Raw genomic sequence first — 110449 nt, 5'->3', positions numbered from 1 at the left:
AATGGATCAAATCCTGCCGTTAAGAATGCCAGGGTTATTGGAGCGATTGTAGCTGTCTCATCGGTTCCAGGAATCATTCCGATTATTACGTACAGAAAAACAGAGAACATGGTTAAAAGCGTGGCCTGAATTAAAAGACTGGCAAGCTCCATATCACTCCTCCTCCACTACCCTTTTTGGTTCAATTATCACTGTGGAAACTATAAACCCAAGAAATGCTCCAAGGGCGCTTAATGTTACCCTCAAAGCATTCAGCAGATCTTCTCTTCCCATCATGCGTACTATCTGGGGGGCACTGAAGTACAGTAGGAAGGCAAGTGCACTTGTTATCAGGAACGCTTTTAGAAAGTCTTGTTCCGCTATAACTTCACCAAAAATCTCATACAAATTCTGCTCTGATTTTTCCATAGGATCTCACCAAGTAACATCCCCCATGAGCCCTGTATTTAAGGTTTTCGATTATAACTTATAAGATCTTGGACAATTGTCGAATGCGAAACTGTCAAGATGAGCTGGGCATCACCTTCAGAAAATTTACGAAGAGGCTCTCCAGCCAGCTCTGAACAGAAGCAAAAGAAGACCTACATGGAAACCTATTCCAGAACCACCCACTCCTACTCTTCACAGAAAAAACAGACTCAACAACACTCTGTCCACCAAACCTCTCCTGCCTAAACTCCAGCCCCAACCGCTGAAAAGCCCACGGTACCAAGGATTCTGTACCAAAGCTGAGAAGTGCCGGCGACTTGACTTTGACGATGCCAGCCACTACGCCACGATGAAAGCCCATAGAATAAGTGTAATACTCCCAAAAGACCGTGATTTTGACAAAATTAAGGAAATGGAGACGGTCTTTTAGCTTACTCTCCCTTCTCCCCCGGGAAGTTCGAGGTTTCCTCGTTGGCCTTCATAATTTCCTGCCTGTACTCCTCGTACTTCTTTCTAGCTTCTTCGGCCTTCTCCTTCTCGCCGAGATACTCGTATGCCTCAGCCACGTGCTTCCACCACATCGGGTCCTCCTCAGCCTCCTTCAGGCAGTACTCAAGGAACTTCTGATATGCTTCCCTTGCGAGTTCCTCCATGCCAAGCTTTCTCGCTATGTTGCCGACGTCTTCCCAGAAGACGCCCTCCTCTTCCGCCTCCTTCTTGTAGTACTCGAGGGCTTTCTCCCAGGCTTCCTTAGCTTTCTCCTCGTTTCCAAGCTCCTCGTAGAGCTTTGCCACGTCCTCCCAGAACCACGGTTCTTCCTCGGCATAACGCTCCAAAGCCTTAGCCGCCCTCTCCATATTTCCGGCCTTCTTCCAGTACTCGTGGGCCTCCTTGAGGTAGTAGGTGTCCTTCTCCTTCTCATAAAGCCCTTCATAGATTTCAGCGGCTTTTTCATACTTCCCGGCCTTCTCATAGGCCCAGGCGGCGCTCTCCATCCACCCAAGCTTGAGGTACATTTCAGCGGCCTTCAGGTAGTTTCCGGCCTTCTCGTACTTCCTAGCGGCCTGCTTGTACTTGCCTGCCCTTTCGAGGCTCTCCGCGCTCTTGAAGCGGTCAACCAGTCCGAGGTCGGGCTCGCTGATGTACCAGATTCCGAAGGCGACGACGGCGATGAAGAAGACGATAATTCCAGCTACGACGTTGAGCTTCTGCCATGTGGCGCTCAGATAGAGGCCATAGCCACTTATGGCTGTGAAGATGGCGAGTATCGCTCCATACTTCCAGCTCTCGGCGTATAACGTCAGCCCCGTGAAGAACAGCAACATCAGGGTAACGCCGAGGAACCCAAGCGTGAGTATCACCTGAAGCAACAGCTTCCAGCCGCCGTACCAGACTATACCCGCCGCTATAGCTATTACAGCTATCAAAAAACCTATGAGGTAAGCTTTGAGCTTGTCCATCCTTCCACCCCCTCTATTTTCAGCAGGAACACCTTTTCGTCCAGTCTCGGGGTGTAGTAGCCGATTCCGTCTTTAGCCACCACCCTGTGACAGGGAACCACTATCGGGTAGGGGTTTCTCCTCATCGCCCCACCTATGGCCCTCGGAGATGTCCCAAGGGCCTTTGCAAGGTTACCGTAGGTTATAATGTCACCTCTTTTAACGTTTTTCGTGAGCCATTCGTAAACGCGCCCCTCAAAGGGTGTAAGGCCCTCAAAGGAGAGCTCGTCCAAAACGTCGGCGTTGTCAACCTTTCCAATGATGACGTCCCTCACGAGGGCCGGGTAGTTTGACCCCTCGCGGGCTAAATCCAGGTCCACCCCCCTCCGCCTCAGAAAGCCCGAGAGCCTCTCAACGTTCCTCTCGAACTGTTCTCTGTCGAGGGAGAAGGTTATCCCCTGGATCTTCTCTTGCCAGAAAACCCCTATCCAGACCCTTCTGCCGGCTATCTCAAATACCTCAGCGCTCAGCATCCCCACATTCCTCCAGCCTGAGCCTCGCCTTCCTCAGCGGGCCCATCAGCGTGTGAACCTCCCTTCCGTAGAGAATCGCCCTGCCGACGAAGCGCCTGAAGACCTTGACGAAGACCTCCCTCCTCTCGGCGTCCTTTGGATAGTTCAGCACCTCAAGGAGTTCCGCCCAGGTCTTAACGAGCTGCTCCTTCTCCTTCCTCGTCGCTGGAGTGAGAGCCTCCACTGCAGGTTCCGGTCGTTTTTTGGCCAGTTCGTACAGTACGACAGCAACCGCCTGGGCAAGGTTCATGATGGGGTATGAATCGCTCGTCGGTATGGTTACCGTGAAATCGAGCTTCGCCAGCTCTTCGTTCCTCAGCCCGATGCTCTCCCGCCCGAAGAAGAGGCCGACCCTTCCAAGATAGCCTTCCAGCGTCTCCCTCAGCTCCCAGGGCATCAGCGGCGCCCTGTCTGGGATGTAGTTCTTCCCCGGCTTTCCGGTGGTTCCGACCGCGAGGTCGAAGAGTTCAAGCGCCTCCCCGAATTCTTCCAGCACGAGCGCGTTCTCTAGGATATCTTTGGCGTGGACGGCATAGCTGTAGCTCTCCTCCGTGAGGTTAGGGTTGATGAGGACTAGCCTGGAAAAACCGAAGTTCTTCATAGTCCTTGCGACCATGCCTATGTTCGCCGGCCCCTCTGGCTCCACCAAAACAACTGAAGCGTCCATACGAAAGGATTAAAGGACACGGGGTTAAATGGTTTCTGGTGGTGAGATGAAGATTTACGTGCTCGGTGCGGGAAGCATAGGCTCTCTCTTCGGGGCCCTCCTGGCGAGAGCGGGAAACGATGTAACTCTCATCGGCAGGGAGCCACAGGTGAGGGCCATAAATGAAAGCGGCTTGAGGGTCTCAGGCGTTGAGGACTTCACAGTTCATCCAAACGCGAGCCTCTACGCCCCCGAAGAGCCTCCTGACCTGCTGATTCTGGCCACAAAATCCTATTCAACCAAAACGGCCCTGGAGTGTGCGAGAAAGTGCCTGGGGCCGGAGACGTGGATTCTGAGCGTCCAGAACGGCCTCGGCAACGAGGAGCTGGCATTAAAGGAGACGCCGAAGGTTATAGGAGGTGTGACCACAAACGGGGCGATGCTGGTCGAGTGGGGCCACGTGCACTGGATGGGGAAGGGGATAACCGTTATAGGCAAGTATCCAACGGGTAATGAGCCATTTGTAGAGGCTGTTGCGGGGATTTTTAGGAAAGCGGGTCTGGAAGTTTCGGTCAGTGAGAACATAATCGGGTGGAAGTGGGCGAAGGCGATAGTCAACTCCGTCATCAACGGTCTTGGAACGGTTCTAGGGGTTAAGAACGGCGTCCTCAAGGACGATCCCTACCTAGAGAGAATTTCCATCGACATCGCCAGGGAAGGCTGTCTCGTTGCACAGCAGCTCGGCGTGGAGTTCGAGATACACCCCCTAGAACTCCTCTGGGACACCATTGAGAGAACGAGGGAGAACTACAACTCCACCCTGCAGGACATAATGCGCGGGAAGAGGACTGAGGTGGACTACATCCACGGGAAAATCGCTGAGTACGCCCAGTCCGTCGGCCTGGAAGCACCGAGGAACGAACTGCTCTGGGCACTGATCAAGGCGAAGGAAAATCTAAATAAATCGGACGGTGAAGTCTAAACTGGAGGGTCCGAGATGCCCATATTCGGCGGTAAGGAAAGCAGCGTTTTTGAGACCATTGAAGACCATCTCAAGGTCGTCAACGAGTCCCTGGTGGCTTTCAGGGAGCTGATGGTTGCGTACCTCGAGAAGGACCTTGAGAGGGCCAAAGCCTTTGAGAGAGAAGTTGACAAACTTGAGAGCAAGGCCGACACCCTCAGGAGGAGCATTGAGACGATGCTCTATGAGGGGGCTTTTCTGCCCGCGAACAGGGGCGATTACGTCAGGCTCAGCGAGCTAATAGATCAGGTGGCTGATGCGGCGGAAAGCGCGGCCCACACGCTGGTTCTCGCGAGACCAAAGATCCCGGAGGAACTCAAGGACGAGATACTCGGCCTCGTGGATTCTGCTATCGAGACGTACAAGGTTCTCATCGATGCAGTCAACGCCCTGAACTCGGACGTCGACAGGGCCATAGAGCTGGCCAAGGCGGTTGAAGATGCCGAAGAGGAGGCCGACGATGTTGAGTACGAGGTCAAGAGCAAGGTTTTTGAGAGCGAGACCATTACAACCTACGCAAAGCTTATCTGGAACCAGATATTAACGAAGATCGGCGACATAGCAGACCGCGCCGAAGACGCTTCAGACCAGGTCATGCTCATGGCAATAAAAAGAAGGGGATGAGGTGATGGAAATGGTGAAGGTTCTCGTTGCGGCGCCGCTGCACGAAAAGGCCATAGAGGTTTTGAAGAACGCCGGTTTCGAGGTTGTTTTCGAGGAGTACCCCGATGAAGAGAGGCTCATCGAGCTCGTCGGGGACGTCGATGCGATTATCGTCAGGAGCAAGCCCAAGGTTACGCGTAAGGTCATCGAGGCCGCGCCAAAGCTCAAGGTCATCGGGAGGGCTGGAGTTGGCCTCGACAACATAGACATTGAAGCTGCCAAGGAGAGGGGCATTAAGGTCGTCAACAGCCCCGGAGCTTCAAGCAGAAGCGTCGCGGAGCTCGCCGTTGCCCTAATGTTCAACGTTGCCAGGAAGGTGGCCTTCGCCGACAGGAAGATGAGGGAAGGTGTCTGGGCCAAGAAGCAGTGCATGGGAGTTGAGCTGGAGGGCAAGACTCTTGGAGTCGTCGGCTTCGGAAGGATCGGTTACGAGGTCGCCAAGATTGCCCACGCCCTCGGCATGAACGTTCTCCTCTACGACCCGTATCCGAAAGAGGAGAGGGCCAAGGAAGTTGGCGGAAAATTTGTCGACCTCGAGACCCTCCTGAAGGAAAGCGACGTCGTGACTCTGCACGTCCCGCTAATTGATGCAACATACCACCTCATAAACGAGGAGAGGCTCAAGCTCATGAAGCCGACCGCCATACTCATCAACGCCGCCCGCGGTGCTGTAGTAGATACAAACGCCCTCATCAAGGCCCTCCAGGAGGGCTGGATAGCCGGAGCCGGCCTGGACGTCTTCGAGGAGGAGCCACTGCCAAAGGACCACCCGCTGACCAAGTTCGACAACGTTGTCCTGACCCCGCACATAGGTGCCTCGACCGTTGAGGCCCAGATGAGGGCTGGCGTTCAGGTCGCCGAGCAGATAGTCGAGATTCTGAAGGAGTGAGCTTTTCTTTTCCCTTTTCCATGCCCTTTGGGAGGTTTACCGGCACAAATGCAAACTTTCTTGGAGTTACCAGTATACTGGTTAAGTTTGGGACCAAAGTTTACCAGTATAGTGGAAAACTTAAGGCGAAAGATGTTGCAGCATGGTGGTAAACGCTCTGGAGGTGGCTTTTAAATCCCCACGTCAAACTTTTTAATTCTAAGATAAACTTTTGACAGGTGAATGTCATTGCTCGTTGAGGCACTAGTTGAGGCGATAAGACTTGCAGTCACGAGGATTCCGGACGATACCGTTGAGGCCCTCAAACGGGCTTACGAAGAAGAAAACAGCAGAATAGCACGCTTCAACCTCGAAAATATCCTCAGAGCAATTGAAATCGGTAGAGAACGCTCGATTCCAGTCTGTCAGGACACGGGGACGATGACCTTCTTCATCAGGGCCGGAATAGAGAGCCCCTTCCTCAAGGAACTCGAAGGAGCCATCATTGAGGCCGTCAGAAAGGCCACCCTCGAAGTCCCGCTCAGGCCCAACGCGGTGGACGTTCTGGGGGGCAGAAATTCCGGCGACAACACCGGGAAGGGAGTCCCGATAATCCACTGGGAACTCGATAAGGGAGACGAGGTCGAGATAGCCGTCTTCCCAAAGGGCGGGGGAAGTGAGAACTGCTCCGCTTTAGCGATGCTAACCCCCGGAGAGGGCTGGGAGGGTGTCAGGAGGTTTGTAGTCGAGAGAGTTAGGGCCTGCGGCGGAAAGCCCTGCCCGCCGGTGATCATCGGGATTGGAGTTGGTGGGGGTGCTGACTATTCCTTGAAGCTTGCCAAGAGGGCCCTGCTCAGAAAAATCGGCGAGAGAAACCCGGATAAAGAGATCGCAAAAATCGAGGAAGAACTTTTGGAAGAGATAAACGCCCTCGGAATAGGGCCGATGGGAATGGGCGGGAAAACAACGGCCCTTGACGTCAAAATCGAAGTCGCCCACAGGCACCCGGCGAGCTTTCCAGTCGGCCTAGTAGTCCAGTGCTGGGCCAACAGAAGGGCGTTTCTAAGGCTAAAACCGAACGGGAGGGTAGAAGTATGGCAGTGAAGCTGAGGACTCCTCTCAGCAGGGAGGACGTGCTCAAACTGAGGGCGGGAGATATAGTTCATCTCTCGGGGGAAATAGTGACCGCAAGGGATTCCGCCCACAGGCGAATCCTGAGTCTTCCGAGGGAGGAACTGCCCTTCAATCCGGAGGGAGCTGTAATCTACCACTGCGGGCCTGTAGTGAGGAAAAAGCCAGATGGTTGGGAGATAGTTTCAGCAGGCCCAACGACCAGTTCAAGGATGAACCGCTACCTCGACAGAATCCTGGGCCTCGGGGTGAGGGGAATAATAGGAAAAGGCGGGATGAACCCGGAGCCGTTCAGAGGGAGGGCCGTCTACCTCGCCTTTACCGGGGGTGCAGGTTCTCTGGCCGCGGAAAGCGTAAAGAGGGTCAAAGCAGTTCACTGGCTCGACCTCGGCGTTCCGGAAGCTTTATGGGTTCTCGAGGTTAGGGATTTCCCGCTGATTGTCGCAATAGACGCGCACGGTGAAAGCCTCTACAAGTAGAGTTTCCTTTTTTCGTTCAATGGAACAACGTTTTCCTCGTAGAACCTCCTCCATCTCCTCAACCTCTCCTCGACCTCTTCAGGCTTTACCCTAACCCTCGCAACGCCCTCCTTAATTGCCGCCTCCGCCACTGCCCTCGCCACCGCCGGGTGGACGTCGGGATGGAAGGGGGAGGGAATTATCTCGTCCTCGCTTGGCTCTATCACTGAAGCCATAGCCTTCGAGGCCGCTATTATCATTCCATCCGTTATCGTGCTCGCTCTGACGTCAAGGGCCCCCCTGAATATCGCCGGGAAACCGAGGAGGTTGTTCACCTGGTTGGGGTAGTCGCTCCTACCAGTGGCAACAACCCTCGCTCCAGCTTTTTTGGCCTCCTCGGGGAGTATCTCGGGAACCGGGTTGGCCAACGGGAAGACCACGGGGTCATCGGCCATTCTCTTTATCCACTCGGGTTTTATTACTCCCGGCCCAGGCCTCGTGAAGGATATGAGGACATCCGCCCCGCTCAGGGCCTCCTCGGGGCCACCCTCGATTCCCTCGCCGTTGGTTTTTGAAAGCAGCTCCCCTCTGTAGGGGAACAGCTCCTCCAGCGGGAGGTCCGGCGTTAAAACCCTCGGCTCGCCGTTCACAAGCTCCACCACACGGACGTTCTCGGGCTTCACCCCTGCCTCTGTGAGGAGCCCCAATGTGGCGAAGCCTGCAGCCCCTGCGCCGAAGAGGGCAACTGAGATCCCATCGAGCCGCTTTCCAACAACTTTTAAGGCGTTTATCAGGGCCGCTAAAACCACGCTCGCGGTTCCCTGCTGGTCGTCGTGGAAAACCGGCACCTCAAGCTCTTTTCTAAGCCGCTCAAGGATGTAGAAGCACTTCGGTGAGGCTATGTCCTCGAGGTTTATTCCACCAAAGGAGGGGGAAACGGCATTTACAACCTCGACAAACCTATCTGGATCCTTCTCAGCAAGGACGAGGGGGAACGCATCAACGCCACCAAAGGCCTTGAAGAGGAGCGCCTTTCCTTCCATGACCGGGAGCGCCCCAAGGGGCCCGATGTCGCCGAGGCCAAGGACTCTGCTTCCGTCGCTGACCACCGCCACGGTGTTGCCCCTGTTCGTGTACTCAAAGGCATCATCTGGGGTTTCGGCGATCTTCAGGGAGACCTCGGCAACGCCCGGCGTGTAGGCGAGGCTCAGGGTCTCTCCCGTGAGCGGGATTTTCGGGATAACCTCAATTTTGCCGTTGCCGGGAAAGTTGTTCCTGTGAAGGTCGAGCGGTCTCATATGATCACCGCCATCTGTTGCCATTCACAAGTTAAAAACCCACCGTCTCCAGTGGAAAATAAACTCAAATCTGCCCATCTATGAACGCACCTATCCCAAAACTTTTTAAAGCCTCTCCGCTTTTTCTACTACCGGGTGTGGGCCGGTAGCTCAGCCTGGTATGAGCGCCGCCCTCGCAAGGCGGAGGCCGCGGGTTCAAATCCCGCCCGGTCCACCAGACAAACTCTTGCTCGGCGGGCTTCTTGACAAAACCCGTTTCTAAAGCCCCCACGGAATTTCCCGGTTGAGGTCTTCACGCCCCGGACGTGTTCTCGGACTGCCATTTAGAATTTGGAGATTTACCAATATTTGTGGCAAAAACTCAGAAACTTAGTCAAATTTTGCATTGCGACATGGTAAATTACTTAAACAGTTTGTCGTTGTTATTATTTGGTGGGGATAATGGAATTTGACCTCCTGAAGGAGCTGGTCTCCATCGACTCCCCCTTTGGACATGAAGAGGAAATCTCTAGGTTCATCGCATCGTTTCTCGAAGAGCACGGTTTTGACGTGGAGCTGCTGCCCGTAGAGGGCTTCGGGGACGACGTGATAGCGTATCTGCCGGGCAGGGGATACACAGTTGTCCTCAACGGCCACATGGACACGGTTCGCCCCTCGCCAGGATGGACGCGGAACCCAAAGGGCGAACTTGACGGCGACAGGTTCTACGGCCTCGGAAGTGCGGACATGAAGGGTGGCCTGGCTGCACTCATGAGCGCATTCGTTGAGCTGGCCGAACTGCCCAAGAGGGAGAGGCCGAACGTAATCTTCACCGCGGTGAGCGACGAGGAGGGCTACTCAAGGGGTGCGTGGGAGCTCATAAAGAGCGGAAAGCTGGAGAATGCGGACCTTGTTCTCGTCGCTGAGCCAACAAATGAGACGCTGATGCTCGGGGCGAGGGGCAGGTTCGTCGTCCAGGTGGAGGTCTTCGGGAGAAAGGCCCACGCAGCGAGGCCCCACATGGGCATCAACGCCATCGAAGAGCTCGGGAGGTTCTTGGGGAGCCTGGGGAGGATACGCTTCAGGAGCCATAGAAAACTGGGCATTGGCTCCTACTGCACGCTTCACATCGAGGGTTCTGCCGACGGCCTGAGCGTCCCGGACTACGCCAGGGCGATAATAGACAGGCACGTAGTTCCGGGTGAGGAATGGGAGAGGGTTGAGAAGGAACTAATAGAGCTGGCAGAGAGGATAAAACTGAAGGGGGAGCTGAAGGTCACAAGGCTCGGGCGGCCAACGCCGGACATGCTCCCCTATACCGTGAGGGAGAACAACAGGTTCGCGAACCTCTTCAAGTCCGCCCACAGGTCGGTCCTCGGGCGCGAACCAGAGGTAACCTACGGGAAGAGCGTCGGCGACTTCAACTACTTCGGCACCTACCTGGGCAAGCCGACCCTCGTCTACGGCCCGGTTGGTGGCAGCTGGCACTCTCCCAACGAGTGGGTGAGTGTCGAGTCCGTAAGAAGGGTAAAGAGGGTCTACATCGAGTTCCTGAAGAGTCTAACCTGATGCGCTCCGCTATCCCTTGCAGAAAAGGGAAAGAAAGCTCAGAGCTTTCTTCCCACCAGGACACCAATGAGAAACGTCCCAAAGGCGATAACCGCCACTACCCCCAGCAACTCATCGGATTTTCCTGCTCCAGTGGCATCGACACTGGCGTTCGCCGGGGTTTCCGTTGGCCCCACCGCGTTGGAGGGGATAACTATCTGGGGAATCCCCGTAGTATTGTTCGGAACCTGCACCGTCGGTGTGGTCGTGCCGCCGATGAACAGCCCGGCCGTCTCCCTGGCGTACTGGTAGAATATCATCGCGTTCTGGAGGTCGTTGAGGCTGTTGTTCTCCTCTGCGCTCTTCTCGTAACTCTCGGCGAACTCGTAGTATGCCATCGCGAGTATCGGGGTTACGCCGTTGCTCTGAGCGATTCCTATGGCAGTCTTGGCGTTCTCCTTCATGGACTTCAACTTGTCCATCAGAACCGTCATGTTGTCTATACCGAGGGTATCGAGGAACACCTGGGCTTGGACGCGTGCCTCCATAGCGGTGAAGAGGGCCGCGGAGTATTTCCCATCCTCGTAGTACCGCTCCGCCTGCTGGATGCTGCCGCTCAGGTCTCCGCCCACGTTCCCGTACATCGACTCGATGTAGGTAACTATGAGGTTGGACTCGTCTATGTAATCCCTCGCCGTGGTCTTAACGGTCTCTCTGCTTATTTCTTCACCACCTGCGAACCTCTCACCGAGTTTCGCCCAGAACTCGGCGGTTTTGGCCCTTTCATAGGCGTAAGCGGCATCTCCAACGGCGTTCCAGTAGTCACCGGAGTAATAGTACTTCCAGGCCTCTTCGATGAGGCTCTTGGCCTGTTCCACCCTTTCCTCTGCAGCGGCTATTGCCTGCAGCATTGTAATGCCCCTTATGTTGACGCTTGAAACGGTGCTCTCGGAAGCGTTTATCTGGCTTTCGGCCCCTTTAAGAAGCTCCTGAACGTCATCTGGGGTTTTAACGTCCAGATACCAGTCCACGTGCCTTATGATTATCCTCGCTTGAAAGTCCTTGCTGAGGGCAGTGTAGTACAATCCATCGTCTATCGACTTCTTTGACTGGTTGAGTATGTCCTTAGCCTCGTTGAGAGCCTCCATGAGGGTCGCGTAGGTTCCGTAGCCCACGTCGCTATCCTTTAGCTTCTGGAGAGTCTTCTCGTAGTAGTCGGTCGTGTTCTCGTAGTCCTTCAGCGCGTCGTCTTTGAGGAATGAGGTGTCGATCTGGGTGTATGAGGGTGCCTCGGGCCTTGGAATCCTGTGTCCGGTGAAGTAGTAAACGGCGTCGTATATGTCCTTGATTTCGATCACCGTGAGTCCCCAGCGCTCCTTGGCATACTGGACGACGTCAACCCTCTTCGTTTGGGTGTTTATCTCGACTATTCCACCGATCTCCCTCTTCTGGGTTTCCTGGACGTACTGTATCCTCTGACCCTCTGGAATGAGGAACAGTTCGGCTCCAACGTCGTGAGCTGCTGAAGCTTTCTCAAGGATTCCTCCGACGGGGCCTATTGTGCCGTCGGGGTTTATCATTCCAGTCATCATCACCTTCGGGTTGACGGCCCAGCCCTCGAGTGCCGCTATTATCCCGACGGTCATTGTTCCTCCAGCGGAGGGGCCGCCTATGATCGGTGAATCGGCCCTTATATGGATGAAAACGTCGTACTTGCTCATGTCAACCCCAAGCACCTTGCCCGCTATCTGGGCCGCGAGCCTCGCGCTCGCCTGCATGTCGACCTCTGCCAGCGGCCATGTCTCGACGTAGACGTGGCCGGTTCCCGGTGCTACGGTTATGACGAAGTCGGTCGCCACGCCGGTGAGCTCTCCGTTTGAAGTCCTGGACACCGCAGGGGCTTTCAGCACAACGGTGTGTCCCTCTGAGGGGCACTGCGCGGCGGTGAACCCTGTAACAGGAAGGAGCAGCATCAGAACAAACGCCATTGCTGCCAGTCTCTTCATTCATTCACCCCCTTTTGAGTGAACGTGGCGTTTAATAAAGCGTTTGTGGTTCATTCTTGAAATTGAAGGGGCTTTCACCAAACGTCGGTGAATTTTGATGTTTTGGATAAGTGTAACAAAAGCTTTAAAAACTTCCCACCTCTCCCCGGTTGGGGAGGAGTATGGACATCTTCAATAAACTCATCCAGAGGAAGTTCAGGGGCATTGCAGGCGAAAGGTACGAGGAAATAGCAAAACGCTACCGCGAGTTCCTCCTTCTTCCCGAGGAGTTCGTCCTCCCGGAGGTCCGCTCCATACTGATGCCTATAGACAGGTTCTCGGGGGAGATACCAGAGAGCCTCTATGAGACGCTCAGCGCCTATATAGAAGCGAAAGTAACCGTGGTTTACATCTCGGAGAAGAAGACCCTCAAGATAATAGAGGAGACCCTGGGAAGAGAGGAGGCCGAGAGGCTGAGGAATGCCAAGATGGAGTTCGCCGAAAAGCTTTCTGGGGAGATAGCCTCCAGGCTGGAGGGCCTTGGCCTCCGTGTGGAGCGCAGGCACTTCCTCGGGAGCAAGAGCGACGACATAATCTCACTCCTCAAAGACGAGGATTTTGACCTCCTCGTTGTGTCGAGGAGCTACGGGTCAGAGGTAACCAAAACATCCCCAATAAGCCCCATCGTCCTCAGAATAGTCCAGCACGTTGAAAAACCGGTGATAGTTTGGTGATGCCTGCCGGGGTGATGACCATGGAACAGAACATCATGGCGGCAATGGCGGTGACGGTATTCCTGTTCACCTACGCCCTCATAATCAGCGAGAGGGTTCACAGAACCGTCGCTGCCCTCTTCGGCGCGGCGGTAGTTCTCTTCATTCGGATAGTACCATGGGAGAAGCTTCCAGAGTACCTCGACCTCGACACACTCTTCCTGCTAATCGGAATGATGATAATAGTCAACACCGCAAAGGAGAGCGGCCTCTTCGAGTTCATAGCCATAAAAACGGCCAAGTTCGCAAAGGGGGACCCCATGAGGGTCCTCCTGATGTTCTCGCTGGTCACCGCGCTGGTGAGCTCCGTCCTGGATAACGTGACGACAGTCCTTCTCCTAACGCCAATGCTCCTCTACATAACCAAGCTCATGGACGTGAACCCCGTTCCTTTCCTCCTATCCGAAGTGTTCGCCTCTAACATCGGCGGAACGGCGACCCTCATTGGTGACCCGCCCAACATCATGATAGGCTCCGCCGCTGGGCTGAGCTTCAACGATTTCCTCCTCAACATGGGGCCCATAGCAGCGGTCGACCTCCTGCTTTCGTTGGGCATGATATACCTCCTCTACCGGGGAACGATGAGGGTTACCGGGGATAAGAAGGACAGGATACTCTCTGCGATCGAAGGATTGAGGGAAGATGAGGCAATAAGGGACTACCAGCTCTTCAAGAAGTCGGTAACTGTCATCATCGGCGTCGTGGTCCTCTTCTTCATTCACGACAGGCTTGGCATCGAGCCGGCGGTGGTGGCCCTCTTCGGGGCGTCGACGCTGCTCCTGTGGAGCAGGATGGAGCCGGATGAGATACTCGAAAAGGTCGAATGGACGGCGATATTCTTCTTCGTCGGCCTCTTCATCCTAGTGGGTTCCCTGGTCCAGACGGGGGTCATAAATGACGTGGCCCGGTGGGTAACAGGTTACATAAGCGGCACAGGAGAGGCCCTCTTCATAATAACATGGTTCTCCGCCATCGCCTCGGCCATCGTGGACAACATACCGCTCACCGCCGCCATGATACCCCTGATAAAGGCCATGGGGAGCTCCATGAACATCTACCCCCTCTGGTGGGCCCTCTCGCTTGGAGCATGCCTGGGGGGCAACGGCACGGCGATAGGTGCGAGTGCCAACGTCGTCGTAATTGGAATAGCCTCCCGCGAGGGGGTGAAAATAACCTTCATGGACTTCCTGAAGGTCGGCGTCATCGTGATGTTCACTACCGTGGCGGTTGGAATGGGACTCCTCTGGGTGAGGTATATAGGGGTGTGATGTTATGAGGATACTCGTACTCATAGACGGTTCGAAGTGGAGTCAGAAGGCGGCCCTCCACGCTATAGCCATAGCCAAGAGAAAGAGGGGGAAGGTTATCCTCTTCTCCGTGCTTGACAGGAGGGAAGCCAAGGCCATGGCCTTTAACATGGGACTCATCAGTGAGAACCTCAAGGATATCCAGAGGTTCGAGGAGACGATATGGAAGGACATGAAGAAGGGCATCAGGGACATCATGTCCAACCTCCTTGAGTTCTGCCAGGAGCAGGGCGTGAACTGCTCATTCAGAATAGTCGAGGGCTCTGCCAGGGACAAAATCCTCGAGGAAGCGAACTCCGGAGACTACTCCCTCGTAGTGATGGGTGCCTACGGGAGGAGCGGAAAAACGAGGATAGGCTCCTTGCTCGAGGAAGTGGTTGGCCTCATAGAGCCGCCTGTGATGGTGGTTCGCTAACGCCTCCAGAGCGAGAGGAGCAGCAGGACAAGGACTGCGGCCTCGAGAACCCCTGTGACCAGGCCGACATCTTTTTCTATCCACGAGGCCAGCTTCAGGGCCTCTATCACCTTCTTCAGGGCGAAGATCAGGAATGCTATCAGGAGGTAGAGCGCCGGACGGAGGTGGCTCTTCCTGTAGGCCACAGAGGATATCCCCGCCAGGACGAGGGAGAGTGCGATAGTCACGGCAACGAGCAGTATCTCCATCATTTCTCATCACCCACACTCGTGAGCAGGTCTATGAGACCGTCCGCCAGCCTCTCCCACAGGCTGGGTCTGTACTCCCTTATCAGCCTGACAACGGTTTCAGGGTCGTATGAGAGGGTGTAGACCACGTTTTTTCCGCTCCTTTCAGCCTTCACTATTCCCAGCCTCACGAGCTCGCTCATGTGGTAGCTCACCGTGGGCTGGCTGAGGCCCAGGGTCTCGGCGAGCTCTTTCTGACCCATCGGGCCCTCCATCAGGAGCAACAGGATTCTCCTCCTTGTATCCGTGGATATAGCTATGAGGAGCCTCTGGGCGTCTTCCTCCAGCCCCCTGGGAAAGATGTAGCGCCTCCTGCCCGCTCTCCTCGAAAATATCCTGCCCTCCTTCTCCAGCTTCCACAGGTGGTACTGGAGGTCGCCTATGCCGACTCCCAGCTCTCTAGCCAGCTCCCTGAAGGTTATCCCCGGCTTCGCCCTGATGGCATCGAATATCTCACTTCGCCTCTCCATAGGCAACACTTAAACCATTATGGTTCATCCCTCTATGAGAACCCATATAAGCCCCTCCCTTTTATGTCCACCGGTGAGGATCATGGAGAAACTCGTGAGAACTGCCGAGGAGCTGGCGGGACGTTACGGTATACCATATTATGAAATAAGAATAACACGCGTTACTGCTTCACACCTCAGCATGGGGAACGGCCAGCTCGAGGAGCTCTCGCTCAACACCGAGGTCGGCATCGGCGTCAGGGCCTTCAACGGGGCGTGGGGCTTCTCCAGCGCCAACGACATTGGGCGAGCCGAGAAGGCCATCGAAACGGCGATGAAAATAGCAAAGCTCTCAAAGGGAAACTCCAAGATTTATACAGGAGACCCCATCGTGGACAGGGCGGAGATGCCGGTTAAGAAGCCATTCACCGACGTGGAGATCGAGGAGAAGCTGGCCCTCGTAAAGGAGGCAAGCTCGCTCTTAACTGGAGAAAAAATCGTCAGCAGATCCGTTTACTACGGAGACGGCGTTAAGAAACAGCTTTACCTCAACTCACTCGGGAGCGAGATAGAGACGGTAGTTCCGAGGATACGCTTTGGCTTTTCGGTCACGGCCAAGGAGAACGGCGAGATGCAGACCTACTGGAAGAGCTTCGGTGGGACGACCGGCTGGGAGCTTGTTGAGGGAATAGACTTACCACAGTGGACGGAGTTTGTGAGGGAGAAAGCCATTTCGCTCCTCCACGCCCAGGCTCCCCCTTCGGGGGTCTTTGACGTGATAATGGACCCTGAGCTTACCGGCGTCTTCATCCACGAGGCCCTCGGTCATGCGGTCGAGGCCGACTCCGTCAAGAACGGCGACAGCATCTTGGCCGGAAGGCTCGGGGAGAGGATAGCGGTTGAAAACTTAAACGTCGTGGACGACCCAACACTGCCCGGCAAGTTCGGCTCCTACATCTACGACGACGAGGGGATTAAGGCAAAGCGCGTAGAGCTGATAAAGGACGGAATTTTGGTAAACTACCTGAACGACCGCGAGACCAGCGCTTTACTTGACCTCGAACCGAACGGCCACGGGAGGGCCCAGGGCTACGCCTACCAGCCGCTCGTGAGGATGGGCAACACCTACGTCGAGCCCGGCGACTGGAGCCTTGATGAGATGCTTGGAGAGGTCAAGAACGGCCTCTACATGATAGGTGATAAGGGGGGCCAGGTCGACACCGCCGGCGGGACGTTCACATTCGGGGCGAAGGAGGGTTACATCATCGAGAACGGCGAGATAAAGGCCCAGGTGAGGGACGTCGCGCTCTCAGGCAAGATTCTGGAAGTGCTTAAGAACATCAGGGCAATCGGAAAAGACACTAAAATCGAGTTCCCCGGCTACTGCGGCAAGGGCCAGGTCGTGCCGGTCGACGACGGCGGGCCCCACGTCCTCACGAGGGCTTTGGTTGGGGGCATGCGTTAGTCGTTCTCCGTTTCTTTTGTTACCGTCGTTTCTTCAGTTATCACCTCGACGACAGCCCAGCCCTTCCAGCCGTCCCCACCGAAGGCGACTATGTAGAGGTAGTATGTCTTTCCCAGAGTTACTTCGGAGGTGTCAATCTTGACCTCGAAGGCCTCGTTCTTTCCTGGCTTCACCTCAACAGTTTCCGGCGTTATCTCGACTTCCAGTTCGGAAACCGGCTTCAGTCCTGATTCTAAGGCTTTCCAGGCGTACTGGACAAATATGTCGGCGAGGTATGCTTTGAGCTCCACTTTTCCGCCGTAGTAGCCGGTGGTGTCGCTCCCGTTCCCAGACGAGACCCGATACTCCCTGGCAAAAATTATTCCCTTTAGAATGGCTGTTCTGTTAACTGGAATCACCAGGCCGTAGTGATCCATCATAACCTCACCGTCCCCGATGAGAACGTTGCCAGCGTTGAACTCACCGTAGCCGGGATGAATATTCCGCGATTCGGTCGGTTCAGTTGCCGTGCCTGCAGGACCGCCGATGCATCCGCTCACCGGGAGCATTAGGGCAATCGTCAGGGCAAGCAGAACAGTCCGCCTCATGATCCCACCGTTCTTAGTTCCCAAAGGGGCACTTAACACTTCCCACCGCTTCAATCCACTTTGAAGCCGTCGGAGCAAAAGGGTGTATACCCAAGGTTTAACTTGGTATTTGGCGGTGAAGATGGCAACAATAGATGTTGATATTATTCAAGACGTTGAGGTCCTCCTGAGGAACCTCAACGGCTACGAGCTTCTCAGCTACGCCATATGCAACGAGGAGTGCGGGGCCGAGAGCTACGAGTGGCTGTCCGGCCGTGTCGAGGGCATACTCGTCGACGAGTTCAAGCACCTCGCGAAGGAGAAGAGGAAGCAGGCGGCTCAGATAAGGGAGCTCTTCAAGAGGCTGTACCCCAACATGGATCCCCTGAAGTTCAACGCTCCCCCGCTGGACACACTCCCTGTGTGCGGCGAGATGATGGGGGTGGAGGACGTCGAGAAGGCCCTCGCCATAGCCCTCCTGTCGGAGGCCATAGGCAAGGACGTTTACAGGAAGCTCCAGAGGATGACGGGTGACGAGGAGACCGCGGAACTGTTCGGAAGGCTGGCGGAGATAAAAGAGGAGGCCTACAAGCGGCTCCTCGAGTTCTACGAGACGATGATTGAGCGGTGAGTCGAATACCTTTTAAGCTTCCGCCGGAAGTTACCCCGGGTGGGCCGATGATAGACGAGCTGGTCGCGATACTCGAGGGAAAGAACGTCGAGTGGGAGATCTACTGGGAGATGGGCAGGGGAGGCTCCTTCAAGATAGAGCGCGAGAAAGTTGAACGCTCCCAGAGGAAGTTCTACTCCGGTGTGGGCCTCAGGATAGGGTACAGAGGTAGGCTGGGCTTCTCCTACATTACCGGCCTGAACCACGATAGGAAAACCCTCGAGGACTTCGTTGAGAAGACGATTAATCTGGCGAGGGTGAGCGAGGTTCCCTTCGTCGGTTTTCCTGAACCTGGAAAGCCAGCTGCGGTTGAGAACCTCTACGACCGCAGGATAAAGGAGATGCCCTTCGAGGAGGCCTATTCATTAGCCTCTGACTTCGCTAGACTGATGGCCGAGCTCAAGGGTGCCTCCACCCTCTCGGGTTCCCTCGCATTTGGTGTGAACACCTACGGCTTGGTGAACTCCAATGGTGTTGAGCTGGAGGGTCGCTCGACCGGGATGAGCGCCTCGGTATACGCGGTCCTTGGCACCGGGACGGGCTCCTACTACCAGTCATACCGCTCGCTCCAGCCGCTTGAAGAACTCGAGAAGGGTATTCGCGAGGCCCTCCGCGATGCGGAGATGAGCGCGAGGGCAAAGCCCATTGACGGCCACTTCGGAGAGGTTCTCCTCGAGCCGGATGCTTTTCAGGCGGTTCTCTCGATATTCCTTGAGAACGTCTTCGGTGACAGCATCTACTTCAGGAGGAGCAGGTTCTCATCGCCGGGTGAGACGGTGGGGAGCGAGTGCTTGACCATCCTCGACGACGCCACTCTTCCAGCCGGCTCCGGTAGCTATCCCTTCGACGGTGAGGGCGTTCCGGGTAAGAGGACGGTCCTGATTGAGGACGGTGTTCTTAAATCGTTCCTCCTCGACTTCACCTATGCGTCTTTCCTCGGCATGGAGAGCACGGGGAACGCGGTCAGGGACTTTAGGACAAAGCCCCACATAGGGACGAGCAACCTCCTCGTTGAACCCGGGAAAGAATCGCTGGAAGACTTCGAGGGGATTGTTGTCAAGGATGTCTTCGGCGAGCACACCGCAAACCCGGTGAGTGGGGACTTCTCGCTGACTGTAGGGCTCGGCTACGTCGTGAAGAACGGTGAGATCAGGCCTTTCCGGGATAACATGCTCTCTGGCAACGTCTTCGAGCTCCTTCGTTCGGTGAGCGCTGTGGGTAAGAGACCCCTCCGCAGGGGCTCCTTCGTCTCGCCGAGGGTTCTGACGAGTGCCAGGATAGTGTGAAAATCTGCGCTCCTCGTTAACCTTTTATACTTTGACGTTGCAAAAATCATGAGGGTGGTGTGCAACATAGCACTTCAGGCTGTTGACTCAATCCTGTTCGGCCTCAGGTCCGGCGAGACGGTTCTCGTTGAGTACGGTTCGACTTCTTCCCCGGAGCTTCTCCTCTACCTGATATGTCGCAGGTGCGGGGACAGGCGGAGGCCGGTTCTCCTGGACGACATCTCCGACTCGTTTGCCGAGGCGCTCACCAGGCTTGAACTCGTGGGCCTCAACCTCGAGGGGCTCTCCAACGTCCCCGTGATAAAGATCGGCGGCAATCGCGACGTCGGGAGCGTGTTCGGTCGCGTTGAGGTGGACAAGCACTCCCTCGACACAAAGTACTACGATAGGCTCTACTTTAGCGCCGCTGAGCAGGAACTTGTCTTAAACCCCGTCCTGGGCTTTCACAAGTTCTTCCTTGTGATACCCGACAGGGAGCTTCTCCGTCTCATCAGAAACATCTCCACCTTTGTCGGTAGAAGTGGTAGGGCGGCGGTGTACCTGGTCAATAGGGATGTAGTCGAGAGGAGCCAGTTGAGTGGTCACTACCACCTGTTCCGGGAGATCGCCACCACCATTGTTTCCATCGAGCAATCTGGGGATGGCTACGTTGGTGGGGTTCCGAAGGCAGCGGATGACGGGCTTAGGGGCGTCAGAATACCAATGCCGTAACGTTTATAGATTTCCCTTCTTTATCACCCTCGGTGATATGGTTTGAGAAAGCATTTGGGTCCAATAGTCCTGCTATTGGTTTCATTACTCCTTTTTTCTCCCATGGTATCCGCTTACACCTACCTGGTTCCGGAGAGGGGTGTGATCTACCAGGTCATGGTCGACAGGTTCTACGACGGCAACGGCTCCAACAACGGGCCTTTCTATGACCCTGACCACAAAAACTACCGCCTCTACTGGGGCGGCGACCTGGAGGGCCTCACCGAGAAGCTCGACTACATCAAAAGCCTCGGTGTCTCGATGATATGGGTCTCACCGCTGAACGACAACATAAACAAAATGGCCCATGGAAGCGCCCCCTACCACGGCTACTGGACGAGGGACTACAAGGGGATAGACGAGCACTTTGGGGACTGGAACGACTTCAGAGAACTGGTTGAGGAAGCCCAAAAGAGGGGAATCTGTGTAATCGTTGACTACGTGCCCAACCACGCCGGTCCCGCCACCGACGGCGAGTTTGGTGCCCTCTACGACAACGGAACGAAGGTCACCGACTACTATGAGGACACCAAGAACGCCACCGTGAACCCCATCACCGGAATTAGGGAGGCCATCTACCACCACAACGGCAACATCTTCCGCTGGGAGGACATCCCGCTCAAGTATGCGAACCTCTACGGTTTGGCCGACTTCAACCAGCTTAATCCCTGGGTCGACTCCTACCTCACGGAGGGGGCCAAACTCTTCGTCGAGAACGGCGCCTGCGGCCTCAGGATCGACGCGGTCAAGCACATGGAGCTCGGCTGGCTCGAGAGCTTCTACCTCAGGCTCTACTCGGAGAGGCCGCTCTTCATCTACGGCGAGTACTACTCCCTCTCGACTGACAGGACGGAAGACCTACACGAGCTCTACCGCTACTCCAACGTCTCGCCGGTTCTCGACATACCGATAAGGGAGGACATCGTGAGAACCTTCGGCTTCGTCGGGAGCTTCGAGACCCTCGCGGGGGAGCTTGAGAGTTATTACTCCATCTTCGTCTATCCAAACAAGCAGGTGAACTTCCTCGACAGCCACGACCTGGTTCGCTTCCTCAACGAGGCAAAGCGGGATGACGCTTTGGAGCGCTTCCACATGGCCCTTGCTTTGACGATGACGCTCCCCGGAATCCCGGTTATCTACTACGGCGACGAGAGCTACCTCGTGAGCAAGGACGGAAAGGGAGATCCCTACAACAGGCCGATGATGGTCTTCAACAACTCCACAGAGGCGGCGCGCATCATAAGAACGCTGGCGGAGCTTAGGAAGACCAACGACGCTTTAGCCTTTGGAGACTTCAAAACTCTATACGCGAACTATTCTGTCTGGGCCTTTGAGAGAACCTTCGGAACCCATAAACTTCTCGTCGTCATGAACAAGGGCTCCCCCTCGAACCTCACACTGAGCCTCGACTGGCCGGACGGAGCTTACAGTGATGCCCTCTACGGTGCTGGGATGACTGTAAAGGGCGGAAAGGCCATGCTAACTCTCCCGAAGAACAGCTTCTACGTCTTCCACATCAAGCGCCCGCAGGACGGGCCGCTTATAGGCTCTCTAACCCCCTACGTAGCCCAACCGGGTCAGGAAGTCCTCATTGGTGGTGCCGGTTTCAGAAGCTCTGGAAGGGTTCTCATCGGCGGAGAGGAGGCAGAGGTGCTCTCGTGGAGCCCCAGCGAGATACTCGTCCGCGTTCCGGAGGTTGAAACCTCCTCCGCCTGGGTGGATGTCACGGTCGAGGCCGGCGGAAAGAGAAGCAACCCGGCGAAGCTCCGCTACTACTCCGGCAGCGATATCCCGGCGCTGGTCGCTTTCAATGCCAGTAACTTCACAGGTAAGCTGTGGATAGTAGGAAACATCTCCGAGCTTGCCGAGCCGAGGCCCCTCTTGGAGTCCTCGACAGGTTACTATTTCACCGTCGTTCCCCTACCGAACGGGACGGCCTTCTCGGTCAGGCTCTACAGGGGCTCTGCCTGGGAGGAGCTCGAACCTCTGAACGTCACACTCTACGGGGTCGGCAACAGAACAGTCCTCCTGAAGGCCGAGCCGGAAGGGCCGCCAATCACGTCCTCCCCGGTGGAGCCCTCCCTCTCAGAGTCTCCGGGGAACATGCCGGGGGGCTGGCCTGCTAAAGCCATCTACGCCTCTCTGGCCGTTCTTGTGGTTCTGGCCATTGGGATGGCGTGGAGAAAGATGCGCTAAATCTGCTCCAACAGCCTCTTTCTTTTCTCCTCATACTCCTCCTGGCTTATAACGCCCATGTCGTAGAGTTCCTTCAGCTTCTTGAGCTGCTCCATTGGGTCTTCCTTCTCCTCCTTAACAACGGGCTGGGCAGGCTGGTAGGCCGGCATCGTTCTCGTTATGAACTCCTTTGGCTTCTTCAATACCCATGTCTCACTTGTGAGTTTCTTATTGACCTCGATGGATACAGGCTCCACCGCTATAGCGTTGAGGGCGTCTTTGATGGCGTTTATCGCCTTCCTAGCCTCCTCCTTGTTCATCCAGCCGAGCTTGAGGGTTATGTTCTCCTCCCCCTCTATTATGAACTCCGACGACATTATCCCGAGCTTCACCGTGACCTGCTCCAGCTTCTGGTATGGGAGCGCCTTGAGGTCGTATCTCCCTAAAACTTTCTCGTCGAGGTAGATTATCCTCCTGTTCGTCACGAGGAGCCACTTTGGCTTCTCCATGCTTATCTTCTTCCTTATCGAGAAGAGAACATCCTCATTGGGCTCCAGGTGCCTCAGAACTGACTTCGGTAGCTTGGGGTTTTCCTCTTTTCCCACATTAATCACCTTAGAGATAATTAGTCGGAGGTTGTATATCACCCTTTCCCTGCCAGAAACCTCTTAACGCCAAACTCATAGACACTCCAAGGTGATGTTATGGACTTTGAGAGAAAGCCCCTCATAGGGATGGTTCACTTAAAGCCCTTACCTGGCTCCTACCTCTACGACGGCGACCTTGATGGGGTAATTGAAGCCGCACTGAGGGACGCGAAAACGATTGAAAAAGCCGGCTTCGACGCGGTTATGGTCGAGAACTTCGGTGACGTTCCATTCCCAAAGTACGTTGACAAGACGACGGTTGCGGCTTTCACGGCAGTAGTTAAGGAAATCCGAGACGAAATCAGCCTTCCACTCGGGATAAACGTCCTCCGCAATGATGGCATCGCCGCTTACTCGATAGCCTACGCCGTAAAGGCTGACTTCATAAGGGTGAACGTGCTGAGCGGTGTGGCTTATACGGACCAGGGAATTGTAGAGGGCATCGCCCACGAGCTTGCAAAGCTCAGAAAACTCCTCCCAAGCAAAATCCGGGTCTTCGCCGACGTCCACGTCAAGCACGCCGTTCACTTCGGGGACTTCGAGGATTCCCTGATGGACACTGTTGAGAGAGGTTTAGCCGATGCCGTCGTCGTCAGCGGAAAGGCAACCGGAAAACCCGTCGATCTGGAAAAGCTGGCTTTAGCTAAGAGGATTTCACCGGTTCCGGTTGTGGTCGGCTCAGGAACCACATACGACAACCTTCCTGAGCTGTGGGAGTACGCGGACGGCTTCATAGTGGGGACGTGGATCAAGCGGGATGGAAAGGTCGAAAACGAAGTTTCTCTTGAGCGGGCAAGAAAACTGGTCGAGCTGGCGAAAGAACTTCGGGAATGAAGCTTCGGCATTTTACATTAATTTTATCCGAATTTTCTTTTCCGAAAGTCTTATTACTCATGAGTGCGTAATACTATGATAAGACCATCCCGCTTTTCTTTTTCGCGAGATGGATTTCGACGGGAGTCCGTGAGGGCTTGTAACTCCCACGGCCACTGGTAGTCGGTGCTCTATCTCGCCTTTGCGGTTTCTCCCGGAAAAGGAGGCGAGATGTGTGGGAAATAACAAAATCCTTTGGAGTATAGCATTTACCCTCTTCCTTATCGGCTCCACTGCCTTTTACGCGCTGGCCCTTTCTCCCCCGAGTCTGTCAGGGACGGGGGTGAACGTCGTCAGCAGTGGCCGGGGGACTTCGCAGGACGGGGGGGAGTACGTACTGGTTTACGGGAACGGAACGTACGGGGACATCGACTACGAGGTTTACACCTGGATGGTCCGGTATCCCCCGTCCGAGACTGACAACATGGACTACCACCTGAGTAGCTGGCGGTTGAAGTCAATCATCACCGCGGAAAGTTACCTCAACATGTATGTTGAAGACGCACTCATGAAGAGCAAAAGCAACAGCACTGAATTCTACTTCTTCCAGGAGAACCACGTGATCATCCTCAACAGCACCGTGAGCAAGAACGGCCAGCTCATAAGCTCGCGGGTTGAGAACAGGTCCATCAAGTTGAACCCGAAGTTTGCGTATATCCGCTACGCGGTTTTCAACAACTACGTGGTCGTTGTAGAGGTCTTCGGCCACTGGAAGTCCCTGACCGTGGATGACCCCCACGATGAGTTTGCCCAGATTGTGTGCTACCCGGACGAGTTCAACAGAACCGTCTGTGATGAGACATTCCTGGCGGAGGAGTATGATTCCTACGAATCATCGATAGACCCCTCCAAGATCGGGGTCATGGGCAAGTCCCTCGGCGGCGTGCTCTCGAGGAACGTTCTCAACGCGGTTCTGAACCATATAAAGTCCTCGCCCTCTCCACCCCAGGTGACCAAAGTGACCATAATTGATGAATCGGGGAACGGCGTTGACGTCAAGCCCGGCTACCTCGGAAATGTTCCCTTCACCGAGGAGGACGTGAAGAACGGGGTGAAGCTCACCTTCATGTTCCACACCTTTGACGAGAACGCGAACGTTAATTCCTACTCCTTCTCCTACTCAGGGCCCGGCGGACCTGCGAGCGGGGGTGCGATGGTGTTCAACGACATCATGGAGTTCTACTCCTTCGCTGCCAACTCTCCGAACAGGACGCTTGCCTACACCTACGCCGGCTGGGTCACCAACGCCTCCGGGGGCGTCGTTGTCCAGGTTTACATCCCGCCCGGAAAGCTCAAGGAAGGACCCTTCTGCGTGGCGGTAAACGTCAACGACGGCGACGGTAGTGCAACTGCCGAGGTGAGCTGGACGTTCGTCCCCAAAGATTCCCAGGCAGGTTCACCCGGCTACTCCGTGAAGATAACCGCCCCCCGGAACGGGGCAACGCTCAAGCAGATCTTCGACGGCTACTTCACGATGTCCCTCCTGGCTGACGTGAATGGGAGCGGCGCTAAGGATCTCTACGCGGTTGTAACACTCCCGGATGGCTCCAAAAAGCGCGAAGCTGTTATGGGAGGCACCATCGCGGACATCATAGATGTAAGCGACCCGACGGTGAAGGGCGGAACGGTCAGGGTTGACCTCTACGGCACGGTGAACGGCACCAGGAAGCTCCTCGCATCTGACTCCGTAAGGGTCAGCTTCGTCTCCAAAGAGGTTCCAGGAGACAACATCGACAACGACCTCGACGGCCTGGTTGACTGCGACGACCCTGACATAGCGGCCTGCGACGCCTGCATCCAGCAGAAGAAGCTTGAGTGGGCGGAATCGCTAATGAACAGGCACATATCCTACATCCAGAAGATGATGGAGGTCTCCCCGGAGATGAAGTCCGTCTACGAGATTTACATCGACCACCTCCACGAACTCCACGACAATTACAAAGACGATCCGGACAGGATGGTCAAGGAGATGAACGACTACATGGAGGCCAAGGTCTACGCCAACCAGAAGATAAACAGCTACCTGAGCATCTTCAAGGACGACCCAGAGAAGAGGCACCAGCTCAGGCTTATAGCGGAGGAGTACCGCTACGACCCGATAATGCGCGACATCAAGATGAAGGACTTCATATACAGGAACGCCCAGAGCGTGGCCGAGAGAACCGCGATTACCAACGCGATAATAACCGGCGTAATAGAGCCGCCGCAGTGGCTCGTCGGCGGCCAGTACGGTTCTGGAGGAGCAATCGATTGGGCGCACTTCGTAGCTTCTAACTTTGAGAAAGTTGGAGACACCGTGAAATTCAAGGGGAACGCCAAGGTGAAGATGCTCAGAACGCCCGCAACCGTCTATCTCGTTGCCCTCGACGCGAAGGCCTTGATGGACCAGGCGAGGGAGCTTCAGAAAATGAACCTGCCCGAGAACACTAAAGTCTCGATAATCGTCCTCGACGGGGCGACGAAGATAGGAAAGCTCCTCGACCCGACGGGCTACTTCGGCAACATGGCGGACGCTACTTTGGGTGCCATCGTAAACCTCAGGAAGAAGATAGAGGAGCGCAACCAGGGATGGTTCACCTGGAACGGCTACGTCCTCCACGAAACAGCTATACCGGGAGTCTACGAGGACTACGAGACCGGCAAGAAGTTCAGGCGCGTTGATGGCGGTTGGCTGAGCTCACCGAACTTCGTGGAGGTGGGGACCAATGGGTAAACTCACCGTCTTAATCGTTCTCCTGCTACTTATAGGGCTTTACGTCTACTACACGAACCCCCACATAATAGACGACCTCACCCGGGGGGTCGACGACTTCAGAAACGGCTCCCCTGGTTCCGGGGGAGATTCCGGTAGGGGGACTCAGACCGAAACTCAGACCGGGGCAGGGAGCGGAGGAAGCTTCGGAGGGACCGGCTGGGTCGCGAACAACACCACTGGCTCCCCGGAGGTTTACATAGGAGACAACTTCGCGGCCGTGCCGGTTAATTCGAGCTACATTCTCTTCGCCGACAGGAACAAGGACGGAAAGATCGATGCGGTGTACATGGACACAACGGGCGACGGGAACTACGATACTGCCTACCTCGACGAGGACTACAACGGGAAGACCGACACGTGGAAGACGACCTTCAACGGCGTCTCCTCCTACTCGTGGGACGTTACCGGTGACGGGATCCCCGACGTCTACGACACCAACGGCGACGGGAAAGTCGACGCATGGGATTTGAACTCAGACGGCGTCATAGACGAGAGAGACGTTGACTACGATGGGAACCCTGATCTCCACGACTACAACTTCGACGGGGTCTTCGACGAGTTCCAGACCAACGTGACCTTCGCCCCTCCGGAGAGCAGAAACACCTCCGGAACCGGCGCAGCCGGCTTCTCCTGCCCCGACAACGAGGAAGACGCCTACAGGCTCTACGTGCAGGCCTACAACAACGTGACACAGCTAATGGCTGAGAACCAGTCGTCGAGCGACGAAGCTAAGAGGGCCTACGACATCTACCTGAAAGCGAGGGAGTGCTACGAGTCATTCTCGTCCTCAACGACCTCATCCTCGGGCCCGGTAACTGGGACGCTCGGGAAAATCCATAGGGTAACGCTCGACACCGACGGGGCCATGGCGGTCAAGTTCTCGACCGGCGAGGTCAAAGCGAGCTGGACTAGCGGCTGGGAGGACGTTGATCTCTCCGCCGAACCCTGGTGCGTCGACTATCCCGCCCTGCTCGGCCACTACGTTGACATCGGCGAGATGAGCTTGGATGAAGTTACCATAAACGACATTCCCTCCTCGGGCTATCCGAGCAGTGAAGTGGGCGAGGAGGTAAAGGCCGGCCACGTTTATGTCAATAAAAACTCGGACGGAACCTACACCGTCTTCGCCCTCGTGAGCCACGAGAAGACCGGCGACTGCTCTCACAGGATAACGATAGCATACAGGAACGTGGAGGGCTGAGGATGGAGGGCGAACCCCTCACGGGCTTCCACGTTTTCGGGCCGCTCCTTGGGTTTTTCATTTTTTGGCCATCCTCGCCTTAGTTCTCTGGGCGGTGTGGCGGCTGGTAAAGTGGATAGCCGCCGGAAGGTGATAGTATGGGACTCATCAAAAAACTGGTCGTTGGCTTTTTCCTGCTCCTGTTCATAGGCGCAGTGGGTATCTTCGGCATGCAGTACTATTATCTCAACACCTACGATAAGGTGCCCGTCGAGGTCAAGACCGAAACGGTGAGCGGCGACGTCTTCTACCTCTCGCACGTCCTTCCCGCGGGCAAATACTACATCAACGCGAGCAGTGAGGGGACGGTGGAGAAGATAGTAATACTCGACGAGAAGGACAACGTTCTGACCGAATCCGAAACTAACAGCATGATATACGGCTCAAGCAAGCCTTTCCAGGTCAGGGTTGAGTACAAGGCCCCGCTGAACGTTGATTCCTACAGGGTCAGCGTCGGCATATACAGGCTTGAGAAGAAGTGATCCTTTCGTTTTTTCAATACGGAAAAAGGAGGAATGAGTATGAGAAAGTTCATCTTTGCCCTGCTCGCGGTGACCCTCTTGGTCACCGTGGCGGGCTGTGAAAACCCGGACACGAACGTGAGCACGGAGAAGACCCTCACGATAAACGAGGTAACCGTTCACTACTCCGGCGATGTGTCGCTCTCCCAGGCTAAGGCAGTTCTGAACTTCGTCCGCGACAACTTCCAGATAAACGGGGAAACTGACGTCTACGTCTCCAAGAGTGGGGATTCCTACACAGTAACGGTGACGACCCCCTACGAGAGCGCGGGCGACATCGACAAGGAAACGGCCTTCTACGTCAAAATAATGGCCTCCAAGATGTCCCAGGATGTTTTCAACGGGGCAAAGGTCACGCTGAAGCTCCTGAACGGCGATGAGGAGGAGATATTCTCGGCGGAGAGCAAATACGCCTACATCGAGTCGAACGGGATAACCGTCTGGTACGCAGGTGTTAGTGAAGACGACGCTCAGAAGGTTCTCGACTACGCGGTTTCCGTCGCGGGAAGCGGCCCGTGGGACATATTCATCGACGGGAGCAACCCATACACGATAGGTGCCATGAGTTCGTTCAACAGTGCCGATGAGATAGGCGACGCTGAGAGCATATACCAGGAGATGGCTGCGGACCTCTCCGAGAGGCTCGGCGGAAACCTCGTCCTCAGGGTTCTGAACCCGAGCGGGGAGGAGATAGCGAGGTTCACCAGCTGAGGCGAGGGAAATGGAGAAAGTCCTCCACGTTGTCGGCAATCTTGACTACAAGAGGGGCTTCATGAGGGAAAGCAGGGCGAGCCTCGTCATAACGAACGAGAGGATGATAGTGGTCTTTCTGACTAAGGAACTCGCCAAGGAGATTAAGAAAGAGGCCGGAGGGGGCATTAAGGGCTTCCTCAAGGGTGTTGCCGGTGCCTACGGCCACTGGAACAAGTACTACGAGATGTCGCCTGAGGAAATCCTGAAGGAGAGCCCGGAGAACTTCGAGATACCGCTTCGCGAAGTCAAGGAAGTCAAGATAAAGAGCGGCGACTCTGAGTCGGGGAAGAGGGGTGAGATTGAGGTCAAAGGGGGAAATAACTACAAGTTCTACGAAGGGGACGCCACGATTCACATCAGGGAACTGAAGAAGACCCTTGAAGGCCTCGGCATAAAGGTCAAGGCCCCGCGCTTCAGCCTCCTCTGAGTTTTTCCCTTTTTGTGTTTGGGAAAAGATTATATTTCTCCCGTCTCACCACCAAACATAATTCTCACGGGTGGTTATCATGGGAAAGTACTTCGGAACCAGCGGCATCAGGGAGGTCGTAAACGAAAAGCTCACACCTGAGCTGGCTTTGAGGGTCGGAAAGGCCCTTGGAACTTACCTCGGCGGGGGAACGGTCGTCGTCGGAAAGGACACGAGAACGAGCGGTGAGATGCTGAAGAACGCTCTAATAAGCGGGCTTCTCTCGGTCGGAGTAGAGGTCATAGACATCGGTTTGGCTCCGACTCCCCTAACCGGCTTTGCGATAAGGCTCTACGGGGCGGATGCGGGCGTAACGATAACTGCCTCCCACAATCCCCCGGAATACAACGGCATAAAGGTCTGGCAGCCGAACGGGATGGCCTACACGCCGGAGATGGAGGCTCAGCTTGAGGCGATAATCGACTCCGGAAACTTCAAAAAAGCTCCTTGGAACGAAATCGGAAGGGTTAGGAAGGCAGACCCGAGAAAGGAGTACATCAAAAGGGCCCTTGAGATGGTTCACCTCGACGGCTCCTACACCGTCGTCCTCGACGCCGGCAATGGAGCTGGTTCAATTATAAGCCCGTACCTCCAGCGCGAGCTTGGGAATAAAGTCATCTCGCTCAACTCCCACCCAAGCGGCTTCTTCGTTCGCGAGCTTGAGCCGAACGCCAAAAGCCTTTCCGCTCTGGCGAAGACAGTGAAGGCGATGAACGCTGACGTTGGAATAGCCCACGACGGCGATGCTGACAGGATTGGGGTAGTTGATGACAGGGGCAACTTCGTCGAGTACGAGGTGATGCTCTCTCTTATAGCGGGCTACATGCTGAGGAAGTTCGGGAAGGGAAAAGTCGTCACCACGGTTGATGCTGGCTTTGCGCTGGATGACTACGTAAGGCCCCTCGGCGGTGAAGTCATCAGGACGCGCGTCGGGGACGTTGCGGTTGCGGATGAACTTGCCAGACACGGCGGCGTCTTCGGCGGCGAGCCGAGCGGGACGTGGATAATCCCCCAGTGGAACCTCACTCCGGACGGAATTTTCGCCGGCGCTCTTGTTATGGAGATGGTTGATAAACTCGGCCCGCTCAGCGAGCTTGCCAGAGAAGTCCCGCGCTACGTAACTTTGAGGGCAAAAATCCCCTGCCCCAACGAAAAGAAGGCTAAGGCAATGGAAATCATAGCTAGGGAGGCACTCAAGACCTTCGACTACAAGCGATTGATAGACATCGACGGTGTCAGAATAGAGAACGACGAGTGGTGGATTCTCTTCCGTCCGAGCGGGACAGAGCCGATAATGAGGATAACCCTTGAGGCACACACGGAGGAGAAAGCCAGAGAGCTGATGGAAAGGGCGAAAAGGCTGGTGAAGAAGGCTATTGGGGACATCCAAATTTAGCTTTTTTCTAAATCCTCTTTCGGGGCGGAGGGTCAGGCTACTAACCTCATGAGAAGGTTCCACTCCCTCTCATTCCAGGCCTCCCTCTCGGTCACCACGATCACGCTTCCGTTGTTAACATAGGCGATGTCCCCGAGTGCGCTTAGCCACTTGGCAGTTGCTTCAAATCCGTTGTACATATTGAGGTACTCAATGCCGTCGATGAGGGCTATGCCCCCGTTTCCAGCTGTTTTTAAATACCTGCTCACGGTTTCTGTGATCTTGGGGAGGTTTGTGGGGGATACCGTGCGTTCGCGCTCTATCTGGCTTATGGTGTAAACAGTCCAGTTCTCTGGGGCCTCTCGTGGGTTCCTTGTGAATGCCAAGAGAGGAAGTTCCTTGATCGGGGGTAAGAGCTTTTTGTACTCCTCTGGAGACAGCAGAGTAAGTCCAGGCTTGATTTCTTTGAGTGGCTTTGAACGTTCTGGAGGGAGCTTTAGGAACTCTTCCTGTCCCGCGAACCTCACAAAGAAGTATGCGATAAGCAGGGTCAGCGCAGCGCTCAGCGAGAATCCAAAGGGTGCGAACCAGTCAACTGGCCGGAGCAGGGGGTAGTCCATCTCGTGTGCCCCATAAACAATCAGTAGAATCCCAAGGTACTTCAGAGTGTTGCCGTAGAGGTTCCTCAGACCCAAGAGCAGAAAACCTGAAAGGAGGATAAAGAGGCCAGAAACCACGTATGCGACGCCAACCGTGGCGAGCCAGTTGGGGGGACTTGAGCGCTCCGCGGTAAGCATGTAGAGAGTGAGGATGAGTGGGGTTAGGGAGACGTAGTAGCCACGGCTGACCGTAAATGAAAGTCCCTCCTCATCGAGGAGTTTGAGACTCCCATAGAAGAGGAGTGAAGCGAAGAGGGCTTCCATGGTGATGGTGGCCGTTTCGATTTCAATGAGATCACCGAGAACCTGCAGGGAGGCCGTCAGGAACGCAACGGAGAAAATCAGGGCGGACTTTCTAAATGATCTCCGATAAGAGTACCAAAGATAAATCGCGGCGAAGAGCTTTGCACCGAAGCTTAGGGTCTGTCCGGTGTGAAGTAATATCACATTCATTTGGCCTCCCAGCTTGTTGTTATGGGGAAAACTACCTAATAAACTTTGTGCGATTATCGCACCTGCTGTGAGCCATGATGTTCAAGGATGTTTGCGAGCCTGTTAAGGCTCTCTTCGATATCCCCCTTGTCAAATTCTACGTAAACCCCCTCCGGGAACCTCGCCATAAGTATCTCGAAGAGTATCCCCGGTATCTCTACGAGCCTGAAGCCCTGCTCCCCCACAAGCTCCTTCGAGCGCTTTAACCTTTCCTCCTTGCCCAGGTAGAAAAACTCCTGCATAGCCATGTATGGGTATTTTTCGGGGTCGCTTGAGCTGGTGTGGAAGACGCCGCAGGTTGGTGAGCCTTTGACGCCGACGAACACTACCTTTTCGGGCTTCTCTTCGGTAAGAACCCTTCCAACGAAGTCCGCTATTACCTTTGCCCTTTCTCGCATGCCCAACTTCTCGTAGACTTCCCTGCTCGCTGGGGCGCGGGGCCAGCCGATCAGCTCGAACTCCGGGCATGGATATACTAAAACCTGCCACTCATCGTCGAGCTTCCCGAGAAGCTCACGGAGCCTCTTGGCCGTTTCGTACTCCTTCTCCTTTGGCCCTCGGTAGACGTAGAACGGGCTTAGCAGGCAGGGGGCGATGACGAGGATGTTCATGTTACTCAACTCCGAAGATTTTTAAGAATGGGACTTGTCAACGAATACCTCAGAGCGACTCATAATAGGCCTCCTTAAGGCGCTTGTAGTCTATGCTCCCAACTTTCTCAATCACGAGTGAATCCAGAAGATCGTCCACGTCCTCGGGGATTATCTTTATCCTCACCTTAGAGTGCTCTCTAAGCTTGGGCTTTTTTAACGGCTTTAAAACGCCGTCCTCATAGATGGCCTCAATGATCTCCCTACCACCACCGTCTCTCATTTCACCGAACTCCCTTTAAACCTTCCCCGCGATGTCGTCTATTATTCCTTTAACTTTCTTCCGCAGCTCCTCCAGAGTGCCCTCGTTCACAATGATATAGTCCGCGAGGTCCTTCAGCTCGCTCGTGTGGTAGAGCCTTTCCTCGGCGTCGTCCATCGCTTTGAAGTCCTCAAAGCTCTTGATAGTCTTATCCTTGCTCGCCTTTCTCCTCATGAGGCGCTCGAACCTTATCTCTGGCCTCGCCTCGACATAGATGACCTTTCCGCCCATTCTCTTTATGGCCTCTATCTCCTCCTTTGAGCGGACTCCGTCGATGACGATGTTCCTGCAGTGCCTCTTCTTGTCAACGGCGAGTTTTATCAGGATGTCCCCGCCGTACTTGTCCTTCAGGTACTTCCCGAACTCGATAAGCCTGTCGCGCGTCGGCTCGGCCTTCTCCGGTAGCTCCGGGATCCACGAGTAGTCGGAAACGTTGTGGGTCAGCAGGTCTATCAGCGGGTCGCTGCAGGAGACCCTGCAGAAGCCTTTCTCCTCGAAGAACTTCGCGACGGTTGTTTTTCCGGCGGCAATCTTTCCAACAACACCAATTATCATTTCCTACGCCTCCAGTAGCGCCATATTACGTTTGCCCCATCCGTTGATTCCATAAGGCCCTCGTACGTTAGCTCAGCTACAAAACGGATGAGGGCGTCGTAATCAATCATTGTGGGAAACTCAAAGCCGAAGAGGTATTTCAGTTCAAAGAAGCCGATGTGTAGGAAGCGGAACGGGTTGAGGAGAGCTATTCCCTCGCTCCACCTCAGCCCGAAGGGGAAGTCCGCGAGAACGAGCTTCGCCCCCCTTTCCTTTGCAAGCTCCACGAGCTTTTCCTCGTTCGGGGAGAGGAGCTCTCTCGGCTCTCCTTCCACGGGCTCGTATTGGAGCTTGGGGAAGGTATACTTTAGTCCAACCGCTTCGTGGGGCAGGTTTAACCTCTGGGCGAAGCCTATTAGGGCCTTAGCGTTGAAGCTGAGGAAGACGAGCGTTTTAACGTCCCCTTTCACCTCTGGCCACTTCCGAGGAGGGAAGCGCTTTTCCGCCTCGATTATTGGAAGCAGAAACTCCAGCTCGGTGTCTTCTACCAGCCTCTCGGCTTTCTCAAGCTTTCTCCTTTTTATTTCGAGGTCGAGGTTGGAATAAACCGTGAGCTGTTTAACTCCAAGCCTCTCGCGGAGCTTTCCGATGACGAAGCTGTTACCAATGAGGACGCTCTTGTCAGTTCTGTCGTGGGCTATTATGAAGAGCTTGTCCCCCTCCGGGTCATAGCGAACCTCGTCTATCCTGAACGGACTGTCCGGAAAGCCGTTCTCACGCCTTATCTCCCTCACCAGTTCCGAAATCTCGTCGACGGTGAACATGGCAACCCCACTTCGCAGGCGGGCTTTTAAGGTTCTCGCCGCAATTTTGTTCCATATTGGGAACAAAATTTTATAAATTGCGGAACAAATTCGATGCCGGTGATGGGAATGAGGAAGATGAGTTCGAGGGAAATAGCAGTCATTGGAATAATGCTCGGCCTCTCGCTCATGTTCGAGGTCATCCCAATAGAGATGCCTACCATCTGGGGCATGAAGATAGACTTCGTTGCGGTCCCAATAATCATGGCCTACCTCTTGACGGGGTTCATCGGCGGTTTGACGGCGGTTCTACTGCTCTTTGCAGGTTTGAGCATAGTATCGTCGGCAAGCTGGCTTGGGGGCATGATGAAGGCCACCGCCACGTTTACAGTCCTGGTTGGGCTTGAGACTGCAAGAAGGATGACAAAATTCAGCCTTGAGAACCCTACCAGGGGACAGCTGATCCGCTTCGCGGTCCTGGCTTATCTGATTGGAGTCGCCCTCAGGATCCCGCTGATGGTTGCACTGAACTACTACGTGGCCCTCGAGATATGGCTCGGCATCCCGCAGGAGAAGGTCGTGGAGACGGTTGAGGCGTGGACCGGCGTTCCTTTCTGGGTCGCTATCGGCCTTCCGAACGCGATTCAGAGTGCCATAGACGTTTTCATCGGTCTGCTGGCGACGCTCCCGGTCCTAAGGCGCGTGCCGCATCTTCTCGAGTGATTTTTCTCGGTTATCCGTTACTTTCTATTCGCCTCGAAACGAAGAAAAGAGAAACGTCAGAGGTTGCCGAGTATCTCATCCCCCTCGATCGTCCTCTCACAGTAGTGGCAGCGGAGTTTTAGCGGCTCCCTGCCCTCAACGTGGAACCTTGACCTCACGTACTCGTGGTTGCTGACGCAGTTGGGGTTTGGGCACCTCAGGATGCCCACTATCTCGTCGGGTATGGAGACCCTGAACTTCTCGGCCACTCTGTAGTCCCTGACTATGTTAACCGTCGCGTTCGGGGCGATGAGTGCTATCTTGTTGACCTCCTCCTCGCTTAGGAACTTCCCCTCGACCTTTACTATGTCCTTTCTACCCAGCTTTCCGCTTGAAACGTTGGCCGCAAGGAGGAGAACGCCGCCGTTCACCCTGTTGAGACGGAGTATCTCGATGACCTTGAGGCCCTTGCCGGCGGGTATATGGTCTATCACGGTTCCCTCTTTGATGGCGGTGACCTTAAGTTCGCTCACTCTATCACCCCCAGCGTGAGCCCGAGGAGGGCCATCCTGACGGGAACGCCCGAGAACACCTGGCGGAAGTAGAGGGCGTGCGCACTCTTATCCACCTCCGGGTGTATCTCGTCTACCCTCGGTAGCGGGTGCATTATTTTCATGCTCTCCTTGGCGCTCTTCAATAGCTCGCAGTTCACCCGGTAGCTGCCCTTCACCTTCAGGTACTCCTCCTCGTCCGGGAAGCGCTCCCTCTGAATCCTCGTCACGTAGAGGACGTCCAGTTCCGGAATGGTTCCTTCGAGGTCGGTCGTCTCGTGAACCTTGACGCCCTTCTCGCGGAGCTCGTCAACTATGTGCTTCGGCATTCTCAAGAGCTCGGGCGAGATGAGGTAGAGCTCGACGTCGTAGAAAGCTAAAGCTTCTGCTAAGCTGTGGACAGTCCTGCCGTACTTCAAATCGCCCAAGAGGCCTATCGTGAGGCCGTCTATCTTTCCGAAGGCGCGCTTTATGGTGTAGAGGTCGAGCAGAGTTTGCGTCGGGTGCTGGTTGCTCCCGTCGCCGGCGTTGATGACAGGGATATCTGCCACCTCGGCCGCTAACCTTGCCGCACCTTCCATGGGATGTCTTATCACTATCACGTCGCTGTACTGCTCGACGGTCTTTATAGTATCTGCCAAGCTTTCGCCCTTCTTAACGCTCGTGCTGGCAGCCGATGAAAAGCCTATAACCGACCCTCCGAGCCTGTGCATGGCACTCTCGAAGCTAAGCCTCGTCCTCGTCGACGGCTCGAAGAACAGCGTCGCCAGGATTTTGCCGCGCGCGTAGTCGAGCGAACCCTTCTCGTTGAGCTCGTTCTCAAGCCTTTCAGCAACCCTCAAAACAAACTCGATATCCTCCTTGGAGAAGTCTCGTATGCTTATCACGTCGCGTCCTTTCCAGTCCATAAAAGCCCTTCCGGTGTAAAAAACGATGGGTTTTTAAACGTTTTTTGACATAAAACTGTTGATATCAGGGCGGTAGCCCTTTAAGCACTGGTTCAAAATTTCAATAACCTGGTTTTAGGGTGGTAACATGAGGACGCCGAGCGTTTACATCGCCGAGGAGCTGATGCCCTACCTCCGTGCACAGGTTTCCAAGAAGCTGTACATGGAGGGGATGACGCAGTCCCAGATAGCAGAGTACCTCGGCATAACCCAGGCGATGGTCAGCAAGTACCTTTCCGGAAAATACAAGAGGCCCCCAGAGGAAGTTGCGAGAAAGCTCGATTCGATAGCGGACGAGGTTGTCAGGGTAATTCTCTTTGGGGGTAGCCGGGCAGAAGTTGTGGTCATCACCACGAGGCGTCTGTTTGATCTCTTTCAGAGCGGCTTCCTCTGCCGGTTCTACTCCGCCTATTCCGGTGTGAGTGAGGAGCTCTGCCGCTCGATGTTCTCGGTCCAGAGGGACAGGGGTGAAGTCCTTGAGGTGCTCAACCTTGCCCTGGCGGAGCTCGCGAAGCTTGAGGGGTTCCCTTCGCTCATCCCAGAGGTTAGGAGCAACTTCGCCTACGCCCTGCCATCACCACGGGGCCCGGAGGACGTCGCTGCCGTTCCGGGGAGGATAACCACCGCCAGGGGCCGGATATTCGCCCTCCCGCCGGAGTTCGGGGCGAGCCGTTTTACCGCAGGCGTACTGGTCGAGCTCGGGAAGCTCGCTCCGGGGATAAGGAGCGTCCTCAACATCCGCTACGGTGACGATGTGGAAGAGGCCATGGAGATGGCGGGCTTCAGGGCAGCCAGGGTGAAAACTGGCGGTCTGTCAGAGAAAGAGGCCGTGAAGTCTATCGCAGAGGTCTTCGAGTCCGAAACCTACGACGCCGTTGTCGACGAGGGTGGACCCGGCGTTGAGCCGGTAGTGTACATCTTTGGGGAGGACCCGTTTGAGGTCGTGGATAAAGTCAAGAAGCTGGTGGAGAGCCTTGAAGAGGTCGGGTGATGGTCTTTTACTGGCTTATCTGGCCCTTCTGCTGTTTTTGAACCTTTTCCCGGCGGTTCCCACATCTCCTGTGGAGAACGGCGATAAGCTGGCCCACTTCTTGATGTTCCTTCTCTTGGGATTCATCGGCTTTGCCCGCTGGCCCTGCCTCCTCCCGGTCCCCTTCCTCACCGAGCCCCTCCAGCTTTTCATCCCCGGAAGGACGTTTTCCCTCTGGGACATGGCCGCAAACCTAATAGGCTTTTCAGCGGGGGTTGTAATCGGGTGGTGGTATGAAGGTTCACGTGGAGGAGCTTCGCTTCTCGACAGAGGGAGAGATTGACCTGGTGGACATAACCCATGAGGTCGAGGGGGTCGTCAAGGAGTCTGGGATAAAGAACGGGCAGGTTTTGGTATTCGTGCCCGGAGCGACGGGTGCGATAGTCACGATAGAGCACGAGTCCGGCCTCCTGGAGGACTTCAAGAGAGCTCTGAGAGAGCTTGTTCCTAAGGGAAAGGGATACCTCCACGACAGGATAGACGACAACGCCCACAGCCACCTAAGAGCTACACTCCTCGGGGCAAGCGAGTGCTTCCCCGTCATCGACGGTCGTCTTGTTAGGGGCACGTGGCAGCAGATATTCTTCGTTGAGCTCGACGTCAGGCCGAGGCACAGGCGCGTTATAGTGCAGGTTATGGGGGAGTGAGAAGTTAGACTTCTCAACCCTTTTATAAACCTTGAGAAGTGTAGGTTCTCACCATTTATAAACCCCTTCATAGCGACACCAAAATCGCCCCGATGACTATTAGGAGTGCCCCGAGTGCCGTTTTCAAGTCCATCTTACTCCCGAGGACGAGCCACGATAGGAATATCGCTAGGGCAACGCTGGTCTTGTCTATCGCGATAACCGAGGGGACCCTTCCGTTCTTTATGGCCATGAAGTAGAACAGCCACGAGAGCGCCCCGGCAAGCCCGGAGAGGGTTATCAGGAGGAGAGCCCTGCCGTCAATTTCGCTCACATTTGTCGAGCCGCTAAGAAACGCGACACCCACCAGGAAGACCGCCATTATAACTGCCCTCACCGCTGTTGCTAAAGTGGGGTCGACATCCTTAAGGCCGAGCTTCCCGAATATCGGGACGAGCGAGGCGAAGAAAGCGGCCAGAACGGCGTAGATTATATACTCCCTCATTCCGGTCACCTAAAGGGGGTAATAACCCGCCCAAGTTCATCGGCCCCGCCTTCGGCGGCACTCCCCGGGCAGGGAAAGTTGAGAATTTTTCCCTAAAAGGCTTCCGGTCAATACACTATGGGTCCGTCGGGGTTTTCCATATGTTCACCTGGCCCTTCCTCGTATTTGCCTGTCCTCTTGACGAGGATGTAGTAGATGATAGCCCCGAGTATCGTTGTGAAAAACGCCACCAGAACCCAGATGACCTTCTCAACGTCCGGCATCTTCTTCTGCTTTGTCATAACGTCGTAGATGACCCACACCAGTGCGATCAGCTGGGCCACCATCAGCGTGAGACCGAGAATCCAGACAATCTCGAAAAACGCCATCTCCCCCATGCCACCACCACAGGGGGAACAACGTAATAGAATAAAAAGCTTTCAGTGCAGAATATGTGAAAAAGAGAGAGGCTCACTTCTTGAGCTTCTCGCACTTCTCGACCCAGTCCTTGAGGACGTCCTTGAGCTTCGGCTCTCCGATCTCCTCAAGCTCGTAGCGGACGCGAACGGCAGGCTTGTTGAGGTTCATGAACCTGCGGAGGTCGACGGGGGTGCCCATGACGACAACGTCGGCATCGGCCCTGTTGATGGTTTCCTCAAGCTCCTTGATCTGCTTCTTGCCGTAGCCCATGGCCGGCAGAATGACGTCGAGGTGCGGGTACTTCTTGTAGGTCTCGACGATTGAGCCGACAGCGTAGGGCCTCGGGTCGATTATCTCGGCAGCGCCGTACTTCTTGGCGGCGACGTATCCAGCACCGTACTTCATGCCGCCGTGGGTGAGGGTCGGGCCGTCCTCCACAACCAGAACGCGCTTGCCCTTAATGAGCTCCGGCTTGTCGACGTAGAGCGGTGAGGCACCGTCGATGACGATGGCGTTCGGGTTGATCTTCTCGATGCTCTCGCGGACCTTCTGGATGTCGTCCCTGTTGGCGGTGTCGATCTTGTTGATTATGATAACGTCCGCGGCGCGGAAGTTGGTCTCACCGGGGTGGTACTTGAGCTCGTGTCCCGGCCTGTGCGGGTCGGTGACGACTATCCAGAGGTCGGGCTCGTAGAACGGGAAGTCGTTGTTTCCGCCGTCCCAGAGGATTATGTCGGCCTCTTTCTCGGCCTCGCGGAGGATCTTCTCGTAGTCAACGCCGGCGTAGACGACCATGCCCCTGTCGATGTAGGGCTCGTACTCCTCGCGCTCCTCGATGGTGCACTCGTGCCTGTCGAGGTCCTCGTAGGTGGCAAACCTCTGGACGACCTGCTTTCTGAGGTCTCCATAGGGCATCGGGTGCCTTATGGCGACGACCTTGTAGCCCATCTCCTGGAGGAGCTGGGCGACCTTCCTTGAGGTCTGGCTCTTTCCGCAGCCGGTTCTGACGGCGGTGACCGCTACTACCGGCTTGGTGCTCTTTATCATCGTGCTCTTCGGTCCGAGGAGCCAGAAGTCGGCTCCAGCTGAGTGGGCCCTGCTCGCGAGGTGCATGACGTGCTCGTGTGAGACGTCGGAGTAAGCGAAAACAACGATGTCGATGTTGTGCTCCTTGATTATCTTCTCAAGGTCGTCCTCGCTCCAGATCGGGATTCCGTTCGGGTAGAGCTCTCCGGCGAGCTCGGGCGGGTAAACCCTTCCCTCGATATCCGGAATCTGAGTCGCGGTGAAGGCAACGACCTCGTACTCGGGGTTGTCCCTGAAGAACACGTTGAAGTTGTGGAAGTCCCTTCCTGCGGCCCCGAGAATAACAACCCTCTTTCTCCTCTTCTCGGCCATTTTGACCACCTCAAAAGTTTGTAATTCGGCATTAATGCATGGTTTTTGGCATTTATAACGGTTTTTGTTTAATAATGCAAGGTTCTGTCGCGGTTTATTCGGCCCAAAAACGGATGAACTGAAAAACATTCAAGCAGGGGTGGATGATCTCCGTCCCGATTTACCCGGGGCGTTGATAACCCCTAGATACTTCTATCTCCTGACGTCTACAACCTCCGCACCCTGGTACTCGACGATTTTTTGCGGCTCTATCCTGAGCAGCCTGTCGATGGCCCCTCCCCCGCCTATGACGTACTCGTTTTCGAGAACCTTGGGATCAACTATTGTCCTGAGCGGAACACCAACCGGCGGGACTCCCCCGACCTCGTACCCGGTGAGCTCCTTTACCTCTTCCGGCTTCGCGAAGCGGCACTTCCCGAAGAGCCTCTCCAGCTTTCCCATGTCCACCCTGGACTCGCCGTCCACTATGACGAGCAACGGCTCCCTCTCGCTTATTATCACGAGCGACTTTATAACCTGCTTCGGAGAGGTCCCGGTTTCCCTCGTGGCCTGCTCAACGGTCTTCACCGGCCTGCCTACCTCGAGAATCTCAGCGCCCAGTTCTTTGGCTATCTCCTCAAGCTTTCCCATCGTCATTCCTCCGGTCGCTTTTAGGGCGCAACCGTTAATAAGTTCTCCGCAAATACTGGAAATGGGATGACGATGTTTCCGATCGAGGTCAGAACACACACTGCTCTGCACGTGGTCAAGGGTGCTGTCGTTAAGGTTCTCGGCGAAGGTGCAAAGTGGACGGCGTCGACCTATGTCAAAGGCAGCAGGGGAGTCCTGACGGTCAAGTTCGATCGAAAACCTACGCCAGAGGAGATAGCCGAGATAGAGCGCCTCGCCAATGAAAAGGTAAAGGAAGACGTCCCGATTCGGGTTTACGAGCTGCCCAGGGAGGAGGCCGAGGAGCACTTCGGCGAGGATGTGTACGACCTCTTCCCGATCCCACCCGAGGTAAAGACGCTCAAAGTCGTTGTCATTGAGGGCTGGAACGTTAACGCGTGCAAGGAAGAGCACACGCGAACGACCGGGGAGATGGGGGAGATAAAAATCCGGAAAGTCCGCTTCAGGCGGAGCAAGGAGCTGCTTGAGATAAGTTTTGATGTTGTGGGGGTTTAAGCCTTCGTCCGCGGAGCCAAAACGTTAATAAACTATAATGCGTAGTAAAATTGGGTGGGGATATGAAGCCGGGTCTCAAAGTATATGCATTGGGAGTGTTCCTTGCGTTCATTCTGCTGATAGGGTGGTTCTTCAGGCCGTGGTTTCACGGGCTGGTGATGGGGTTTTACAGGAACCCAGCGTCTTTTTACATGTTCGCGGCACTTGCAGCGGTAATCGTGATACAGGTCCGAAGACCTGGGGCAGCAGGGAGGAAGGCCCTCTTCCCGGCCGTCCTCGGGCTGATCGTGGTCATCTCAATATTCGCATCCGCCCTGGCATCGCCATTTTCCAACACCGCCCTCTACAAAGCCTATCACCCCTCGGAGGTCACGGGAGAGCTCAACCTGTCCACGGGCTACATAAGGATACTTCCCAAGTTCACCGCCTACCGCTACGCAATAGACACCATTGAGTACGCCCGCTACACCCTGAGTTCCGGCCACCTCACGATGCTTAACGGCACGCCGGTGTGGGGCTTTTACATTGTCCCCGATGGGGCGTGGAACGCGATACGGCTCAAGGACAGGGGAGTGCTCTTCGTTGACATGGGGACGACGCAGGCAAAGATGCATCGCATTGAGGAGGAGCTCCAGGTGGGACCGGCAATGCAGGTCTTCGACAACCTCGAATGGGCCCTCTACAAGAAGCACTACCTCGTTGACCTCGACCTTCCGAGGGCCCTCTACCACAACGGCAGGCTCTACATCGTGGTGCCCTACATCTCCTACAGCTTCCGCGTCTTCTACACTGTTCCGAGGTGGGGAGGCGTTTTCATAGTGGACGAGGAGGGCAACGTCGAGGACTTGAGCCCGGAGGAAGCCCTCAGGGACGAGCGCCTCAGGGACTTTCCACTCTTTCCCGAGGCCCTCGTGAGGGAGGTCGTGGAGGCCCAGAACTACTGGAAGGAGAACCCGTTCTCGAACATAAAGAACCTATGGCTCCACCACGAGAACCAGATAGAGCTCATTGATGTAAGTGGCCAGGGGAACAGGCAGCCCTTCCTCGTCGTGGCAAACGATGGGAGGAAGTACTGGATGACCGCAGTGGAGCCTTACGGGAAAGCCCACGGCCTGGCGGCGATATACCTCATGGACGCGCGCACGGGTGAGATGAGTCAGGTGAAGTTTGAAGTGCCCCTAACCGGCCCCGTTAAAGCCATTGACTATGTAAAGAAGGCCCTGCCGACCTTCGACTGGAGCCAGTTCATGGCGGTCGAGCCCATTCCAGTATTCCTCGAGGGGACGCTCTGGTGGAGGGTCGCCATAATCCCGAGGAGCGGCTCGGGTGTGGCGAAGATAGCCTTCGTCAACGCCGAGAGCAAGGAGGTTAAAATATTCGAGAACGAGCGTGAGGTCAGGGAGTTCCTCCTCAAGGGCGAGGTCGTCCAGGCGGAGGAGATAACCGGCCAGGTGAAGGCCCTCTACTCCTACATAAAGGATGGTAACACCCACTGGATACTCGTGGTGGGCAACAGGACGCTCTATATAAGCGCGGCCGACCTGAGCGAGGAGCTAATCCTCAAGCTGGTGAGCCTCAGGGAAGGCGACACCGTGACTTTGAAGGTGAGCGAGGGAAGGGTCGTTGACATCGAGAGGGGCTGATTCAGCCCCTCACCCACAGCGCCCCCGCCATGCCGAAGTATGTCGGACAGGCGTAGGCGCTCTCCTTTAACTCGAAATTCCCTACTCCCATCGCACCGAGCATTATTAGCATCTGCCAGTAGCTATCGACTAAAGCCTTGTTCACCAGCTCCTCTGAAATCTTCGGGAGCTCCTCGAGGCGGTTCTCGTTTATCAGCCTCATAATAAGCCTGTCGTACTCCTCGCTCTCCTTCCTGTATCCATAGGGCCCGTTCTCGTCGTGCGCGTGCCCGTGGTCTGCACTTACAATCAGCGCGATTCTCTTTTTGCTCTTCTCCATCACTTCCCCTAGAGCCTCCCCGAATTCGATGAGGGTCTCCCTGCTTAAACTTCTCGCAGGCGTCAGAAGGACGAGTGGCTTCTTCTCAAGGAACTGGAGCGGTATCAGCTCCCCCCAACTCAGTGGCCAGCGGGAGTATTCCCCGCGAAGTGAGGCGAAGTGCAGGTCAACGACCGGGAAGCGGTCTTTCGTCGCCTCATATATCCCCTCCGCAAGCTCTCTATCGGTCTCCCACTCCCCTGGAAGCTCTACGCCGTCAAAGCCGAGCCACGAGATTAGATGCTCCGCCATGACAATGCCAAGGTGGTCACTCATCCTGACGTTGTGGGGGCTGATGAGGACGTAGGAGTCAGCTTCTTTGAACTCCTCGCCTATCTTTCTGAGGACTTCCGTGAGCCTCCGTGTCTCATCGTCTTCCGGTTCCAGGACGGGATTTCCATGGGGCATAATCGCGACTCCGATCAGCATGGTATCACCGGTGTTGTTACATCTTTCCCATTTATACGTTTTTTTGGTTCTACCCCTTTGCTGTTTTCTTCTGGATTTTAGGCTGGAGTAAAACATTTAAACGTTTACACCGTTGTAAATGTATGGTGGGTGGTATGGATTTTGGCCTGTTTATGGAGCGCTACGGTTATGCGCTCCTGCTCAGGCTCATGGTTATCCTGTCGTTCGGTGTTATGGTCGGAACGCTGCTCTTCTGGGGTTACTTTACCAACGGCATCGCTGTGATCTTTGGGTTGCTTTATGCTGGGATCATGATCCTTCTCAAACGCCTTTATGAGTTCCTATTTGGTGAAGATCCCAATGCTATATCCGAGAAAACCGAGGTAGACAGGGAACGGGCAAGGTCCTTCTTTATGAACCGCTTCTGATGCAGCTTTCTAGTCCTTCAAGCGGACACTCCCTAATCTCATCCCCTTCTACCTGGAAAAGCGTCTTCAGCCCGGAGCCGGTGAGAATGGAGACAACCTTCGACCCCTCGGAAATAACACCACTCTCGGTGAGCTTCTCCAGTGCCGCTACTCCGGTTGCGCTAGCGGGCTGGACGAAGAAGCCCTCACCGGCCAGCTTCCTCTGGGCTGTGGCTATCTCCTCGTCGTTCACGGAAACGCAGAGCCAGCCGAACTCGCGGAGGAGCTTTAGAACCGCATTCCCGCTCGGCGGGTAAGGGTTCGCTATGGCCTTGGCTATCGTCTTCGGCTTTTCAAAGCGCTCTATTCTCTCCCTTCCCTCTTTGAACGCCCTGCATATCGGCGAACAGCCTTCGGCCTGTACCGCAACGAGCGTTGGGAGATCGTCAATCAGCCCGCTTTCCTTCAGTTCGATAAAGCCCTTCGCAATTCCCCTGAAGAGGCCTCCCGAACTCGTTGGGACTAGAACGTAGTCCGGGCTTAACTCTTCGGCTATCTCGAATGTTATCCCCTTGTAGCCCTCGATTCTGAAGGGGTTGTCCGAGTTGATGAAGTAGACGCCGAGCCTTTCTCCCAGCTTCAGGCTCTCGAAGTAAAGCCTTCCGTAGTCGCCTTTGACCCTTATCACGTCCCCGCCGTAAACCGAAACGGCTTTCAGCTTCTCGTCGCTCGCACTCTCGGAAACGAGGATTTTGGCATCAAGGCCGAAGCGCGATGCATAAGCCGCAACGCTCGCCGCCATGTTGCCGGTCGAGACCGTTCCAACAGCCTTATAGCCCGCTTTGAGGGCATAGCTCATTGCCAAAAACGTCCCCCTGTCTTTGAAGCTCCAGGTTGGATTTACAGTCTCGTTCTTGAGGTAGAGCTTTACGTCGAGCTCCTTTCCGAGCTTTGATCTAATCAGAGGAGTGTCTCCCTCTCCGAGTGAAAGCTCAAGTTCAGGCTCAACGGGCCAGAAGTCCCAGAAGCGTTCCCAGACGCTTTTCCCTATGTACGGTTCGCCCTTTAAGAGTTCGAACTCAACTGGCTCTCCGCATTCACACCTCTGGACGGGTTCCTCGTACTCCCTTCCGCAGACGGGGCATTTAAGCTTCATCTCACTCCCTCCTGACTGCCTTCAGAAGAACTGTTTTTCCATCAACATATATCTCCCTGCTGGCGTAGGAGTTATCCTGGGCCAGCTTTTTGAGGGTTTCCGTGAACTCCTCTGCGGCCCCCTCGTTCGAGAAGGTGATCCCCCAGAGCAGGACGTATCCGTCGCTCGTCCTTGCGAGGATGAGCCTGTCTCCAAGCCATGCGGTTGAGACGTTCCACGCGGTCTCGTTGTCGAGCTTTGCAACGTCCTTGAGGAGGACGTAGACATAGAAAGCTCCCATCCTGTCATCCCTTAGAACCTGAGAGCCGTTTGGCGGCGATAGAGCCACGTTGACCGGCGTGAAGTTTTTGAGATAGAGTTCCGGCTCCATGACCTCTAGGGTTGTCCTGGGGTAGCGGGTGTATGCCCCGTTCACGAGCGTCCAGTTCCCCCTCTCGTAGAGGTAGCGGACGAAGCTGTCCCCGAAGACGTAGGGGAATATGTGGACGTCGGTGAGCGGGTCGCCGCTGAGGGAGCGTATCTTGTGGATTGGAATTCCGTTCCTCTTGCAGTAGATGTCGGCCACGAGGTCGGCGTCGCCTTCCACCAAAGCCTGAACCGCGAGGGTTCCGTCGAATGTGTCGGCACCGTACTTCGCGTCGAACCACTGCTTCTGGAGCACGTGGACGCTCTCGTGGGCCACAGTCCTCCTGGCCGTGTCGAGGTCGCCCATGAAGTTCTCCCTGATAATGTATATTGTGTTCCCGACTGTCGCCGCTATCCAGCCTGCGCTCCTCTCGTGCTCCTCCTTGATGTAATCGTAATCTGGCGGAAGGAGGAGCGTCATCTTGTAGACCAGCTCCTCCCTGTGGAGCCTCTCGAGGTCGGGCTTCCCCGGCTTCCACATCTCGAGGGCCTTCGCCCTGGTTATAACGACTATTTGGGGGGGCTCCTTGAAGTTTAAACCCCTTATCTCTTGGACTTGGCTCAGAATTAGGTTTACCTGGTCGAGAACGGCGTTCGGGTGGGTGTTCAGCCTGACCGCTGAGTAGAGGGAAAGGAGCAGAACCCCAAGGAGGACCAGGGCCAGAATCCTATCGTGAGGCTTTCGCATGGAAAAATCTTGGAGGGGAAGTTAAAAAGGGCTTTGGTGCAATCCTCCATCACTCACCGAACTCGACGAACTCTTCCTTCATGCCGTCCCTGGTTATGACGACGACCTGCACCTTCCTGCTGCCGGTATAGACGTCGCGCTTTCCTGCGGTTCTGACGGCCCTAATTGCTAGCTCCTTTGCCTCATCAATGCTCATGTCCTTCCTAAAGCCGTCTTCAAGGACAGCTATGGCGAAGGGACTGCCGGAGCCCGTGGCAGTGTAATCGTCGAAGATTAGACCACCAAGCGGGTCGAGATTCGCCAAGGTCGGTTCATCAACGTAGCCGCCTATGATTATCTGAACCATGTACGGGAACCACTTGTTCTCATTGAGGATGTTGCTGAGCAGGTTGGCCATGGCCTTGGTGCTCATGGGCCTGCCCCAGGTGAACTGATAATACCTCGCCTCTGCTTCGAGCATTCTCGCCAGCGCCTGGACGTCACCGACGCTCCCTGCTGTGGTTATCGCTATCCTGTCTGTGATCGGGACTATCTTCCTTATGTTGAGGGTCTCGACCATGTGGTCGAGGGAAGCCTGTGTATCGGCGGCCAGAACGACGCCGTCCCTGGCCTTTATTCCCACGGTGGTGGTACCGGTCTTCTTGGTCTCCATTCTCTCTCACCCCTGAGACTAGTTCTCACGCCCCGTTTTAAACCTTTGTGAGTTCAGGAACGATAACCCTGTGACCATCTACCTCTGCTATCCTCGCCCTTACCCCGTAAACTTTCTCAAGAACCTTCGATCCCAGTTCTTCGGGGTGTCCCTCCCAGTATTTGCCGCCCCTGTGGAGCAGAATCAGCCTGTCGGCGTAGCGGAGGGCTAAATTAAGGTCGTGAAGGACGGCTATGACTATCTTTTCCTCTTTGAGCTCTTTTAGGAGTTCCATGACCTCCAGAGCGTGGTTTATGTCGAGGTGGCTTGTCGGCTCGTCCAAGAGGATCACATGGCTTCCCTGGGCTAAGGCTCTCGCTATGAGGACGAGCTGGTACTCCCCGCCGGAGAGGTTTGTAACGGGCTCTCTCCGCCTCTCCCAGAGGCCGACGCGCTTTAACGCGCTCTCAACGTCGCCTCTCGTTGCATAGGTCCCCATCTCAGCGAACTCCTCTATCGTGAATGCGAACTCCGGGAAGGAACTCTGTGGCACGTAGGTTATCAGTTTGGCCCTCTCGCGGGGCTTCATCCGGATTAAGTCTCTTCCATCGAGCTTAACGGTTCCCCTCGGTGTCAGGATACCCACCATGGCCTTCAGGAGGGTGCTCTTTCCGGCCCCGTTCGGCCCGATTATAGCAAGGAGTTCTCCTCTCTCCGCCGTGAACCTGATGTTTTTCAAAACCTCCCTCTCCCCGTAGGAGAAAGAAACGTCCACTTCCAGCTTCATGAGTAAAGCTCCCCCCTCTTGTGCTTCATCAGGAGGTAGAGGAAGAAGGGCGCGCCCATCATAGCCGTCACTATGCCTACAGGAATCTCCGTCGGCCTCGATAGGACCCTGGCTATGAGGTCTGCCGTGACGAGGAGAACTCCTCCGAAGAGCGCGCTTGCTGGTGTTAGCTCCCTGTGGTTCGGTCCGAGGATGAGCCGCATTATGTGCGGCCCCATAAGCCCGACGAAGCCGATTATACCAGAGGTCGAGACCGAAAAGGCCGTGAGTAAGGTTATAGCGCCAATGAACAGCCTTCTGTAGAGGTGGAGGTCCAGGCCGAGGGCTATGCTCTCCTCTCCAAGGAGGACGAGGTTCAGCTCGCGCCACTTCCATACGAGGAAGCCGAGTCCGAGGGCGGAGACGAGCACCATCTTTCCCACATCGCCCCACGTTGCCCCGTTGAAGCTCCCCATGAGCCACATCCACGTGAGCGTTGCCCTGTCCTGATGGCTTAGGAGGATGTACCAGGTGGCTGCACTCGCGAGGAAGCCGAAGGCTATTCCGGCCAGCAGGAGGGTGTCCACGGGCACTTTTCCGTCAACCCTCGAGACGGAGTAAACAATGAAGACCGACAGTATCGCCGAAACGAGGGCCGCCAACCCCAGGTGACCATGCCAATATACGGAGGCCAGCGCCGCCCCCAGCCCGGCCCCGGCGCTTATGCCCATTATGTACGGATCCGCCAGGGGGTTGCGGAAGAGCGCCTGGCTCGCGGTTCCGGCTCCAGCCAGACTGAGTCCAACGAGGTAAGCTAATAGAACCCGTGGAAGACGGATCTCCCAGACGATCACGAAGTAACTCGGCTTCTCACCGGGGTCTATTGATGGGAATAGGCCGTGGAAGGCTTCTTTTATCCCGTAGGCAATTGAGGAGGTTATATCGGATGGGCTGATGCTCACCGAGCCTATGTAAACCCCGAGGAACAGGGATGTGATTGAGAGTGTGATGAGCGCAGGTAGCCACTTTCTCATGGCACCGGATTATTTGTCCAGTCGTTTAAAGGTTTCGGGCCTAAGCTTAAAAAGTCCGGTGCCTAAAATGACACCATGAGCGTTTCCATCAGACGGGCTGGTAGGAGGATCCCCCTGGCCATGGTTTCCATAAGGCCTGCCAAACTCTTCGATATCCCCGAGGTAGTCAGGATAGAGCGTGCATCCTTCAACGAGGAGTACCCGCGCGGCGTGTTCTTGGCGTTCCTTGAGAACAACCCCAGCACGTTTCTCGTGGCTGAGTATGGCGGCAGGGTAATCGGCTACGTCATGGGCTACCTGCGGCCCGATCTCGAGGGCCACATAATGAGCATAGCCGTCGATCCGGAATACCGGGGCAACGGCATAGGCTCGGCCCTCCTGACCGAGGTTATAGAAAGACTCATAAACGAGGGCGCCCGCTATATCGGGCTGGAGGTTCGCGTGAGCAACGAGACCGCAATAAGGCTCTACGAGAGCTTTGGGTTCAGGAAAATCAAGAGGATAATCGGCTACTATTCCGATGGTGAGGACGCTTACTACATGCTCCTGCCTGCTGAAGAGTGGGGTGGACGGAATTGAAGGAACCGATAGTCTTCCAGCTAAGTGGAGACAGGGTCTTCAGCGAGCGCGAGAAAGCTATCAACCAGTTCTACAACAAGCGCTACTTCGGCGAGGTTGTGAACGGGAAGCTCTTCCTCTCGCTTATTGAGGCGGCCTACCTGATGGAGAAGGGCAAGATAAGGGTCTTCGATGGTGATAGAGAGCTGTCCTTCCAGGATTTGGTAGAACTCGGGCGGAAGCGCGATGACCAGTTCGATATAAAGCTCCTCGTCTACACCGACCTGCGCGACAGGGGATACACCGTGAAATCGGCCCTCAAGTTCGGCTCCCATTTTAGGGTTTACAGGCGGGGAATGGACGAGCACTCGCAGTGGCTCGTCTGGGTGGTTCCCGAGAACCTGCGCTTTTCTCCGAACGACATAACTGCGCGGGTTAGGGTGGCCCACGGCGTCAGGAAGAACATGGTCATGGCCGTCGTCGATGAGGACAACGACGTGGTGTATTATAAGATTGAGTGGGTGAAGTTTTAGTAGCCACCAGATGTTTTTGAGCTCTTTAACCCTCGAGTTTGGTAAGAAAGCAAAGGGATTCAGGCAAACAAAAGTAAAGAAAAGGCATCACTTCAGGAAACCGGTCTTCTTTCCGAGGTCTTCGAAGGCGTCGATGACGTACTGGAGGTCCTCCTTGCTGTGGGCCGCCGAAGGCTCGAGCCTTATTCTAGCTGTTCCGAGCGGGACGGTCGGATAGACTATCGCCTGGGCGAAGATGTTGTATTCGTCGTATAATCTCCTTGAGAACTCCTGGGCGAGCTTCTCGTCGTAGAGCATGACCGGCGTGATCGGGTGCTTGGTGTTGCCGAGGTCGTAGCCTAACTCGCGTAATCCGTTCTGGAGGAAGTGGGTGTTGTCCCAGAGCTTCTTAACAAGCTCGTCGCTCCTCTGGAGTATCTCCACTGCCGCTATGGCCGCGGCAACGTCAGGCGGGTTCGGTGCGCTCGAGAAGAGGAACGGCCTGGCCCTCTGGCGGAGGTATTCTATCGCCTCCTCCGGTCCGGCGACGTAGCCACCTATGACGCCGAAGGCCTTGCTCAGCGTTCCCATCTCGAAGTCAACCCTGTCGTGGAGCTTGAAGTGGTCGACTATACCCCTTCCGCTGTCGCCAAGGACACCCTCACCGTGGGCGTCGTCTATGTAGAGTATGGCATCGTACTGCTCGGCCAGCTCCGCCATCTCCGGGAGGGGGGCGAGGTCACCGTCCATCGAGAAGACACCATCGCTTACGATGATTTTCTTCTTCTTATCCTTGTTCTCTTTAAGTCTCGCCTCAAGGTCTTCCATATCGAGGTGCTTGTAGATGACCTTCGGCGCGCCGCTGAGGCGCATTCCGTCGATGATGCTCGCGTGGTTCAGCTCTTCACTTATGAATACTCCATCCTCGCCCTTCTTAAGGAGGGCGCTTATCGCTCCGAGGTTGGCGTTGTAGCCGCTCTGGAGGAGTATGGCAGCTTCCCTCTTCTTGAACTTGGCGAGCTTCTCCTCAAGCTCAACGTGGAGCTCCATGGTTCCCGCTATGGTTCTGACCGCTCCAGCTCCAACGCCGTAGTCGAGGATGGCCCTTATTGCCGCGTATCTAATCTCGGGGGCCGCGGCAAGGCCGAGGTAGTTGTTCGAGCACATGTTAAGAACCTTCTTGCCGTCGACGACCACCCACGGGCCCTGGGCGCTTTCAAGCTTCCTTATGGTCACGTAGAGCCCCTTATCCTTAAGCTCCTGGAGCTCTTCCCTAATCCAGTCTAGTTTCGCCATGAGAACCACCGGTGCTTATTGGCCATGGAGGTATAAAAGTTTTGCACTGTTCCGTTCGATACATGGTAGGCAAAAGGCTTAATACTCCAGAAACTCATATGCCCCTTTAGTAGGGTGATAACCATGTCAGCTGAAGTTCAGGAGGTTAAGATTCTAGAAAAGCCCTGGGTTGAGAAATACCGCCCAGAGCGGCTCGACGATATAGTCGGTCAGGCTCACATAGTTAAGAGGCTCAAGCACTACGCTAAAACCGGTTCGATGCCGCACCTTTTATTCGCAGGGCCGCCGGGCGTCGGGAAAACGACTGCCGCTCTGGCCCTCGCGAGAGAGTTATTTGGTGAAAACTGGCGCCACAACTTCCTTGAGTTGAACGCGAGCGATGAGCGCGGCATAAACGTCATCCGCGAGAAGGTGAAGGAGTTCGCCAGGACGAAGCCGATAGGAGGGGCGAGCTTCAAGATAATCTTCCTTGATGAAGCGGACGCCCTAACGCAAGACGCCCAGCAGGCCCTCAGGAGAACCATGGAGATGTTCTCGAACAACGTGCGCTTCATCCTCAGCTGCAACTACTCCTCAAAGATCATCGAGCCAATTCAGTCAAGATGTGCCATTTTCCGCTTCAGGCCTCTCAATGACGACGCCATAGCGGAGCGTATAAGATACATCGCCGAGAACGAAGGCCTTGAGCTGACGGAGGAAGGGCTTCAAGCCATCCTCTATGTCGCAGAGGGTGACATGAGGCGCGCGATAAACGTCCTTCAAGCTGCTGCTGCTCTCGACACCAAGATAACCGACGAAAACGTCTTCCTCGTCGCCAGCAGGGCCAGGCCCGAAGATGTCCGTGAGATGATGGAGCTGGCCCTGGAAGGCAACTTCCTCAAGGCGAGGGACAAGCTGAGGGAAATACTCCTAAAGCAGGGCCTCAGCGGGGAGGATGTGCTCATCCAGATGCACAAGGAGGTCTTCAACCTGCCGATTCCAGAGGATAAAAAGGTCGCTTTGGCCGACAAGATAGGCGAGTACAACTTCCGCCTCGTTGAAGGGGCCAACGAGATGATACAGCTTGAGGCCCTGCTCGCTCAGTTCACCATAATGGGCAAGTGATAGCTATGCCGAGGGAAGCCCCCTGGGTCGAGAAGTATCGCCCGAGAAAGCTCAGCGAAATAGTCAATCAGGAAAAGGCAATAGAACAGGTTAGGGCATGGGTCGAGGCATGGCTTCACGGCAACCCTCCAAAGAAGAAAGCTTTGATCCTCGCCGGTCCGCCCGGGAGCGGGAAGACAACCACAGTCTACGCTCTCGCTCATGAATATGGCTTCGAAGTAATCGAGCTGAACGCGAGCGACGAGAGAACCTATGAGAAGATAGAGCGCTACGTTCAAGCGGCCTACACGATGGACATCCTCGGAAAGCACAGGAAGCTCATCTTCCTCGACGAGGCCGACAACATAGAGCCGAGTGGGGCTAAAGAGATAGCCAAGCTCATCGACAAAGCCAGAAATCCCATAATAATGGCCGCCAACCACTACTGGGAGGTCCCGAAGGAGATAAGGGCCAAAGCTCAGATAGTGGAATACAAGCGCCTCACTCAGAGGGACATAATCAAGGCACTGATAAGGATTCTCAAGCGCGAGGGAATTACCGTCCCCAAGGAGGTTCTCTACGACATTGCGAAGCACGCCAACGGCGACCTGAGAGCTGCAGTAAACGACCTCCAGACCGTCGTGACCGGAGGAGTGGAAGACGCCCACGAGGTCTTGGCTTACCGCGACACGGAGAAGAGCGTCTTTCAGGCGCTGGCGCAGGTCTTCGCCACCGACAACGCCAAAAAGGCGAAGATAGCAATTCTCGGTGTCGACATGTTTCCCCACGAGCTTCTTCAGTGGATAGACGAGAACGTCCCCTACGTCTATTACCGGCCGGAAGACATAGCGCGCGCTTATGAAGCGATAAGCAGGGCAGATATATACCTCGGGAGGGCGCAGAGGACCGGAGCGTATTCCCTCTGGAAGTACGCGACCGACATGATGACGGCAGGCGTTGCCGTTGCCGGCGTCAAGAAGAAGGGCTTCGTCAGGATCTACCCGCCGAAGACGATAAAGCTCCTCACCGAGAGCAAGACCGAGCGGACTTTGAGGGACTCGGTGGTCAAGAAGATAATGAAAGAGATGCACATGGCCAAGCTCGAAGCGCTGGAGACCCTCAACTACCTCAAAGCCATCTTTGAGAACAATCCCGACATGGCAGCCCACTTCGTCGTCTACCTTGACCTCGATCTGAAGGAAGTCGAGTTCATAGCCGGTGACAAGGAGAAGGCCAAGACGATATGGGCCAAGAGCATGAACATCGAGAAGAAGCTCAAGAGGGAGGGCGAGCTTGAGGCCAGGGCCAGGGAAGCCGGGAAAGAACTCGAAGAGGCCAAGGAGGCCGCGGAGGAAGAAGAGGCAGAGAAAGCCGAAGGGGAGACCGAAGAAGCCGGGGAAGAGACCGAGGAAGAAATAAACGAGGAGGAGCTTGAGAAGGCGGAAGAGGAAATAGAGCCGGTCAGAAAGGAAGAGTCAGAGAAGATAGACAGGCCAAAGAAGAAGGGCAAGCAGGCGACGCTGTTTGACTTTTTGAAGAGGTGATCCCCTACCCTTTTATCCTCACGTCCGCACAGACCTTAAACACGTGGGGCTTAAAGTCGCTGACCTTTTTTACCCTAACTTCACAGTCCTTCCCCTGCCTTGAGCACTCCTCGATTATTCTCCTTCTAAAGTCCTCAATCTCGGCCTCGTGTACGAAGTCGTAGTAGTGGAGCCATCTCTCAGCCTTGCTCAGCGTTAGGGCCAGCGCATCAACTCCCCTCGGCGTTGGACTTATCACGCGGTCGTAGGTTGGAAGCTCAGGAAGAACCTCAAAGGCGTCGCCGTGTATGAACTCTATCTCCCCCTTCAAGCGTTTTCTGTTCAACTCGATGTTCTCAAGTCCAAGCTCATAGGCCTCCCTGTTCAGCTCGACCGCTGTGATTTTTACCTTCCGATAGCGAGCTATGACGAGCGCATACGGCAGAACGCCGGCGAAGGGAATAAGAATCCTCTCACCATCGCGAACGAGCTGGGCCAGACGGTATCTCTCGCCCTTCATCCTCGGGTTGAAGAAGGCCTTTGAAAGGTCCACCTTTATCTCGACGCCATTCTCCTTGTGGACGGTCTCAAGCCTTTTTTCACCCCAGATTATGGAGTAGTCCCTTATCCTGAACGCCCCCTCGTGGAAGCCCTTTTTGGCAACAACCTTGAGAAACGGGTGAACCTTACGAAGGCCCCAGACGATGTCATCAACCCTATGTTCAAGCTCGGGTGGGATTTGGATTACCGCTATGTCGCCGATTACGTCGTATCTACGGAGGTGCTTCAGCTCCTCTGGGGTTAGCCTCTCCGCTAAAACGCTCTCAAGGTTCTTGTATATCTGCCTCTCCGGCCTGAGCGGGAGTTCAATGTCAAGAACCTCGTAGCCGAGGGAGTAAACCGTCTCATCCTCAAAAATGGGCAAAAGAACGAAATCACCCTCTATCCCTGGCCTTCTCTTCCCGTCGTAGAGGTTAAGCTTCTTCAGTTTTCTCTTCACCGGCTCCGCTTCCCTCTTCGGAACTTTCAGCACCGGCACCCTTGCTTCCCTCCGATTCCCGCCCCCCGGCCGGCGGAAGCACGCCGAAGAGCGTTATTTCGGCCCTTTCCTTCTCTGGTAGTGCATTTAAAATTCTTCTCGTTAACTCTTTCTCGTCAATCGGTTCAAACTCCCTGGCCAGTACGGATTCCTGTTTCGAATCGAGAACCCCCTTCGGCAGGAAAAGGAGCATTAAAGAGTTGTTGATCAGCACCGCGTCCTTAACTGAAAACAGGAACTTAGCAACGCCGGGGAAGTCGTTGTAGAGTACCAGATACTCAACGCCCTCAAAGTAAACGCTTGCGGGACTCTGCGTTTCCAAAAAGGCCAGTATCTCCCTCTGAAGTACGTGAAGCTTTCCGGGGTCTACTGCCCCCTCCAGCTCAGCCCTGCTCAGCCAGATAAACTTATCGGGCTCAACACCGGATTTTTTAACCCACTGGTCGTAGGTGTTTCTGCTCACCACCAGGAGACCACCGGATGCTCTCTTCAGAAGCATCAATGTCGAGGGAGACGGGGCGTTACTCAGCAGATAACCGCCCCTTACAGGGACATTGCTCTCTTCACGGTCCTCTGGCTGAGGTCTCTTAGAGGCAGGTTTTTGGGATGAAACACGTCTGAGGCTCATAAAAAGCACAAATAAAATTAACACGTAAGACAGAGTGTAGAACACCGCCTGAATAATCACCGAGATGTCTGCCCACAACCAAGAATGAGCAATAGTCCCCAAGGCCCCCAATGCGAAAAAAATCAACGAAACAATTACTCTTTTGCTCAGGTCTCTCCAGACTCCCGAGAGCCGGGAATAGTAGTGCCAGGCGCGATAAATACCGAGCAGAGAGCCCAGCAGTAGCACAATGCCCATAACCAATTCTGGGTAGTTGACACCTTCCATAACCCCACCTGGAGAAAAGTTAAGGAGTTTTTCCTCAAAAACCTTTCTTCTTCACTTCCAGTACGGCTCGCGCATGAGAACGGCCTTCTTGAAAATCTCAGCTATCTCCGCATCGCTCGCACCGTTCCTCATGGCGCTCAGAAAATTTATCAGATCGTCGTTTCTGAGGAGACATGTCTTGAACATGCCGTTGGACGTAACCCTCAAGCGCGTGCAGTTTGCACAGAATACCGTGTTGTGCATGGCCCTGACCACCTCGACCTCGGCAATGCCATAGTCAGTCGGAACGAAGTACTTCTTCCGCCTGTGCATCCTCCTCTCGCGCGTCTCCACGGCCCTCTTCTCAAGCTCCCTCTCAACGTGCTTGAGGGGGTAGAAGTACTTCCTGAAGAAAGTGGTCTTGGTCATCTCCCTCGGGGCTTCAAGCTCGATGAGCTGGAGTATCGTTCCAGTTTTAGCCGCGAAGTCCACCATGTCCCATATCTCGCCCTCGTTCAGACCCTTCATGACTGTCATGTTGAGCTTAACCGGGCTGAGGTATTTTACCGCCTCCTCGATTCCCTCGAGAACCGTTTCCAGCATGTCAACACCCGTTATGCGCTTGTAAACGTCCGGTTTGAGACTGTGGAGGGAAACGTTAACGCGGTCGAGGCCGGCCTTTGCAAGGGGTTTGGCAAGCTCTTTAAGCCTGCTCCCGTTAGTTGTCATGCTTAAATCGACCACGTAGGGCTTTATGCGCTCCACAATCTCCAGTATGTCATCCCGAACGGTGGGCTCTCCGCCGGTCAGCTTGACCTTCTTAATACCAAGGTGCGATGCTATTCTAACGAGCCTCTCTATCTCCTCTGGTGTCATCTCATTCCCAACGTTAAACCTCTGACCTTCCCTATGGCAGAAGAAGCAGCGGAAGTTGCAGTCCTGCGTGAGCGAGATTCTAAGGTTAGTCACCGGCCTTCCGAAGCGGTCGTAGAGCACCATGGGAACACCAGGTTCATTAATTCATTGACTTAAAAAAACGTTTTGGGTAAGCTCTTTTGTTTAACACTCCCAATCGAAAACTACAAGTAGGGGGACGGCCAAAATTACCCCTAGGGGTGCCCATGAACGTTGAGGACATTAAGGCTCGACTTTCCCGCTTGGAATCGCTCCACTCGGCTTTTGAGGAGAAGTTTCCCCTTCTCTACGGTGAGAACGACAGGGAGAGGTTTGTTGAAATTTTGAGGGGGCTTCACACCATATCGCGCGAAAAGCTCGAGCTTTCATCGGCCCTCTATCGTGAGATGGTCGGTTCTACCTACGCTGAGAACCAGGCGAAGGAACTCTACCGCAACGAGCACCAGATGAAGTTCCGCATCGAGGAGCTTCTATCCCTCCTCGCGAAGGAGGACTACGATGCGAAGCTGAAGCTCTCGACGGCGATGGACAGGCTGGCGCAGTTCCACAGGGTCTACGACTACGCCGTCAGGAAAGCGTTGAGCGAGCTTGCGAGGGAGGTTGAGGGGCTGGAGCTTTTGGCCGGAGGCGAAAACCAGAAAAAGGTACCGGTTGGTATACTGGAAGAACTCCGGAAAATCAAGACGCTTGAGGCCGAGCTTGAAGCCCTTAAGAGGTTCCTGTTCAGGCTTTACGCTCACCCCGGTGACGTTCACAAGGTTGAAGAGGCTCTGAGAGACTGGCACTCCAGAGGTCTGCTCTGGGTCGAGGCGAGAAACGTTGAGAAGCTGAGCGGAGTGAGAAATGCAGAGGAGATACTCGAAGGACTCGCGCTCATAGGAGTGGTGGAAAAGAAGATGAGGGGTGGTGAAGGTGTCTACAGACACAGGAGTTACAGTCCGGATTAGGGGCATATACAGCACGGCCCTGACGAAGCTTTTCCTCGACAGGGGCTTCGGCATTGCGCAGCCGAGCAACAAGATCGTCGAGAGGCTCGGACTGGAGAAGACCTACGACGAGTTCGACGTTGACATCTACGACAAGAAGGACCACCACGGTGTGGTCCTCGTTGGAACAAAGGTTGAGGAAGTTAAGGAAGTTCTCGAGGAGGAGTTCATCGACGTCTTCTTCCGGAAGCTTCCCTATCAGCTCTACGGGGTATACAAGGGCATCGTCGTCCAGAGGGACGAGAAGTACGTTTATGTTGACATCGGGAGTGCTATAGGTACTATACCCGTAAGGGACCTCCCGCGCGCGAAGGAGGGGGATGAACTGCTCGTCCAGGTCAAGAAGCACAACCTCCTGCCCCAGCTCAGCGTCATGATCACCGTCCCAGGAGATTACGCCGTCCTGATTCCGAAGCCTGTCGGTGCTCAGAGGCACGTGAAGATATCGCGCAAAATAAGGGACAGCCAGGAGCGCGAGAGGCTCAGGATACTCGGCCTCAGCATAGACCTCGGCGAGTGGGGCATCCTCTGGAGAACCGCTGCAGCTTACAAGGACTGGAACATCCTGAGGGACGAGATAATAAAGCTATCGAAGCTCTCCGACAGGCTCGCCAAAGCGAACTCTTACACGGCCCCATCACTCATAATCGAGGGCCGGAACATATACGAGGTCGAGTTTGGAGGGGGCGCGAAGAGGAAGCTCGACGAGATAAGGAACAAAGCCGTTCCGACCGTCGAGGGCCACCACCAGCTCAAGGCCTATGACCTTGAGTTCAGCTTTGCCGTCGAGATAGCCGAGGGCATACTGGCCAAGGTGCCGGGTCAGAGGGCCAAGGTCAACCAGGGCTTCTGGGAAGCGCTGATAGAGAATAAAGGACCGAGGAAGGGCTGGCTCTTCAGGCTGGAGCACCACAAGCCGGACGGGCAGCTCATAAAGATAGGCCCCGGCGAGATCCAGGAGGTCTCGACGAACCCGCTGAAGGTCACCTTCAGGCGCCACCTCAAGCCAGGCAAGTTCTACGACGGCCTCGACATCCCGATAGAGTTTGGGGACTACGTCATCACGGAGATTGAGGCAGGAAAGTGGTGGTTCGTGCACCGCTACTACGACAAGAACGGCAACCTCAAGGGCGAGTACTACAACATCAACACGCCGGTCGAGATATACCCGGACAGGGCCAGATACATAGACCTCGAAGTGGACATCGTGAAGTGGCCGGACGGTAAGAAAGAGATAATCGACAAGGAGAAGCTCACCGAGCACTATGAGGAGGGAACGATAAGCGAGAAGCTCTACAGGGCCGTCCTGAGAATAGTGCAGGAGGTCTACGATAGAATTTGATTATTTTGCCTCTTAAACTCCTGTTCTTTTTTGGGACCCATTTTTTGGGGCTGGGATATTACCGAATTAGTAATATCCGTCACTGGTAATATCTCCGGCTTCCCCGACCCCAAGCGCTTCCTCAATTCCCCTCTCAGTTATCCTGAAGAAGACCATTCCGCCCTCGGGCTTGAAGCGGTGCCTTTCTAAGACCGCAACCCTTAGTCCGGGCGTCGAGAGCTTGTCTAATCGCAGGATGTCCTTCGTCCGGTAGTTGAGCGTGTGCTCCGCGACGGGCTTTATCTTTCCAGCCCTGCTGTCGAAGTGCACCTGGTTGATAACCAAAACGGGAACCTCGTTCTTCCTCGCTATCCAGAGGAGAACCTGGAGCTGTTTAGCAAGCTCGTTCGTCAGGTTTTTTCTCGGCTCCTCAGCGCGATAGTGGGCCGTCAGGGAATCCACAACGACGAGGGAGAACGTTTTATCAACGACCTTCTTGAGCGAGCCTATAACGCGTCTCTGCTCCTTGAAGTCCCCCGGAGTGAAGAGGATGAAGCGCTGGAGGGCCTCTTCTGGATTAAAACCCCTCGCCCCTGCCATCTGGGAGAGCCTCTCAGGGGAGAAGCCGCCTTCGGTGTCGACGTAGGCCACTTTTTTCCCGCTTAGGAGGCCGATTTGAACCGCTAAAGTCGTCTTCCCGGTCGCAAAGCTCCCGTACACCTGGGTCAGAACTCCCCCAGCAATCCCCCCGCCGAGAAGCTCGTCGAGTGATTTGACCCCGGTTGAGAGCATCCCCTTCACCGCTAAAGGGTCAGCTCCTCGTAGAGTTCCAGGGGTTTGACGAGGGCCCAGATGCGCCTCTTCTGAAGTTCCTCACGGAGCTTCTCGGGATCCCCGTCACTGTAGACTCCATAGTGCATCGGGATGACCACGCGGGGCCTTATATCCTCGACTATTTGCGCCGCCTCGCGCTCGTTTGCCGTCGAGCGGCCGCTTATCGGCACGAGCAGGACGTCAACCTTTCCGCGGAGCTTCTGGAGGTTTGGTGTGGAGTAAGTGTCTCCCGCGTGGAAGAGCCTCTTGTCGCCCTCTATGAGGTAGCCGAGGGGGTACTGGCTAGAGGGGTGCTCCATGTAGAATGCGGTGACCTTGACCCCGTTCTCAAGCTCTATTGTCTGTCCCTCGCGTATCTCCCTGGCCTTCGTGACACCGTCGCTTATCGCCATCATGTATACCGTCGGCGGGCCTATCACGGTGGCATCTCTGAGGCGGGAGAGAAGCTCCACCTTGCCGTAGTGGTCCACATGCTCGTGGGTTAGCAGTATATAGTCTACCTCGCCTATCCTGTCGTCGTCAACCTCCGGATACGGGTCAATGAGCAGCCTCACGCCCTTGGTCTCGATCCAGAAGCACGAGTGTCCATACCAGATAATCCTCATTTCTCTCACCACCTTCACAACTTTCGGTGATGTTAACTTAAAGTTTTCCCGGTTTGTCTCTGTCTCTGGGTCTTTGAGTCCTCGGTTGTCCTCTGTTCGACGCAGGTTTTATAAACTCCCAATCCGCCATTTAATTGGTGCTGCCTGAGCGTTCGGACCGCCAAAGCGGCGGCTCTCGGTGCGGGGTTCCGAGCGTGCTCAAAAGTGGTGGTGGGGGATGAACAACCGTCGCCTGATAATCCCGCCAGTTTCCCTCCCGGTGCTCGTGATTATTTCGGTTCTTTTTCTCCTGGTGTTCATGCTGTTCTCGAGCATCGTGATGGCCGCGTTTGGAAAGCTCGGCATGCCGCCGGGAGTTGCCTACGCGCTGTTCGTCTTCGCCCTCGTGGGGAGCTTCATAAACATCCCCATAGCGGAGGAGACATCTTACGAGCCCGTCCTCAGGGTCAGGGAAGTCAGGTTCCTCGGCATCCCCTACCCAGTGCCCTTCTTTGACTGGGCCGAGAGGAAGGTCATAATAGCAGTGAACGTCGGCGGTGCCCTCGTCCCCCTCAGCATCACCCTCTACGAGATACTCAGGATGCTGTACTTCGGCAGGTTCGGGCTCCTTTTCAACACGGTTCTTGCCGTTACCATAGCGGCCCTCTTCAGCCACGCGGTCGCGAGACCTGTGAGGGGCCTTGGAATAGCGATGCCGGTGTTCCTGCCACCCCTAATGGCGGTTCTCCTCGGCTGGGTCTTCGGGGACGGAAACCCGAACGTCGTTGCCTACATCAGCGGGACGCTTGGGGTCCTCATCGGTGCGGACCTTATGAACTGGAACAAGATCAAGAACCTCGGGGCGCCGATGGTTAGCATAGGTGGCGCCGGAACCTTCGACGGCATCTTCCTGGCTGGAATAATTGCCGTTCTTCTGGTATGACGTTGGGTTTATAAGCTGGAAAATGAACACTTCCCTGTCTAAGGGGTGATGCTCATGTTCGTTGTGGGAAGCGGTGCTAAACACCTGGAAGACGAGCTCAAAGCCCTTGGTGCAGGACTCATCGAGGCGGAGATAAGGAAGTTCCCGGACGGGGAGAAGTACGTCCGCGTTCTCGGCTCGGCGGATGAAGTGACCGTCGTGCAGTCGACCTTCCGTCCTCAGGACGAGCGCCTTGTAGAGCTTATCCTCCTTGCCGATGCCCTCCGCGAGAGGGGGGTTGAGACTCTGAAGGCTGTTGTTCCGTACTTCGCATACTCCAGGCAGGACAGGGTAACCAAGGAGGGCGAGCCGGTAAGCGTGAGGGCGATAATGAGGGCTCTCGCGGTTTATTACGACGAGCTCTACGTCTTCGACCTGCATAACCCAGAGACGCTGAAGTTCTTCCCGAGCAAGGCCGTCAACGTGTCCCCTGCCAGGGCGATAGCGGATTACTTCAGGGAGAAGCTCGGCGATGGCATCGTTTTGGCCCCCGACAAGGGTGCCCGCGAGAGGGCAAAGGCAGTTGCGGAAAAGCTCGGCCTTGAGTTCAGCCACTTCGAGAAGGAAAGGATTTCGCCGACCGAAGTTAGGATGACGCCGGTCGACGTGGACGTGAGGGGCAAGAACGTCCTCATAGTCGACGACATCATAAGCACCGGTGGCACGATGGTAAAGGCCGCAAACCTGCTGAGGGAGATGGGGGCCGGGAAGGTCTTCGTTGCGGCTACGCACGGTGTCTTCGCAGAGGGTGCCATAGAGAGGGTGGGCAGAGCTGTCGATGAGCTGGCCGTCACGAACACCATTCCAACACCCGTCTCGAGGATAAGCATAGTGCCCGATATACTGGGGCTTTAGCGATGGTACCTGGGCGATCTTGTTCTTTTTTCTTCGTTGGGATGGAGGTACATCTCTGCCATTCTGACTGACGTGGGTTGGCTGTCATCACATACGTTGACATGGTGGCGATCGTTTTTCTCCTGTTTATGTGTTCAGTGGGAGGAATCACCTGCGGCGGGTGTTGTGGTCTCGATGGTTGCCCTCATTGTTTCCATGTTTACGTTTCTCTGAATTGCAAAAATTTTTGCCGTTTTTATGTCTAAAATTGTGCATTTTGCTGGAGGACTTTGACAGCTTCTTTTCTAAAAACCTCCCCTAGGGGAGGTTTTGCAAAAATTTTGTATCAGTAGGGTTCGTCCCTATTGGGTGGAGCGCCCGAACAGGGCGCGACAAAACCCGAGCGCCAAGACGGCGGCGTCGGGGGGACAGGGTGCAAAGCACCCACGATGAACCCCGCCCTCCAGCTCGGGTCACAGCAATGTGCGCTCCCGAGGAAACGCCGAAAGGCGGACCCCTCGGGGGTAAGGCAGGCCCGGCACCTCGACCAAACCCCGGACGGATATTTGGTACTTCCCCTTGAGGGAAGTCCCACCGGCCGTACTCCTTGCTCAATTCCGGTTGATCCTGCCGGAGGCCACTGCTATGGGGGTCCGACTAAGCCATGCGAGTCACGGGGTCCCTTCGGGGACACCGGCGGACGGCTCAGTAACACGTCGGTAACCTACCCTCGGGAGGGGGATAACCCCGGGAAACTGGGGCTAATCCCCCATAGGCCTGAGGTACTGGAAGGTCCTCAGGCCGAAAGGGTCTCTGACCGCCCGAGGATGGGCCGGCGGCCGATTAGGTAGTTGGTGGGGTAACGGCCCACCAAGCCGAAGATCGGTACGGGCCATGAGAGTGGGAGCCCGGAGATGGACACTGAGACACGGGTCCAGGCCCTACGGGGCGCAGCAGGCGCGAAACCTCCGCAATGCGGGAAACCGCGACGGGGGGACCCCCAGTGCCGTGGCACCGCCACGGCTTTTCCGGAGTGTAAAGAGCTCCGGGAATAAGGGCTGGGCAAGGCCGGTGGCAGCCGCCGCGGTAATACCGGCGGCCCGAGTGGTGGCCGCTATTATTGGGCCTAAAGCGTCCGTAGCCGGGCCCGTAAGTCCCTGGCGAAATCCCACGGCTCAACCGTGGGGCTTGCTGGGGATACTGCGGGCCTTGGGACCGGGAGAGGCCGGGGGTACTCCTGGGGTAGGGGTGAAATCCTATAATCCCAGGAGGACCGCCAGTGGCGAAGGCGCCCGGCTGGAACGGGTCCGACGGTGAGGGACGAAGGCCAGGGGAGCAAACCGGATTAGATACCCGGGTAGTCCTGGCTGTAAAGGATGCGGGCTAGGTGTCGGGTGAGCTTCGGGCTCGCCCGGTGCCGAAGGGAAGCCGTTAAGCCCGCCGCCTGGGGAGTACGGCCGCAAGGCTGAAACTTAAAGGAATTGGCGGGGGAGCACTACAAGGGGTGGAGCGTGCGGTTTAATTGGATTCAACGCCGGGAACCTCACCGGGGGCGACGGCAGGATGAAGGCCAGGCTGAAGGTCTTGCCGGACACGCCGAGAGGAGGTGCATGGCCGCCGTCAGCTCGTACCGTGAGGCGTCCACTTAAGTGTGGTAACGAGCGAGACCCGCGCCCCCAGTTGCCAGTCCTCCCCGCTGGGGAGGAGGCACTCTGGGGGGACTGCCGGCGATAAGCCGGAGGAAGGAGCGGGCGACGGTAGGTCAGTATGCCCCGAAACCCCCGGGCTACACGCGCGCTACAATGGGCGGGACAATGGGATCCGACCCCGAAAGGGGAAGGGAATCCCCTAAACCCGCCCCCAGTTCGGATTGCGGGCTGCAACTCGCCCGCATGAAGCTGGAATCCCTAGTACCCGCGTGTCATCATCGCGCGGCGAATACGTCCCTGCTCCTTGCACACACCGCCCGTCACTCCACCCGAGCGGGGTCCGGGTGAGGCCTGGTCTCCCTTCGGGGAGGCCGGGTCGAGCCTGGGCTCCGTGAGGGGGGAGAAGTCGTAACAAGGTAGCCGTAGGGGAACCTACGGCTCGATCACCTCCTATCGCCGGAAAATCCGTCCGGGGGGTTTAAGAGGTGCCGGGCCTGCCATCGTGGGCCGGTAGCTCAGCCTGGGAGAGCGTCGGCTTTGCAAGCCGAAGGCCCCGGGTTCGAATCCCGGCCGGTCCACCACGAACAGATGCACATCCCGAGCACCGCTCGGGGTGGAAGGGTCCGAGACCCCGAACAGGGGTCACGATGAGGACCGTGCACAGGCCGATTGACCCAAAAAATGCCCAGCCCCCTGAGTAGGGGGCAGAAAACCTAAGCCGCCTGGTGGATGGCTCGGCTCGGGGCGCCGACGAAGGGCGTGGCAAGCTGCGATAAGCCCCGGCGAGGCGCAGGCAGCCGTCGAACCGGGGATTCCCGAATGGGACCTCCCGCGGCTCTTGCCGCACTCCCAGTCGGGAGGGGGAACGCGGGGAACTGAAACATCTTAGTACCCGCAGGAAAAGAAAGCAAAAGCGATGCCGTTAGTAGGGGCGACCGAAAGCGGCACAGGGCAAACTGAACCCTTCGGGGAAACCCGGAGGGGATGTGGTGTTGCAGGGCCCCCGAAAGACCCTCCCGGGTGAAGCCGAAGTCCGCTGGAACGCGGCGCCGTAGAGGGTGAAAGCCCCGTAGGCGCAAGCCCGGTGGGTCTTGGGGTGTCCCTGAGTACCGTCGGTCGGATATCCGGCGGGAAGCTGGGAGGCATCGGCTCCCAACCCTAAATACGTCCCGAGACCGATAGCGAACTAGTACCGTGAGGGAAAGCTGAAAAGCACCCCTGGCAGGGGGTGAAAAGAGCCTGAAACCAGGCGGCGATAGGTGGGTACGGCTCAGAAGGGCTGACCCTCCCCGAAGGAAACACGGGCGACCGTGGAGTACGAGGGGAGGCGACCAGAGTCGTACCGTCCGTCTTGGATCACGGGGCAGGGAGTTCATCCGAGCGGCGAGGTTAAGGGGGTCAACCCCGAAGCCGCAGGGAAACCGACAGGTCCGCAGCCCGTAAGGGCGAGGGACGGGGTGTGAAAGCGCCCGGAGTCGCTCGGATGAGACCCGAAGCCGGTCGATCTAGCCCGGGGCAGGGCGAAGTCCCTCAACAGAGGGATGGAGGCCCGATAGGGATGCTGACGTGCAATTCGCTCCCGTGACCTCGGGCTAGGGGTGAAAGGCCAATCGAGGCCGGCGATAGCTGGTTCCCGCCGAATTATCCCCCAGGATAGCCCGGCCGGAGGTAGGCGGTGGGGTAGAGCACTGATTGGGGGTTTAGGGGGAGAAATCCTCCGGCTCCCTGTCAAACTCCGAACCCACTGCCGCCGTAGATGGCCGGAGTAGGGGGGCGGTGTAAGCCGTCACCCGAGAGGGGAACAACCCAGACCGGGGTTAAGGCCCCTAAATGCCGGCTAAGTGTTACTCCAAAGGGCGTCCCTGGCCTTAGACAGCGGGGAGGTAGGCTTAGAAGCAGCCATCCTTTAAAGAGTGCGTAACAGCTCACCCGTCGAGGTCAGGGGCCCCGAAAATGGACGGGGCTAAAGCCGGCTGCCGAGACCCCGGCGCACGGACCGATTGGTCCGTGATCGGGTAGGCGGGCGTGCCGATGGGGTGGAAGCTGGGCCGTAAGGTCCAGTGGACCCGTCGGTATTGTGGATCCTGCCGGGAGTAGCAGCATAGCCGGGTGAGAATCCCGGCCGCCGTAGGGGCCAGGGTTCCACGGCAATGTTTGTCAGCCGTGGGTTAGTCGGTCCTAAGCCGGCCCGTAACTCGGCGCCGGCGAAAGGGAAACGGGTTTATATTCCCGTACCGCGGTGGTAGGTGCGGCAACGCAAGCCCGAGGGGTGACGCCTCGGGGTAGGCGGACCGGTCCACAAGGCCGGCTAAGCGTATAAGCCCGGGGAGTGCCGTAATGGCGAGAACCGGGTGAAAGCGCGAATGGCCTCCCGTAAGGGGGGTTCCGCCGATCCCTGGGGCCCGTGAAAAGCCCCTCGGGAACGATCCACCGCGACCGTACCGAGAACCGACACTGGTGCCCCTGGGTGAGAAGCCTAAGGCGTGTCGGGGGAAACCCAGCCGAGGGAACTCGGCAAATTGGCCCCGTAACTTCGGGAGAAGGGGTGCCTGCGGGTGCGTAACCCGCAGGTCGCAGTGACTAGGGGGGCCCGACTGTTTAGTAAAAACACAGGTCCCAGCTAGCCCGAAAGGGTTTGTACTGGGGCCGACGCCTGCCCAGTGCCGGTATGTGAAGCCCGGGTCCAACCGGGTGAAGCACCGGTAAACGGCGGGGGTAACTATAACCCTCTTAAGGTAGCGAAATTCCTTGTCGGTTAAATGCCGACCTGCATGAATGGCGTAACGAGGTCCCCACTGTCCCCGGCTGGGGCCCGGCGAAACCACTGCCAGGCGCATATGCCTGGGACCTCCGGTGGGAAGCGAAGACCCCATGGAGCTTTACTGCAGCCTGCCGTTGCCATACGGCGGGGGGTGCGCAGCGTAGGCGGGAGGCGTCGAAGCCCGTCCTCCGGGGCGGGTGGAGCCGTCCATGAGACACCGCCCACTCCCTGCCGTATGGCTAACCCCCAATGGGGGGACAGCGGTAGGTGGGCAGTTTGGCTGGGGCGGCACACCCTCGAAAAGGTATCGAGGGTGCCCTAAGGTCGGCTCAGGCGGGTCAGGAATCCGCCGTAGAGTGCAAGGGCAAAAGCCGGCCTGACTGGACCCGTAACAGAGGCGGGTCCAGCCGCGAAAGCGTGGCCTAGCGAACCCCTGTGCCTCCCCGGTGGGGGCCAGGGATGACAGAAAAGCTACCCTGGGGATAACAGAGTCGTCTCGGGCGAGAGCCCATATCGACCCCGAGGCTTGCTACCTCGCTGTCGGCTCTTCCCATCCTGGCCCTGCAGCAGGGGCCAAGGGTGGGGGTGTTCACCCATTAAAGGGGAACGTGAGCTGGGTTTAGACCGTCGTGAGACAGGTCGGATGCTATCTACCGGAGGTGCTGGGTGCCTGAGGGGAAGGCTCCCCCAGTACGAGAGGAACAGGGAGCCGCGGCCTCTGGTCTACCGGTTGTCCTACAGGGCACAGCCGGGCAGCTACGCCGCGTCCGATAAGGCCTGAAAGCATCTAAGGCCGAAGCGGTCCCCGAAAATAGGCACCCACTCCCAGGCGCAGGGGGTCGGGCGACCGGTCCTTTGCCTGGGACGAGGGCTCGGGAAGAAGACCCGTTTGATGGGGCGGGGATGTAAGCGGGAAGGGAAACCGACCCGTTCAGTCTGCCGCTCCCAACAGCCCGAGGTTTCTGTCCCTGAAAGGGGGGCTGGGCATTTGATAGGTCAATCGGCCTGTGCACGGTCCTGGCCCTTGAATCCTACCTGTTCTGTCTCATTGTGCTTGCATCTTCTAAAACAGTCAAACATGATAATCATGATGTTTTCGTGCCATAACCGTTAAAACCCTGCCAGCGGAGCTTTTCTTGTGATGCCTATGCGTCTTCTTGTCCTCGACCTCGACGGAACGTTGTGGGATCATGGGGATGCCTCTAGACTCACTCCACCCTATGAGTTCCACGGCGATTATCTGACCGACGCTTACGGGGAAGAGCTCCGCCTGTTCCCCGGCGTCCGCGAGTTCCTTGAGTGGGCCAGCTGGCGCTTTATTCTGACGATAGCCAGCTGGAACGTCGAGGAGAAAGTGAGACCTATTCTCGAAGGTTTTGGTCTCTGGGACTACTTCACCTTCCCCAAAATTGAGGGCCATCCCAACAAGGCCGACATGATACGGAGAACCCTTGAGGAACTGACTTCAATTGGCTATACTGTTGAGGACGTTATCTACGTGGACGACAGGGAGCTTCACGTGGACGAGATTAAGATGACTCTTCCAGAGGTCGACTTTATCCACATGTGGGTTGATGTAAAGTCTTTTGAAGAACTCCGGGAACTTCTTGAAAAGATGGGGTGATCGTAATGGAACTACTGGTCGTTAAGGATAAGCGCATCGACTACGACGGCTCGGCCATCCAGAGCCACTGGGTCTATAGGAACTTCGGAATCCTTGGCAACTCTCTTGTCGTCTTTCGCGGCAAGTGTGACGTCAAAGTCGAGGAGATGATAGACATAGAGGATCTCCGCCAGAGCAAGGAGATCAAGAGCGACGACATGGTGCACTACATAATCGAGGTCTTCGACCTTGTAAACACGCTCTTTGCCTCGACGCTCCAGAAGCTCTTCATAGCGAAACTCTGCGAGGTTCTTGAGGAATACGGCGTGAAAACAAGCAGAAAGGGCGATGACATCTACGTGAACGGCAAGAAGCTCAGCATCTCTATAGCTACTGTTTCACCCGTGAGTGTCAAGATTCACATAGGGATAAACGTCGAGGCTAAAGGAATTCCAGAGGGCGTCGATGCCATCGGCCTCAAAGAGCTCGGCATCACCGACGTCGAGGACTTTATGGAGAGGACAGGAAAAGCTCTCGTTGCCGAGTTTGAGAAGGTGAAAAAGGACAGCCTCAAGGTCAGGTGGGCTCAATAAAGGAGGAAAAGCAAACCTCCGACGATGGGAACGGCCAAGTTGTCGTCGAGCAAGCGCTGGTACTCTGCGAGGGTCAGCATAGCTGCCCATCCTATTTTTTCAACTGTCCCCGCGTTGAGGAAAATGAACGCTATTATAACCGCCGTGACAAAGTAGCCCAAGCTTCCGGTCCAGTGTTTCTTGAGCTTCACATTGAACCCGTTCTTTCTGAAGTAGTAGTGCCTTATTATTCCTGTAACCCCGTCGCTTATCGCCATCGCAAGCAGCAGAGCGGTAGCGTATTCAATCGGGAGTGTGGCTGAAATAACAGATGCCGAGAGAGCAAAGAAGACCTCACCGTAGTTGTGCCCTATCTGGTACCAGCTCAGTTCCCTTTTCCTCAGGTGAGGCCACAGCTGGATTAAACCAATGAGGAATGCTGCCCCACTGAAAACCCACCTGGGGATAAACCCCCAGTAGAACATCAGTATCGCGGGCACGACGCTGAGATGTATCAGCTTCCTGTTGATCCATGCCCATTCCGGCCCGATCTTTTTCGTGAAGGCGATGGTGCCGATGATAAAGAGCACGCCTATTGTAACTGCCCAGGAAGTGTTGATCATATCGATTTCACCAAAAATAAAAGAGGGGGTTGGGAGTTATATATCTTTACCCGAAAGCCGTCATCACCTTGTGGAGTGCACCCGCAAAGTCCTCCGCATGGACTACAACATACCAGTCGTCGGTTCTCGTCAGTTCTCCGCGCGACTTCCCTATGAGCTCCCCATAAAGCCCCTGGATCTTAACCCTCGGCTCTGTAGTTGAGAGCTTCAGCGTTATCTCGCTCGGCTTCCCGTTCTCCCAAACTACTCCAACCTTCAGACCCGCTTTGGTCTCCTTCTTCTTTCTGAGACCCAGCTTGAGGTAGCGGAGCCTCTCCTCCGGAACGCCGTTCTCCTCAGCTTTCTCGCGGAGGTATTCGTTCGCAAGTGTAAGGCCGTGCAGGCCGAGGGCGTAGCCGAAGACGGGAATTCCAAGATCTTTTCTGGTCCTCCCCTTGTAGGCGTAGACCTCTATCCTCCTCCCTGCCCCGCGGGAGGCGAGGTAGAGGCCGTTGGTCTCCTCCCTTCTGAACTCGCTCAAAAAGTCTGTCAGCGTTTCGTAGAACGAGAACGGTATCGAGAAGCTCGCCCACGTCCCCCATATCCTCGGCGGGACCGAGACGAATCCCATCTCTTCAAGATGGTATTCGAGGGGCTTCGGCCTCAGTATCAGGAATCCCTTCTCTGTAAGCTCCATCTCCATAATTGTCCTCTCTCCGGGCACCAGAGCAAACTTTCCATCGCTCTTAAAGTCCTTCGCCTTTAGCAGTCTGTTCCTTCTTAGCTTTCTCTCTTCCCTCGAGCTCACCACGACCGGAACTGGCGTTTTCCTCCCCGTTTCCTTGTCGTAGGGGACCTTAAAGCCTGCCTTCAGAAGCTCTTCCTGTATTTCGAGCGACGCCGGAAAGAAGGTTTGCATCCTCTCTAGTTCAACCTCCATAGGGATGCCTCCTTACTTTCTGAAGTAGTTTTTACCATCTGTGCTTATAAAATTTTCCCTCCACGAATCGTTACCAATGGCCGAGCTTAAGCTTAAAAGGACCTGGACAGAGCTAAGCGCGGTGGTGAGAATGGTTCACTGGGCAGACTATATGGCAGAGAGGATAATCCGGGAAAGGGGCGACAAGGAGGAGTATGTCGTCGAGAGTGGCATTACTCCGAGCGGTTACGTTCACATAGGCAATTTTAGGGAGTTCTTTACCGCTTACATAGTCGGCCACGCCCTCAGGGACAGGGGCAAGAAGGTTCGCCACATCCACATGTGGGATGACTACGACCGCTTCAGGAAGGTCCCGAAGAACGTTCCAGCGGAGTGGAAGGAACACCTCACAAAGCCAGTCCGCGAGGTTCCGGATCCCTGGGGATGCCACGACAGCTACGCCGAGCACTTCATGGCCCTCTTTGAGGAAGAGATCTCCAGGCTCGGCATCGAGGCTGACTTCCTCCACGCCTATGAGCTGTACAAGAGCGGCGAGTACGCGGAGGAGGTGAAGCTCGCCCTTCAAAAGCGTGATGAGATAAAGGCCATCCTCGACAAGTACCGCGAGAGAGCCAAGCAGCCCCCGTTGGAGGATAGCTGGCAGCCGGTTATGGTCTACTGTCCTCACTGCAGGAAAGAGGCTGACTTCGTAAGCTGGGACGGTGAGTGGAAGGTCTCCTACAGGTGCCCCCACTGCGGTAGGGAAGGCGAGACCGACATCCGCGAGGGCAACGTTAAACTTAGGTGGCGCGTTGACTGGCCGATGAGGTGGGCGCACTTCAAAGTTGATTTCGAGCCCGCAGGAAAGGACCATTTGGCGGCTGGAGGCTCCTACGACACCGGCAGGGAGATAGTGGAGAAGGTCTTCGGCTGGAAGGCCCCGATAGACCTCATGTACGAGTTCGTTGGAATCAAGGGGCAGAAGGGCAAGATGAGTGGCTCAAAGGGCAACGTTATCCTCCTCAGTGACCTCTACGAGGTTCTCGAGCCGGGAATAATCCGCTTCATCTACGCGAAGGCGAGGCCGAACAAGGAGCTTAAGATTGACCTCGGTTTAGGTCTTCTCAACCTCTACGACGAGTTCGACAAGGTTGAGCGCATCTACTTCGGCCTTGAGAAGGCTAAAAACTCCGAAGAGGAAGAGGAACTCAAGAGAACATATGAGCTTTCCATGCCGAAGGTTCCCGAGAAACTGACCGCTCAGGCACCCTTCCGCTTCCTTGTAACGCTCGTTCAGATGCCTCACCTCGACGAGGAGGGCATAATCAGAATCCTCCAGGAGCAGGGACACGTTCCGGAGGAGCTTAGCAAGGAAGACATCGAGAGAATTAAGCTCCGCATTCGCTTAGCTAAAAACTGGGTCGAGAAGTACGCTCCCGAGGATGTGAAATTCAGCCTGCTCGAAAGGCCACCAGAGATTGAGCTTGAGCCGGAAATCAGGGAGGCGATGCTCGAAGTGGCAGAATGGCTCGAGAAGAACGAGAGGTTCACCGTCGATGAACTCAACAACGTTATCTTCGACGCCGCCAAGAAGCGCGGAATCCCGAGCAAGAAGTGGTTCAAAGCTCTCTACAACGTCTTCATCGGCAAGGACCGCGGCCCGAGGCTTGCGCCTTTCCTCGCTTCCCTGAAGAGAGAATTTGTTATAGGACGCCTCCGCATGGAGGCCTGATCTATTCATTTTTTCGGCACGTAGACCTGGAAATAGGTATGCTCGTTGAGGTTCTCGCTGTGGATCTGCCTGAAGTAGAGCTTTGCGAGAAGCTCAACCGCCGTCTTCCCCCAGACGTTGAAGCGCACCCTGAAGCTCTCCTTCTCGCTCTGGAATTCTATTACCGCCGTCTTCTCCTCTTCGTCCGTTAAAACCCTGCTGATCCAGTACTCGGCCCCAACGACGGTTCCGTTAATCAGGACCGGGAGGAGTTCCCTGAGGTCAGTGAACTGGAGTATAAACCTCCCACCGGGCTTTAAAACCCGTGCGATCTCTTTGAAGACCTGGTTCAGTTCCTGCGGCTTGAAGTGAACGAGACTGTCTATGAAGAGCACGTAGTCGAAGCTGTTGTCCTCAAAGGGAAGCTCCCTTGCGTCCCCCTTGACGAACTCGACTTTCGAGCGTTTGTCCCTGGCGAACTCCCGGGCTCTCTCGAGCATAGCCTCGCTTGAGTCCAATCCCACGACCTGAAAGCCGAGATCCTCAAGGAGAAACGAGAAGCCGCCGGCCCCGCAGTCAAGGTCTAGGGCCTTTCCCCTGGAGGGCATGTGCTTCATCAGAAGGGGTTCGAGTGTCTCGATCCTCTTCCTGTACTCGTCCGAGCAAATGTCACTGTATGCTATGCCTTGAACGCCTCATAGTACTTCTCGAAGGACATGTTACTGAGTTGGTTCCGGAGTTTAAATATTTTCCCGGGCTTAGGTTTTTATTGCCCAGTTCCAACAATATGCGGTGATGGAGATGGAGTTCAACCTCATAATAACCGGTGTCGGCGGCCAGGGAGGTTTGACCCTATCGAGGATAGTGGGCAACGCGGCCATGCACGAGGGTTATAACGTAAGGATCGGCGAAACCCTTGGGATGAGCCAGCGCTACGGAAGCGTCCTCAGCTACCTCCGCTTTGGTGAGGAGGTTTATTCGCCCCTCATAGAGGAAGGGGAAGCCGATTTAATGCTCGCCCTCGAACCAGCAGAGGCTTTGAGGAACGCGCGCTTCCTCTCGAAGAAGAGCGTAGCGGTCATCAACGCCTATCCAATACACACTGCCACAACCCTCGTCGGTAAAGAGCGCTATCCTGAACTAGAAGAGATAAAAGAAGCGATAGGAAAAATCTGCCCCGTCCACATGGCCAACTTTCAGGAGGAAGCGGACAAGATAAACCCCAGAACGCTCGGTGTTCTGATGCTCGGCTACGCCTTTGGCAAAGGCTTGATTCCGCTTAGGAAGGAGAGCATCTACGAGGGAATTAAGGAAACACTCCGCGAGAAGCTATGGGAGGTCAACTTCAGGGCCTTCGAGCGCGGTATAGAGCTCGCGGGGGAGTGAGTTTTTCTTTTCTCACCTGTTGTGCTTGATGAAGAAGGCGTAGAATATCGCCGTCGCGACGACGTAGAGTAACGCTGTCGCGTAGAACGGGTAGCTCAGCGAGGTGGCGAAGAGCAGCCCACCCACGTAGTTCCCGCCCCCTCTCATAAAAGTTGAGAACGCCCTCCTTATTCCGGCGGCGGTTGCCTTCTCCTCGGTGGAGAAGAAGCCCATCATGAAGGAGTCGTTTATGGGCCAGACTATGTTCATCAGTATCGAGCGGAGCACGTAGAGGAAGGCCGCCAGCAGGAAGGTCTCCACCGACGGGAATATCGCGAAGAGAAACGCTGCGGTGCTCTGGAAGGAGGTTATGACCTTGACCGGGCCTATTCTGTTCACCAGTCTTGGGAGGGCAAAAGAGCCGAGCCCCATCGCCAGCTGCTGGAAGAAGAATATCCCGCTTATCGCGGCGAGGGTCTGCCCGAACCTTATGTTGAAGTAGAGGCTCATGTAGGGTATCGTTATTCCGGCTCCGAAGCCTATGAGCGCGCTCGGGAACGAGAACTTGAGTATCTTGATGACCAGCTCGCGATTCCAGTTTATGCGCGGGTTCTTAACCGGAACGTCGCTTATCATGAGCAGGGCTGGGATTACGAAGACGAACTGCAGGAGGGCAAGCGAGATAACGAGCCTGTAGGCTGTCCCCTCAGATATGCCGAGCCCGGTGAGGAAACCGGGTGCGAAGCCGGCAACGAGAACCCCGGCGGCGTTGAATATCGTTCCCAGCCCGAAGCTTATCGAGAACGCGTGATGCCTCCTTTCCTCCCCGACCTCCTCGCTCAGGAGGGCGGTAAAGTTCGGCTGCCTCAGTCCCATATTCGCCCCGACGAGGAAGAAGCCGAGGGCGAGGACGTAGGTGTTAATAGCCGCCACCTGCAGGAGCCTCCCGGTGAGGCCGAGGACCGCGCTCAGGAGGAGGGTCTTTTTATAGCCCATCCTGAGCGATATCTGTCCTGCGAGGAGGAAGAAAAGGCCGCCCGTGAAGGTCTGGATCGAGAAGAACGTCCCCATCGCAGACATATCGTAGCCGAGGGCCCTGAGGTAAAACGGCATTATGAACACAGAGAACTGGAGGAACAGCTGGCCCGCTGCGTTGGCCGCTATGAGTATTTTGGCGTCCCTTCCGTATCCGGCGAGCATGTCCTAACCTGAATCTTAGCGTTTATAAGTTTATCGAAGTGAATCCTTTTATGCCGGGAAACGTTCTATATATTGGTGGTGACATCTATGGAGTTCAGGAAAATCCAATTTACCGGACGAAGCTCATACATAATCTCCCTTCCCAAGAAGTGGGTTCGCGAGCACAACCTGAGTCAGGGTGACGTGGTCCCGTTATCCATAAACCCGGACGGGAGCATAACCATCTTCCCTAAGGAGCCGAGAGAAGTAAGCGAGAAGAAAATCCTCTCCATATCGCGCGAGTACTCCCCTGATATGGCCGTCAGGCTCGTCATATCTGCCTACATTCAGGGGTACGACGTCCTTGAGATCAACCTCTCCGAGGAGATGCCCCTCTACAAGGTCAAGATAAGGAAGGTCCTCCAGAGCCTCCCCGGCGTTGAGATAATCCTCGACGAGCCCCAGAGAATAGTTGCCAAGAGTCTCCTCGATGAAGAGGAGATAAACCTCGCCGAGCTGCTCAGCAGGATACGCTCCCTTGTTATGTCCATGCTCGGCGACCTCGAGCTCCTCATAGCCTCACCGGACGATAGGGAAATCCTTAGGGACATAAACGACCTGGAAAACGAGCTCGACCGCTTTTACTTCCTCATAATCCGCGCCGTCAATAGGCTTTTGAGCAAACGCGGTGTGACCGAGGAGAGCGGTATAATCAGGAGAACCTTCGACCTGCTCGGCATACTCTTCATCGTCCGGAATATCGAGAGGATAGGCGATCACATAACGCGCATAGCGGAGAACCCGAGCGAGATAAACGTCCCCTACCTGAAGGAAAAGTTCGGCGAGATGATGGCCCAGATCGAGGAGAGGGATCTTAGCAAGATCGACAGGCTGATGCTTGAACTCAAGGAGGAGATACGCTCCATCGACTACCGCCAGTCAATAGCCCTCGAGAGCTACCGCAGGGTTCTTGAGTACCTTGAGAACATAGGTGAGACGATAATCAACATGGCCCTGAGCTGAGGTTTTGTGCATATCTTTCCGTTTCCATAATCCTTTTAACCATTCGAGCATTCTTTTCTCCGGTGGTCCTCATGGTCGCTATCATAGTCCACGGCGGTGCCGGCACAATAAGAAAAGAGGAGAGGATTCCGAAAGTCATTGAAGGTGTTAGAGAGGCCGTTTTAGCGGGCTGGCGCGAGCTGAAGCGCGGTTCTGCCTTAGATGCCGTTGAGGAAGCGGTGAAAGCCCTCGAAGACAACCCCCTCTTCAACGCCGGGACCGGGAGCGTTCTAACCCTTGACGGAAAGGTTGAGATGGACGCTGCCATAATGCGCGGGAAAACGCTGGAAGCCGGTGCCGTTGCCGGAATCTGGGGGGTTAAGAACCCGATAAGCGTCGCTAGGAAGGTCATGGAGAAGACAGACCATGTGCTCTTAATTGGTGAAGGTGCCGTAAAGTTCGCCCGTCTGCTCGGCTTTGAGGAGTACGATCCAAGAACTGAAGAGAGGCTGAAGCAGTGGGAAGAGCTCCGGAAGAAGCTGGTCGAGAAGGGTGAAACCAGGCACTGGAAAAAGCTCAACGAGCTGATAAAGGAGTACCCAGAGGTTCTGAGGAGCACGGTCGGGGCGGTGGCCTTCGACGGTGAAGAAGTCGTTGCAGGCACTTCAACCGGTGGCGTTTTCCTCAAGATGTTCGGCAGGGTCGGAGACACGCCGATAATCGGCGGTGGAACCTACGCCAACGAGGTGGCTGGGGCTTCCTGTACTGGTCTCGGTGAAGTGGCAATAAAGCTCGCCTTGGCAAAGAGCGCAACCGACTTTGTCAGGCTCGGCATGGACGCCGGGGCCGCGAGCGAAGCGGCGATAAGCCTCGCCACCAGATACTTTGGCCCGGACACTATGGGCATCATCATGGTTGACTCAAGAGGCAACGTCGGCTTCGCCAAGAACACCAAGCACATGAGCTACGCATTCATGAAAGACGGCATGAACGAACCGGAGGCTGGTGTTTAGTGGACAGAACCGTCAGGAACATCTGGCTCCTCAACCTGTCGACCTTCTTTTTCTTCCTGGGCATAAGCTCAGTCAATCCCATAGTATCTCCATTCTCGATGACTCTCGGCGCAAGCCCCTTCCTCGTCGGAACGCTTGCGGGCATAACCTCGGTGGTCTCTCTGATCTCAAAGCCGGTTGGAGGTCTAGTTGGGGACAGGGGTTATCGCCTTGAGGCAATGATCCTCGGAAACCTCCTCAGCCTCGTTTCAGGGGTCCTTTACGTTGTTTCAGCTTTGACGGGTAGTATCTGGCTCTTCGCCTTTACGAGGGCTTTGCACGGCTTCTCGATGGGAATATTCTTCCCCTCGAGTCTCTCGACGGCGGTTGACCTCGCCCCCGTAGGAAGGGTCGGTGAGACCCTCGGCTGGCGCGGCATGATGTTCTCCCTTGGCAACATCATCGGCCCCGCCCTCGGCGGCTATGCCTCCGACTACCTTGGCTTCGCCGGTGCGTTCTTCCTTGTGGTCATTTTCTCGGCGGTTGGGGCGCTCTTTGTGGTTCCAGTGAGGAGAGACGTTGGGAGAACTCTCGTACCTGTGGAGAAGAGCGAGGAAGCTGACTACTCCGAACTTCTCAGGCCCTACTTCGTGGCGGCGTCTGTAGCCCTTCTCTTCTTTGCGGCCTCCTATTCTGGCGTGACCACCTTCCTTCCTGCCCTCTACAAGGAGCTCTCCTACCCCCAGAGGGTCTTCGGGACGTACATGATGGTCATCGGGATAGCGAGCTTTGTCACCCGATTGATTGGAGGCAGGAGCGCCGACAGGATGGGGCCGATACCCGTCTCCGCGGCGGGCCTCCTCACGGTTATAACCGGCTACATGCTCCTCATCAGGTTCACCACTCCCCCGGCTTCCTATGCGAGCGCGGTTCTCATAGGGGCTGGCTTTGGGCTGGCAATTCCGGCGATGCAGCTCATGGCTCTCGGAAACCTGCCCCAGAGGATAAGGACGATGGGTTCGAGCGTCTACACGATGTTCTTCGACCTCGGGACCATGGGCGGCCAGTTCGCCCTCGGCTACGCCGCGGGAGGCCTCGGCTACGCTGGAATCCTTAGGTTCCTACCCGCTTTGGCGGGGGTAGCCCTTTTAATACTGGCCGTGTCCTACTTCGTGGGGGATAAAAATGGTTGAAATGATCAGGGTTTCATACGGAACGGCGGTTGCGATGGGCCTCAGAAGGGGAAAGATGCTCGCCAGACCGACTACCGCTTACCTCATGACCTACTGGCCTGGCCACTGCAGGAACAACTGCGCCTTCTGCGTTCAGGCGAGGGAGAGCAGAGCCGACCTTGAGAAGCTTTCCCGCGTCACCTGGCCGGCCTTTGAGCTGGAGGAGGTTTTGGATGCTCTGCCAAAGGGGAACTTCTCCCGGATCTGCCTCCAGACGATAGACTACCCGGGAATGGTGGAGGACGTCTTGGATCTCCTTGAGGCCTTTGCTCCCATGAACCTCCCGGTTTCGGTCTCCATAACGCCCGTTGGAAAGGAAACGCTGAGGGAGTTCAAAAGGCGGGGCGTTGACTACGTCGGGGTGGGCCTCGACGCCGCGAGCGAGCGGGTTTACAGGGGGGTCAAGGACGCCATTTATTCCTGGGATGATATGTGGGAATTCACCCGGGACATCATCGATGTCTTCGGTCCCAAGAGTGCCTTCGTCCACCTCATAGTGGGGCTCGGTGAGACCGATATGGAGATGATCGAGACCATAGCGAGAGCTTACGGGATGGACGCCGAGGTTTCTCTCTTCGCATTCACGCCCGTTAAGGGAACGCGCCTTGAGAACGCCAGGCCTCCGTCCCTCGAGCGCTACCGCAGGATACAGCTGGCAAGATACCTCCTTGAAAAGGGCCTTTCTTCCCCCGAAGACTTTGAATTCGATGAAAACGGCAACCTCATTGGTCTTGGAGTCCCAAAAGAGAAGCTGGTGGAGCTAATTCCACTCGAGGTCTTCACCACACACGGCTGTCCGGGCTGCAACAGGCCCTACTACAACGAGAGGCCGAAAAGAGAGCCCTACAACTTTCCTGTAAAGCCTGAAAAAAGCTATGTTGAGAGGGTTTTAGAGTCTATCCTTTGAGCTCCTCTAGGATCCTCTCAAACTCGTCGGAGAATATTTCCGTCTTAACTTCTTCCCCCCTAGCGAGCTTCACGAGGGCCGTGACAAAGGCATGGAGTTCTTCATCGTCCCTCACAAGGGTCAGTATCGGCTCCATGTTCTCCGCCAGCTCCTGGAGGCGGTTCTCGCTCTTTAATATAGTCAGTATGTCGCCCAACCTCCTTATTCCGAACTTCCTGAGCTCCTCGCTCGGCGCGAGGTAGATCCCCCTGATGGCGAACTTCACAGCACCCCGGTAGTTGTCCTCCTGTATGAAGACGTCCGCCATCCTGAAGCAGGCCTCAAAGTAAAGCTCCGGCTCGTCTTTTCGCGTTAGCCTCATTATATCGTCGAGCTTCCTCTTGGCTTCCTCGAGGTTCCGGGCGTTCTCCGCCTCAAGGGCCTCTCTGAAGAGCGAAAGGGCCCTTTCCCTAACCCCGCTCATGGCTCTCCCCCCTGCTCTCGTGCCACGCCTCCTCAAAGGCGGGCCATACATCCTCAAGCTCCCTCTTCACGCCCCATCTCCTCTTGAAGGCGTTGAGGAGGACAGTTAAATCCCTTTTCAGGAGCTCGTAGCTCTCGGGCCTGTCCGTCGTGATGTACTGGGCCCAGTCGATTATAAGAATGCTCCCGTCGTCGGTTAGAACCACGTTGAACTGACTGAGGTCTGAGTGGACTATCCCGAAGCGGACTATCTTGAGGTACTCGTCGAGGATCTTCGAGAGTATCTCGCCAGCCTCTTCCCTCGTCAGGTCAGTGTCCCTCAGCTCGGCGAGCTCTGTCCCGTTTATGAACTCCATGACGACGACATGCCTGTTCCACGCTATCGGCCTCGGAACCCTTGCTATGGGACTGAGCAGCGTTAGCGCTTCGTACTCCTTCCTCGCTATCAGCCTCGACACGTAGAGCCAGCTCGTGTGCCTCTTGTCCTGAAATACGTGGCCGTGGTAGCCGGCTTTCCTTGATGCTGTTCTCCCGCCTATGCGGTTGAACTTGACGGCGACTTTCCCGCCGGAGGGGGTTACCCCAACGTAGACGTCTGCGTCCTTCCCAACTCCGATTTGAGTTGTGCTTATTGCCTCAATGATGCCCTTCTTCGAGAGCGCCCTTATGGCCAGAGTATCGTAGCCGTGTATCGTGAGCTGGTATCCTATGTACCCTATGTCGCTCCTTCTGACCACGAGGCCCCAGTTATCGAGCTTGCCCAGCCGGAACGATGCGGTCTCAATGTCAACCTTGGCGAAGCGCGCTATATCCTCTAGGGGCACCCATTTATAGCGGCGCATGTTGAGCTCTACTCCCCTCAGTATCCTGAAGTCGAGGTCGCGGAGGTTCGGATAGGCGTCGAGGGCTAACAGTTTGCTGACCATTTCTCTCCCAGAGTGTCCTATTCGCCGGGATTTATAAAGGTAGTTACCTCGCAACAAGTTTTTAAACGCTCAGTTATCAATCGAAACTATGCGGAAGAGGCTCCTTGCACTGCTCAGCTTGGGCTGGATATTCAACTACGCCCACAGAATGGCTATTCCACCGCTGATACCCATGATAAAGGCAGAGCTCGGAATAAACAACGCGGAAGCCGGCCTGCTGATGACAGCGCTCCTCCTGCCCTATGCCCTTGTCCAGGTCCCGGCTGGCTACCTCGGAGACAGGCTTGGAAGGAAGCGCCTCCTCGTGATGAGTATCATAGGCTACTCACTTTCTTCGGCCCTCATCGTATTTGCAAGGCAGTACTGGGAGCTCCTCGCCGTCAGGGCCCTCTATGGTGTCTTCTCCGGCTTCTACTATGCCCCTGCAACAGCATTAATAAGCGAGGTCTACCGCGAGAGGAAGGGCTCCGCTCTCGGGGTCTTTATGATTGGCCCACCGGTCGGAACCGGAATAGCGCCCCTCATCGTCGTCCCAATAGCCCTATCCCTTCAGTGGCGTTACGCCTTCGCAGTTCTCTCCGCTATGAGCCTTCTCGTCGGTCTCGCCCTCATCTTTACCGTGCGCGGAGAAGTCTCAAAGCCACAGAGGGCTTCCTTCTCAATACCCGGGAACGTTTTCCTCCTCAGCGCGGCTAATTTCGTTGTTCTTGCCGCTTTCTTCGGTCTGCTGACGTTTCTGGTGTCATTCCTCGTGGATTCGGGGGTCTCGATCGAGAGTGCTTCCGCCCTCTTCTCCCTGCTCTCAGCGATAGGCATAGCTGGCTCCCTGCTCGGCGGTGGCCTCTACGACAGAATGGGACGGGGGAGCATCCCGGCGGTCTTCGGTCTCAACGCCGTTCTCACGTTCATTCTTGCAATAACTGCATCTCCATGGGTCGTTATTCCCCTGGGCCTGACGTTCTACTCCGTCGGCGCCATAGTGACCGCTTACACCTCAGAGAAGGCCACCCCGGAGAACCTTGGCTCCGTGATGGGCTTCGTCAACATGGTGGGCTTCTTCGGAGCGACAGTGGGGCCGTACCTCCTCGGCCTGCTTATTGACAGATTCGGCTACGAGAAGGCGTTCCTGTCGGTGTCCGCTATGTATCTGCTCGCGTGGGTTCTCATAAAGCTGGAAGACTTGGCAGAAGGGAGGAAAGAGAAGAGCGGCATCAGCCGTACATAACCTCGTGCATCGCTATTGCCTGTGCGAGCCTCTTCTCCGAGCCGAGAACCTTCTCTACAGCCTTGAGGAAGTCGTCCTGCGTAACGTAGGTTCTCCTGTCCCTGATTGCGAACATTCCCGCCTCTGTCGCTATTGCCTTCAGGTCGGCACCGCTCGCCCCTTCAGTAAGCTCAGCTATAATGCGCAGGTCTACGTCCTTGAGGTTCATCTTCCTCGTGTGGACCTTGAGTATCTCAAGCCTTCCGCGGAAGTCGGGGAGTGGGACTTCTATCAGCCTGTCAAACCTGCCGGGCCTGAGTAAAGCCGGGTCAAGTATGTCCGGCCTGTTGGTTGCCGCTATGACCTTGACGTTTCCGCGCGGGTCAAAGCCGTCCATCTCCGCTAAGAGTTGCATCAGCGTTCTGTTGACTTCCCTCTCGCCGCCGGTGGTTTCGTCCATCCTCTTTGCCCCAACAGCGTCTATCTCGTCGATGAATACGATGGTCGGGGCCTTCTCCTTCGCCAGCTCAAAAAGTTCATGGACGAGCCTTGCACCCTCGCCTATGAACTTCCTGACGAGCTCGCTCCCGACGACGCGGATAAAGGTGGCGTTGACGTGGTTTGCCACTGCTTTGGCCATGAGAGTCTTTCCACAGCCCGGCGGGCCGTAGAGGAGGACTCCCTTCGGCGGTTCTATTCCGACCTTCTCAAAGAGCTCTGGATGCTTGAGGGGAAGTTCAATGGCCTCTCTGAGTTCTTGGAGCTGTTTCTCAAGGCCTCCGACGTCGGTGTAAGTAACCTGGGGCCTTTCAATGACCTCAAAGCCGAGAACGCTCGGGTCCTTCTCGCTTGGGAGGAGCTCAACGACCGCCATCGTCCTCTGGTCGAGGGCAACCCTTGAGCCGGGCTTGAGCTTGTCGCGCTCTATCCACGGCGCTATCCTGACGACGAAGCGCGGCCCGTTGAAGTTCTGGACTATGGCCCTGTCCTCGTCGAGTATCTCCAGGAGAGTTCCCGCAAACGCCGGCGGCTGCCTGAGCCGCGACATCTCCATCCTGAGGCGGGAGAGCTCCCTCTCCAACCTCTCCTTATCAGCCTCTAACGTCCTCACCTGGAGCTCCAGCTGTCTTATACGCCTCTTGAGGTATGTGATGTAATCATCGTACTCGTCTGAGGGTTTTACATCAATGTTTTCAACACTCATAGCTTTCACCTCTCACGTAAGGTTATCTGCAGAACTGTCTTTTTAACTCTATCCATTATACTTCATTTGGCTGGAGTCTTTATATACTTTGGGTAGATGTGCGGATTTCTGAGACCCTCCCTTTGAGGTAATGACCTGGGAGTTTGATCTGCGAAATTCTTATTAACTTCAAAATCGAAAATATAAAAGGTTCATACTGGGGGTGGGTTAGAATGAGGGTTGAGATAAAGTTCAGGCCCGCGGAGGAGGGCACGATTTTGCCTTTCAACTATAATCATGACGTTTATGCCCAGCTCATAGAGAAGATTGCCATAGTTTCTCCCGAGATCGCAAGGGAGGCTGAAGTCAGTCACGTCGATTACTTCACTTTTTCCCGCATAATGGTTAGGAAGCGCGAGTTAATCCCGGATAGGGGAATACGTGTCCTCTCGGACGACGTTTCTCTCTACGTCTCTTCCTCCTCGAACGAGCTTATAAAGGCCGTTGTTGAGGGCTTCATCGACAGCCCGGTTCTCCAGCTCGGAGAAGCCACGTTCATAGCTGAGGACGTAAAGGTTCTCAAGGAGCCCAAGATAGGTAGAGATGTCCTCTTCTCCACTCTCAGCCCGATAATGGTCCGAACGGTCAAGCTCAGTGGCGACAGGATGAAGATTTGGGACCTCTACCCGAGCGAGGAGGCCTTCTTTGACAAGCTCCGCAAGGTAATGCTCATGCGCTACTCGGCTATAATGGGCTCTATGCCCGAAGAGAAGGACTTTTCAATAGACGTCGTCAAGTTCAAGCCAGTCAGGATACTCGTCAAGGACACCTACTACCGCGGCTCGCTCATGATATTCCGCTACACGGGCTCGGAGGAGATAGCCCGCTTTGGCTACGAGAACGGCTTTGGAGAAAAGACGAGGTATGGATTTGGAATGGTCAAAGTGATAGACGAAGAGCAAGAACGAGAAGCCCCAGAATGAACTCTACGCCCCACACTATTGCGACGAGCTTCGGCTCGTTCACACGTACTTTTCTCATTATAAGTCCCAAGAAGCTCGGATATGGTGGAGCCTGGAGCGTTCCGTCAGGAAGAACAGTGGTTCTTCCGTGCTTTCTCACCCCAAAGCGCACTCCAATGGCCTTTATCGTGAAGTCGAGGAAGTGGGGTATCAGGAGTATCGCCGCGTAGACCTCTACCTTCCCGATTATCCCCACGAGGCCTATCAGCGCCCCCATGCTCAGCGTCCCCGTGTCTCCCGGAAAGACTCTCGCCGGGTATTTGTTCCACCAAAGGAAGCCGAGGGCTGCACCCAGCCCGGTCAGCGCTACCATTCTGGTCGGTCCCTCAGTTATCGCCGCTAAGAAGCCCAGAGCTATTGCTGAGGTGCCTATCTCAAGGCCGTTGAAGCCGGCTAAGAGGTTGACGAGATTAGCTGAGCCAACGACGAAGAGGAGGGCAAAGAGGGGATAGAGAAACCAGAGGTTCAGCGAGTAGCCGAAGACGTCAACCTCCTGTGAAACATCAAGGAAAGCCACAGGAACCGCCACGAGGAGCGAGAGGACTACCTTATGGGACTGTCTTAGTGCCACCAGATCGTCAATTATCCCGACGAGCCCGAAGAGCAGAAAAACGGCGAGCGCCCTCGCAGTCTCCTGGCCCGCGAAAGGCAGGAGTGCCACGGAAACCCCAATCAGAATGGAGAGGCCCCCCATCTCGGCCACTTCGGGCTTTTCGGGCTTGTGGATGTCCTTCCCTATTATACCCCTCTCCTTCAGCATTCTCGCCAGGTACGGGGTCAGGATGAGCGTCAGGGTTAAACCTATAAGCGGAGCGACAGCTATCATATTCAGGCACCCTTTGCCAGTGGGAATCTCAAAAAATAAACCCTTCGGTGGACGCTATGGACATCAGGCTCGTCATCTTCGACCTCGACGGAACCCTCGTGGGGGCCCCGAAGCCCTTCACCCAGCTTAAGGAAGAGCTGAGATCCAGGCTCCTTGCCATGGGAATACCGGAGGAGGCCCTCGGCGACCTCACCCCAATGTACGAGACCCTCCAGAGGGTTTCGAGGGAACTCGGCCTGAGCTTTGAGGAGCTGTACTCCCACTTGGTGGAGCTTGAGACGGAGCGTATGGAGGAGAGCTTTCTCTTCGAGGGCGTCAGGGAAGTCCTTGAACTCCTCCGGGGGAGGGGAGTCAAGCTGGCGGTTATGACCCGGAGCTCCCGTAAGGCCGCCCTGAGGGCCCTGGAGATGCACGGAATAGCGAGATACTTCGACCTCATCTCGACGAGGGACGACGTTGCTCCGGAGGAGCTCAAGCCGAACCCCGGTCAGCTCAGGGCGATAATCGAGAGCCTCAAAGTTGAACCGACGAAAACCCTTGTTGTGGGTGACCACGGCTACGACATCCTCCCCGCGAAGGAGCTCGGCGCGCTGTCCGTAATGATAACATCTCACGAGTCAGGCAGGATGAGCTTCTCCGTCGACGTCGAGCCCGACTTTGAGGTTCCAACAATGGTGGAGTTCAAGGGGCTTATTGAGAACCTGCTGGACACCTACGTCGTGGTTCCGGCCTACAACGAGGAGCTCACGATAGGGGCAGTCCTCGACGACCTGCTCCGCTACTTCAGAATGGACGAGATAGTGGTCGTCAATGACGGCTCCAGAGACAGGACGGGTGAGATAGCCAGATCAAAGGGTGTCCACGTCCTCACGCACCTAGTCAACAGGGGACTTGGTGGAGCCCTCGGAACAGGCATAGCCTATGCACTCAGGAGGAATGCACGGCTGATAATTACCTTCGACGCAGACGGCCAGCACCTCGTCAGCGATGCCCTACGTGTTATGAGGCCCGTTGCAGAGGGAAGGGCCGACTTCGCGGTTGGCTCCCGTCTCAAGGGTGACATCAGTGAGATGCCCTTCATCAAACGCTTTGGAAACTTCATCCTCGACTCGATAACGGCGTTGTTCGCGGGGAAATACGTGAGCGACAGCCAGAGTGGGCTGAGGTGCTTCAACAGGGAGTGCGCCTCGAGGATAAGGATAACCTGCGACCGCTACGCGGTTTCAAGCGAGATAATCATCGAGGTCGCCAAGAGTGGGTGCAGAATCGTCGAGGTTCCAATCAAGGCGGTTTACACGGAATACTCCATGAAAAAGGGCACAAACGTCCTGGAGGGTGTTAAAATCGCACTCAACCTGCTGCTTGATAAACTGAGGTGATGGGCATGTACGCCGTTCAGTACATCGCTATAGTTGTTGTTGCCGCCCTCATGCTCTACGTCCTGGGTAAATACGGCAAGAAGGAGTTCGAGTGGGGCGATTTTCTGTTCTGGGAGTCGATACTCCTCGGTATGCTGGTGGTCTCGGTATTCCCCGTTCAGATAGCCAACGAGATAAGGAAGCTCCTGGGTCTGGGAAGGGGTCTCGATGCCCTCTTTGTCATAGCCATCGGCATCGCCTACCTCATGGTCTTCAAAGTCTACCTCGCCGTTGACAGGACCGAGCGCGAGATAACCGAGCTGACCAGAAAGGTGGCTATAGAGCTTGAGGAGCTGACCAGAAAACTGGATGAACTTCAGAAGGGGCTGGAAACGAATGAGAAAACCGGAAAGAAAGAGGATTAATCAACGAACTCTCCGAACAGCTCCTCCAGGAAAAGCCTGACGCGCTCCTTTGAGAGCTTGAACTGCCTTATCTTTACTATCCCCTTTTTCTGGGCCTCTTCCAGGAGTATCTCTGTCGCCTCGTTTGGATACATCTCCTCGTAGACTATCTCTTTTATTCCCGCGTTGAGCACTATCTTGAAACACGTGTCGCAGGGGAAGTGGGTAACGTAGAGCGTCGCACCTTCGAGGCTTATGCCCTTTCTTGCGGCCATCGCTATTACGTTCTGCTCTGCGTGAACTGCCCTGTGGCAGTGGCCGTCAACTATGAGGCAACCGACGTCAATGCAGTGCTCCATCCCCCTCGGTGCGCCATTGTAGCCGGTGGCGAGTATGTAGCCGTCCTTGACTGCAACGGCCCCAACTCTCAGACGCGGACAGGTTGCTCTCAGCGACACGAGCTTCGCTATCAGCATGAAGTACTCGTCCTTGGTGGGGCGTATTCTCTTTATTCTCTCCGCCTTTTCTCTGTCCAGGAAAATCTCAACGTTCATGAGCCTCACTCCATGCGGTGGTTGAGCATGTTGCCCCTATTTATCTCTATGAGTATCCTCAATACCCTCTCATCGTAGCTCGGGTGCGTTTCGATAATCTGGGTTCTCTGCTTCCTCTCTATGGTGGGTTCAATGCTCGGCAGTGCACGATGCTTTATGCCCGCGCGGAGGTCTTCGTAGTACTTGAGCTCTTCCAGCGCGCGTTTGAGGCTCAAGGGGGTTTCAAGAAGCCTGAGGGCCGTCTCATCAGCCCGGAACTCCCTCTCCTTGTGGAAGTTTGCCCTGGTGACCTCGTAGAGCCCCATGAGGCCGAGTGCAGCCATACTCATCGGGGCGTTCCTTGTCAGAACTATGAGCACCGCGGTGAGCCCCATCATGAGATACCTTCCACAGGCCAGGATCGGAAACGTCTTGGTGTCGCCGCTCTTTATGTGGCCTAGCTCGTGGGCTGCAACGGCCAGTATCTCGTCTGGGTCGAGAACCTCAAAGAGGCCGAGGGAGAGAACTATCGTGTTCTTGAAAGAGAATGCTGTGGGTATGTAGTCGTCGAGGAGGTAAACTCTGGGCATTGGCAGCCCTGCCTTTCTCGCCATCTCCGCTATCCCATCGTAGAGCCACGGCATCTCAATCCTCTGGAGGGGGGTGTAGTTGCCCCCAACGTCGCGGGTGGAGGCCCACAGGTAGAGCAGCGCTATCGCTCCAAGGGCCGCCAGCGAGATTTTGAGGCCCAGCTCGGCGAGCGCTATAACTGCCAACAGGACCTCAAGGCACGCGATGATGAACAGCATCGCCATCACTTCTTGATCTTGGACAGATAGGCGTAGGTGGCCTCCTTAAAGTTCGACATCAGGGCATCGAGGATGCTCTGGACGACCTTCTCCTCGAACTCCTCCCTCGTGGATGTTATGCTGTATACGTACCTCATGCCGCCCCTTCCCCTGTCGACGCTCCTCTTCAGCAGGCCCCTCTCGCAGAGCCTGTTCATGAGTATGCTTATGGTGGAGCGCCTTATGTCCGGGTGCTTTTCCTTCATGTACTCGTAGACCTGGCCGGCGGTGGCGACTTTTACTTTCCACATGTGCTCCATTATCTCGGCCTCGAGCGGGGGGAGGACGGCCTTTATGCCCTCTTCGGTGAGCTTGAACTCGTGTGGCTCCATGATATCACCTTCCTTCCCTCTCGCTACTATTGTATGGTGCCGAAGCTAAAAAGTTTTTGTGCGGTTGATATTCGCGTGCATATGTTACGATTTTCCTCAAAAGCTAAGAATTAGATTTTTAAATCCTGACTCTGAATACCTATGGGCATGGGCCGGTGGCCTAGTCAGGACGGGGCGTCGGCCTCCGGAGCCGAAGGTCGCGGGTTCAAATCCCGCCCGGCCCGCCACAGAAACTTTGCCTTCGCAAAGTTTCATCAAAGTTTGTACGTGCTTTTCATGCGCTTTGCTTCCAGTAGCTTTCAAGCTCAGACTGGCGTTTTTAGAGGGGTTTACTTTTAGTGGCGCCCAAAGGGCGCAAAGGAGATAAACCCAACGGATATCGGCTATTCTACCCAAGAAAGCCCAACTAAAAGTCCCCCAAATAATGAAACACGTACGAACTACTCCAAGGCGATTAAATAGAGATTCTCCACCTAGTTTAATCAAAACTCAACAGGATTAGTTCCTTGCTCATATTGAGAGATCGTGTTAACGGGCAAGTTTTCTACTGGACGAGGGTTTGTTATCTAAAAGAAACCTTTAAACAGGTTTGCAATTAATTCTAGCATTCTCCAGACTCCCTTGGGAAGAGCAAACACTCGAGAAATAGTGATTAATGAGTAAATTCCTTTTGAAATTAGCATTTCCATGATAGCACGCAATCTTTCCGTCAACGCTGAAGCTTTTGGAAGAAGCTTCACCAAAAGTTCGTGGTTCTTCTTAAATTGTCGGTTTGAGAGTCGGTTTGAGAAGGATTCCATTGAGAGGAACTAGAGTGAATCTTGAATTCCACCTGTTAACCTAATGCTTGTTATGAGTTCAATTATAACCGACGCCCAAAGGGCGTCAAGGGAGGAGAACTCCCTGAGAAAGGGCTATAATTAGGGAATTCAAATCTAAAACAGCTCGTAAAAAGGAATCCCCTTGCGGTTAGCGCTGTCAAAAAGAACCACCAACCTTGATCAAACTCAACGGGGCTGTCGTCCCGTGCGTTGGAGCTTCACTCCAACGTCGCGCAGGCGAAGTTTGTGTTGGTGGGCCCGCGGGGATTCGAACCCCGGACCTTCGCCGTGTGAGGGCGACGTCATAACCAGTCTAGACCACGGGCCCGTCCCGGGAATAGTGGGTGAGGGGAGAAATATAAAGCTTTCGCTGGTTAAGTTTCCTCCAGTATCTCCCTGGGCGCACCGGCGAATTCCACCAGATACTCCGCCTCGACGATGTGGAGTCTTCCCGGAACCACCATGACGTGCGGCTGTTTCCCGAAGTCCTCGTTTATCATATCCTTAACGTAGCCCGCCCTAAGCGTCGGGTTCAGTGAGCCGGCCCTCGCGAGGACGACCACGAGTGTGTCCGGCGTAAAAACTCCCTGCCCCTTCATCTCCTCGACCTGAAGGAGTATCTCCATGGCCTCGTTGGCCGTCATGTAGCGGTTCTGGTCCGCCTTTATGTCGAGGAAGAGCATGGTGTGAAGGCCCCTCTCCATGTTCTCCCTTATCACGTCGTAGTGGCTCGTGGGGAACCAGTTCTTCTCAGGGTAAGCCACCGTCGCGCTCTTGCCGAACTTGTAGATGTGCAGCCCGGTTATCGCTATGGCCGAGTATATGCTGGGCGCGTGGATGACGTAGCTCTCGATTCCATTTTGCTTGGCCCTTATGCGCAGATCCGAGTGGGTCGTTGCGACCATGGGGTCTCCAGCGGTGAGGAAAGCCACGTCCTTGTCCTTCGCCTCGCTGAGGACTATTTTCTCAAAGTTGAGCTCCACGTCTTCCCTGCTGAGCCTCCTGATGGGCTTTCCTATCAGCTCCTCTATCTTATCCATCGTGGTTCCTGCAAGCAGGGAGGTGTAGAACTCCGCAAAGACCGTGTCGCACTTTCTGGCAATTTCGAGCCCCTTAAGCGTTATGTCCCTCTCGTCGTAGAGGCCAAGACCTATGAAATAAATCGCCATTTCTCTCACCAAAGGGCGTAGGCGTGGGCGTTTTTAAGCTTGAGGGCGCCCGTGTTAGGCGATTGCCGAAAAGCTTATAATGATTGACGAATATCCCCCATCATGCTTGAAAAGGAGAAAGAAGCTCTGGCAAAGAGGATAGCGGGTGAAATAACCCTCTCCTCCGACCCGGGCAAGACCATGCGCAAGTGGCGCGAGATATTCGGCATCAGCCAGACCGAGCTTGCGGAGTACCTGGGTGTCTCCTCCTCCGTTATCAGTGACTACGAAGGTGGAAGGAGGAAGAGCCCAGGTGCATCGACGATTAGAAAGTTCGTCGAGGCTCTACTAGACATAGACGAGAAGAGGGGAGGGAACGTCATACGGGCCTTCAGCAAGACCCTCGGAAGCGAGCTTCCGACGAGCGCAATCCTCGACATCAGGGAGTTCGCCCTCCCCGTGACCGTCAAAGACCTCGTTGATGCAGTGTCTGGTGAAGTAGTAGCTAACATACACCTCATAGACAGGCGCATCTACGGCTACACCGTAGTGGACAGCATAAGGGCCATCCTTGAGATGAGCAGTGAGGAGTTCCTCAAGCTCTACGGCTGGACAACCGAGAGGGCGCTGGTCTTCACCAAGGTTACCACAGGCAGGAGCCCGATGATTGCCGTGCGCGTCCAGGGACTTAAGCCAGCGGTCGTGGTGCTCCACGGCGTCAAGAAGCTGGACGAGCTCGCGGTCAAGCTTGCCGAGCGTGAGAGGGTTCCCCTCGTTGTCTCGAAGCTCCCAAGCGAGTCCGACCTTATAACCAACCTCAGAAAGCTTGTAGAAAAAACGGAGAGGGAGTTTTAGCTTCCAAGTTCCTTCTTCCTCCAGATCCCACCTTCCGCCAGCCGGGTGAGCCTGTCCCTCATGTGAATCAGAACGTCGCTCAGCGTCTTCCCGTTGTCGTACTCCTCGATTATCTTCAGCAGCTCTTCCCTGCTGTAGTCCTTCATCTCCCTCGCCAGTTCCGTCATCCTCGGGTATGCCCTGACTATGTTGTCCACTATGGTTATGTCGGCCATCCTCGCCGAGCGGGAGAGCGGGTTGAGGTCTATCGTTATCACGAACTTGCCCATAGCGACCAAAGCCTCGGTTCTGTCCCCGTCTTCCAGCGGAACGACAACGACATCGGCTTTCCATATCCCGTTCTCGTCCACCTTCCCGCGCTCGTGCTCCAAACCCGGAATCCTCTTGGTCGGGTTTATTCCAAGGAGCTCTATCTCTGGGTCATACTTCCTCAGCTCCTCTGCTATTGCTTTAACGCGCTCCTCCGTGCGGTAGAAAAGGTTTATCTCGAGCTTGGCGTTGAGGGCTTTAGCGAGCTCTATGGTCTCCTTCGGAACTAAGGCGGCAACATTTCCGTTAACGGATATAACCGGGTGCTCCGCTAAGAGGAGCTTCGCCACAGCGGCCTTCATCGCCCTCTCGGCCGGCTCTATCGTCTTCTCCCCGATTATGTAGTCGAAGGCCTCTCCGCGGCCGTGGGCGATGAGGCCTGCCTTGGCGGTCATTCCCTTCTCCATGCCCTCGATGATCTTCTCCCGGTAGTAGAGGCTCCAGTAACGCGGGTGACTCTTGGGTATCTTCACCATCCACACCACCGCCAATACTTTGGGTCCACATCCTAAAAAGCTTCCTAAACGCTTTTGGAGGGGGGACTGCTCCCCAAAGGAGCAATTTCCCGCCTTTTTAGCGTGAGTGCGGTTCTAAACCTTTGGTTTAAAAAACCCATATAAACCTTAAGTTCAAAACTCATGGTGAACAAGATTGTTCACGTGCACAGGGTGATGCACCATGGGATATAAGATAACAAAGAAGGAAAACCTGAGCGCCATCGACTTTTTCATGGAGGTTGAGGCACCCCACGTGGCCCGTTCCTGGAAACCAGGCCAGTTCGTCGTTTTGATTGTTGACGAGAAGGGCGAAAGAGTTCCGATGTCCGTCTACTACGCCGAGGACGGAAAGATAGGCATGTTCATAAGGCGCCACGGGGTCACGACCTTCAAGCTCTGGTACGAGAAGCAGGTGGGAGACGAGCTCCTCAGCGTTGCCGGGCCCCTCGGCAAGCCGATTGAGGTGAAGTACTACGGCAACGTCGTCTTCGCCTCGGATGCCGTCTGTGCCCAGGCGGAGAGCTACGCAACTCTGAAGGCGATGAAGGAAGCGGGCAACTACACCATAGCCATACAGAGCTTCGAGAACAAGGACAACGTCTACCCCGAGAAGTTCCTCGCGAAGCCCGTCGCCGACGAGCACTACCTCACCACCGACGACGGCAGTGTCGGCATAAAGGGCCACTACCTCGACGTCCTCAAGGAGCTCATAGAGAAGGACAAGGTGGACATCGTATTCGCCGGCGGAAAGCTCGGCTCCCTCAAGAAGCTTGCAGAGCTGACGAGGCCCTACGGAATCCCGACCATCGTTACCGTCAGGCAGATAATGGTCGACGGAACCGGCATGTGCGGCTCGTGCAGGATACTCTACGACGGCCAGATAAAGTTCGCCTGCAGGGACGGCCCGATGTTCGACGCTCATAAGGTGGACTGGGACGACGTGATAAAGAGGGACGCCCGCTTCGTCGAACAGCAGAACCTGGCCAGGGAGAGGTATCTTCAGAAGCTCAGGGAGAAGGGGGTGATCTGAATGGTGAGGAAGAGGCCCAAGCTCATCAAGGAGCGCGTTCCAACGCCTGAAAGACCGGTTGAGGAGCGCGTTAAGAGCTTCGTCGAGGTCAACCTCGGCTACGACTTCGCGTCAGCGGTGAAGGAAGCTGAAAGATGCCTCCAGTGCCCGGTCGAATATGCTCCCTGTATCAAGGGCTGTCCGGTTCACATCAACATTCCCGGCTTCATAGGCAAGCTTGTTGAGCACCGCGACGACCCGAACAAGGCCGTTAAGGAAGCCCTCAGGGTAATCTGGGGCGACAACACTCTTCCTGCCGTTACTGGCAGGGTCTGCCCGCAGGAAGAGCAGTGTGAGATGAACTGTGTCATGGGCAAAGTTGGTGACCCGATAAACATCGGCAAGCTTGAGCGCTTCGTTGCTGACTACGCGAGGAAGCACAGCATAGAGGATGAGCTCCTTGCGGAGATGAGGCCCTCGGTGTGCGGGAAGGGTAAGGTTGCCGTCGTCGGCGCCGGTCCGGCTGGACTCACCTGCGCCGGTGAGCTGGCGAAGCTCGGCTACGACGTAACGATTTACGAGGCCCTTCACAAGCCGGGTGGAGTCCTCATATACGGCATCCCCGAGTTCAGGCTTCCCAAGGAGATACTCGACAAGGAGATAGCCAAGCTCCGTGAGCTGGGTGTGGAAATAAAGCTCGACCACGTCGTCGGGAAAACTGTAACGCTCGAGGAGCTCCTCGAGGAGTACGACGCGGTCTTCATTGGAACCGGTGCCGGAACGCCCAAGCTCCTCAACATCCCGGGAATACTTCTCGACAGGATCTACAGCGCCAACGAGTTCCTCACGCGCGTTAACCTCATGAAGGCCTACAAATTCCCCGAGTACGATGAGCCAATAGCCGTAGGGAAGAAGACGATAGTCATAGGGGCCGGAAACACCGCCATGGACGCGGCCCGCTCCGCGCTGAGGCTCGGGAGCGAGGTTACCATCGCCTACCGCCGCGGAAGGGAGGACATGACGGCCCGTATTGAGGAAATCCAGCATGCGGAAGAGGAGGGCGTGAAGTTCGAGTTCTTCCTCAACCCGGTGGAGTTCATCGGCGACGAGAACGGAAGAGTGAAAGCAGTCAAGTTCGAGAAAATGAAGCCACTCGAGGAGCGCGACAAAAAGGGCAAGAGGAAGATCGTCGGCACCGGCGAGTACGTCACGCTTGAGGCGGACACCGTCATAATAGCAATAGGCCTCGAGCCGAACAGGATAATCAGTGAGGAGGCGACCGGACTGAAGGTCAACCCCGACGGGACGCTCGTCGTTGACGAGAACCTCATGACTAGCATTCCTGGAGTTTTCGCGGGTGGCGACGCTATAAGGGGTGAAGCAACCGTCATCCTTGCCATGGGAGACGGAAAGAGGGCCGCGAAGGCAATATGTGATTACATAGAGAAGAAGAGAAAGGCAAACGCCTGACTCAGGTTTCCTTTTTCCTCTTTGATTTACAGTTACCACTGCCTTTTTCTGTCCCCGAAGAAGAACTTCATGAAGCCGGAGAAGTCCTCCCCGCGGAACGCCGCGTAAAGCTTCTGGGTCTCCTCCGGGGTGAGCCACTCGATGTGCTCGGGAATACCCTCCTCAAAGATGTAGAGTATTTCATCACCCTTTCTCGCCACATCGAGGGTGTATATCTTCTTCCCGTGCTCCTGGGCGATCTTTATCTCGCGGGCAACGAGGGAGGTAAACTTGCCGATAACGGCTATCGCGACGAATATCTCGGCCTCAGGGATAAGGTGGTCGGTCGTCTTGAGGCCGTAGTCGGAGGGGACAACGAAGTTGTTCGACCCCAGCTTCTCCTCGAGGAGCTCGAGGATGGCCCTTTCCGTGTGGGTGTGATAGAGTATGGTGGGCTCACTCAGGTAGACGAGCGGCCCGTAGGTTTCCTTCTTCTTCCGCTTGAGGAACCCGAGCATTGAATCACCTCAGGTGGGGATAATCTCCTCATCCGTTCAGGAGGGATGACACTCATCATCGGTCAACCCCACATCGCCAGCATCGCTTAAAAAGACTTTCGGGATACAACTAATGGACACGGGAGGGCTTGGGATGGCGAGGTCTCCAGTTGGAGGGGTGTTAAAGCTGACCGCACTCCTGCTGGTGCTCTTCATCGTGGTGGGCAACGTAGCCCTCAGAATGATTCCCGGAGTGAAGCCCGATGGGGGTATCAAGGGCGTCCTCACAGCTCCGATAAAAGTCATCGAGTATCGGAGGGAGCACGGGGACAACGTTAGCGTTGAGTTCGGATGGCACTCCTTTGGAGGCGACGACGAAAGAGAGCGACCCCCCTACGTTCGCTTTGACGGAGAGGCCCTGTGGGAGGATGTGCACAGCCCAGAGGTAAGAGCCTATGTGGGCGAGATAATAAATGAGAGCATCGAGCGCATACAGACCTCAGGCTACGAAGTAACACCCCAGCTCGTCAGGGGGACCGCCTATTCTCTCCTCCTCCAGAAGGTTCACTACGTCCACGACGGAAGGGTTGACCTCCCCTCATACACAATAGAGCACGGGGGAGTGTGTAGCGACTGGGCCCTCGTGGACTACGCCCTTATCTTAGCTGTGAATGAGAGGTTCAACGTCACCGCGGAATACTTCTTCGTTAGTTCCCTCCCTCCTGTGGGGGTTGGCCACGCCTTCCTAGCCGTTCACTACCCCCAGGCCGGCCGCTGGGAGCTTTACGACTGGTTCGCCACCCAATACCTTGAGTCGCCCTACGAGAGCTCCCGGTTCAAGGTCATTGAGATAGGCAAGAACGAGTACCTCTTTGGATGGTTCCCTGCTGGTGTAGCCATTGCCAATCAATTCTCATCCATAGAGGAGGCCCTGAGCGTCTACGCTATGAAAGGAGGTCATCTCCAGAACCACTACTCGGTAACCCTTTACCGTCTTCCCGAGTTCGTTAGGGTTCCTCAATACTCAACCTCCTCCTTCGAGATTAACACGGAACTTGCAATGAAGAAAATCGAAAAAATTAGATTAAGATACGCCAATTATGAAAAACAGTACACCCTGCGCTTCGAGCCAATTGGGAACGGGGGCGCTAGACTGCTCAACGCCACTGTGAAGGGCGACTTCTTGAGGGTAACCTTCGAGCCCCTCAACCTGTCGTCCACGGTTGAGCTCGTGGCGGCGGACAACAGCTGGGTGGTGCTCTACGACACCGGAGGGGCCACTCTGGCGGGCTGGAAGAGGGTGACCCACATCGGCAACTTCCCGGCCTACAAGTACGCCCTCCTCAAGGGGAAGCCGGAGAGGCTGACGTTGCTGGTGAGCCTTAAGAGCGATTACTACGAGATATATCCGTGGCAGGTTACGGTAAGGTCTTACATGGGTGGTAACGGTGTCAGGATAGTGCTCTACGGGGGTGGATAAATGCGCTTGATACCCCTGGCGGCTGAGAGCCTCGGCGTGAGAAGCCTAGCCACTTTCGTCGAAGCCTCTGGCTTAAAAATTCTCATCGATCCCGGAGTGGCCCTCGGGCCGAAGCGCTACGGTCTTCCCCCAACGAAGATAGAACTGGAAACCCTTCAGCAGATGAGGAGGAAACTCCAGGGTTATGCGAGGAGAGCGGATGTGGTAACAATCTCCCACTACCACTACGACCACCACACGCCCTTCTTTGAGGGCCTTTACGAGAGCTCAAGTGAGGAATACGCAAGGGAAATCTACGCCGGAAAGCTCCTCTTCATCAAGCACCCGCGGGAGAACATCAACTTCAGCCAGAGGAAGAGGGCATGGGCATTTCTCAAGAACGCGGAACCAATAGCGAAGAAAATCGAGTTCTCCGACGGGAGAACCTTCGACCTCGGCGGGGTTAGGCTTGAGTTCTCTCCTGCCGTTCCCCACGGAAGCGAAGGCTCAAAGCTCGGTTTCGTGGTGATGGTTCTCATTGACGATGGTTCCAAGAGTGTAATCCACGCCAGCGATATACAGCTGTTGAATAGGGAAGCGGTCGAGTGGATAGTCGAGAAGAACCCCGACCTGCTCATAACTGGCGGTCCACCGACATATCTCGGAAAGCGCGCTGAGGGTAGCTGGGAGACTGGGATCAAAAACCTCAACGAGATAATCCGAGAGACGGACGCGGAGATAATCCTCGACCACCACATCGTAAGGGACAAACGCTACCCGGAGTTCTTCGATGGGCTGGAGAAAAAACCGAAGACCTTCGCGGGCTACCTCAAGGTCGAGGACAGACCGCTTGAGGCTTACCGGAGGGAGCTTCACAAGAGGGAAAGGGGAGAAGAAACCGAACTCCCGTTTTCCCTCTGAGGAAAAGCCTTAAACTTTTTTTACATAACTTTAGAACGGTGGTGAAAATGCGCGAGTTCTACATAGCCCACGAAGACGATATCCGGGCGGGAAAAACGACGGACGTTTACTTCATCAGGACGAAGAAAATCCTCGAGGAAAAGGGCATCCATAAGAAGGTCTTCGCGGACGTGAGCACGACGAGCCTTCCAAACGGCTGGAAGTGGGGGGTCTTGGCCGGAATTGAAGAGGTCGCAAAGCTCCTTGAAGGCCTTCCTGTCAACGTCTACGCCATGCCTGAGGGCACAATCTTCCACCCCTACGAGCCGGTTCTTCAGATAGAGGGCTATTACGAGGAGTTTGGAATATACGAGACGGCCCTACTCGGAATGCTCAGCCAGGCGAGCGGAATAGCCACCGCGGCATTGAGGGTCAAGATAGCGGCAAACTTCAAGCCCGTCTATTCCTTTGGGATAAGGCACATGCATCCTGCAATAGCCCCGATGATAGACCGCTCGGCATTTATAGGGGGATGCGACGGCGTCTCTGGCGTTCTTGGAGCCGAGATGATCGGCGAAAAGCCCGTTGGAACCATGCCCCACGCCCTCATCATAACGGTCGGTGACCAGGTGAAGGCATGGAAGTACTACGACGAGGTAATGCCCCCCGAGGTTCCGAGGACGGCTTTAGTGGACACGTTCTATGACGAGAAGTTCGAGGCGCTGATGGCAGCGGAAGCCCTTGGCGAGAGGCTCAACGCGGTAAGGCTGGACACGCCCGGCTCAAGGAGGGGTAACTTCAGGAGAATAATCGAGGAGGTCCGCTGGGAGCTCGACCTGAGGGGCTACGACTGGGTCAAAATCTTCGTCTCCGGTGGCCTGAACGAGGACAGCATAAGGGAGATAGTTGACGTTGCCGACGCCTTCGGTGTCGGTGGCTCAATAGCGAGCGCCAAGCCGATAGACTTCTCACTCGACATAGTGGAGGTCGAGGGCAGGCCTATAACTAAGCGCGGAAAGCTCAGCGGAAGGAAGCAGATTTACCGCTGTGAGAATGGCCACTACCACCGCGTTCCGGCAGATAAAAAGCTTGAGCACTGTCCAGTCTGTGGGGCAAAAGTCGAGCCGCTCCTGAAGCCACTCATAGAGAACGGCGAGATAGTCGCTGAACTTCCGAAGGCGAGGGAGATAAGGGAGTACGTCCTGGAACAGGCCAAGAAGTTCAACCTGGCGCTCGATTGATTTCTTTTCTGCCTTTCCGTTTCTTATCAAACCCAAAAGCAGAGTTGAAATACTGGGAAGTACAGCACAAGCATTTTAGAAATTCACGTTGTCAATGAGAAGGAAAAAGAAGAGGCTTCAGGCCTCTTCGAGGGTTATAGCGCCGACCGGGCAGGCCTCGGCGGCCTCCTGGGCGCAGTCGAGGTCGGTGGTCTCAACTATCGGGTGGGCCTTTCCGTCGTCGCCCATCTCAAAGACGTCCGGGCAGAGGCTAGCACAGATGGCATCTCCAATGCAGGTGTCCTGGTCAACCGTAACCTTCCACGCCATGGCAACATCACCGGATTTACATGAACCCAGACGAATATAAACTTTTCGTCGAGGGAAAAGGGCACGTAGGGGCAAAATTCGTGGAAAAAGGGGGGAAGCTGGACTTTGATGTACCTAGAACGGCAGAACGGGTCAGTAGAGTCCCAGCCTCTTCTTGTATTCCTCGCTCACCATATCAGGGCTCCAGGGCGGGTCGAAGGTGAGCTCTATCTCGGCGTCCTTAACACCGGGGATCTCGAGTATCTTGTCCTCGACGGCCCTTAGAATCCACATCGTGAGCGGACAGCCTGGAGTCGTCATCGTCATCTTAACGTAAACGGTGTTATCGGGCCTTATCTCGAGCTCGTAGATGAGGCCGAGGTTGACGACGTCAATTCCAATTTCGGGGTCAATAACCTCTTTGAGCTTCTCAAGGATCAGTTCCTTCGTGAGCTGAACGTTCTCGTCTTCACCGGGTTTCTCCTCGCGCTCGCGGTTTATGGTTATCAAACCGACGCCTTTGAGCTTCCCGATCTCGGAGTGGAGCTTTATGAGGACGTTGTCTATATCCGGTGTATCCCTCGCTAGGGTTACGGTGACGTTACCCTTATCGTCCACCTCGATGGATTTGACGAACTTCTCGTCAACTATACTCTTAACGACCCTCTCAACATCTTCCTTCGTAACCATAATCACCACCTGGCGGGAGTTGGGAAAGACAGATTTAAACCTTTTGGGTCAGAAGTGGGTATTTAGGGAGACAGAATGTCGAGTATGAGTTTTTCCGCTATTTCTGGCGTTATTGCCCTGGCCCTCAGCTCCCTCAGAACACGCTGTATGGCGAAGCGCTTCACCGATGGGGCTCTTCTGAAGGCCTCTCTCAAGAGCGGGCAGCCGAACCTGAGATCATACTTCCCCCCGATGAGCTCGATTATCTCGGCCTTGTCGAGGGTGAGAAATGCCGGAAGGTTGAGGGTTACAAGTTCTCCGGAGCGGTAGATTGAGATTAGACCGGAGCTCAGAAGGTCGCCAGAGGCGAGGATTTTTATTCCTTTCCTCTGTGCGTAGTCCTCAACGGCCTTCATGACCATAGAGTGGCATCTCCCGCATATCGGGGCGCCTTTTTCCATCTGGGAGGTTATCACTTCGAGGTAGTTGGGAACTTCTACGAGAACCGCCCCCTCCCGCCTGGCCTTCTCTATTACATGCTCGTTCATTTGGGGGAGTTTTGCGGTAACTGGAACCACGTCAAAGCCGGCCCAGCGGAGGATTTTCAGCGAGGCTGTGCTGTCAGAGCCGGCAGAGAAAGCAAGGGCTATTTTTACTCCCGTTGGAGAGCGGTCGAAGTCCTTCCTGTAAAGGCGGTATTCTATCAAGGCTTTCAGGCGGGAATAGGCTTCTTCGCCGATTTCTCCCCTAACCCTCTCAAGGGCCTCAAGGTTGTACTGTAACCGATACCCCTTGACGAAATCGTCTCTCACCGGTTTTATCATCGAAGGTCGATCGCGGGTCTGCTTATTAAGTTTGCCTCTGGGAAAACCTTAAAAGAGGGCCCTCCTAACCCCATCCACAGACTAAAATCTTTCTGGAGGTGCTTGCCATGAGGGAAATAGTCGAGAGGGTTAAGGAGAAGACCAGCATTCCTGTTTATGAGAGAACTATCGAGAACGTTCTGAGCGCGATACAGGCGAGCGGCGACGTCTGGCGCATAGTTGACCTCAGCGAGGAGCCCCTCCCGCTCGTCGTTGCCGTCATTACTGCCCTCCACGAGATGGGGTACATAACCTTCGATGATCCCAATGTTGTCCTCACGGAGAGCGGGAAGAGGCTGGTGGAGAAGTACGGAATCGGCACGAGGAGAGATTACACCTGCTCCCACTGCCAGGGGAAGACCGTTGAACTTTCAGCATTCAGCGACCTCCTGGAGCAGTTCAAGGAGATAGTGAAGGACCGCCCACAGCCAAAGCACGACTTCGACCAGGCCTACGTTACTCCAGAGACCACCGTTGCAAGAATAGCCCTCATGCACACCCGTGGTGACCTCGAGAACAAAGAAGTGTTCGTTTTGGGAGACGACGATCTGACAAGCATCGCTCTCATGCTCTCGGGCCTGCCGAAGAGGATAGCCGTCCTCGACATCGACGAGAGGCTTGTCAAGTTCATTGAGAAGACGGCAGATGAGCTTGGCTATTCCAACATCGAGATGTTCACATTCGACCTCCGTGAGCCCTTACCAGACTACGCGCTCCACAAGTTCGACACGTTCATCACAGATCCACCTGAGACGGTCCACGCCATCCGCTCCTTCGTTGGGAGGGGAATAGCCACCCTCAAGGGGCCTGGTTGCGCCGGCTATTTCGGCATAACGAGAAGGGAAAGCTCCCTCGACAAGTGGAGAGACATACAGAGGATTCTCCTCAACGAGTTCGGCGTTGTCATAACTGACATCATCAGGAACTTCAACGAGTACGTCAACTGGGGCTACGAGGAGGAGACGAGGGCATGGAAGCTCCTTCCAGTGAAGGTCAAGCCGTCCTACAACTGGTACAAGAGCTACATGTTCAGAATCCAGACGCTTGAAGGCTCAAAGGGCTTCGAGGACAGGATTACCGTCGGCGACGAGCTCTACAACGACGAGGAAGCGTCAACTACATGATTGAGGTTGTAGACTGCATCGGGCGAAACCTCGGCCGGGTTCCCGGCCTCTACTCCTTAATTCTCTACGGCTCCCTTGTGAGGGGAGATTACCTTCCCGGGACGAGCGATGTTGACTTCTTTGCGGTTCTTGAGGACGGTATCGAACCAGAGGAAGTGCTCTCAAGAATAAGGCCGGTTCTTGAGGAGTGTACTAAACCTCTCAAACCCGTCGAGGTTGACATCGCTTGGGAGTGGCTCTCCAACCTCCGCGACCCCCTCCGTCTCGGCTACCCCTACAAGTTCCTGACGGTTTACCAGGCGGATTTCAGGGAGAATCACATCGTGGTTACCGGCGAGGACATAGTCGAGCTCCTGCCCGAATACCGGGTTAAGGAAATACTCCCCGGGAGGCTGGAGGGCATTCTGAAGAATCTTGAACGCTTCTCGGGAAATCCAAAGATGCTCCACATCCTGGCCGGCGAAACTGCTCGGCTGATGGCTTTTCTGCACGGCTCAAGCCTCAAAAAGGACGACGTTTTGAGGAAGCTCGAAGAGATTGGGGACGAGGAAGCGGTTGAAATCTACCACTCGTACTTAGCGGGAAGAAAAATGGAGTTCAATGGGGAGTTTTTGAGGGAGTTTATAGTCTCCAGGGTCAGGGAACTGAAAGGGCTCCAAGATAACCTCCGATAATTCCTGGAGAATCCCAGAACCTGAAGTTGTGGTGCGGTGGCCGGGATTTGAACCCGGGTCACCGGCTTGGAAGGCCGGTGTCCTAGACCAGGCTAGACTACCACCGCATTGCAAGAAAGTGGTGGGGCGAGGGGGATTTGAACCCCCGACACCCGGATCTTCAGTCCGGCGCTCTCCCAGGCTGAGCTACCGCCCCACGCCCAAAGATAAAAGGCTGAAGCGGATTTATAAATCTTGCGGTGAGTTACCAGAGCCGGACATCAAATCTCGGGCTCGACCGCGTAAACGGTCCTGTCCTCTCCGATACCTTCAATGAGCCCGCGGTGTCTCCTCACACAGCTCTCGCACTCGCCGCAGTGTATCGGCTTTCCGTCCTCCGTGAAGCCCTTCGGCATGTAGCAGGAGTTGGAGTACTCGTACTTCGCGTTTAACTCTTTCAAAAGCTTCGCTATGCCCTTCTTGTCGAGGTTTATGAGCGGGGCAACGACCCTTACTTCCGCCATCGTGCCGTAGCGGAGCATCTCGTTCATCCTCTCCGCGAACTCCGGAGTATTGTCCGGAAAGGTGGCTCCTTCCTCGGCATTGAAGCCCACTATGATGTCCCCGCCGCCGAGTGCATCCAAAAGCGACGCCGCGACCGATATTAGCACAACGTTTCTCGCTGGAACCCAGACGCTCTTGGCTGTTTCCTGAGCAACGCTCATGTCTTCAAGCTCCTGAGCGGTAACTTTAGGCGTCTCCCCGCCTACGAGCGTAGTGCCCCTCAGTTTTGAGAACTCCTCAAGGAAGTCCAGCCTCGCAATCTTCAGCGGGACTCCCAGTTCTTTTGAGAAGAACTCCGCTACTCTGTTCGTCACTTTCTCCTCGTTGCTGCCGTAGTTGACCGTGAGCATTATTACCTCATCGTAGTTCTTCTTGGCCCAGTAAAGGCAGGCCGTTGAGTCCAGCCCGCCGGAAAACAGAACAACGGCGCGCTTCATTTTTCTCACCCAGCTCAAGTTTAATTGTGATGGCTTAAAGTTTTCCGGAAGTTCGATGTCACTCATGGCCTCGTTGAGGGCTTCCTCCGTGGCTTTTTCTATTTCCTCAGGAGTCAAATCTCTGCTCAGTGAGAACGTTTTCCACTTCTTCATACTTATTTCTCCAGAGCCAACCCCACTATCTCCTCCACGCTCGAAAAGCCCTCCCCCTCAAGGTATCTCTCAATCCCCTCGCTTATCTCCCGGAAGACCTTCCAGCCGCGGAGGGAAAGGGCAGTGCCTATCTGAAGTGCTGAGGCCCCCGCAAGTAAAAACTCGACTGCATCTTGCCATGTCGTTATGCCCCCAATCCCGATGACCGGGATGTCGAGGGTTCTCGCGAGGTCGTAGACGGCCCTTAGGGCAACAGGCTTAACTCCCGGCCCGGAATAACCTCCAACCCTGTTGCTGAGGATGGGCCTCCTCGCATAGATGTCAATCGCTATCGCCTTCAGCGTGTTTATGGCAGAGACGGCATCCGCTCCCGCTTTTTCGGCAGCCAGTCCGAGTTTCGTTATATCGTCGGTGTTTGGTGTGAGCTTCGCTATAACTGGCTTATCGGTGGCGTCCTTGACGGCTTTAACAACTTCGTAGACGTTCTCCGTTTTCTGGCCAATTTCCATGCCGTAGCCTTTAGCATGGGGACAGCTGAGGTTGAGCTCAAAGGCATCGGCCACTTCACTCAGCTTTTCGGCGAGGAAGGCGAACTCCTCAGGTGTTCCGCCGAAGATGGAAACGATGAGCGGGAAATCAAAGGTATAGCCATCCACCATCTCAAGGAAGCCCCTCCAGCCCGGGTTTGGCAGTCCCATCGCGTTTATAAGGCCGTAGGGGAGCTCCACTATCGTCGGGTTATCGTAGCCCTTCCTCGGCTCGATTCCGATTGATTTCGTTACAACTCCACCCGCTCCTTCCTCGTGGGCCCTTATCCACTGCTCAGGCACCTTGTCGTTTATTCCCGATGCGAGGATGAGGGGGTTCTCGAACCTTATCCCGAAAAGCTCGACCTCAAGGCTCGCCATTTTGACACCTCAACATCAAAAGAGCGCCGGACTATTAAGTTTTTGCCTAGGATTTTGGAGAAGTATTTTTAGTGGCGGCGGGCGCGCCCGGGGGTGGGAACCCTCCTCCAGCGGCTTCCACCGGGGCTCGCTCACCCCCGCTACCCCGGGAGCGCCGCACGTCCCGCCTACCGTTGCTCCCTTCCGGGCCTGGCGGGGTTCGGCGGGCAAAGGAGGTTAGCGGAGCCCTCCAGCTCCGCCTCCTCCACCGCCGGCCCCCCGGGACGAGGGATCACCGTTATGCCCCGACTTCTGCCGCTGGATTTGGGAACCGCCCCCCGGGCTTCGGCCCCGGCATATCGACGGTTTCCGGTTACAGGGGACGCCGAACCCCCCGGCCTAGCCCGCCGCCGAGAGTAGTTATCTGGGCCGGATATATAAAGCTTTGGTAGGTCGAGAACCAAAGGTTGTCCACCTTTATATTGAAAAATTTTCATAAGGTTCTCCACCAACTTGTTCATGGGTGACGTCCAATGCGCCTTAATGAACATCCACTTCTGAGATTTAAACGGGGCAGAGAGGTCACTATATATTTCAACGGGCAACCAGTGAAGGCCTATGAGGGAGAACCCATCGCCGCGGCACTCCACGCCGCAGGAATAAAGGTCCTGAACTATTCTGCCAACGAAAAGCGCCCCAGGGGGCTCTTCTGCGCCATCGGGAAGTGCTCCTCGTGCCTCATGATAGTCAACGGTATACCAAACGTCAGGACGTGCATAACCCTCGTGGAGGGCGGAATGCGGATAGAACCCCAGAGGGGAAAGGCAAAGCTGCCCAAAGAGGCCAAACCCCCGGAGTTTAGGGACGCGAAGGCTGTGAAGGCGGACATAGTTGTTATCGGCGGCGGGCCCGCCGGTTTGATGGCGGCGATACACGCGGCCGATGCGGGGGCAAGCGTTGTTCTCCTCGACGAAAACCCCATGCTCGGAGGACAGCTCGTTAAGCAGACCCACAAGTTCTTTGGGAAGAGGGAGCAGTTCGCCGGCGTCAGAGGAGTGGAGATAGCGAAAATTCTGGAGAAAGAGGTCAGAAAGAGGGATAACATAGAGGTATTTCTCGAGACCTCGGCAGTGGGCATCTTCCAGGAGGGGGATGAAAAGCTCGTCCTCTGTGTGAGGAAGAACAAGGAACTCATGGAGTTCCGGGGAAGGGCACTTATAGTGGCCACCGGCGCTATGGAGAAGATGATACCCTTCGAGAACAACGACCTGCCCGGAATCTACGGTGCCGGGGCGATTCAAACGCTGATGAACACCTACGGGGTAAAGCCGGGCGACAGGGTTCTGATAGTCGGTGCCGGAAACGTCGGGTTAATCCTAGCTTACCAGCTCGTACAGGCCGGCGTTGAAGTTGAAGCGATAGTTGAGGTGATGCCAAAGGTCGGCGGCTACTTTGTGCATGCTGCCAAGGTGAGGCGCCTCGGAATCCCAATCCTCACGAGACACACAATCCTGCGCGCCGAGGGGAAGGAGAGGGTTGAAAGGGCTGTAATAGCCCAACTCGACGAGAACTGGAAGCCGATACCCGGGACGGAGAAGGTCTTCGACGTGGATGTGATAGCCCTCGCCGTTGGGCTGAGGCCAAGCATAGAGCTCCTCCATCAGGCAGGGTGCCAGATAAGGTTCGTCCGCGAGCTCGGCGGCCACGTAGCGGTTCGCGATGAGTGGATGGAAACAACGGTCAGGGGAATATTCGTTGCCGGAGACACGGCGGGAATAGAAGAAGCGACAACGGCGATGCTTGAAGGCAAGATAGCCGGCATAGCCGCCGCCCTGAGGCTGGGAATAGCTGAGGAGAGCTGGGTGAAGGAGATAGAGAGGGCCCAGCGCGACCTCGAGGAGTTCCGCTCCGGGCCCTTCGGAAGGCACGTCGCTGAGGGAATAAGGAAGCTTCTTGCGGGGGTCGGTGGGAATGTCTGAGATTCCTCCTTACCTTCAGAGGGGATACATAACGCCCGAGGAGCTTTTTGAGATAATTCCGAAGCCGAGCGAGGAAAGATTGGGGGCAAGACCCGTCGCGGTCCCGGAGTGTCCCCAGGAGATACCCTGCGCACCCTGCAGGGAGATATGCCCGACCGGCGCGATAAGCATGCCCACGCCGAACGACATACCCATAGTGGACTATGAGAAGTGCATAGGATGCTCCCTCTGCGTCCAGATATGCCCCGGGCTGGCGTTCTTCATGGTGCACTACGTTGGCGATAAGGCAAGGATAACGATGCCTCACGAGCTTCTGCCGCTCCCGGAGAGAGGGGAGGAAGTGGTTCTCCTCAACCGCGTTGGAGAACCCGTCGGGAAGGGAAAGGTTCTCACCGTCGTCCCAAGGGAGAAGACGAAGGGGGACACGCCGATAATCACCGTCGAGGTGCCGATTGAGTTGGCGTGGGACGTCAGGGCGGTTAAGGTGGAGAGGTGATCAAAATGTCCGGAAAGGTGATCATCTGTCGCTGCAACGACGTAACGGTAGAGGAAATCGAGGCACTCATAGACGAGGGCGTCACCGATATCGAGGAGATAAAGCGCCTCCTCCGCATAGGGATGGGGCCCTGCCAGGGGAGAACGTGCATACCGCTCGTGATGGCGATCCTAGCGAGGAAAACTGGCAAGAAACCCGACGAGATTCCCCTCCCGCGGGCCAGAGTCCCGATAAGGCCAGTCCGCGTTGAGGTGCTGGTGGGTGGTGACGATGAGTAAGGTCGCGATAATCGGTGGCGGAATAATCGGCGTTGCCACCGCCTACGAGCTTGCGAAGCTCGGAGAAGAAGTCATTCTCTTCGAGAAGAACTACTTCGGCTCCGGCTCGACCTTCCGCTGTGCCACCGGAATCCGGGCCCAGTTCACAGATGAGGCCAACATAAGGCTCATGAAGTATGCGGTCGAGCGTTGGGAAAAGCTTGAGGAGGAGCTTGGCTTTGACATCAACTTCAGGCAGACTGGCTACCTCTTCCTCGCGACGAGTGAGGAAGAGATTGAAGCCTTCAAAAACAACATCCGGCTCCAGAACAAATTTGGCGTTCCTACGAGGCTCATAGACATGGACGAGGCGAAAGAGATAGTCCCGATCCTCAACACCGAACCATTCTTGGCTGGGGCCTGGAATCCCAAGGACGGCAAGGCGAACCCGTTCAAGACGCTCTTCGCCTACCTCTTCCGGGCCAAGGAACTCGGCGTTGACGCGAGGGAGCACACCGAGGTGGTTGGTTTCGAGCACGAGGGGGATGTTATAACTGCTGTGAAGTTCAGGAGCAACGGGAAGGTCGAGAGCGTTAAGGTAGATGCCGTTCTGAACGCGGCCAACGCCTGGGCGCCGCTCATAAACGAGATGGCGGGTTTGAAGCGCGACCTCGTGCCGATAACCGCCTACAAGCACCAGCTCGTCAAGACGGAACCTCTTGAGAGGGGTCAGGCGGAGCCGCTTGTCTGCCCGCCGAGCTGGGACGACGCTTACATAATCCAGGACGGCGAGGACGGGGGAATAATCTGCGGCGCAGGGATAGAGCACAGGGCAAAAAGCCTAGACGACTACGAGCCGACCTACGACTTCCTGCGCGGCGTTCTCCGCTACGCCACGATGATAGCGCCGCCGCTCCGCTATGCCCACATCGTCCGCCAGTGGGCGGGCTTCTACGCTAAAACTCCGGACAAGAACCCCGCGATAGGGAAACTCCTCGACAACTTCTACATTGCCGCTGGCTTTTCAGGCCACGGTTTCATGATGGCGCCCGCGGTTGCTCAGGCCATGGCAGAGCTTATAGCCAAGGGGCGCTCAAAGGTTCCCCTCGACTGGGAGTGGTACGACCCCTACCGCTTCGGGCGCGGAGAGCTCCGCTCCAGTGCATTTCAGATAGGGTGATGCCCTGTTCCTTTACAATTTTTGCCACCCCCACGGCAAGAAAAAATTATAAAGGGGCCCCGGTTAACACCGTGAGGGTCATCATGAGGATAGTCTTCGACATAGGCGGCTCTGTTTTGGTCCCGGACGATCCGGACATCGATTTTATCAAGGCGATAGCGTACGAGCTCGTCAAGATAAGCGAGGACCACGAGGTGGCCGTTGTCGTCGGCGGAGGTAAAGTCGCCAGGAAGTACATCAAGGCCGCGAAGGAGTTCACACCCAACGAGACCTTCAAGGACTACATCGGAATCCACATCACGAGGGCCAACGCGATGCTCCTCATAGCGGCGCTCGGCGAGAAGGCCTATCCCTTCGTAATCCAGGACTTCCGTAAGGCCTGGGAAGTGATACAGCTCAAGAAGATACCGATAATGGGCGGAACTCACCCGGGCCACACGACCGATGCCGTCGCTACTCTTCTCGCGGAGTACCTTCAGGCCGACCTTCTAGTGGTCGTCACCAACGTCGACGGGGTTTACGACTCCGACCCGAGGAAGAACCCGAACGCTAAGAAGCTCGATAGAATAACCCCGGAGGAGCTCGTTGATATAGCGATGGAGGCTGAGAGCAGAGCGGGAGGAAGCGGCGTCGTTGATGCCCTCGCTGCCAAGTTCATCCAGCGCGGAAGGATAAGGACCTACATCGTCGGCAAGGAGGACGCCTACCACCTCTTTGACGTGGTAAAAGGCAGGCACAGCGGGACTGTTGTGGAGCCTTAATTGCTACTTTCTCTTTGCCAACTTTTCTCCGCAAAGCTTTGGGATTTAATCCCCTCTCACGAAAGCCACCTTTTTATACCTCTTCCCCCTTCTTTCTCCGGTGGTGTACATGAAAATCGTGGTTGTCGGTTCTGGTACAGCCGGGAGCAACTTCGCCCTCTTCATGCGCAAGCTCGACAGGAAGGCCGAGATAACCGTCATTGGGAAGGAGCCAACTATGCAGTATTCACCGTGCGCGCTCCCCCATGTGATAAGCGGAACGATTGAGAAGCCCGAAGATGTCATCGTCTTCCCGAACGAGTTCTACGAGAAGCAGAAGATCAATCTCATGCTCAACACAGAGGTTAAAGAGATAGACTGCGAGAGGAAAGTCGTGATAACCGATAAGGGCGAGGTCCCCTACGACAAGCTCGTCTTGGCTGTTGGCTCGAAGGCCTTCGTCCCTCCGATAAAGGGTGTTGAGAACGAAGGTGTTTTCACCCTCAAGAGCCTCGACGACGTGCGCAGGATTAAATCCTACATCGCCGAGAGGAAGCCGAAGAAGGCCGTCGTAATTGGTGCCGGCTTAATAGGCCTCGAAGGGGCCGAGGCCTTTGCCAAGCTAGGCATGGAGGTTCTCGTCGTTGAGCTGATGGATCGCCTAATGCCCACGATGCTTGACAAAGATACCGCGAAGCTCGTCCAGGCCGAGATGGAAAAGCACGGCGTTTCATTCCGCTTCGGCGTCGGCGTGAGCGAGATAATAGGAAGCCCGGTCAGAGCCGTTAAGATAAGCGAAGAGGAAGTTCCGGCAGACCTCGTTTTAGTTGCCACCGGCGTCAGGGCGAACATTGATCTGGCCAAAAAGGCCGGTCTTGAAGTCAACAGGGGAATAGTCGTCAACGAGCACCTCCAGACGAGCGACCCGGACATCTACGCGATAGGCGACTGTGCGGAAGTTATTGACGCTGTTACCGGACAAAGAACCCTCAGCCAGCTCGGAACCTCGGCCGTGAGGATGGCCAAAGTTGCCGCAGAGCACATAGCGGGCAAAGACGTTTCCTTCAGGCCCGTCTTCAACACGGCAATAACTGAGCTGTTCGGCCTCGAAATCGGCACCTTTGGAATCACCGAGGAGAGGGCGAAGAAAGAGGGCATCGAGATAGTTACTGGCAAGTTCAAAGGCTCGACCAAGCCCGAGTACTATCCCGGCGGAAAGCCCATAACCGTCAAGCTAATCTTCAGGAAGTCAGACAGAAAGCTCATAGGAGCGCAGATAGTCGGCGGTGAGCGCGTCTGGGGCAGGATAATGACGCTTTCAGCCCTGGCGCAGAAGGATGCGACGGTGGAGGATGTGGCCTACCTTGAGACGGCCTACGCCCCACCGATAAGCCCGACGATTGATCCGATAACGGTCGCAGCTGAGATGGCGATGAGGAAGTTCCGCTGAGCTTCCGTTTCTTTTCTTCTATTATGCCGTTGAAACATCAACAAAGTTTAAGTGTTCTTCCGGCAACTTGAGTTTTAGGTGATGACAGCCATGAGAATAGAGAAGAGGGATAAAATCCTGCTGGGACTCGGGGCGGGAGTTCTTCTGGCCTCATCGCTGAGAGTCTTTGTGGCCGGCGCCTACTCAAGCCTTGAAAAAACGTTCTTCTATGGGGTGAACTTCCCCTCGGGAGCAGGCATACTGCTCTTCATCATAGCGGCCTTCCTCGTCGGGAGGATGAGCAGAAAGGCCGGAGCGGCCATCATGGCCCTCTATGCGCTCGCTTCCCTGGCAACAGACGCAACGGAGTACACTCACCTCATAGCGGCCTTTGCCCTTCCCGTGGCCCTTGCACTGGTCAAGGAGGTCGAGGTGAGGTATCTTGCCATAGGCCTCGTGGCCGATCTGAGCCTCCGCGTCCTGGCCGTGGGGGGCGAACCCATTGACTTCCCGCACACGAGGGCTATCCTTGCGCTGCTGCTTTTCCTCGGGGCCTACGCCCTCTGGAGAGAACCCGGAACGCT

The 110449-nt window shown here is 55.6% G+C and carries 116 protein-coding genes, 6 tRNA genes, 2 rRNA genes, 1 other RNA gene and 1 pseudogene (2 of these 126 cut by a window edge); 69 read left to right on the top strand and 57 right to left on the bottom strand.

What is annotated here, in order from left to right; all coding sequences use genetic code 11:
- Both A3L08_RS01290 and A3L08_RS01285 read right to left on the bottom strand, forming a co-directional pair.
- Positions 1-152: the 5' portion of a tripartite tricarboxylate transporter permease gene (locus A3L08_RS01290; RefSeq protein WP_088853320.1), read on the bottom strand. The gene continues 1207 nt to the left of window position 1, outside the view; 152 of the gene's 1359 nt are visible here — the first part of the coding sequence; it begins with the start codon at positions 150-152; the stop codon falls past the left edge of the window.
- A gap of 1 nt (position 153) precedes the next feature.
- Complete coding sequence (locus A3L08_RS01285) at positions 154-408, bottom strand: hypothetical protein (protein ID WP_088853319.1); 255 nt, start codon at positions 406-408, stop codon at positions 154-156.
- 124 nt (positions 409-532) lie between these two features.
- Here A3L08_RS01285 and A3L08_RS10280 point away from each other — a divergent pair, with 124 nt between their 5' ends.
- Positions 533-859 (top strand): PIN domain-containing protein, encoded by a 327-nt coding sequence (locus A3L08_RS10280; RefSeq protein WP_088853318.1) that lies wholly within the window; start codon positions 533-535, stop codon positions 857-859.
- Between the two features lies 1 nt (position 860).
- Here A3L08_RS10280 and A3L08_RS01275 read toward each other — a convergent pair whose 3' ends face one another.
- From A3L08_RS01275 to A3L08_RS01265, 3 genes are read right to left on the bottom strand one after another with little or no spacing between them, the layout of a single operon-like run.
- The gene (locus A3L08_RS01275) at positions 861-1889 is read right to left on the bottom strand and encodes a tetratricopeptide repeat protein (RefSeq protein ID WP_088853317.1); all 1029 of its coding nucleotides are present in this window, start codon (positions 1887-1889) and stop codon (positions 861-863) included.
- Complete coding sequence (gene otg / locus A3L08_RS01270; RefSeq protein WP_088853316.1) at positions 1862-2401, bottom strand: methylated-DNA--protein-cysteine methyltransferase; 540 nt, start codon at positions 2399-2401, stop codon at positions 1862-1864. The genes A3L08_RS01275 and otg overlap by 28 nt, the downstream gene beginning before the upstream one ends.
- On the bottom strand, positions 2388-3107 hold the full coding sequence (locus tag A3L08_RS01265; RefSeq protein WP_088853315.1) for an RNA methyltransferase: 720 nt from the start codon (positions 3105-3107) through the stop codon (positions 2388-2390). Before A3L08_RS01265 ends, otg begins: the two co-directional genes overlap by 14 nt.
- A 46-nt stretch (positions 3108-3153) precedes the next feature.
- Between A3L08_RS01265 and A3L08_RS01260 the strand changes: the two genes are divergently transcribed.
- The 5 genes from A3L08_RS01260 (at position 3154) to A3L08_RS01240 (ending at position 7248) form a co-directional block, all read left to right on the top strand.
- On the top strand, positions 3154-4068 hold the full coding sequence (locus tag A3L08_RS01260; protein WP_088853314.1) for a 2-dehydropantoate 2-reductase: 915 nt from the start codon (positions 3154-3156) through the stop codon (positions 4066-4068).
- A gap of 15 nt (positions 4069-4083) precedes the next feature.
- Positions 4084-4731 carry a TIGR00153 family protein gene (locus A3L08_RS01255; protein WP_088853313.1) on the top strand — a complete coding sequence of 216 codons (648 nt, stop codon included), beginning with the start codon at positions 4084-4086 and terminating at the stop codon, positions 4729-4731.
- Between the two features lie 13 nt (positions 4732-4744).
- Positions 4745-5659, top strand: a complete 915-nt coding sequence (locus A3L08_RS01250) for a hydroxyacid dehydrogenase (RefSeq protein ID WP_088854854.1) — start codon at positions 4745-4747, stop codon at positions 5657-5659.
- A gap of 222 nt (positions 5660-5881) precedes the next feature.
- Positions 5882-6742, top strand: coding sequence for a fumarate hydratase (locus A3L08_RS01245; protein ID WP_088853312.1), 861 nt, complete (start codon positions 5882-5884; stop codon positions 6740-6742).
- Positions 6733-7248, top strand: a complete 516-nt coding sequence (locus A3L08_RS01240) for a FumA C-terminus/TtdB family hydratase beta subunit (protein ID WP_088853311.1) — start codon at positions 6733-6735, stop codon at positions 7246-7248. Before A3L08_RS01245 ends, A3L08_RS01240 begins: the two co-directional genes overlap by 10 nt.
- Here A3L08_RS01240 and A3L08_RS01235 read toward each other — a convergent pair.
- A complete protein-coding gene (locus A3L08_RS01235; RefSeq protein WP_088853310.1) occupies positions 7239-8525 on the bottom strand; it encodes an NAD(P)-dependent malic enzyme in 1287 nt (428 codons plus the stop codon). The genes A3L08_RS01240 and A3L08_RS01235 overlap by 10 nt on opposite strands.
- A gap of 139 nt (positions 8526-8664) precedes the next feature.
- Between A3L08_RS01235 and A3L08_RS01230 the strand changes: the two genes are divergently transcribed.
- Both A3L08_RS01230 and A3L08_RS01225 read left to right on the top strand, forming a co-directional pair.
- Positions 8665-8742 (top strand) — tRNA-Ala (locus A3L08_RS01230).
- Between the two features lie 224 nt (positions 8743-8966).
- Positions 8967-10073: a M20 family metallopeptidase gene (locus A3L08_RS01225; RefSeq protein WP_088853309.1), complete on the top strand. Its 1107-nt coding sequence runs from the start codon at positions 8967-8969 to the stop codon at positions 10071-10073.
- A 38-nt stretch (positions 10074-10111) separates the two neighbouring features.
- On the opposite strand, the gene A3L08_RS01220 is transcribed toward A3L08_RS01225, so the two are convergent.
- Positions 10112-12058: a S16 family serine protease gene (locus A3L08_RS01220; RefSeq protein ID WP_088853308.1), complete on the bottom strand. Its 1947-nt coding sequence runs from the start codon at positions 12056-12058 to the stop codon at positions 10112-10114.
- A 149-nt stretch (positions 12059-12207) separates the two neighbouring features.
- Here A3L08_RS01220 and A3L08_RS01215 point away from each other — a divergent pair, with 149 nt between their 5' ends.
- From A3L08_RS01215 to A3L08_RS01205, 3 genes are read left to right on the top strand one after another with little or no spacing between them, the layout of a single operon-like run.
- The gene (locus A3L08_RS01215) at positions 12208-12771 is read left to right on the top strand and encodes a universal stress protein (RefSeq protein WP_335755213.1); all 564 of its coding nucleotides are present in this window, start codon (positions 12208-12210) and stop codon (positions 12769-12771) included.
- A 20-nt stretch (positions 12772-12791) separates the two neighbouring features.
- On the top strand, positions 12792-14078 hold the full coding sequence (locus tag A3L08_RS01210; RefSeq protein WP_088853306.1) for an ArsB/NhaD family transporter: 1287 nt from the start codon (positions 12792-12794) through the stop codon (positions 14076-14078).
- Between the two features lie 4 nt (positions 14079-14082).
- Entirely contained in the window at positions 14083-14532 is a 450-nt protein-coding gene (locus A3L08_RS01205; protein ID WP_088853305.1) for a universal stress protein, read from the top strand.
- On the opposite strand, the gene A3L08_RS01200 is transcribed toward A3L08_RS01205, so the two are convergent.
- Both A3L08_RS01200 and A3L08_RS01195 read right to left on the bottom strand, forming a co-directional pair.
- Positions 14529-14783, bottom strand: a complete 255-nt coding sequence (locus A3L08_RS01200) for a hypothetical protein (RefSeq protein WP_088853304.1) — start codon at positions 14781-14783, stop codon at positions 14529-14531. The genes A3L08_RS01205 and A3L08_RS01200 overlap by 4 nt on opposite strands.
- On the bottom strand, positions 14780-15289 hold the full coding sequence (locus tag A3L08_RS01195) for a winged helix-turn-helix transcriptional regulator (RefSeq protein ID WP_088853303.1): 510 nt from the start codon (positions 15287-15289) through the stop codon (positions 14780-14782). The genes A3L08_RS01200 and A3L08_RS01195 overlap by 4 nt, the downstream gene beginning before the upstream one ends.
- Positions 15290-15371: 82 nt before the next feature.
- Here A3L08_RS01195 and A3L08_RS01190 point away from each other — a divergent pair, with 82 nt between their 5' ends.
- Positions 15372-16733 (top strand): TldD/PmbA family protein, encoded by a 1362-nt coding sequence (locus A3L08_RS01190; RefSeq protein WP_088853302.1) that lies wholly within the window; start codon positions 15372-15374, stop codon positions 16731-16733.
- Here A3L08_RS01190 and A3L08_RS01185 read toward each other — a convergent pair.
- Complete coding sequence (locus A3L08_RS01185) at positions 16730-17320, bottom strand: hypothetical protein (protein WP_088853301.1); 591 nt, start codon at positions 17318-17320, stop codon at positions 16730-16732. The two genes, A3L08_RS01190 and A3L08_RS01185, sit on opposite strands and share 4 nt — an antisense overlap.
- Before the next feature lie 121 nt (positions 17321-17441).
- Here A3L08_RS01185 and A3L08_RS01180 point away from each other — a divergent pair, with 121 nt between their 5' ends.
- The 4 genes from A3L08_RS01180 (at position 17442) to A3L08_RS01165 (ending at position 22201) form a co-directional block, all read left to right on the top strand.
- On the top strand, positions 17442-17930 hold the full coding sequence (locus A3L08_RS01180) for a ferritin family protein (RefSeq protein ID WP_088853300.1): 489 nt from the start codon (positions 17442-17444) through the stop codon (positions 17928-17930).
- 47 nt (positions 17931-17977) lie between these two features.
- Entirely contained in the window at positions 17978-19255 is a 1278-nt protein-coding gene (locus A3L08_RS01175) for a TldD/PmbA family protein (protein ID WP_088853299.1), read from the top strand.
- 48 nt (positions 19256-19303) lie between these two features.
- Positions 19304-19966 carry a DUF257 family protein gene (locus tag A3L08_RS01170; protein WP_232461740.1) on the top strand — a complete coding sequence of 221 codons (663 nt, stop codon included), beginning with the start codon at positions 19304-19306 and terminating at the stop codon, positions 19964-19966.
- Positions 19967-20068: 102 nt separating this feature from the next.
- Complete coding sequence (locus A3L08_RS01165) at positions 20069-22201, top strand: alpha-amylase family glycosyl hydrolase (protein WP_088854852.1); 2133 nt, start codon at positions 20069-20071, stop codon at positions 22199-22201.
- Here the strand turns inward: A3L08_RS01165 and A3L08_RS01160 are convergent.
- Positions 22198-22785, bottom strand: a complete 588-nt coding sequence (locus tag A3L08_RS01160; protein ID WP_088853298.1) for a PH domain-containing protein — start codon at positions 22783-22785, stop codon at positions 22198-22200. The two genes, A3L08_RS01165 and A3L08_RS01160, sit on opposite strands and share 4 nt — an antisense overlap.
- Positions 22786-22884: 99 nt before the next feature.
- Here A3L08_RS01160 and A3L08_RS01155 point away from each other — a divergent pair, with 99 nt between their 5' ends.
- The 7 genes from A3L08_RS01155 to glmM all read left to right on the top strand — a co-directional run bounded on the left by A3L08_RS01155 (position 22885) and on the right by glmM (position 30831).
- Positions 22885-23661, top strand: a complete 777-nt coding sequence (locus A3L08_RS01155) for a BtpA/SgcQ family protein (protein ID WP_088853297.1) — start codon at positions 22885-22887, stop codon at positions 23659-23661.
- A 214-nt stretch (positions 23662-23875) separates the two neighbouring features.
- Positions 23876-26413 (top strand): hypothetical protein, encoded by a 2538-nt coding sequence (locus A3L08_RS10050; protein WP_232461739.1) that lies wholly within the window; start codon positions 23876-23878, stop codon positions 26411-26413.
- A complete protein-coding gene (locus tag A3L08_RS01145) occupies positions 26406-27656 on the top strand; it encodes a calcium-binding protein (protein WP_088853296.1) in 1251 nt (416 codons plus the stop codon). The genes A3L08_RS10050 and A3L08_RS01145 overlap by 8 nt, the downstream gene beginning before the upstream one ends.
- 137 nt (positions 27657-27793) lie before the next feature.
- Complete coding sequence (locus A3L08_RS01140) at positions 27794-28177, top strand: hypothetical protein (RefSeq protein ID WP_088853295.1); 384 nt, start codon at positions 27794-27796, stop codon at positions 28175-28177.
- 39 nt (positions 28178-28216) lie between these two features.
- Positions 28217-28927, top strand: a complete 711-nt coding sequence (locus tag A3L08_RS01135; protein WP_088853294.1) for a hypothetical protein — start codon at positions 28217-28219, stop codon at positions 28925-28927.
- 10 nt (positions 28928-28937) lie between these two features.
- A complete protein-coding gene (locus A3L08_RS01130; protein ID WP_088853293.1) occupies positions 28938-29396 on the top strand; it encodes a hypothetical protein in 459 nt (152 codons plus the stop codon).
- 79 nt (positions 29397-29475) lie between these two features.
- On the top strand, positions 29476-30831 hold the full coding sequence (gene glmM / locus A3L08_RS01125; protein WP_088853292.1) for a phosphoglucosamine mutase: 1356 nt from the start codon (positions 29476-29478) through the stop codon (positions 30829-30831).
- 32 nt (positions 30832-30863) lie between these two features.
- On the opposite strand, the gene A3L08_RS01120 is transcribed toward glmM, so the two are convergent.
- The 5 genes from A3L08_RS01120 to A3L08_RS01100 are packed head-to-tail and all read right to left on the bottom strand — an operon-like array spanning position 30864 to position 34231.
- The gene (locus A3L08_RS01120) at positions 30864-31922 is read right to left on the bottom strand and encodes a DUF835 domain-containing protein (RefSeq protein WP_088853291.1); all 1059 of its coding nucleotides are present in this window, start codon (positions 31920-31922) and stop codon (positions 30864-30866) included.
- A gap of 53 nt (positions 31923-31975) precedes the next feature.
- On the bottom strand, positions 31976-32572 hold the full coding sequence (locus A3L08_RS01115) for a DUF523 domain-containing protein (RefSeq protein WP_088853290.1): 597 nt from the start codon (positions 32570-32572) through the stop codon (positions 31976-31978).
- Between the two features lie 49 nt (positions 32573-32621).
- Positions 32622-32834 (bottom strand): antitoxin family protein, encoded by a 213-nt coding sequence (locus A3L08_RS01110; RefSeq protein WP_088853289.1) that lies wholly within the window; start codon positions 32832-32834, stop codon positions 32622-32624.
- Between the two features lie 15 nt (positions 32835-32849).
- Positions 32850-33428 (bottom strand): AAA family ATPase, encoded by a 579-nt coding sequence (locus A3L08_RS01105; RefSeq protein ID WP_088853288.1) that lies wholly within the window; start codon positions 33426-33428, stop codon positions 32850-32852.
- Positions 33425-34231, bottom strand: coding sequence for a hypothetical protein (locus A3L08_RS01100; protein ID WP_088853287.1), 807 nt, complete (start codon positions 34229-34231; stop codon positions 33425-33427). The genes A3L08_RS01105 and A3L08_RS01100 overlap by 4 nt, the downstream gene beginning before the upstream one ends.
- 102 nt (positions 34232-34333) lie before the next feature.
- On the opposite strand from A3L08_RS01100, the gene A3L08_RS01095 reads away from it, so the two are divergent.
- Entirely contained in the window at positions 34334-34933 is a 600-nt protein-coding gene (locus A3L08_RS01095) for an ECF transporter S component (protein WP_335755219.1), read from the top strand.
- A 56-nt stretch (positions 34934-34989) separates the two neighbouring features.
- On the opposite strand, the gene pyrI is transcribed toward A3L08_RS01095, so the two are convergent.
- Both pyrI and pyrB read right to left on the bottom strand, forming a co-directional pair.
- Complete coding sequence (gene pyrI / locus A3L08_RS01090) at positions 34990-35445, bottom strand: aspartate carbamoyltransferase regulatory subunit (RefSeq protein WP_088853286.1); 456 nt, start codon at positions 35443-35445, stop codon at positions 34990-34992.
- Positions 35442-36371, bottom strand: a complete 930-nt coding sequence (gene pyrB, locus A3L08_RS01085; protein ID WP_088853285.1) for an aspartate carbamoyltransferase — start codon at positions 36369-36371, stop codon at positions 35442-35444. Before pyrB ends, pyrI begins: the two co-directional genes overlap by 4 nt.
- A gap of 127 nt (positions 36372-36498) precedes the next feature.
- Here pyrB and A3L08_RS01080 point away from each other — a divergent pair, with 127 nt between their 5' ends.
- The 3 genes from A3L08_RS01080 to A3L08_RS01070 are packed head-to-tail and all read left to right on the top strand — an operon-like array spanning position 36499 to position 38087.
- On the top strand, positions 36499-37401 hold the full coding sequence (locus A3L08_RS01080) for a thiamine-phosphate synthase family protein (protein WP_088853284.1): 903 nt from the start codon (positions 36499-36501) through the stop codon (positions 37399-37401).
- Positions 37385-37723 (top strand): VanZ family protein, encoded by a 339-nt coding sequence (locus A3L08_RS09975; protein WP_088853283.1) that lies wholly within the window; start codon positions 37385-37387, stop codon positions 37721-37723. Before A3L08_RS01080 ends, A3L08_RS09975 begins: the two co-directional genes overlap by 17 nt.
- Positions 37674-38087, top strand: a complete 414-nt coding sequence (locus tag A3L08_RS01070) for a secondary thiamine-phosphate synthase enzyme YjbQ (RefSeq protein WP_088853282.1) — start codon at positions 37674-37676, stop codon at positions 38085-38087. The genes A3L08_RS09975 and A3L08_RS01070 overlap by 50 nt, the downstream gene beginning before the upstream one ends.
- Positions 38088-38154: 67 nt before the next feature.
- On the opposite strand, the gene A3L08_RS01065 is transcribed toward A3L08_RS01070, so the two are convergent.
- From A3L08_RS01065 to A3L08_RS01050, 4 genes are all read right to left on the bottom strand, one after another.
- Positions 38155-38571 carry an EamA family transporter gene (locus A3L08_RS01065; RefSeq protein WP_088853281.1) on the bottom strand — a complete coding sequence of 139 codons (417 nt, stop codon included), beginning with the start codon at positions 38569-38571 and terminating at the stop codon, positions 38155-38157.
- Positions 38572-38678: 107 nt separating this feature from the next.
- Positions 38679-38948, bottom strand: a complete 270-nt coding sequence (locus A3L08_RS01060) for a PLDc N-terminal domain-containing protein (RefSeq protein WP_088853280.1) — start codon at positions 38946-38948, stop codon at positions 38679-38681.
- Positions 38949-39021: 73 nt separating this feature from the next.
- Positions 39022-40368, bottom strand: coding sequence for a cyclic 2,3-diphosphoglycerate synthase (locus tag A3L08_RS01055; protein WP_088853279.1), 1347 nt, complete (start codon positions 40366-40368; stop codon positions 39022-39024).
- Positions 40369-40560: 192 nt separating this feature from the next.
- Positions 40561-41004, bottom strand: coding sequence for an aminoacyl-tRNA deacylase (locus tag A3L08_RS01050; RefSeq protein WP_232461738.1), 444 nt, complete (start codon positions 41002-41004; stop codon positions 40561-40563).
- 66 nt (positions 41005-41070) lie between these two features.
- Between A3L08_RS01050 and A3L08_RS01045 the strand changes: the two genes are divergently transcribed.
- Positions 41071-41532, top strand: a complete 462-nt coding sequence (locus A3L08_RS01045; RefSeq protein ID WP_088854850.1) for an alanyl-tRNA editing protein — start codon at positions 41071-41073, stop codon at positions 41530-41532.
- A gap of 62 nt (positions 41533-41594) precedes the next feature.
- On the top strand, positions 41595-43175 hold the full coding sequence (locus tag A3L08_RS01040; protein WP_088853277.1) for a hypothetical protein: 1581 nt from the start codon (positions 41595-41597) through the stop codon (positions 43173-43175).
- Position 43176: 1 nt separating this feature from the next.
- On the opposite strand, the gene A3L08_RS01035 is transcribed toward A3L08_RS01040, so the two are convergent.
- Positions 43177-43962: a DODA-type extradiol aromatic ring-opening family dioxygenase gene (locus A3L08_RS01035; RefSeq protein ID WP_088853276.1), complete on the bottom strand. Its 786-nt coding sequence runs from the start codon at positions 43960-43962 to the stop codon at positions 43177-43179.
- A gap of 122 nt (positions 43963-44084) precedes the next feature.
- Here A3L08_RS01035 and A3L08_RS01030 point away from each other — a divergent pair, with 122 nt between their 5' ends.
- Positions 44085-44369 (top strand): hypothetical protein, encoded by a 285-nt coding sequence (locus A3L08_RS01030; protein ID WP_157721566.1) that lies wholly within the window; start codon positions 44085-44087, stop codon positions 44367-44369.
- Here the strand turns inward: A3L08_RS01030 and thrC are convergent.
- The 5 genes from thrC to A3L08_RS01005 are packed head-to-tail and all read right to left on the bottom strand — an operon-like array spanning position 44353 to position 49028.
- Positions 44353-45504, bottom strand: a complete 1152-nt coding sequence (thrC, locus tag A3L08_RS01025) for a threonine synthase (protein WP_088853274.1) — start codon at positions 45502-45504, stop codon at positions 44353-44355. The two genes, A3L08_RS01030 and thrC, sit on opposite strands and share 17 nt — an antisense overlap.
- Position 45505: 1 nt before the next feature.
- Positions 45506-46597 (bottom strand): eCIS core domain-containing protein, encoded by a 1092-nt coding sequence (locus tag A3L08_RS01020; RefSeq protein WP_088853273.1) that lies wholly within the window; start codon positions 46595-46597, stop codon positions 45506-45508.
- Positions 46598-46646: 49 nt separating this feature from the next.
- Positions 46647-47249, bottom strand: a complete 603-nt coding sequence (gene psmB / locus A3L08_RS01015; RefSeq protein ID WP_088853272.1) for an archaeal proteasome endopeptidase complex subunit beta — start codon at positions 47247-47249, stop codon at positions 46647-46649.
- 37 nt (positions 47250-47286) lie between these two features.
- Complete coding sequence (locus A3L08_RS01010) at positions 47287-48015, bottom strand: ABC transporter ATP-binding protein (RefSeq protein WP_088853271.1); 729 nt, start codon at positions 48013-48015, stop codon at positions 47287-47289.
- Entirely contained in the window at positions 48012-49028 is a 1017-nt protein-coding gene (locus tag A3L08_RS01005; protein WP_088853270.1) for a FecCD family ABC transporter permease, read from the bottom strand. The genes A3L08_RS01010 and A3L08_RS01005 overlap by 4 nt, the downstream gene beginning before the upstream one ends.
- 75 nt (positions 49029-49103) lie before the next feature.
- On the opposite strand from A3L08_RS01005, the gene rimI reads away from it, so the two are divergent.
- Both rimI and endA read left to right on the top strand, forming a co-directional pair.
- Entirely contained in the window at positions 49104-49607 is a 504-nt protein-coding gene (gene rimI, locus A3L08_RS01000; RefSeq protein ID WP_088853269.1) for a ribosomal protein S18-alanine N-acetyltransferase, read from the top strand.
- Positions 49604-50119 (top strand): tRNA-intron lyase, encoded by a 516-nt coding sequence (gene endA, locus A3L08_RS00995; protein ID WP_088853268.1) that lies wholly within the window; start codon positions 49604-49606, stop codon positions 50117-50119. Before rimI ends, endA begins: the two co-directional genes overlap by 4 nt.
- Positions 50120-50206: 87 nt before the next feature.
- Here the strand turns inward: endA and A3L08_RS00990 are convergent, their stop codons facing one another.
- Complete coding sequence (locus A3L08_RS00990) at positions 50207-51394, bottom strand: glycine C-acetyltransferase (protein ID WP_088853267.1); 1188 nt, start codon at positions 51392-51394, stop codon at positions 50207-50209.
- Between the two features lie 123 nt (positions 51395-51517).
- Here A3L08_RS00990 and A3L08_RS00985 point away from each other — a divergent pair, with 123 nt between their 5' ends.
- Together A3L08_RS00985 and A3L08_RS00980 are read left to right on the top strand one after the other, a co-directional pair.
- Positions 51518-52498 carry a replication factor C small subunit gene (locus tag A3L08_RS00985; protein ID WP_088853266.1) on the top strand — a complete coding sequence of 327 codons (981 nt, stop codon included), beginning with the start codon at positions 51518-51520 and terminating at the stop codon, positions 52496-52498.
- A 5-nt stretch (positions 52499-52503) separates the two neighbouring features.
- The gene (locus tag A3L08_RS00980; protein ID WP_088853265.1) at positions 52504-54021 is read left to right on the top strand and encodes a replication factor C large subunit; all 1518 of its coding nucleotides are present in this window, start codon (positions 52504-52506) and stop codon (positions 54019-54021) included.
- A 4-nt stretch (positions 54022-54025) separates the two neighbouring features.
- Here A3L08_RS00980 and taw22 read toward each other — a convergent pair whose 3' ends face one another.
- Genes taw22 through moaA form a run of 3 tightly spaced genes read right to left on the bottom strand, consistent with a single transcriptional unit; the run spans position 54026 to position 56909 of the window.
- Positions 54026-55039, bottom strand: a complete 1014-nt coding sequence (gene taw22, locus A3L08_RS00975; protein WP_088853264.1) for a tRNA (guanine(37)-N1)/4-demethylwyosine(37)-methyltransferase Taw22 — start codon at positions 55037-55039, stop codon at positions 54026-54028.
- Positions 54975-55934, bottom strand: coding sequence for a DUF835 domain-containing protein (locus A3L08_RS00970; RefSeq protein ID WP_088853263.1), 960 nt, complete (start codon positions 55932-55934; stop codon positions 54975-54977). Before A3L08_RS00970 ends, taw22 begins: the two co-directional genes overlap by 65 nt.
- Positions 55935-55985: 51 nt before the next feature.
- On the bottom strand, positions 55986-56909 hold the full coding sequence (gene moaA, locus A3L08_RS00965) for a GTP 3',8-cyclase MoaA (protein WP_198362142.1): 924 nt from the start codon (positions 56907-56909) through the stop codon (positions 55986-55988).
- Between the two features lie 125 nt (positions 56910-57034).
- Between moaA and A3L08_RS00960 the strand changes: the two genes are divergently transcribed.
- Both A3L08_RS00960 and A3L08_RS00955 read left to right on the top strand, forming a co-directional pair.
- Positions 57035-57775 carry a hypothetical protein gene (locus tag A3L08_RS00960; RefSeq protein WP_088853261.1) on the top strand — a complete coding sequence of 247 codons (741 nt, stop codon included), beginning with the start codon at positions 57035-57037 and terminating at the stop codon, positions 57773-57775.
- Complete coding sequence (locus tag A3L08_RS00955; protein WP_088853260.1) at positions 57741-59156, top strand: DUF402 domain-containing protein; 1416 nt, start codon at positions 57741-57743, stop codon at positions 59154-59156. The genes A3L08_RS00960 and A3L08_RS00955 overlap by 35 nt, the downstream gene beginning before the upstream one ends.
- A 66-nt stretch (positions 59157-59222) precedes the next feature.
- On the opposite strand, the gene radB is transcribed toward A3L08_RS00955, so the two are convergent.
- Both radB and A3L08_RS00945 read right to left on the bottom strand, forming a co-directional pair.
- Positions 59223-59927 (bottom strand): DNA repair and recombination protein RadB, encoded by a 705-nt coding sequence (radB, locus tag A3L08_RS00950; protein ID WP_088853259.1) that lies wholly within the window; start codon positions 59925-59927, stop codon positions 59223-59225.
- Positions 59928-59938: 11 nt separating this feature from the next.
- A complete protein-coding gene (locus A3L08_RS00945) occupies positions 59939-60574 on the bottom strand; it encodes an MBL fold metallo-hydrolase (protein WP_088853258.1) in 636 nt (211 codons plus the stop codon).
- Between the two features lie 217 nt (positions 60575-60791).
- Here A3L08_RS00945 and A3L08_RS00940 point away from each other — a divergent pair, with 217 nt between their 5' ends.
- The 7 genes from A3L08_RS00940 to A3L08_RS00910 all read left to right on the top strand — a co-directional run bounded on the left by A3L08_RS00940 (position 60792) and on the right by A3L08_RS00910 (position 68975).
- Complete coding sequence (locus A3L08_RS00940; RefSeq protein WP_088853257.1) at positions 60792-61496, top strand: DUF1614 domain-containing protein; 705 nt, start codon at positions 60792-60794, stop codon at positions 61494-61496.
- A gap of 54 nt (positions 61497-61550) precedes the next feature.
- Positions 61551-62390, top strand: a complete 840-nt coding sequence (locus A3L08_RS00935) for a ribose-phosphate diphosphokinase (RefSeq protein ID WP_088853256.1) — start codon at positions 61551-61553, stop codon at positions 62388-62390.
- Between the two features lie 593 nt (positions 62391-62983).
- A 16S ribosomal RNA gene (locus A3L08_RS00930) occupies positions 62984-64470 on the top strand.
- 52 nt (positions 64471-64522) lie between these two features.
- Positions 64523-64599, top strand: a tRNA-Ala gene (locus A3L08_RS00925).
- Positions 64600-64719: 120 nt separating this feature from the next.
- Positions 64720-67748: ribosomal RNA gene (locus A3L08_RS00920) — 23S ribosomal RNA — on the top strand.
- Together the 16S and 23S rRNA genes with 1 tRNA gene alongside form the textbook arrangement of a ribosomal RNA operon.
- Before the next feature lie 178 nt (positions 67749-67926).
- Positions 67927-68403, top strand: coding sequence for a magnesium-dependent phosphatase-1 (locus A3L08_RS00915; protein ID WP_088853255.1), 477 nt, complete (start codon positions 67927-67929; stop codon positions 68401-68403).
- Positions 68404-68408: 5 nt separating this feature from the next.
- Positions 68409-68975, top strand: coding sequence for a DUF366 family protein (locus A3L08_RS00910; RefSeq protein WP_088853254.1), 567 nt, complete (start codon positions 68409-68411; stop codon positions 68973-68975).
- Here A3L08_RS00910 and A3L08_RS00905 read toward each other — a convergent pair.
- Complete coding sequence (locus tag A3L08_RS00905; RefSeq protein ID WP_088853253.1) at positions 68969-69577, bottom strand: diacylglycerol/polyprenol kinase family protein; 609 nt, start codon at positions 69575-69577, stop codon at positions 68969-68971. The two genes, A3L08_RS00910 and A3L08_RS00905, sit on opposite strands and share 7 nt — an antisense overlap.
- A gap of 46 nt (positions 69578-69623) precedes the next feature.
- Positions 69624-70496 carry a PhoI gene (locus A3L08_RS00900; RefSeq protein WP_088853252.1) on the bottom strand — a complete coding sequence of 291 codons (873 nt, stop codon included), beginning with the start codon at positions 70494-70496 and terminating at the stop codon, positions 69624-69626.
- Between the two features lie 130 nt (positions 70497-70626).
- On the opposite strand from A3L08_RS00900, the gene lysS reads away from it, so the two are divergent.
- Entirely contained in the window at positions 70627-72207 is a 1581-nt protein-coding gene (lysS, locus tag A3L08_RS00895) for a lysine--tRNA ligase (RefSeq protein ID WP_088853251.1), read from the top strand.
- Positions 72208-72212: 5 nt separating this feature from the next.
- Here lysS and A3L08_RS00890 read toward each other — a convergent pair.
- Positions 72213-72904: pseudogene (locus A3L08_RS00890) on the bottom strand (class I SAM-dependent methyltransferase).
- Between the two features lie 83 nt (positions 72905-72987).
- On the opposite strand from A3L08_RS00890, the gene A3L08_RS00885 reads away from it, so the two are divergent.
- On the top strand, positions 72988-73572 hold the full coding sequence (locus A3L08_RS00885; RefSeq protein ID WP_088853250.1) for an indolepyruvate oxidoreductase subunit beta: 585 nt from the start codon (positions 72988-72990) through the stop codon (positions 73570-73572).
- Between the two features lie 12 nt (positions 73573-73584).
- On the opposite strand, the gene A3L08_RS00880 is transcribed toward A3L08_RS00885, so the two are convergent.
- Complete coding sequence (locus A3L08_RS00880; protein WP_088853249.1) at positions 73585-74751, bottom strand: MFS transporter; 1167 nt, start codon at positions 74749-74751, stop codon at positions 73585-73587.
- Between the two features lie 87 nt (positions 74752-74838).
- On the opposite strand from A3L08_RS00880, the gene A3L08_RS00875 reads away from it, so the two are divergent.
- The 4 genes from A3L08_RS00875 to A3L08_RS00860 all read left to right on the top strand — a co-directional run bounded on the left by A3L08_RS00875 (position 74839) and on the right by A3L08_RS00860 (position 78863).
- Positions 74839-75753 (top strand): phosphate signaling complex PhoU family protein, encoded by a 915-nt coding sequence (locus tag A3L08_RS00875; protein WP_088853248.1) that lies wholly within the window; start codon positions 74839-74841, stop codon positions 75751-75753.
- A gap of 71 nt (positions 75754-75824) precedes the next feature.
- The gene (locus tag A3L08_RS00870) at positions 75825-76745 is read left to right on the top strand and encodes an isoaspartyl peptidase/L-asparaginase family protein (protein ID WP_088853247.1); all 921 of its coding nucleotides are present in this window, start codon (positions 75825-75827) and stop codon (positions 76743-76745) included.
- Positions 76745-77917, top strand: coding sequence for an MFS transporter (locus tag A3L08_RS00865; protein WP_088853246.1), 1173 nt, complete (start codon positions 76745-76747; stop codon positions 77915-77917). The genes A3L08_RS00870 and A3L08_RS00865 overlap by 1 nt, the downstream gene beginning before the upstream one ends.
- Positions 77910-78863 carry a radical SAM protein gene (locus A3L08_RS00860; RefSeq protein WP_088853245.1) on the top strand — a complete coding sequence of 318 codons (954 nt, stop codon included), beginning with the start codon at positions 77910-77912 and terminating at the stop codon, positions 78861-78863. Before A3L08_RS00865 ends, A3L08_RS00860 begins: the two co-directional genes overlap by 8 nt.
- On the opposite strand, the gene A3L08_RS00855 is transcribed toward A3L08_RS00860, so the two are convergent.
- Entirely contained in the window at positions 78853-79326 is a 474-nt protein-coding gene (locus A3L08_RS00855; RefSeq protein ID WP_088853244.1) for a hypothetical protein, read from the bottom strand. The genes A3L08_RS00860 and A3L08_RS00855 overlap by 11 nt on opposite strands.
- A complete protein-coding gene (locus A3L08_RS00850; protein WP_088853243.1) occupies positions 79313-80251 on the bottom strand; it encodes a serine/threonine-protein kinase RIO2 in 939 nt (312 codons plus the stop codon). Before A3L08_RS00850 ends, A3L08_RS00855 begins: the two co-directional genes overlap by 14 nt.
- A gap of 88 nt (positions 80252-80339) precedes the next feature.
- Between A3L08_RS00850 and A3L08_RS00845 the strand changes: the two genes are divergently transcribed.
- On the top strand, positions 80340-81476 hold the full coding sequence (locus A3L08_RS00845; protein WP_088853242.1) for an MFS transporter: 1137 nt from the start codon (positions 80340-80342) through the stop codon (positions 81474-81476).
- Here A3L08_RS00845 and A3L08_RS00840 read toward each other — a convergent pair.
- Complete coding sequence (locus A3L08_RS00840; RefSeq protein ID WP_088853241.1) at positions 81463-82659, bottom strand: proteasome-activating nucleotidase; 1197 nt, start codon at positions 82657-82659, stop codon at positions 81463-81465. The genes A3L08_RS00845 and A3L08_RS00840 overlap by 14 nt on opposite strands.
- 212 nt (positions 82660-82871) lie before the next feature.
- Here A3L08_RS00840 and cas6 point away from each other — a divergent pair, with 212 nt between their 5' ends.
- Complete coding sequence (cas6, locus tag A3L08_RS00835; protein ID WP_088853240.1) at positions 82872-83621, top strand: CRISPR-associated endoribonuclease Cas6; 750 nt, start codon at positions 82872-82874, stop codon at positions 83619-83621.
- On the opposite strand, the gene A3L08_RS00830 is transcribed toward cas6, so the two are convergent.
- Positions 83578-84486, bottom strand: a complete 909-nt coding sequence (locus A3L08_RS00830) for an MraY family glycosyltransferase (RefSeq protein ID WP_088853239.1) — start codon at positions 84484-84486, stop codon at positions 83578-83580. The two genes, cas6 and A3L08_RS00830, sit on opposite strands and share 44 nt — an antisense overlap.
- 56 nt (positions 84487-84542) lie before the next feature.
- Here A3L08_RS00830 and A3L08_RS00825 point away from each other — a divergent pair, with 56 nt between their 5' ends.
- The gene (locus tag A3L08_RS00825; RefSeq protein WP_088853238.1) at positions 84543-85865 is read left to right on the top strand and encodes an HAD-IA family hydrolase; all 1323 of its coding nucleotides are present in this window, start codon (positions 84543-84545) and stop codon (positions 85863-85865) included.
- Between the two features lie 5 nt (positions 85866-85870).
- Positions 85871-86269, top strand: coding sequence for a DUF2304 domain-containing protein (locus A3L08_RS00820; protein ID WP_088853237.1), 399 nt, complete (start codon positions 85871-85873; stop codon positions 86267-86269).
- Here A3L08_RS00820 and A3L08_RS00815 read toward each other — a convergent pair.
- From A3L08_RS00815 to A3L08_RS00805, 3 genes are read right to left on the bottom strand one after another with little or no spacing between them, the layout of a single operon-like run.
- Positions 86266-86802, bottom strand: coding sequence for a deoxycytidylate deaminase (locus A3L08_RS00815; protein ID WP_088853236.1), 537 nt, complete (start codon positions 86800-86802; stop codon positions 86266-86268). The genes A3L08_RS00820 and A3L08_RS00815 overlap by 4 nt on opposite strands.
- Positions 86803-86807: 5 nt before the next feature.
- Positions 86808-87596, bottom strand: a complete 789-nt coding sequence (locus tag A3L08_RS00810) for a M48 family metallopeptidase (RefSeq protein ID WP_335755212.1) — start codon at positions 87594-87596, stop codon at positions 86808-86810.
- A complete protein-coding gene (locus tag A3L08_RS00805) occupies positions 87596-87961 on the bottom strand; it encodes a BlaI/MecI/CopY family transcriptional regulator (protein WP_088853234.1) in 366 nt (121 codons plus the stop codon). Before A3L08_RS00805 ends, A3L08_RS00810 begins: the two co-directional genes overlap by 1 nt.
- Before the next feature lie 149 nt (positions 87962-88110).
- On the opposite strand from A3L08_RS00805, the gene A3L08_RS00800 reads away from it, so the two are divergent.
- Positions 88111-88188 (top strand) — tRNA-Arg (locus tag A3L08_RS00800).
- Between the two features lie 844 nt (positions 88189-89032).
- On the opposite strand, the gene A3L08_RS00790 is transcribed toward A3L08_RS00800, so the two are convergent.
- Both A3L08_RS00790 and dph5 read right to left on the bottom strand, forming a co-directional pair.
- Positions 89033-89110, bottom strand: a tRNA-Val gene (locus A3L08_RS00790).
- Between the two features lie 46 nt (positions 89111-89156).
- Positions 89157-89951 (bottom strand): diphthine synthase, encoded by a 795-nt coding sequence (gene dph5 / locus A3L08_RS00785; protein ID WP_088853232.1) that lies wholly within the window; start codon positions 89949-89951, stop codon positions 89157-89159.
- Positions 89952-90053: 102 nt separating this feature from the next.
- On the opposite strand from dph5, the gene A3L08_RS00780 reads away from it, so the two are divergent.
- Positions 90054-90785, top strand: coding sequence for a helix-turn-helix domain-containing protein (locus tag A3L08_RS00780; protein ID WP_088853231.1), 732 nt, complete (start codon positions 90054-90056; stop codon positions 90783-90785).
- Here the strand turns inward: A3L08_RS00780 and A3L08_RS00775 are convergent.
- Positions 90782-91570, bottom strand: coding sequence for a 4-phosphopantoate--beta-alanine ligase (locus tag A3L08_RS00775; protein ID WP_088853230.1), 789 nt, complete (start codon positions 91568-91570; stop codon positions 90782-90784). The two genes, A3L08_RS00780 and A3L08_RS00775, sit on opposite strands and share 4 nt — an antisense overlap.
- A 202-nt stretch (positions 91571-91772) precedes the next feature.
- On the opposite strand from A3L08_RS00775, the gene A3L08_RS00770 reads away from it, so the two are divergent.
- Both A3L08_RS00770 and gltA read left to right on the top strand, forming a co-directional pair.
- Positions 91773-92621 carry a sulfide/dihydroorotate dehydrogenase-like FAD/NAD-binding protein gene (locus A3L08_RS00770; RefSeq protein ID WP_088853229.1) on the top strand — a complete coding sequence of 283 codons (849 nt, stop codon included), beginning with the start codon at positions 91773-91775 and terminating at the stop codon, positions 92619-92621.
- Positions 92622-94070: an NADPH-dependent glutamate synthase gene (gltA, locus tag A3L08_RS00765; RefSeq protein WP_088853228.1), complete on the top strand. Its 1449-nt coding sequence runs from the start codon at positions 92622-92624 to the stop codon at positions 94068-94070.
- A gap of 32 nt (positions 94071-94102) precedes the next feature.
- Here gltA and A3L08_RS00760 read toward each other — a convergent pair whose 3' ends face one another.
- Positions 94103-94567 (bottom strand): hypothetical protein, encoded by a 465-nt coding sequence (locus tag A3L08_RS00760; protein WP_088853227.1) that lies wholly within the window; start codon positions 94565-94567, stop codon positions 94103-94105.
- 112 nt (positions 94568-94679) lie between these two features.
- On the opposite strand from A3L08_RS00760, the gene A3L08_RS00755 reads away from it, so the two are divergent.
- Genes A3L08_RS00755 through A3L08_RS00745 form a run of 3 tightly spaced genes read left to right on the top strand, consistent with a single transcriptional unit; the run spans position 94680 to position 98146 of the window.
- Positions 94680-96026 (top strand): hypothetical protein, encoded by a 1347-nt coding sequence (locus A3L08_RS00755; protein WP_157721565.1) that lies wholly within the window; start codon positions 94680-94682, stop codon positions 96024-96026.
- A complete protein-coding gene (locus tag A3L08_RS00750) occupies positions 96027-96926 on the top strand; it encodes an MBL fold metallo-hydrolase (RefSeq protein WP_088853225.1) in 900 nt (299 codons plus the stop codon).
- 47 nt (positions 96927-96973) lie between these two features.
- Positions 96974-98146 (top strand): nicotinate phosphoribosyltransferase, encoded by a 1173-nt coding sequence (locus tag A3L08_RS00745; protein WP_088853224.1) that lies wholly within the window; start codon positions 96974-96976, stop codon positions 98144-98146.
- Positions 98147-98263: 117 nt separating this feature from the next.
- On the opposite strand, the gene A3L08_RS00740 is transcribed toward A3L08_RS00745, so the two are convergent.
- The 3 genes from A3L08_RS00740 to A3L08_RS00730 all read right to left on the bottom strand — a co-directional run bounded on the left by A3L08_RS00740 (position 98264) and on the right by A3L08_RS00730 (position 99927).
- Positions 98264-98455 carry a ferredoxin gene (locus A3L08_RS00740; protein ID WP_088853223.1) on the bottom strand — a complete coding sequence of 64 codons (192 nt, stop codon included), beginning with the start codon at positions 98453-98455 and terminating at the stop codon, positions 98264-98266.
- Between the two features lie 132 nt (positions 98456-98587).
- Complete coding sequence (locus tag A3L08_RS00735) at positions 98588-99124, bottom strand: metal-sulfur cluster assembly factor (protein WP_088853222.1); 537 nt, start codon at positions 99122-99124, stop codon at positions 98588-98590.
- Between the two features lie 62 nt (positions 99125-99186).
- Entirely contained in the window at positions 99187-99927 is a 741-nt protein-coding gene (locus tag A3L08_RS00730; RefSeq protein ID WP_088853221.1) for an ATPase, read from the bottom strand.
- Positions 99928-100034: 107 nt separating this feature from the next.
- Here A3L08_RS00730 and bpsA point away from each other — a divergent pair, with 107 nt between their 5' ends.
- Together bpsA and A3L08_RS00720 are read left to right on the top strand one after the other, a co-directional pair.
- The gene (gene bpsA, locus A3L08_RS00725) at positions 100035-101090 is read left to right on the top strand and encodes a N(4)-bis(aminopropyl)spermidine synthase (RefSeq protein ID WP_088853220.1); all 1056 of its coding nucleotides are present in this window, start codon (positions 100035-100037) and stop codon (positions 101088-101090) included.
- Complete coding sequence (locus tag A3L08_RS00720; RefSeq protein WP_088853219.1) at positions 101087-101764, top strand: nucleotidyltransferase domain-containing protein; 678 nt, start codon at positions 101087-101089, stop codon at positions 101762-101764. The genes bpsA and A3L08_RS00720 overlap by 4 nt, the downstream gene beginning before the upstream one ends.
- Positions 101765-101793: 29 nt before the next feature.
- On the opposite strand, the gene A3L08_RS00715 is transcribed toward A3L08_RS00720, so the two are convergent.
- The 5 genes from A3L08_RS00715 to ffs form a co-directional block, all read right to left on the bottom strand.
- Positions 101794-101871: transfer RNA gene (locus A3L08_RS00715), tRNA-Gly, on the bottom strand.
- A 12-nt stretch (positions 101872-101883) separates the two neighbouring features.
- Positions 101884-101960, bottom strand: a tRNA-Phe gene (locus A3L08_RS00710).
- A gap of 64 nt (positions 101961-102024) precedes the next feature.
- Positions 102025-102744, bottom strand: a complete 720-nt coding sequence (queC, locus tag A3L08_RS00705) for a 7-cyano-7-deazaguanine synthase QueC (RefSeq protein ID WP_088854849.1) — start codon at positions 102742-102744, stop codon at positions 102025-102027.
- Positions 102745-102899: 155 nt separating this feature from the next.
- The gene (locus A3L08_RS00700) at positions 102900-103805 is read right to left on the bottom strand and encodes a dihydroorotate dehydrogenase (RefSeq protein ID WP_088853218.1); all 906 of its coding nucleotides are present in this window, start codon (positions 103803-103805) and stop codon (positions 102900-102902) included.
- Between the two features lie 75 nt (positions 103806-103880).
- Positions 103881-104194: signal recognition particle sRNA (gene ffs, locus A3L08_RS00695), an RNA gene on the bottom strand.
- 123 nt (positions 104195-104317) lie between these two features.
- On the opposite strand from ffs, the gene A3L08_RS00690 reads away from it, so the two are divergent.
- The 7 genes from A3L08_RS00690 to A3L08_RS00660 all read left to right on the top strand — a co-directional run.
- Positions 104318-105763: an FAD-dependent oxidoreductase gene (locus tag A3L08_RS00690; protein WP_088853217.1), complete on the top strand. Its 1446-nt coding sequence runs from the start codon at positions 104318-104320 to the stop codon at positions 105761-105763.
- Positions 105756-106259 (top strand): 4Fe-4S dicluster domain-containing protein, encoded by a 504-nt coding sequence (locus A3L08_RS00685; protein WP_088853216.1) that lies wholly within the window; start codon positions 105756-105758, stop codon positions 106257-106259. The genes A3L08_RS00690 and A3L08_RS00685 overlap by 8 nt, the downstream gene beginning before the upstream one ends.
- A 5-nt stretch (positions 106260-106264) precedes the next feature.
- Entirely contained in the window at positions 106265-106537 is a 273-nt protein-coding gene (locus tag A3L08_RS00680; RefSeq protein WP_088853215.1) for a (2Fe-2S)-binding protein, read from the top strand.
- Entirely contained in the window at positions 106530-107696 is a 1167-nt protein-coding gene (locus A3L08_RS00675) for an NAD(P)/FAD-dependent oxidoreductase (RefSeq protein WP_088853214.1), read from the top strand. The genes A3L08_RS00680 and A3L08_RS00675 overlap by 8 nt, the downstream gene beginning before the upstream one ends.
- Before the next feature lie 83 nt (positions 107697-107779).
- Positions 107780-108457, top strand: coding sequence for a UMP kinase (gene pyrH / locus A3L08_RS00670; protein WP_088854848.1), 678 nt, complete (start codon positions 107780-107782; stop codon positions 108455-108457).
- Positions 108458-108566: 109 nt separating this feature from the next.
- Positions 108567-109886 carry an NAD(P)/FAD-dependent oxidoreductase gene (locus A3L08_RS00665; protein WP_088853213.1) on the top strand — a complete coding sequence of 440 codons (1320 nt, stop codon included), beginning with the start codon at positions 108567-108569 and terminating at the stop codon, positions 109884-109886.
- A 90-nt stretch (positions 109887-109976) separates the two neighbouring features.
- Positions 109977-110449 carry the beginning of an endonuclease/exonuclease/phosphatase family protein gene (locus A3L08_RS00660; protein ID WP_088853212.1) on the top strand. 1264 nt of this gene lie beyond the right edge of the window, so only the first 473 of its 1737 coding nucleotides appear in the window; its start codon is at positions 109977-109979; its stop codon lies off the right edge, out of view.

The sequence above is a fragment of the Thermococcus pacificus genome (assembly GCF_002214485.1).
In the GTDB taxonomy this organism is placed as follows: domain Archaea; phylum Methanobacteriota_B; class Thermococci; order Thermococcales; family Thermococcaceae; genus Thermococcus; species Thermococcus pacificus.
The sequence above is the reverse complement of the archived record's forward strand: the minus strand, read 5'-3'. Positions and strand labels throughout refer to the sequence as shown.

Bases quoted from the DNA above. Each gene is read 5' to 3' on its own strand.
- A3L08_RS01285 (WP_088853319.1), bottom strand. From the start codon at position 408: ATGGAAAAATCAGAGCAGAATTTGTATGAGATTTTTGGTGAAGTTATA.
- A3L08_RS01275 (WP_088853317.1), bottom strand. From the start codon at position 1,889: ATGGACAAGCTCAAAGCTTACCTCATAGGTTTTTTGATAGCTGTAATA.
- otg (WP_088853316.1), bottom strand. From the start codon at position 2,401: ATGCTGAGCGCTGAGGTATTTGAGATAGCCGGCAGAAGGGTCTGGATA.
- A3L08_RS01265 (WP_088853315.1), bottom strand. From the start codon at position 3,107: ATGGACGCTTCAGTTGTTTTGGTGGAGCCAGAGGGGCCGGCGAACATA.
- A3L08_RS01260 (WP_088853314.1), top strand. From the start codon at position 3,154: ATGAAGATTTACGTGCTCGGTGCGGGAAGCATAGGCTCTCTCTTCGGG.
- A3L08_RS01255 (WP_088853313.1), top strand. From the start codon at position 4,084: ATGCCCATATTCGGCGGTAAGGAAAGCAGCGTTTTTGAGACCATTGAA.
- A3L08_RS01245 (WP_088853312.1), top strand. From the start codon at position 5,882: ATGTCATTGCTCGTTGAGGCACTAGTTGAGGCGATAAGACTTGCAGTC.
- A3L08_RS01240 (WP_088853311.1), top strand. From the start codon at position 6,733: ATGGCAGTGAAGCTGAGGACTCCTCTCAGCAGGGAGGACGTGCTCAAA.
- A3L08_RS01235 (WP_088853310.1), bottom strand. From the start codon at position 8,525: ATGAGACCGCTCGACCTTCACAGGAACAACTTTCCCGGCAACGGCAAA.
- A3L08_RS01225 (WP_088853309.1), top strand. From the start codon at position 8,967: ATGGAATTTGACCTCCTGAAGGAGCTGGTCTCCATCGACTCCCCCTTT.
- A3L08_RS01220 (WP_088853308.1), bottom strand. From the start codon at position 12,058: ATGAAGAGACTGGCAGCAATGGCGTTTGTTCTGATGCTGCTCCTTCCT.
- A3L08_RS01210 (WP_088853306.1), top strand. From the start codon at position 12,792: ATGGAACAGAACATCATGGCGGCAATGGCGGTGACGGTATTCCTGTTC.
- A3L08_RS01205 (WP_088853305.1), top strand. From the start codon at position 14,083: ATGAGGATACTCGTACTCATAGACGGTTCGAAGTGGAGTCAGAAGGCG.
- A3L08_RS01200 (WP_088853304.1), bottom strand. From the start codon at position 14,783: ATGATGGAGATACTGCTCGTTGCCGTGACTATCGCACTCTCCCTCGTC.
- A3L08_RS01195 (WP_088853303.1), bottom strand. From the start codon at position 15,289: ATGGAGAGGCGAAGTGAGATATTCGATGCCATCAGGGCGAAGCCGGGG.
- A3L08_RS01190 (WP_088853302.1), top strand. From the start codon at position 15,372: ATGGAGAAACTCGTGAGAACTGCCGAGGAGCTGGCGGGACGTTACGGT.
- A3L08_RS01185 (WP_088853301.1), bottom strand. From the start codon at position 17,320: ATGAGGCGGACTGTTCTGCTTGCCCTGACGATTGCCCTAATGCTCCCG.
- A3L08_RS01180 (WP_088853300.1), top strand. From the start codon at position 17,442: ATGGCAACAATAGATGTTGATATTATTCAAGACGTTGAGGTCCTCCTG.
- A3L08_RS01175 (WP_088853299.1), top strand. From the start codon at position 17,978: ATGATAGACGAGCTGGTCGCGATACTCGAGGGAAAGAACGTCGAGTGG.
- A3L08_RS01170 (WP_232461740.1), top strand. From the start codon at position 19,304: ATGAGGGTGGTGTGCAACATAGCACTTCAGGCTGTTGACTCAATCCTG.
- A3L08_RS01165 (WP_088854852.1), top strand. From the start codon at position 20,069: ATGGTATCCGCTTACACCTACCTGGTTCCGGAGAGGGGTGTGATCTAC.
- A3L08_RS01155 (WP_088853297.1), top strand. From the start codon at position 22,885: ATGGACTTTGAGAGAAAGCCCCTCATAGGGATGGTTCACTTAAAGCCC.
- A3L08_RS01145 (WP_088853296.1), top strand. From the start codon at position 26,406: ATGGGTAAACTCACCGTCTTAATCGTTCTCCTGCTACTTATAGGGCTT.
- A3L08_RS01140 (WP_088853295.1), top strand. From the start codon at position 27,794: ATGGGACTCATCAAAAAACTGGTCGTTGGCTTTTTCCTGCTCCTGTTC.
- A3L08_RS01135 (WP_088853294.1), top strand. From the start codon at position 28,217: ATGAGAAAGTTCATCTTTGCCCTGCTCGCGGTGACCCTCTTGGTCACC.
- A3L08_RS01130 (WP_088853293.1), top strand. From the start codon at position 28,938: ATGGAGAAAGTCCTCCACGTTGTCGGCAATCTTGACTACAAGAGGGGC.
- glmM (WP_088853292.1), top strand. From the start codon at position 29,476: ATGGGAAAGTACTTCGGAACCAGCGGCATCAGGGAGGTCGTAAACGAA.
- A3L08_RS01120 (WP_088853291.1), bottom strand. From the start codon at position 31,922: ATGAATGTGATATTACTTCACACCGGACAGACCCTAAGCTTCGGTGCA.
- A3L08_RS01115 (WP_088853290.1), bottom strand. From the start codon at position 32,572: ATGAACATCCTCGTCATCGCCCCCTGCCTGCTAAGCCCGTTCTACGTC.
- A3L08_RS01110 (WP_088853289.1), bottom strand. From the start codon at position 32,834: ATGAGAGACGGTGGTGGTAGGGAGATCATTGAGGCCATCTATGAGGAC.
- A3L08_RS01105 (WP_088853288.1), bottom strand. From the start codon at position 33,428: ATGATAATTGGTGTTGTTGGAAAGATTGCCGCCGGAAAAACAACCGTC.
- A3L08_RS01100 (WP_088853287.1), bottom strand. From the start codon at position 34,231: ATGTTCACCGTCGACGAGATTTCGGAACTGGTGAGGGAGATAAGGCGT.
- A3L08_RS01095 (WP_335755219.1), top strand. From the start codon at position 34,334: ATGGGAATGAGGAAGATGAGTTCGAGGGAAATAGCAGTCATTGGAATA.
- pyrB (WP_088853285.1), bottom strand. From the start codon at position 36,371: ATGGACTGGAAAGGACGCGACGTGATAAGCATACGAGACTTCTCCAAG.
- A3L08_RS01080 (WP_088853284.1), top strand. From the start codon at position 36,499: ATGAGGACGCCGAGCGTTTACATCGCCGAGGAGCTGATGCCCTACCTC.
- A3L08_RS01070 (WP_088853282.1), top strand. From the start codon at position 37,674: ATGAAGGTTCACGTGGAGGAGCTTCGCTTCTCGACAGAGGGAGAGATT.
- A3L08_RS01065 (WP_088853281.1), bottom strand. From the start codon at position 38,571: ATGAGGGAGTATATAATCTACGCCGTTCTGGCCGCTTTCTTCGCCTCG.
- A3L08_RS01060 (WP_088853280.1), bottom strand. From the start codon at position 38,948: ATGGGGGAGATGGCGTTTTTCGAGATTGTCTGGATTCTCGGTCTCACG.
- A3L08_RS01055 (WP_088853279.1), bottom strand. From the start codon at position 40,368: ATGGCCGAGAAGAGGAGAAAGAGGGTTGTTATTCTCGGGGCCGCAGGA.
- A3L08_RS01050 (WP_232461738.1), bottom strand. From the start codon at position 41,004: ATGACGATGGGAAAGCTTGAGGAGATAGCCAAAGAACTGGGCGCTGAG.
- A3L08_RS01045 (WP_088854850.1), top strand. From the start codon at position 41,071: ATGTTTCCGATCGAGGTCAGAACACACACTGCTCTGCACGTGGTCAAG.
- A3L08_RS01040 (WP_088853277.1), top strand. From the start codon at position 41,595: ATGAAGCCGGGTCTCAAAGTATATGCATTGGGAGTGTTCCTTGCGTTC.
- A3L08_RS01035 (WP_088853276.1), bottom strand. From the start codon at position 43,962: ATGCTGATCGGAGTCGCGATTATGCCCCATGGAAATCCCGTCCTGGAA.
- A3L08_RS01030 (WP_157721566.1), top strand. From the start codon at position 44,085: ATGGTGGGTGGTATGGATTTTGGCCTGTTTATGGAGCGCTACGGTTAT.
- thrC (WP_088853274.1), bottom strand. From the start codon at position 45,504: ATGAAGCTTAAATGCCCCGTCTGCGGAAGGGAGTACGAGGAACCCGTC.
- A3L08_RS01020 (WP_088853273.1), bottom strand. From the start codon at position 46,597: ATGCGAAAGCCTCACGATAGGATTCTGGCCCTGGTCCTCCTTGGGGTT.
- psmB (WP_088853272.1), bottom strand. From the start codon at position 47,249: ATGGAGACCAAGAAGACCGGTACCACCACCGTGGGAATAAAGGCCAGG.
- A3L08_RS01010 (WP_088853271.1), bottom strand. From the start codon at position 48,015: ATGAAGCTGGAAGTGGACGTTTCTTTCTCCTACGGGGAGAGGGAGGTT.
- A3L08_RS01005 (WP_088853270.1), bottom strand. From the start codon at position 49,028: ATGAGAAAGTGGCTACCTGCGCTCATCACACTCTCAATCACATCCCTG.
- rimI (WP_088853269.1), top strand. From the start codon at position 49,104: ATGAGCGTTTCCATCAGACGGGCTGGTAGGAGGATCCCCCTGGCCATG.
- A3L08_RS00990 (WP_088853267.1), bottom strand. From the start codon at position 51,394: ATGGCGAAACTAGACTGGATTAGGGAAGAGCTCCAGGAGCTTAAGGAT.
- A3L08_RS00985 (WP_088853266.1), top strand. From the start codon at position 51,518: ATGTCAGCTGAAGTTCAGGAGGTTAAGATTCTAGAAAAGCCCTGGGTT.
- A3L08_RS00980 (WP_088853265.1), top strand. From the start codon at position 52,504: ATGCCGAGGGAAGCCCCCTGGGTCGAGAAGTATCGCCCGAGAAAGCTC.
- A3L08_RS00970 (WP_088853263.1), bottom strand. From the start codon at position 55,934: ATGGAAGGTGTCAACTACCCAGAATTGGTTATGGGCATTGTGCTACTG.
- A3L08_RS00960 (WP_088853261.1), top strand. From the start codon at position 57,035: ATGAACGTTGAGGACATTAAGGCTCGACTTTCCCGCTTGGAATCGCTC.
- radB (WP_088853259.1), bottom strand. From the start codon at position 59,927: ATGCTCTCAACCGGGGTCAAATCACTCGACGAGCTTCTCGGCGGGGGG.
- A3L08_RS00945 (WP_088853258.1), bottom strand. From the start codon at position 60,574: ATGAGGATTATCTGGTATGGACACTCGTGCTTCTGGATCGAGACCAAG.
- A3L08_RS00940 (WP_088853257.1), top strand. From the start codon at position 60,792: ATGAACAACCGTCGCCTGATAATCCCGCCAGTTTCCCTCCCGGTGCTC.
- A3L08_RS00935 (WP_088853256.1), top strand. From the start codon at position 61,551: ATGTTCGTTGTGGGAAGCGGTGCTAAACACCTGGAAGACGAGCTCAAA.
- A3L08_RS00915 (WP_088853255.1), top strand. From the start codon at position 67,927: ATGCGTCTTCTTGTCCTCGACCTCGACGGAACGTTGTGGGATCATGGG.
- A3L08_RS00910 (WP_088853254.1), top strand. From the start codon at position 68,409: ATGGAACTACTGGTCGTTAAGGATAAGCGCATCGACTACGACGGCTCG.
- A3L08_RS00905 (WP_088853253.1), bottom strand. From the start codon at position 69,577: ATGATCAACACTTCCTGGGCAGTTACAATAGGCGTGCTCTTTATCATC.
- A3L08_RS00900 (WP_088853252.1), bottom strand. From the start codon at position 70,496: ATGGAGGTTGAACTAGAGAGGATGCAAACCTTCTTTCCGGCGTCGCTC.
- lysS (WP_088853251.1), top strand. From the start codon at position 70,627: ATGGTTCACTGGGCAGACTATATGGCAGAGAGGATAATCCGGGAAAGG.
- A3L08_RS00885 (WP_088853250.1), top strand. From the start codon at position 72,988: ATGGAGTTCAACCTCATAATAACCGGTGTCGGCGGCCAGGGAGGTTTG.
- A3L08_RS00880 (WP_088853249.1), bottom strand. From the start codon at position 74,751: ATGCTCGCCGGATACGGAAGGGACGCCAAAATACTCATAGCGGCCAAC.
- A3L08_RS00875 (WP_088853248.1), top strand. From the start codon at position 74,839: ATGGAGTTCAGGAAAATCCAATTTACCGGACGAAGCTCATACATAATC.
- A3L08_RS00870 (WP_088853247.1), top strand. From the start codon at position 75,825: ATGGTCGCTATCATAGTCCACGGCGGTGCCGGCACAATAAGAAAAGAG.
- A3L08_RS00860 (WP_088853245.1), top strand. From the start codon at position 77,910: ATGGTTGAAATGATCAGGGTTTCATACGGAACGGCGGTTGCGATGGGC.
- A3L08_RS00855 (WP_088853244.1), bottom strand. From the start codon at position 79,326: ATGAGCGGGGTTAGGGAAAGGGCCCTTTCGCTCTTCAGAGAGGCCCTT.
- A3L08_RS00850 (WP_088853243.1), bottom strand. From the start codon at position 80,251: ATGGTCAGCAAACTGTTAGCCCTCGACGCCTATCCGAACCTCCGCGAC.
- A3L08_RS00845 (WP_088853242.1), top strand. From the start codon at position 80,340: ATGCGGAAGAGGCTCCTTGCACTGCTCAGCTTGGGCTGGATATTCAAC.
- A3L08_RS00840 (WP_088853241.1), bottom strand. From the start codon at position 82,659: ATGAGTGTTGAAAACATTGATGTAAAACCCTCAGACGAGTACGATGAT.
- cas6 (WP_088853240.1), top strand. From the start codon at position 82,872: ATGAGGGTTGAGATAAAGTTCAGGCCCGCGGAGGAGGGCACGATTTTG.
- A3L08_RS00830 (WP_088853239.1), bottom strand. From the start codon at position 84,486: ATGATAGCTGTCGCTCCGCTTATAGGTTTAACCCTGACGCTCATCCTG.
- A3L08_RS00825 (WP_088853238.1), top strand. From the start codon at position 84,543: ATGGACATCAGGCTCGTCATCTTCGACCTCGACGGAACCCTCGTGGGG.
- A3L08_RS00820 (WP_088853237.1), top strand. From the start codon at position 85,871: ATGTACGCCGTTCAGTACATCGCTATAGTTGTTGTTGCCGCCCTCATG.
- A3L08_RS00815 (WP_088853236.1), bottom strand. From the start codon at position 86,802: ATGAACGTTGAGATTTTCCTGGACAGAGAAAAGGCGGAGAGAATAAAG.
- A3L08_RS00810 (WP_335755212.1), bottom strand. From the start codon at position 87,596: ATGGCGATGCTGTTCATCATCGCGTGCCTTGAGGTCCTGTTGGCAGTT.
- A3L08_RS00805 (WP_088853234.1), bottom strand. From the start codon at position 87,961: ATGGAGCCACACGAGTTCAAGCTCACCGAAGAGGGCATAAAGGCCGTC.
- dph5 (WP_088853232.1), bottom strand. From the start codon at position 89,951: ATGGCGATTTATTTCATAGGTCTTGGCCTCTACGACGAGAGGGACATA.
- A3L08_RS00780 (WP_088853231.1), top strand. From the start codon at position 90,054: ATGCTTGAAAAGGAGAAAGAAGCTCTGGCAAAGAGGATAGCGGGTGAA.
- A3L08_RS00775 (WP_088853230.1), bottom strand. From the start codon at position 91,570: ATGGTGAAGATACCCAAGAGTCACCCGCGTTACTGGAGCCTCTACTAC.
- A3L08_RS00770 (WP_088853229.1), top strand. From the start codon at position 91,773: ATGGGATATAAGATAACAAAGAAGGAAAACCTGAGCGCCATCGACTTT.
- gltA (WP_088853228.1), top strand. From the start codon at position 92,622: ATGGTGAGGAAGAGGCCCAAGCTCATCAAGGAGCGCGTTCCAACGCCT.
- A3L08_RS00760 (WP_088853227.1), bottom strand. From the start codon at position 94,567: ATGCTCGGGTTCCTCAAGCGGAAGAAGAAGGAAACCTACGGGCCGCTC.
- A3L08_RS00755 (WP_157721565.1), top strand. From the start codon at position 94,680: ATGGACACGGGAGGGCTTGGGATGGCGAGGTCTCCAGTTGGAGGGGTG.
- A3L08_RS00750 (WP_088853225.1), top strand. From the start codon at position 96,027: ATGCGCTTGATACCCCTGGCGGCTGAGAGCCTCGGCGTGAGAAGCCTA.
- A3L08_RS00745 (WP_088853224.1), top strand. From the start codon at position 96,974: ATGCGCGAGTTCTACATAGCCCACGAAGACGATATCCGGGCGGGAAAA.
- A3L08_RS00740 (WP_088853223.1), bottom strand. From the start codon at position 98,455: ATGGCGTGGAAGGTTACGGTTGACCAGGACACCTGCATTGGAGATGCC.
- A3L08_RS00735 (WP_088853222.1), bottom strand. From the start codon at position 99,124: ATGGTTACGAAGGAAGATGTTGAGAGGGTCGTTAAGAGTATAGTTGAC.
- A3L08_RS00730 (WP_088853221.1), bottom strand. From the start codon at position 99,927: ATGATAAAACCGGTGAGAGACGATTTCGTCAAGGGGTATCGGTTACAG.
- bpsA (WP_088853220.1), top strand. From the start codon at position 100,035: ATGAGGGAAATAGTCGAGAGGGTTAAGGAGAAGACCAGCATTCCTGTT.
- A3L08_RS00720 (WP_088853219.1), top strand. From the start codon at position 101,087: ATGATTGAGGTTGTAGACTGCATCGGGCGAAACCTCGGCCGGGTTCCC.
- queC (WP_088854849.1), bottom strand. From the start codon at position 102,744: ATGAAGCGCGCCGTTGTTCTGTTTTCCGGCGGGCTGGACTCAACGGCC.
- A3L08_RS00700 (WP_088853218.1), bottom strand. From the start codon at position 103,805: ATGGCGAGCCTTGAGGTCGAGCTTTTCGGGATAAGGTTCGAGAACCCC.
- A3L08_RS00690 (WP_088853217.1), top strand. From the start codon at position 104,318: ATGCGCCTTAATGAACATCCACTTCTGAGATTTAAACGGGGCAGAGAG.
- A3L08_RS00685 (WP_088853216.1), top strand. From the start codon at position 105,756: ATGTCTGAGATTCCTCCTTACCTTCAGAGGGGATACATAACGCCCGAG.
- A3L08_RS00680 (WP_088853215.1), top strand. From the start codon at position 106,265: ATGTCCGGAAAGGTGATCATCTGTCGCTGCAACGACGTAACGGTAGAG.
- A3L08_RS00675 (WP_088853214.1), top strand. From the start codon at position 106,530: ATGAGTAAGGTCGCGATAATCGGTGGCGGAATAATCGGCGTTGCCACC.
- pyrH (WP_088854848.1), top strand. From the start codon at position 107,780: ATGAGGATAGTCTTCGACATAGGCGGCTCTGTTTTGGTCCCGGACGAT.
- A3L08_RS00665 (WP_088853213.1), top strand. From the start codon at position 108,567: ATGAAAATCGTGGTTGTCGGTTCTGGTACAGCCGGGAGCAACTTCGCC.